The 111,919-nt window shown below is 64.1% G+C and carries 108 protein-coding genes, 8 tRNA genes and 1 pseudogene (2 of these 117 running past the window's edge); 71 read left to right on the forward strand and 46 right to left on the reverse strand.

Annotated elements, in window-relative coordinates:
- Positions 1-88 carry the start of a TrkH family potassium uptake protein gene (locus Q9316_RS07880; protein WP_306034639.1) on the reverse strand. It extends 1,367 nt beyond the left edge of the window, so 88 of the gene's 1,455 nt are visible here — the first part of the coding sequence; the start codon lies at positions 86-88; the stop codon falls past the left edge of the window.
- A 128-nt stretch (positions 89-216) separates the two neighbouring features.
- On the opposite strand from Q9316_RS07880, the gene ilvA reads away from it, so the two are divergent.
- The 5 genes from ilvA to Q9316_RS07905 all read left to right on the forward strand — a co-directional run bounded on the left by ilvA (position 217) and on the right by Q9316_RS07905 (position 5,566).
- On the forward strand, positions 217-1,464 hold the full coding sequence (ilvA, locus tag Q9316_RS07885) for a threonine ammonia-lyase (protein WP_306034640.1): 1,248 nt from the start codon (positions 217-219) through the stop codon (positions 1,462-1,464).
- A 164-nt stretch (positions 1,465-1,628) separates the two neighbouring features.
- Positions 1,629-1,943 (forward strand): HlyU family transcriptional regulator, encoded by a 315-nt coding sequence (locus Q9316_RS07890; RefSeq protein WP_306034641.1) that lies wholly within the window; start codon positions 1,629-1,631, stop codon positions 1,941-1,943.
- A gap of 154 nt (positions 1,944-2,097) precedes the next feature.
- Complete coding sequence (locus Q9316_RS07895; RefSeq protein ID WP_306034642.1) at positions 2,098-3,345, forward strand: GGDEF domain-containing protein; 1,248 nt, start codon at positions 2,098-2,100, stop codon at positions 3,343-3,345.
- 293 nt (positions 3,346-3,638) lie between these two features.
- Positions 3,639-4,547, forward strand: a complete 909-nt coding sequence (gene ppk2, locus Q9316_RS07900) for a polyphosphate kinase 2 (RefSeq protein WP_306034643.1) — start codon at positions 3,639-3,641, stop codon at positions 4,545-4,547.
- Between the two features lie 8 nt (positions 4,548-4,555).
- A complete protein-coding gene (locus Q9316_RS07905) occupies positions 4,556-5,566 on the forward strand; it encodes a CorA family divalent cation transporter (RefSeq protein WP_306034644.1) in 1,011 nt (336 codons plus the stop codon).
- Between the two features lie 27 nt (positions 5,567-5,593).
- On the opposite strand, the gene Q9316_RS07910 is transcribed toward Q9316_RS07905, so the two are convergent.
- Positions 5,594-6,055 (reverse strand): Lrp/AsnC family transcriptional regulator, encoded by a 462-nt coding sequence (locus Q9316_RS07910; RefSeq protein WP_306034645.1) that lies wholly within the window; start codon positions 6,053-6,055, stop codon positions 5,594-5,596.
- Positions 6,056-6,218: 163 nt separating this feature from the next.
- On the opposite strand from Q9316_RS07910, the gene ald reads away from it, so the two are divergent.
- On the forward strand, positions 6,219-7,337 hold the full coding sequence (gene ald, locus Q9316_RS07915; protein ID WP_306034646.1) for an alanine dehydrogenase: 1,119 nt from the start codon (positions 6,219-6,221) through the stop codon (positions 7,335-7,337).
- Positions 7,338-7,387: 50 nt separating this feature from the next.
- Here ald and Q9316_RS07920 read toward each other — a convergent pair whose 3' ends face one another.
- The 7 genes from Q9316_RS07920 to Q9316_RS07950 form a co-directional block, all read right to left on the reverse strand.
- Positions 7,388-7,855 (reverse strand): DUF1203 domain-containing protein, encoded by a 468-nt coding sequence (locus tag Q9316_RS07920; RefSeq protein WP_306034647.1) that lies wholly within the window; start codon positions 7,853-7,855, stop codon positions 7,388-7,390.
- A gap of 124 nt (positions 7,856-7,979) precedes the next feature.
- Complete coding sequence (locus Q9316_RS07925) at positions 7,980-8,540, reverse strand: OmpA family protein (RefSeq protein WP_306034648.1); 561 nt, start codon at positions 8,538-8,540, stop codon at positions 7,980-7,982.
- 114 nt (positions 8,541-8,654) lie between these two features.
- Entirely contained in the window at positions 8,655-9,245 is a 591-nt protein-coding gene (locus tag Q9316_RS07930; RefSeq protein WP_306034649.1) for a GNAT family N-acetyltransferase, read from the reverse strand.
- A 2-nt stretch (positions 9,246-9,247) separates the two neighbouring features.
- Positions 9,248-10,102 carry a 3-mercaptopyruvate sulfurtransferase gene (sseA, locus tag Q9316_RS07935; RefSeq protein WP_306034650.1) on the reverse strand — a complete coding sequence of 285 codons (855 nt, stop codon included), beginning with the start codon at positions 10,100-10,102 and terminating at the stop codon, positions 9,248-9,250.
- 12 nt (positions 10,103-10,114) lie between these two features.
- Positions 10,115-10,858: an alanyl-tRNA editing protein gene (locus tag Q9316_RS07940; RefSeq protein WP_306034651.1), complete on the reverse strand. Its 744-nt coding sequence runs from the start codon at positions 10,856-10,858 to the stop codon at positions 10,115-10,117.
- 5 nt (positions 10,859-10,863) lie between these two features.
- Positions 10,864-11,904 (reverse strand): cysteine synthase A, encoded by a 1,041-nt coding sequence (locus Q9316_RS07945; RefSeq protein WP_306034652.1) that lies wholly within the window; start codon positions 11,902-11,904, stop codon positions 10,864-10,866.
- 125 nt (positions 11,905-12,029) lie between these two features.
- The gene (locus Q9316_RS07950; protein ID WP_306034653.1) at positions 12,030-13,295 is read right to left on the reverse strand and encodes an SAM-dependent methyltransferase; all 1,266 of its coding nucleotides are present in this window, start codon (positions 13,293-13,295) and stop codon (positions 12,030-12,032) included.
- 226 nt (positions 13,296-13,521) lie between these two features.
- Here Q9316_RS07950 and Q9316_RS07955 point away from each other — a divergent pair, with 226 nt between their 5' ends.
- Both Q9316_RS07955 and Q9316_RS07960 read left to right on the forward strand, forming a co-directional pair.
- Complete coding sequence (locus tag Q9316_RS07955; RefSeq protein ID WP_306034654.1) at positions 13,522-13,728, forward strand: hypothetical protein; 207 nt, start codon at positions 13,522-13,524, stop codon at positions 13,726-13,728.
- Positions 13,729-13,797: 69 nt separating this feature from the next.
- Positions 13,798-13,989 (forward strand): hypothetical protein, encoded by a 192-nt coding sequence (locus Q9316_RS07960; RefSeq protein WP_306034655.1) that lies wholly within the window; start codon positions 13,798-13,800, stop codon positions 13,987-13,989.
- 104 nt (positions 13,990-14,093) lie between these two features.
- Here the strand turns inward: Q9316_RS07960 and Q9316_RS07965 are convergent.
- A tRNA-Asn gene (locus Q9316_RS07965) sits at positions 14,094-14,168 on the reverse strand.
- A 165-nt stretch (positions 14,169-14,333) separates the two neighbouring features.
- On the opposite strand from Q9316_RS07965, the gene Q9316_RS07970 reads away from it, so the two are divergent.
- Together Q9316_RS07970 and Q9316_RS07975 are read left to right on the forward strand one after the other, a co-directional pair.
- Complete coding sequence (locus Q9316_RS07970) at positions 14,334-14,618, forward strand: hypothetical protein (RefSeq protein WP_306034656.1); 285 nt, start codon at positions 14,334-14,336, stop codon at positions 14,616-14,618.
- 75 nt (positions 14,619-14,693) lie between these two features.
- A complete protein-coding gene (locus tag Q9316_RS07975) occupies positions 14,694-15,170 on the forward strand; it encodes a DUF2938 domain-containing protein (RefSeq protein WP_306034657.1) in 477 nt (158 codons plus the stop codon).
- Between the two features lie 52 nt (positions 15,171-15,222).
- Here Q9316_RS07975 and Q9316_RS07980 read toward each other — a convergent pair whose 3' ends face one another.
- Entirely contained in the window at positions 15,223-15,546 is a 324-nt protein-coding gene (locus Q9316_RS07980; RefSeq protein WP_306034658.1) for an RcnB family protein, read from the reverse strand.
- Between the two features lie 128 nt (positions 15,547-15,674).
- Positions 15,675-16,118 carry a PACE efflux transporter gene (locus Q9316_RS07985; protein WP_306034659.1) on the reverse strand — a complete coding sequence of 148 codons (444 nt, stop codon included), beginning with the start codon at positions 16,116-16,118 and terminating at the stop codon, positions 15,675-15,677.
- Positions 16,119-16,196: 78 nt separating this feature from the next.
- Here Q9316_RS07985 and Q9316_RS07990 point away from each other — a divergent pair, with 78 nt between their 5' ends.
- Positions 16,197-17,129, forward strand: coding sequence for a LysR family transcriptional regulator (locus Q9316_RS07990; protein WP_306034660.1), 933 nt, complete (start codon positions 16,197-16,199; stop codon positions 17,127-17,129).
- A 121-nt stretch (positions 17,130-17,250) separates the two neighbouring features.
- Here the strand turns inward: Q9316_RS07990 and Q9316_RS07995 are convergent.
- The 4 genes from Q9316_RS07995 to exbB all read right to left on the reverse strand — a co-directional run bounded on the left by Q9316_RS07995 (position 17,251) and on the right by exbB (position 21,202).
- Positions 17,251-17,324: transfer RNA gene (locus Q9316_RS07995), tRNA-Cys, on the reverse strand.
- Positions 17,325-17,469: 145 nt separating this feature from the next.
- Positions 17,470-19,521 (reverse strand): acyltransferase family protein, encoded by a 2,052-nt coding sequence (locus tag Q9316_RS08000; RefSeq protein ID WP_306034661.1) that lies wholly within the window; start codon positions 19,519-19,521, stop codon positions 17,470-17,472.
- A gap of 192 nt (positions 19,522-19,713) precedes the next feature.
- Complete coding sequence (gene exbD, locus Q9316_RS08005) at positions 19,714-20,142, reverse strand: TonB system transport protein ExbD (RefSeq protein WP_306034662.1); 429 nt, start codon at positions 20,140-20,142, stop codon at positions 19,714-19,716.
- Positions 20,143-20,146: 4 nt separating this feature from the next.
- Positions 20,147-21,202, reverse strand: a complete 1,056-nt coding sequence (exbB, locus tag Q9316_RS08010; RefSeq protein WP_306034663.1) for a tonB-system energizer ExbB — start codon at positions 21,200-21,202, stop codon at positions 20,147-20,149.
- A 327-nt stretch (positions 21,203-21,529) separates the two neighbouring features.
- Between exbB and Q9316_RS08015 the strand changes: the two genes are divergently transcribed.
- The 5 genes from Q9316_RS08015 to exoR all read left to right on the forward strand — a co-directional run bounded on the left by Q9316_RS08015 (position 21,530) and on the right by exoR (position 29,003).
- Positions 21,530-22,180 (forward strand): protein-L-isoaspartate O-methyltransferase family protein, encoded by a 651-nt coding sequence (locus Q9316_RS08015; protein WP_306035243.1) that lies wholly within the window; start codon positions 21,530-21,532, stop codon positions 22,178-22,180.
- Between the two features lie 245 nt (positions 22,181-22,425).
- On the forward strand, positions 22,426-23,154 hold the full coding sequence (locus Q9316_RS08020) for a PopZ family protein (RefSeq protein WP_306034664.1): 729 nt from the start codon (positions 22,426-22,428) through the stop codon (positions 23,152-23,154).
- Positions 23,155-23,293: 139 nt separating this feature from the next.
- Positions 23,294-26,221 (forward strand): valine--tRNA ligase, encoded by a 2,928-nt coding sequence (locus tag Q9316_RS08025; RefSeq protein ID WP_306034665.1) that lies wholly within the window; start codon positions 23,294-23,296, stop codon positions 26,219-26,221.
- A 359-nt stretch (positions 26,222-26,580) separates the two neighbouring features.
- The gene (locus tag Q9316_RS08030) at positions 26,581-27,834 is read left to right on the forward strand and encodes an OmpP1/FadL family transporter (RefSeq protein WP_306034666.1); all 1,254 of its coding nucleotides are present in this window, start codon (positions 26,581-26,583) and stop codon (positions 27,832-27,834) included.
- A 389-nt stretch (positions 27,835-28,223) separates the two neighbouring features.
- Positions 28,224-29,003, forward strand: a complete 780-nt coding sequence (gene exoR / locus Q9316_RS08035) for an exopolysaccharide production regulator ExoR (protein WP_371877971.1) — start codon at positions 28,224-28,226, stop codon at positions 29,001-29,003.
- Between the two features lie 54 nt (positions 29,004-29,057).
- Here exoR and xth read toward each other — a convergent pair whose 3' ends face one another.
- Positions 29,058-29,849: an exodeoxyribonuclease III gene (gene xth / locus Q9316_RS08040; RefSeq protein WP_306035245.1), complete on the reverse strand. Its 792-nt coding sequence runs from the start codon at positions 29,847-29,849 to the stop codon at positions 29,058-29,060.
- 35 nt (positions 29,850-29,884) lie between these two features.
- Positions 29,885-30,217 carry an iron-sulfur cluster insertion protein ErpA gene (gene erpA, locus Q9316_RS08045; RefSeq protein WP_306034667.1) on the reverse strand — a complete coding sequence of 111 codons (333 nt, stop codon included), beginning with the start codon at positions 30,215-30,217 and terminating at the stop codon, positions 29,885-29,887.
- Positions 30,218-30,436: 219 nt separating this feature from the next.
- Between erpA and Q9316_RS08050 the strand changes: the two genes are divergently transcribed.
- The 15 genes from Q9316_RS08050 to Q9316_RS08120 all read left to right on the forward strand — a co-directional run bounded on the left by Q9316_RS08050 (position 30,437) and on the right by Q9316_RS08120 (position 47,789).
- A complete protein-coding gene (locus Q9316_RS08050; protein ID WP_306034668.1) occupies positions 30,437-31,657 on the forward strand; it encodes a deoxyguanosinetriphosphate triphosphohydrolase in 1,221 nt (406 codons plus the stop codon).
- 67 nt (positions 31,658-31,724) lie between these two features.
- Complete coding sequence (gene argS / locus Q9316_RS08055; protein WP_306034669.1) at positions 31,725-33,485, forward strand: arginine--tRNA ligase; 1,761 nt, start codon at positions 31,725-31,727, stop codon at positions 33,483-33,485.
- 63 nt (positions 33,486-33,548) lie between these two features.
- A complete protein-coding gene (locus Q9316_RS08060; RefSeq protein WP_306034670.1) occupies positions 33,549-36,719 on the forward strand; it encodes an SPOR domain-containing protein in 3,171 nt (1,056 codons plus the stop codon).
- A gap of 106 nt (positions 36,720-36,825) precedes the next feature.
- Positions 36,826-37,845 (forward strand): beta-N-acetylhexosaminidase, encoded by a 1,020-nt coding sequence (nagZ, locus tag Q9316_RS08065; RefSeq protein ID WP_306034671.1) that lies wholly within the window; start codon positions 36,826-36,828, stop codon positions 37,843-37,845.
- Between the two features lie 127 nt (positions 37,846-37,972).
- Positions 37,973-38,788 carry a segregation and condensation protein A gene (locus tag Q9316_RS08070; RefSeq protein ID WP_306035246.1) on the forward strand — a complete coding sequence of 272 codons (816 nt, stop codon included), beginning with the start codon at positions 37,973-37,975 and terminating at the stop codon, positions 38,786-38,788.
- Entirely contained in the window at positions 38,784-39,491 is a 708-nt protein-coding gene (gene scpB / locus Q9316_RS08075) for an SMC-Scp complex subunit ScpB (protein ID WP_371877994.1), read from the forward strand. Before Q9316_RS08070 ends, scpB begins: the two co-directional genes overlap by 5 nt.
- 63 nt (positions 39,492-39,554) lie before the next feature.
- Positions 39,555-40,658 (forward strand): ABC transporter ATP-binding protein, encoded by a 1,104-nt coding sequence (locus Q9316_RS08080; protein WP_306034672.1) that lies wholly within the window; start codon positions 39,555-39,557, stop codon positions 40,656-40,658.
- A gap of 41 nt (positions 40,659-40,699) precedes the next feature.
- Positions 40,700-40,897 carry a twin-arginine translocase TatA/TatE family subunit gene (locus Q9316_RS08085; RefSeq protein WP_306034673.1) on the forward strand — a complete coding sequence of 66 codons (198 nt, stop codon included), beginning with the start codon at positions 40,700-40,702 and terminating at the stop codon, positions 40,895-40,897.
- Between the two features lie 50 nt (positions 40,898-40,947).
- Positions 40,948-41,568, forward strand: a complete 621-nt coding sequence (tatB, locus tag Q9316_RS08090; protein ID WP_306034674.1) for a Sec-independent protein translocase protein TatB — start codon at positions 40,948-40,950, stop codon at positions 41,566-41,568.
- Positions 41,565-42,395: a twin-arginine translocase subunit TatC gene (gene tatC, locus Q9316_RS08095; RefSeq protein ID WP_306034675.1), complete on the forward strand. Its 831-nt coding sequence runs from the start codon at positions 41,565-41,567 to the stop codon at positions 42,393-42,395. The genes tatB and tatC overlap by 4 nt, the downstream gene beginning before the upstream one ends.
- 77 nt (positions 42,396-42,472) lie before the next feature.
- Complete coding sequence (gene serS / locus Q9316_RS08100) at positions 42,473-43,756, forward strand: serine--tRNA ligase (protein ID WP_306034676.1); 1,284 nt, start codon at positions 42,473-42,475, stop codon at positions 43,754-43,756.
- 13 nt (positions 43,757-43,769) lie between these two features.
- A complete protein-coding gene (gene surE / locus Q9316_RS08105; protein ID WP_306034677.1) occupies positions 43,770-44,540 on the forward strand; it encodes a 5'/3'-nucleotidase SurE in 771 nt (256 codons plus the stop codon).
- A complete protein-coding gene (locus tag Q9316_RS08110; protein WP_306034678.1) occupies positions 44,537-45,193 on the forward strand; it encodes a protein-L-isoaspartate(D-aspartate) O-methyltransferase in 657 nt (218 codons plus the stop codon). Before surE ends, Q9316_RS08110 begins: the two co-directional genes overlap by 4 nt.
- A 246-nt stretch (positions 45,194-45,439) precedes the next feature.
- Complete coding sequence (locus tag Q9316_RS08115) at positions 45,440-46,066, forward strand: hypothetical protein (protein ID WP_306034679.1); 627 nt, start codon at positions 45,440-45,442, stop codon at positions 46,064-46,066.
- A gap of 151 nt (positions 46,067-46,217) precedes the next feature.
- Positions 46,218-47,789 (forward strand): peptidoglycan DD-metalloendopeptidase family protein, encoded by a 1,572-nt coding sequence (locus Q9316_RS08120; RefSeq protein ID WP_306034680.1) that lies wholly within the window; start codon positions 46,218-46,220, stop codon positions 47,787-47,789.
- Positions 47,790-47,840: 51 nt separating this feature from the next.
- Here Q9316_RS08120 and Q9316_RS08125 read toward each other — a convergent pair whose 3' ends face one another.
- Positions 47,841-48,725 (reverse strand): ATP-binding protein, encoded by an 885-nt coding sequence (locus Q9316_RS08125; protein ID WP_371877973.1) that lies wholly within the window; start codon positions 48,723-48,725, stop codon positions 47,841-47,843.
- A 167-nt stretch (positions 48,726-48,892) separates the two neighbouring features.
- Here Q9316_RS08125 and yajC point away from each other — a divergent pair, with 167 nt between their 5' ends.
- The 5 genes from yajC (at position 48,893) to Q9316_RS08150 (ending at position 53,671) form a co-directional block, all read left to right on the forward strand.
- A complete protein-coding gene (yajC, locus tag Q9316_RS08130; protein WP_306034682.1) occupies positions 48,893-49,228 on the forward strand; it encodes a preprotein translocase subunit YajC in 336 nt (111 codons plus the stop codon).
- 92 nt (positions 49,229-49,320) lie between these two features.
- Entirely contained in the window at positions 49,321-51,828 is a 2,508-nt protein-coding gene (gene secD / locus Q9316_RS08135) for a protein translocase subunit SecD (protein ID WP_306034683.1), read from the forward strand.
- Positions 51,821-52,207 carry an Mth938-like domain-containing protein gene (locus Q9316_RS08140; protein ID WP_306034684.1) on the forward strand — a complete coding sequence of 129 codons (387 nt, stop codon included), beginning with the start codon at positions 51,821-51,823 and terminating at the stop codon, positions 52,205-52,207. Before secD ends, Q9316_RS08140 begins: the two co-directional genes overlap by 8 nt.
- A 16-nt stretch (positions 52,208-52,223) precedes the next feature.
- Positions 52,224-53,078 (forward strand): phytoene/squalene synthase family protein, encoded by an 855-nt coding sequence (locus tag Q9316_RS08145; protein WP_306034685.1) that lies wholly within the window; start codon positions 52,224-52,226, stop codon positions 53,076-53,078.
- A 137-nt stretch (positions 53,079-53,215) separates the two neighbouring features.
- Positions 53,216-53,671, forward strand: a complete 456-nt coding sequence (locus Q9316_RS08150; RefSeq protein ID WP_306034686.1) for a hypothetical protein — start codon at positions 53,216-53,218, stop codon at positions 53,669-53,671.
- Positions 53,672-53,697: 26 nt separating this feature from the next.
- Here the strand turns inward: Q9316_RS08150 and trmFO are convergent, their stop codons facing one another.
- The 3 genes from trmFO to Q9316_RS08165 form a co-directional block, all read right to left on the reverse strand.
- Positions 53,698-55,107, reverse strand: coding sequence for a methylenetetrahydrofolate--tRNA-(uracil(54)-C(5))-methyltransferase (FADH(2)-oxidizing) TrmFO (gene trmFO, locus Q9316_RS08155; RefSeq protein WP_306034687.1), 1,410 nt, complete (start codon positions 55,105-55,107; stop codon positions 53,698-53,700).
- A 153-nt stretch (positions 55,108-55,260) separates the two neighbouring features.
- Positions 55,261-55,404, reverse strand: coding sequence for a DUF1127 domain-containing protein (locus Q9316_RS08160; RefSeq protein ID WP_119258352.1), 144 nt, complete (start codon positions 55,402-55,404; stop codon positions 55,261-55,263).
- Positions 55,405-55,728: 324 nt separating this feature from the next.
- Positions 55,729-55,872: a DUF1127 domain-containing protein gene (locus tag Q9316_RS08165; RefSeq protein ID WP_226919264.1), complete on the reverse strand. Its 144-nt coding sequence runs from the start codon at positions 55,870-55,872 to the stop codon at positions 55,729-55,731.
- A gap of 827 nt (positions 55,873-56,699) precedes the next feature.
- Between Q9316_RS08165 and Q9316_RS08170 the strand changes: the two genes are divergently transcribed.
- The 4 genes from Q9316_RS08170 to tig all read left to right on the forward strand — a co-directional run bounded on the left by Q9316_RS08170 (position 56,700) and on the right by tig (position 60,274).
- Positions 56,700-57,803: a DUF2157 domain-containing protein gene (locus tag Q9316_RS08170; protein WP_306034688.1), complete on the forward strand. Its 1,104-nt coding sequence runs from the start codon at positions 56,700-56,702 to the stop codon at positions 57,801-57,803.
- A 3-nt stretch (positions 57,804-57,806) separates the two neighbouring features.
- Positions 57,807-58,397, forward strand: coding sequence for a GDYXXLXY domain-containing protein (locus tag Q9316_RS08175; RefSeq protein WP_306034689.1), 591 nt, complete (start codon positions 57,807-57,809; stop codon positions 58,395-58,397).
- A gap of 137 nt (positions 58,398-58,534) precedes the next feature.
- Positions 58,535-58,619: transfer RNA gene (locus Q9316_RS08180), tRNA-Leu, on the forward strand.
- 179 nt (positions 58,620-58,798) lie between these two features.
- Positions 58,799-60,274 carry a trigger factor gene (gene tig / locus Q9316_RS08185; RefSeq protein ID WP_306034690.1) on the forward strand — a complete coding sequence of 492 codons (1,476 nt, stop codon included), beginning with the start codon at positions 58,799-58,801 and terminating at the stop codon, positions 60,272-60,274.
- Between the two features lie 88 nt (positions 60,275-60,362).
- Here the strand turns inward: tig and Q9316_RS08190 are convergent, their stop codons facing one another.
- From Q9316_RS08190 to Q9316_RS08215, 6 genes and pseudogenes are all read right to left on the reverse strand, one after another.
- Entirely contained in the window at positions 60,363-61,166 is an 804-nt protein-coding gene (locus Q9316_RS08190) for an endonuclease/exonuclease/phosphatase family protein (RefSeq protein WP_306034691.1), read from the reverse strand.
- A 21-nt stretch (positions 61,167-61,187) separates the two neighbouring features.
- Positions 61,188-62,594 carry a Si-specific NAD(P)(+) transhydrogenase gene (gene sthA / locus Q9316_RS08195; RefSeq protein WP_306034692.1) on the reverse strand — a complete coding sequence of 469 codons (1,407 nt, stop codon included), beginning with the start codon at positions 62,592-62,594 and terminating at the stop codon, positions 61,188-61,190.
- A gap of 138 nt (positions 62,595-62,732) precedes the next feature.
- Positions 62,733-63,491 (reverse strand): annotated as a pseudogene (gene radC / locus Q9316_RS08200) (RadC family protein); the annotation flags it as partial.
- A gap of 68 nt (positions 63,492-63,559) precedes the next feature.
- Positions 63,560-64,399 (reverse strand): type I methionyl aminopeptidase, encoded by an 840-nt coding sequence (gene map, locus Q9316_RS08205; RefSeq protein ID WP_306034694.1) that lies wholly within the window; start codon positions 64,397-64,399, stop codon positions 63,560-63,562.
- A gap of 30 nt (positions 64,400-64,429) precedes the next feature.
- Positions 64,430-65,149, reverse strand: a complete 720-nt coding sequence (gene sfsA / locus Q9316_RS08210; RefSeq protein ID WP_306034695.1) for a DNA/RNA nuclease SfsA — start codon at positions 65,147-65,149, stop codon at positions 64,430-64,432.
- Between the two features lie 6 nt (positions 65,150-65,155).
- Positions 65,156-67,012, reverse strand: a complete 1,857-nt coding sequence (locus Q9316_RS08215; RefSeq protein ID WP_306034696.1) for a PHA/PHB synthase family protein — start codon at positions 67,010-67,012, stop codon at positions 65,156-65,158.
- Between the two features lie 125 nt (positions 67,013-67,137).
- Between Q9316_RS08215 and Q9316_RS08220 the strand changes: the two genes are divergently transcribed.
- The 4 genes from Q9316_RS08220 (at position 67,138) to recJ (ending at position 72,163) form a co-directional block, all read left to right on the forward strand.
- Positions 67,138-67,485: an SHOCT domain-containing protein gene (locus tag Q9316_RS08220; RefSeq protein WP_306034697.1), complete on the forward strand. Its 348-nt coding sequence runs from the start codon at positions 67,138-67,140 to the stop codon at positions 67,483-67,485.
- 175 nt (positions 67,486-67,660) lie between these two features.
- Entirely contained in the window at positions 67,661-68,881 is a 1,221-nt protein-coding gene (locus Q9316_RS08225; RefSeq protein WP_306034698.1) for an LL-diaminopimelate aminotransferase, read from the forward strand.
- Positions 68,882-68,939: 58 nt separating this feature from the next.
- Positions 68,940-70,262, forward strand: coding sequence for a homoserine dehydrogenase (locus Q9316_RS08230; protein WP_306034699.1), 1,323 nt, complete (start codon positions 68,940-68,942; stop codon positions 70,260-70,262).
- A 98-nt stretch (positions 70,263-70,360) separates the two neighbouring features.
- Positions 70,361-72,163: a single-stranded-DNA-specific exonuclease RecJ gene (gene recJ, locus Q9316_RS08235; RefSeq protein ID WP_371877995.1), complete on the forward strand. Its 1,803-nt coding sequence runs from the start codon at positions 70,361-70,363 to the stop codon at positions 72,161-72,163.
- A gap of 36 nt (positions 72,164-72,199) precedes the next feature.
- Here recJ and Q9316_RS08240 read toward each other — a convergent pair.
- From Q9316_RS08240 to Q9316_RS08265, 6 genes are all read right to left on the reverse strand, one after another.
- A tRNA-Glu gene (locus tag Q9316_RS08240) sits at positions 72,200-72,274 on the reverse strand.
- Between the two features lie 138 nt (positions 72,275-72,412).
- A tRNA-Glu gene (locus tag Q9316_RS08245) sits at positions 72,413-72,487 on the reverse strand.
- Between the two features lie 123 nt (positions 72,488-72,610).
- On the reverse strand, positions 72,611-73,285 hold the full coding sequence (locus Q9316_RS08250) for a methyltransferase domain-containing protein (protein ID WP_306034701.1): 675 nt from the start codon (positions 73,283-73,285) through the stop codon (positions 72,611-72,613).
- A gap of 156 nt (positions 73,286-73,441) precedes the next feature.
- A tRNA-Glu gene (locus tag Q9316_RS08255) sits at positions 73,442-73,516 on the reverse strand.
- 139 nt (positions 73,517-73,655) lie between these two features.
- Positions 73,656-74,975 (reverse strand): YcbK family protein, encoded by a 1,320-nt coding sequence (locus Q9316_RS08260; protein ID WP_306034702.1) that lies wholly within the window; start codon positions 74,973-74,975, stop codon positions 73,656-73,658.
- Between the two features lie 332 nt (positions 74,976-75,307).
- Positions 75,308-75,748 carry a VOC family protein gene (locus Q9316_RS08265; RefSeq protein WP_306034703.1) on the reverse strand — a complete coding sequence of 147 codons (441 nt, stop codon included), beginning with the start codon at positions 75,746-75,748 and terminating at the stop codon, positions 75,308-75,310.
- Between the two features lie 193 nt (positions 75,749-75,941).
- Here Q9316_RS08265 and Q9316_RS08270 point away from each other — a divergent pair, with 193 nt between their 5' ends.
- Both Q9316_RS08270 and Q9316_RS08275 read left to right on the forward strand, forming a co-directional pair.
- Positions 75,942-76,520, forward strand: a complete 579-nt coding sequence (locus Q9316_RS08270) for a cold-shock protein (protein WP_306034704.1) — start codon at positions 75,942-75,944, stop codon at positions 76,518-76,520.
- A gap of 50 nt (positions 76,521-76,570) precedes the next feature.
- Positions 76,571-77,020: a DUF192 domain-containing protein gene (locus tag Q9316_RS08275; RefSeq protein WP_306034705.1), complete on the forward strand. Its 450-nt coding sequence runs from the start codon at positions 76,571-76,573 to the stop codon at positions 77,018-77,020.
- 61 nt (positions 77,021-77,081) lie between these two features.
- Here the strand turns inward: Q9316_RS08275 and Q9316_RS08280 are convergent.
- From Q9316_RS08280 to Q9316_RS08290, 3 genes are all read right to left on the reverse strand, one after another.
- Positions 77,082-77,158 (reverse strand) — tRNA-Arg (locus Q9316_RS08280).
- 9 nt (positions 77,159-77,167) lie between these two features.
- The gene (locus Q9316_RS08285) at positions 77,168-77,473 is read right to left on the reverse strand and encodes an ETC complex I subunit (protein WP_306034706.1); all 306 of its coding nucleotides are present in this window, start codon (positions 77,471-77,473) and stop codon (positions 77,168-77,170) included.
- Positions 77,474-77,602: 129 nt separating this feature from the next.
- Positions 77,603-77,679 (reverse strand) — tRNA-Pro (locus Q9316_RS08290).
- 147 nt (positions 77,680-77,826) lie between these two features.
- On the opposite strand from Q9316_RS08290, the gene Q9316_RS08295 reads away from it, so the two are divergent.
- Complete coding sequence (locus Q9316_RS08295; protein WP_306034707.1) at positions 77,827-78,369, forward strand: L,D-transpeptidase family protein; 543 nt, start codon at positions 77,827-77,829, stop codon at positions 78,367-78,369.
- Between the two features lie 13 nt (positions 78,370-78,382).
- Here the strand turns inward: Q9316_RS08295 and Q9316_RS08300 are convergent, their stop codons facing one another.
- The gene (locus tag Q9316_RS08300; RefSeq protein ID WP_306034708.1) at positions 78,383-79,534 is read right to left on the reverse strand and encodes a ceramide glucosyltransferase; all 1,152 of its coding nucleotides are present in this window, start codon (positions 79,532-79,534) and stop codon (positions 78,383-78,385) included.
- Between the two features lie 156 nt (positions 79,535-79,690).
- Positions 79,691-80,236 carry a cysteine hydrolase family protein gene (locus tag Q9316_RS08305; RefSeq protein ID WP_306034709.1) on the reverse strand — a complete coding sequence of 182 codons (546 nt, stop codon included), beginning with the start codon at positions 80,234-80,236 and terminating at the stop codon, positions 79,691-79,693.
- Positions 80,237-80,337: 101 nt separating this feature from the next.
- Here Q9316_RS08305 and Q9316_RS08310 point away from each other — a divergent pair, with 101 nt between their 5' ends.
- The gene (locus Q9316_RS08310) at positions 80,338-81,297 is read left to right on the forward strand and encodes a GlxA family transcriptional regulator (protein WP_306034710.1); all 960 of its coding nucleotides are present in this window, start codon (positions 80,338-80,340) and stop codon (positions 81,295-81,297) included.
- 1 nt (position 81,298) lies between these two features.
- Here Q9316_RS08310 and Q9316_RS08315 read toward each other — a convergent pair whose 3' ends face one another.
- The 3 genes from Q9316_RS08315 to Q9316_RS08325 form a co-directional block, all read right to left on the reverse strand.
- Positions 81,299-82,702 carry a bifunctional serine/threonine-protein kinase/universal stress protein gene (locus Q9316_RS08315; RefSeq protein ID WP_306034711.1) on the reverse strand — a complete coding sequence of 468 codons (1,404 nt, stop codon included), beginning with the start codon at positions 82,700-82,702 and terminating at the stop codon, positions 81,299-81,301.
- The gene (locus tag Q9316_RS08320; protein ID WP_306034712.1) at positions 82,703-83,443 is read right to left on the reverse strand and encodes a metallophosphoesterase family protein; all 741 of its coding nucleotides are present in this window, start codon (positions 83,441-83,443) and stop codon (positions 82,703-82,705) included. It lies immediately after the preceding gene.
- Positions 83,444-83,544: 101 nt separating this feature from the next.
- Positions 83,545-84,873 (reverse strand): NAD(P)/FAD-dependent oxidoreductase, encoded by a 1,329-nt coding sequence (locus Q9316_RS08325; protein WP_306034713.1) that lies wholly within the window; start codon positions 84,871-84,873, stop codon positions 83,545-83,547.
- Between the two features lie 56 nt (positions 84,874-84,929).
- Here Q9316_RS08325 and Q9316_RS08330 point away from each other — a divergent pair, with 56 nt between their 5' ends.
- The 13 genes from Q9316_RS08330 to Q9316_RS08390 all read left to right on the forward strand — a co-directional run bounded on the left by Q9316_RS08330 (position 84,930) and on the right by Q9316_RS08390 (position 97,434).
- Complete coding sequence (locus tag Q9316_RS08330) at positions 84,930-85,823, forward strand: VOC family protein (RefSeq protein ID WP_306034714.1); 894 nt, start codon at positions 84,930-84,932, stop codon at positions 85,821-85,823.
- Position 85,824: 1 nt separating this feature from the next.
- Positions 85,825-86,664, forward strand: coding sequence for a 3-deoxy-8-phosphooctulonate synthase (kdsA, locus tag Q9316_RS08335; protein WP_306034715.1), 840 nt, complete (start codon positions 85,825-85,827; stop codon positions 86,662-86,664).
- 129 nt (positions 86,665-86,793) lie between these two features.
- On the forward strand, positions 86,794-88,068 hold the full coding sequence (gene eno / locus Q9316_RS08340) for a phosphopyruvate hydratase (protein WP_306034716.1): 1,275 nt from the start codon (positions 86,794-86,796) through the stop codon (positions 88,066-88,068).
- A gap of 138 nt (positions 88,069-88,206) precedes the next feature.
- Positions 88,207-88,515 (forward strand): FtsB family cell division protein, encoded by a 309-nt coding sequence (locus tag Q9316_RS08345; protein WP_306034717.1) that lies wholly within the window; start codon positions 88,207-88,209, stop codon positions 88,513-88,515.
- Positions 88,516-88,663: 148 nt separating this feature from the next.
- Positions 88,664-89,710 carry a pyruvate dehydrogenase (acetyl-transferring) E1 component subunit alpha gene (gene pdhA / locus Q9316_RS08350; RefSeq protein WP_306034718.1) on the forward strand — a complete coding sequence of 349 codons (1,047 nt, stop codon included), beginning with the start codon at positions 88,664-88,666 and terminating at the stop codon, positions 89,708-89,710.
- 17 nt (positions 89,711-89,727) lie between these two features.
- Positions 89,728-91,110 carry a pyruvate dehydrogenase complex E1 component subunit beta gene (locus Q9316_RS08355; protein WP_306034719.1) on the forward strand — a complete coding sequence of 461 codons (1,383 nt, stop codon included), beginning with the start codon at positions 89,728-89,730 and terminating at the stop codon, positions 91,108-91,110.
- Positions 91,111-91,125: 15 nt separating this feature from the next.
- The gene (locus Q9316_RS08360) at positions 91,126-92,472 is read left to right on the forward strand and encodes a pyruvate dehydrogenase complex dihydrolipoamide acetyltransferase (RefSeq protein WP_306034720.1); all 1,347 of its coding nucleotides are present in this window, start codon (positions 91,126-91,128) and stop codon (positions 92,470-92,472) included.
- A gap of 15 nt (positions 92,473-92,487) precedes the next feature.
- Positions 92,488-93,129, forward strand: coding sequence for an SGNH/GDSL hydrolase family protein (locus Q9316_RS08365; protein ID WP_306034721.1), 642 nt, complete (start codon positions 92,488-92,490; stop codon positions 93,127-93,129).
- 106 nt (positions 93,130-93,235) lie between these two features.
- Positions 93,236-94,681 carry a dihydrolipoyl dehydrogenase gene (gene lpdA / locus Q9316_RS08370; RefSeq protein WP_306034722.1) on the forward strand — a complete coding sequence of 482 codons (1,446 nt, stop codon included), beginning with the start codon at positions 93,236-93,238 and terminating at the stop codon, positions 94,679-94,681.
- A gap of 88 nt (positions 94,682-94,769) precedes the next feature.
- Positions 94,770-95,747 carry a lipoyl synthase gene (gene lipA / locus Q9316_RS08375; RefSeq protein WP_306034723.1) on the forward strand — a complete coding sequence of 326 codons (978 nt, stop codon included), beginning with the start codon at positions 94,770-94,772 and terminating at the stop codon, positions 95,745-95,747.
- 71 nt (positions 95,748-95,818) lie between these two features.
- Positions 95,819-96,397, forward strand: a complete 579-nt coding sequence (locus tag Q9316_RS08380; RefSeq protein WP_306034724.1) for an AAA family ATPase — start codon at positions 95,819-95,821, stop codon at positions 96,395-96,397.
- Positions 96,394-96,960, forward strand: coding sequence for an AAA family ATPase (locus tag Q9316_RS08385; RefSeq protein ID WP_306034725.1), 567 nt, complete (start codon positions 96,394-96,396; stop codon positions 96,958-96,960). Before Q9316_RS08380 ends, Q9316_RS08385 begins: the two co-directional genes overlap by 4 nt.
- Positions 96,961-96,969: 9 nt before the next feature.
- Positions 96,970-97,434, forward strand: coding sequence for a type II toxin-antitoxin system RatA family toxin (locus Q9316_RS08390; protein ID WP_306034726.1), 465 nt, complete (start codon positions 96,970-96,972; stop codon positions 97,432-97,434).
- Here Q9316_RS08390 and Q9316_RS08395 read toward each other — a convergent pair.
- From Q9316_RS08395 to Q9316_RS08405, 3 genes are read right to left on the reverse strand one after another with little or no spacing between them, the layout of a single operon-like run.
- A complete protein-coding gene (locus Q9316_RS08395) occupies positions 97,423-97,917 on the reverse strand; it encodes a CinA family protein (RefSeq protein WP_306035248.1) in 495 nt (164 codons plus the stop codon). The two genes, Q9316_RS08390 and Q9316_RS08395, sit on opposite strands and share 12 nt — an antisense overlap.
- 2 nt (positions 97,918-97,919) lie before the next feature.
- Complete coding sequence (locus Q9316_RS08400) at positions 97,920-99,131, reverse strand: bifunctional 2-C-methyl-D-erythritol 4-phosphate cytidylyltransferase/2-C-methyl-D-erythritol 2,4-cyclodiphosphate synthase (protein ID WP_306034727.1); 1,212 nt, start codon at positions 99,129-99,131, stop codon at positions 97,920-97,922.
- Positions 99,132-99,171: 40 nt separating this feature from the next.
- Entirely contained in the window at positions 99,172-99,300 is a 129-nt protein-coding gene (locus Q9316_RS08405) for a hypothetical protein (protein WP_306035390.1), read from the reverse strand.
- Between Q9316_RS08405 and dusB the strand changes: the two genes are divergently transcribed.
- The 9 genes from dusB to hflX all read left to right on the forward strand — a co-directional run bounded on the left by dusB (position 99,277) and on the right by hflX (position 110,755).
- On the forward strand, positions 99,277-100,302 hold the full coding sequence (dusB, locus tag Q9316_RS08410) for a tRNA dihydrouridine synthase DusB (RefSeq protein ID WP_306034728.1): 1,026 nt from the start codon (positions 99,277-99,279) through the stop codon (positions 100,300-100,302). The two genes, Q9316_RS08405 and dusB, sit on opposite strands and share 24 nt — an antisense overlap.
- Entirely contained in the window at positions 100,299-101,447 is a 1,149-nt protein-coding gene (locus Q9316_RS08415) for a two-component system sensor histidine kinase NtrB (protein ID WP_306034729.1), read from the forward strand. Before dusB ends, Q9316_RS08415 begins: the two co-directional genes overlap by 4 nt.
- Positions 101,447-102,901: a nitrogen regulation protein NR(I) gene (gene ntrC, locus Q9316_RS08420; protein WP_306034730.1), complete on the forward strand. Its 1,455-nt coding sequence runs from the start codon at positions 101,447-101,449 to the stop codon at positions 102,899-102,901. The genes Q9316_RS08415 and ntrC overlap by 1 nt, the downstream gene beginning before the upstream one ends.
- 205 nt (positions 102,902-103,106) lie before the next feature.
- A complete protein-coding gene (locus Q9316_RS08425) occupies positions 103,107-105,377 on the forward strand; it encodes a sensor histidine kinase NtrY-like (RefSeq protein ID WP_306035249.1) in 2,271 nt (756 codons plus the stop codon).
- Positions 105,367-106,731, forward strand: coding sequence for a nitrogen assimilation response regulator NtrX (ntrX, locus tag Q9316_RS08430; protein WP_306034731.1), 1,365 nt, complete (start codon positions 105,367-105,369; stop codon positions 106,729-106,731). Before Q9316_RS08425 ends, ntrX begins: the two co-directional genes overlap by 11 nt.
- A 30-nt stretch (positions 106,732-106,761) precedes the next feature.
- Positions 106,762-108,138: a Trk system potassium transporter TrkA gene (gene trkA / locus Q9316_RS08435; protein WP_306034732.1), complete on the forward strand. Its 1,377-nt coding sequence runs from the start codon at positions 106,762-106,764 to the stop codon at positions 108,136-108,138.
- An 8-nt stretch (positions 108,139-108,146) separates the two neighbouring features.
- Positions 108,147-109,010: a D-amino-acid transaminase gene (locus tag Q9316_RS08440; protein ID WP_306034733.1), complete on the forward strand. Its 864-nt coding sequence runs from the start codon at positions 108,147-108,149 to the stop codon at positions 109,008-109,010.
- Positions 109,011-109,109: 99 nt separating this feature from the next.
- On the forward strand, positions 109,110-109,352 hold the full coding sequence (gene hfq / locus Q9316_RS08445; protein WP_023514954.1) for an RNA chaperone Hfq: 243 nt from the start codon (positions 109,110-109,112) through the stop codon (positions 109,350-109,352).
- A gap of 77 nt (positions 109,353-109,429) precedes the next feature.
- Complete coding sequence (gene hflX, locus Q9316_RS08450) at positions 109,430-110,755, forward strand: GTPase HflX (RefSeq protein WP_306034735.1); 1,326 nt, start codon at positions 109,430-109,432, stop codon at positions 110,753-110,755.
- A gap of 7 nt (positions 110,756-110,762) precedes the next feature.
- Here hflX and mazG read toward each other — a convergent pair whose 3' ends face one another.
- Entirely contained in the window at positions 110,763-111,614 is an 852-nt protein-coding gene (mazG, locus tag Q9316_RS08455) for a nucleoside triphosphate pyrophosphohydrolase (protein WP_306034737.1), read from the reverse strand.
- Positions 111,615-111,817: 203 nt separating this feature from the next.
- Here mazG and cysG point away from each other — a divergent pair, with 203 nt between their 5' ends.
- Positions 111,818-111,919, forward strand: partial view of a siroheme synthase CysG gene (gene cysG, locus Q9316_RS08460; RefSeq protein ID WP_306034739.1) — the beginning only. The gene runs 1,338 nt beyond the window's last position; 102 of the gene's 1,440 nt are visible here — the first part of the coding sequence; it begins with the start codon at positions 111,818-111,820; the stop codon falls past the right edge of the window.

Raw genomic sequence — 111,919 nt, forward strand, 5'->3', positions numbered from 1 at the left:
TGAAGGCCGGAACGAGCATCGCCACGGAAAGATAGATTCCGCTGATGGCGGCAATGTTGATGGCGGACCGGAAGATCGTGGCGTTCAAGGAAGGGGTCCTGCCGGCTGGCTCAAGTTCTCGTCGCTAAAGGCCGCGCGGCCGGGACGGGTGGTGTCCGTCGCCGCGATATGCAATAGCCTTTGCATTGTCCAAACTCAAGGATGGCATCGAGCGGCATGAAACCGGACGTCGACGCAGCCTGCGAAGCTTTGCGCGGGCTTTTTCCAGAAACACCCCTCCAACTCAACGAACATCTCTCCGCCCGCTACGGCGCGGAGATCTACCTGAAGCGCGAGGACCTTTCGCCGGTGCGCTCCTACAAGATCAGGGGTGCCTTCAACTTCTTCCGCAAGGTTCTGGCGAAGGCGGATGGCGCGCGCAGCTTCGTCTGCGCCTCGGCCGGCAATCATGCACAGGGCTTCGCTTTCGTCTGCCGCCATTTCGGCGTGCCGGGCGTGGTCTTCATGCCGGTGACGACGCCGCAGCAGAAGATCGACAAGACGCGCATATTCGGCGGCGAGTTCGTGACGATCAAGCTTGTCGGCGACTTCTTCGACCAGTGCTACAAGGCCGCCCGCGACCATGCGGAGGCGACCGGCGCGCTGATGGTGCCGCCCTTCGACCATGCCGATATCATCGAAGGGCAGGCGACGGTGGCGGCGGAGATCGTCGCACAGCTCGGTGAGGGCAAGCTGCCGGACCTGGTGGTCCTTCCGGTCGGCGGCGGCGGGCTTGCCTCGGGCGTGACCGGTTATCTCGAGGGGGACATGGGACCGTCGAGCTTCCTGTTTTGCGAGCCGGCCGGCGCACCGAGCCTCAAGCGGAGCCTCGAAAGCGGCGCCGTGGTGACGCTCGACCAGGTCGACAATTTTGTCGACGGTGCCGCGGTCGGGCAGATCGGCGCGCTCAACTTCGCAGCGCTCAGCCGGTTTTCGGCCGACCAGGTCATGCTGCTTTCGGAAAACGCCATCTGCGTGACGATGATCGACATGCTGAACGTGGAGGGCGTGGTGCTGGAGCCGGCCGGCGCACTATCGTTGACGGCGCTGGATGCGCTCGGCCGCGAGGCGCTGGAAGGCAAGACGGTGGTCGCCGTCGTCTCGGGCGGCAATTTCGATTTCGAGCGCCTGCCTGATGTCAAGGAACGCGCCATGCGTCATGCGGGACTGAAGAAATACTTCATCCTGCGCCTTGCCCAGCGCCCCGGCGCGCTGCGCGATTTCCTGAACATGCTCGGACCGGACGACGACATCGCCCGCTTCGAATACCTGAAGAAATCCGCCCGCAATTTCGGCTCGATCCTGATCGGCATCGAGACGAAGGCACCGGAGAATTTCGCAGCGCTCAAGAAGGCCTTCGACGCGGCCGGCATGCGCTATCAGGACATTACCGAAAACGAAATCCTCGCAAATCTTATCATCTAGGGGCATGGGTCCGGCGACGCTCTCCCCTTGGAGGGCGCTGCCGCCTGTGCTAGAGCATTTGCAGCAAAAGTGCGCAGCGGTTTTGCGTCCGCAATTGCGTGAAAACAAGGAGATAGGGAGTTTTCGCGATTCGAGGAAAAGCGGAAATGCTCTAGCAATCGGCCATGGCATCGTTCTTTTCAAAACTCTTCGGTCGCGGTGGCGACTCGGCAGCTCCCGCGAAGATCGCGGAGGAAACCGAGGCCTATAACGACCTGACCCTCGTGGCGGCTCCCATTCCCGAAGGCGGCCAGTACCGGCTTGCCGGACGCATCGAGAAGCGCGACGGCGAGCGGGTGCTCGTTCGCACCTTCATCCGCGCCGATCTCTTCTCCTCGCGGGACGATACGGTCGCTTCGACCTTCCGCAAGGCAAGGCAGATCGCCGACCAGCACGGCGCCTCGCTCTTCAGCGACGGCGCGGAGAGCCGGCAGGTCTGACCGCCAGGCGCGTTCGCCACCCGAAATAATCATATGAAAATGTGCGAAGGCGCTGGAGAACCGGTGCGTTTGCCTGTATCCGCAGGAAAACGACTTGTTGCGGACGTTCCGATTCAGCTGGCTGGCGGGACGTCGGGGAAACTGCGGACCGCCCATGGGTACTGAAAACCTGATCCTGCTTCTCATCGAGGCCGGTTTCTATTTCGTCTTCATGGTGGGCATCCTGCATCTGCGCCACCAGATCGGCATCGGCGTTTTCGTCGCCGCACTCGGCGTCATGCACTTCCTGGAGACCTATCTGGCGGCGGTCTTCTATATCGAGCTGCCGTTCGGCGTTATTTCACCGGGCTCCTCGGTGCTCTTTTCCGGCAAGCTGATGATGATCCTTCTTCTGTATGTGAAGGAGGACGCCGCCGTCGTTCGCGCGCCGATCTACGGCCTGCTCGCCGGCAATTTCCTGACGGTCGGCCTCAGCCTGTTCCTGCGCCACCACCAGACGATCGGCGCGGTGCCGGGCCGCATCGCCGATCTCGCCTTCATCGACGAGATGGGCTGGCTGATGCTGTGGGGCACGATGCTGCTCTATGTCGATTCGCTCGCCATCATCCTGCTTTACGAGCGCCTCGGTCGGGTCTTCAGGAAGAACACGGCCATGCGCTTCTTCGTCTCCGGGGTCGCGGTGCTGACCTTCGACCAGATCGGCTTCTATGCGGCGCTGCATTTCCTCAACGGCGCGCCGGTCGAAGTGTTCTGGGGCGGCTGGATCGCGAAGATGATGGCGGCCTGCGCCTATGCGGTGCTGATCACGGTGTATCTCTACTATTCCCGCATATCGGCGATGCCCGTCTCGCCGCGTCCCATCTCGGATATCTTCGCCGACCTCACCTTCCGCGAACGCTACGAGGACCTGCTCGACCGTTCGGGCCGCGATGCCCTGACCGGCGTCTATGACCGCAGCCGGCTGGAATTCGAGGCGCCGCGAATGCTCTCGGCGATGCTGGCGGCCGGCAAGCCGATGGCGCTGATGATCATCGACGCCGATCATTTCAAGGACGTCAACGACCGTTTCGGCCATCTCGCCGGCGACGGCGTGCTGCGCGACACCGCGGCCTGCCTGCAACGGGCGCTGCGCGGCGGCGACCGCATCTTCCGCTTCGGCGGCGAGGAATTCGTGGTGATCTGCGAAGATATCGAGCCGGAAGTCGGGGCAGAGCGGGCTGAAGAGTTGCGGCGCACCGTGGAGGCGGAGATCCGCAGGCCTGACGACGTGCCGGTGACGGTCAGCATCGGCATCGCCAACAGCTACAATGACGGCACGACGCTGAACGCGCTGCTGTCGGCCGCCGATGCCCGGCTCTACGCCGCCAAGAATGCCGGACGCAACCGCGTCATCTCGCACTAGATTTCCGGCTGTCGCGCCGGATTGCCGGAACATCGGCCTGTCACAAAAGTTTCATCTGTGCTTCCTATACGAGTGGATGGAAGCCCCGAAAACGCGGCGGCTAGTCAATGGGAGCGGTGCATGGCGGGAGCTGTCGGAAGCGATCCCATGCCAATCGACCGGCTTCAGGAACGGCCGTTCGTCCTTGCGCCGCGCGTGCCGTCGTCCTTCTCGTCCATTCCAGCGTTCCTTTCGCACGCTCCGAGGCCGAAACGCGTCCGGAGCGCAATTTCCACGATCCATGGATACCGGTCATGTTCGACGACAATCATCTGAACCGCATCAAGGCGGAAATTGCCGACAGCTTCGACGAGGAGCTGGAAATGCAGATCGAGGAGGAGCGGCTGGACGACCTCATCGCCGAGGGCATGTCCGAACCGCCGGCGCAGACGCTGGAGCGCCGGATCTATTTCCGCGAGCTGTTCCGCCTCCAGCATGAGCTGGTCAAGCTGCAGGACTGGGTGCAGCACAAGAAGCTGAAGGTCGTCGTTCTCTTCGAGGGGCGCGGTTCGGCCGGCAAAGGCGGCGCCATCAAGCGCGTGACCCAGCGCCTCAATCCGCGCATCTGCCGCGTCGTCGCCCTGCCGGCACCGACCGAGCGCGAGCGCAATCAATGGTACTTCCAGCGCTATGCGCCGCATCTGCCGAGCGCCGGCGAAATGGTGCTGTTCGACCGCTCCTGGTACAACCGCGCCGGCGTCGAGCGCGTCATGGGCTTCTGCACGCCGGACGAGCTGGAGGAATTCTTCCGCTCGGTACCGGAATTCGAGCGTATGCTGGTGCGCTCCGGCATCGTGCTGATCAAATACTGGTTCTCGATCACCGACGAGGAGCAGGAATTCCGGTTCCGCATGCGCATCCACGACCCCTTGAAGCAGTGGAAGCTCTCGCCGATGGACCTCGAAAGCCGCGTCCATTGGGAGAACTACACCAAGGCCAAGGAGGAGATGCTGGAGCGAACCCACATTCCCGAGGCGCCGTGGTGGATCGTCGAGGCCGTCGACAAGAAGAGGGCGCGGCTGAACTGTATCGCCCATCTGCTTGCTCAGATTCCCTATGAGGACGTGCCCAAGGCGCCCATCGATCTGCCCGAGCGTGTGCGGCATGACGATTATATCCGCCGCCCGCCGCCGGACGAGATGTACGTACCGGAAGTCTACTGAGCAGGCCCTTGAACCTGCTGGACCAGACGCAGAGGGGGCTGACGCCGGGGCTCGTCGGCGCCTACCGGGGATCGCCCGGCGGGCCGGTGGTGCCCGTCGCGCCGCAGGATATCGATGCGGCGCTCGCGTCCGCGGACGGCTGGGTCTGGCTGCATGTCGATCTGGTCGACCAGCGCATACAGGGCTGGCTGCCCGCGCGCTGCACCTTGCCGGCGGCGGCGCGCTCCATTCTGGAAGGGCATGACGAAAGCCTTGTTCTTGGCCACGAGGCAGGGACGACGCATGGCGTCATCGCCGATCTGCAGCAGCAGGAAACCGAACGCGCCTCCACCACCGTCGGCCGTCTGCATTTTGCCCTGACGGAGCGTCTGCTGGTCACGGGCCGGCGGCACCCGGTGGAAGCGGTGAACCGGGTGCGGCGCTCCTTTGCCGAGGGTTTCAGCCCCGCAACGGCCTACGAGCTTTTCGAGGCCATGGTCGCCGCCTTCTGCAAGAATACGGCGATCAAGCTCAAGGAGGCGGCGGGGCTGCTCGATGCTGTGGAGGACCGGCTGGTCACAGAACGGCTGAGCGACGAGCGGCGCAGCCTCAAGGAGGTGCGCCGCCTCGCTGTCTCCTTGCACCGCCCGGTCGCGGGCATGGTGGCGCTGTTCGAGGAGGAGGACCGGGAGGACTGGACCCTCTCCGAACACGCCCATGCCGTGCTGCGGCGCCTGTCGATGCGGCTGGAGCGGCTCGACCGCGAGATCGTCATGGTCAACGACCGCGCCCGCCTGCTGCAGGAGGAGATGGCGGCGGAATTGCAGGACGAATCGAACCGCAGCCTCAAGGCGATGGCGGTGATGAGCGCCCTGTTGCTGCCGGGAACGCTTGTCGTCGGCGTGTTCGGCATGAACACCGCGGGCCTGCCGTTCAGCCAGGGCGAAACGGGGTTCGGCTGGGCGATGATGCTGGGCATGGGCGCCACCGCGCTGTTCTACTGGCTGCTGCGCCGGGCCGGCATCAACCTGCGATTCTAGAAGCGCAAATCCGCTAGGGGTTGCTCCCTAGACCCCGACATTCGGCCGATCGATGATTTCGCGCAGCGCGAAGCTCGAATTGATCTTCACCACATGGGGCAGGGCGGAAAGCCAGTCGCGGTGGATGCGCTCGTAGTCTTCGAGGTCCTTGGCGGCGACGCGCAGGATATAGTCGTATTCGCCGGACATCAGGTAGCAGACCAGCACGTTGGGGCAGAGTTTTACCGCCGCCTCGAATTCCGCCAGCGTCTTGGCGAACTGGCCGGACAGCGAGATGTGCACGATGGCGATCATCTTGTAGTCGAGCGCCTTCGGCGAGACGCGGGCGTGATAGCCGTTGATGGTGCCGGATTTTTCGAGGATGTCGAGCCGGCGCGAGCAGGCCGACGGCGAGAGGCCGACGCGCTCGGCAAGCTCGGCATTGGAGATTCGGCCGTTCTGCTGGACGACCTTCAGGATCGCAGCATCGATTGCATCCAGACGCGACATTCGAATTTTCCCCGAAAATTCCGCTGATAACAGAAGAATATTCGACATTGGCCCGTTTCGCAAACCGGCTTTGCAAGGACATTGCACGCCGCCTCTGCTTCCATGGTGTACCCGCCGAAGAGCGGCACGAGAAAACGGGAACATCACTGGGAAAGGAACGCGCATGCGTGTCGGTTGTCCGAAGGAAATCAAGAATCATGAATACCGGGTCGGTCTGACGCCCGGTGCCGTGCGTGAATATGTGGCGCATGGCCACGAGGTGCTCGTCGAGACGAAGGCCGGCGCCGGCATCGGCGCTGACGATGATGCCTACCGCGCCGCCGGCGCGAGGATCGTGCCCACCGCCGCGGACATATTCCAGAAGTCCGACATGGTGGTGAAGGTCAAGGAACCGCAGCCCGCCGAATGGGCGCAGCTCCGCGACGGACAAATTCTCTACACCTACCTGCATCTCGCCCCCGATCCGGAACAGACCAAGGGTCTGCTCGCCTCCGGCGTCACCGCCATCGCCTACGAGACGGTAACGGACGAGCGCGGCGGCCTGCCGCTGCTGGCGCCGATGTCGGAAGTCGCCGGGCGCCTTTCCATCCAGGCCGGCGCGACGGCGTTGCAGAAGGCCAATGGCGGACGCGGCATCCTGCTCGGCGGCGTGCCGGGCGTGCTGCCGGCCAAGGTCGCCGTCATCGGCGGCGGCGTCGTCGGCCTGCATGCGGCGAGGATGGCCGCGGGCCTCGGCGCGGACGTGTCGATCCTCGACCGCTCGATCCCGCGCCTGCGCCAACTCGACGACCTCTTCGGCGGCCGCGTCCACACGCGCTATTCGACCATCGACGCGCTGGAAGAGGAGGTGTTCTCCGCCGATCTCGTCATCGGCGCCGTGCTGATCCCCGGTGCCGCCGCGCCCAAGCTCGTGACGCGCGAAATGCTTTCGGGCATGAAGAAGGGTGCGGTCATCGTCGATGTCGCCATCGACCAGGGCGGCTGCTTCGAGACTTCGCATGCGACGACCCATTCCGACCCGACCTACGAGGTCGACGGCGTGGTGCATTATTGCGTCGCCAACATGCCGGGCGCCGTGCCGGTCACGTCCGCCCATGCGCTCAACAACGCCACGCTGCACTACGGCTTGCAGCTTGCCGACAAGGGGCTGAAGGCGATCGCCGAGGATCGGCACCTGCGCGCCGGCCTTAACGTGCACAAGGGCCGCATCACGAACCAGCCGGTCGCCGATGCGCTCGGCTACGAGTCCTACGCGCCCGAAGCGGTGCTGAACGTCGCCTGATCCGTCAGGAACCAATTGAGAAAAGGGGCCTGGAGCGATTCGGGCCCTTTTCATGCGCGCTCGACACGGCACTGGTAGCAATTGTTGCGCGCCGAGCGGATGTGCAGATAGGCGACGTCCTCCCGCGCCAGGAGCGTTGCCGCATAGTCGGGAATGCCGGCGGTCGGGACCACGGCGCCGGTGCCGTAGAGAATGCGGTTTTCCGCCGAGTAGCCGCGGACGATATAGTCGCGGCTCGTCAGCATCGGCGGCATCTCTTGCGACGGCTCGTGAGCCTTGCAAGGCTCGGCGTGCAGGAAGATCGGCCCGGTTTCCGCATAGGGTTGCAGGGCTGGGAAGGGGCGGTGGGCGAGGATGAGATAGGGTTCGCCCGCACCGACCGGCCGCAGGCAATGCCGGCAGGGCACGCCGTCACCATCGGAAACCTGTCGTTCGGGCTTCATTCCATAGGCGTCAGCGCCACCTTTCCAGTAGGCGGTTGCGGTTTCGGTCGGCATGGGCAGGAAACGAATGGACATGGCAGGGGCTCCGGTTGGTGTGCCTGGAGATTCCACGCCTTCGCGCCGTCCCGACACCCGTTTCCTGCCGGCAAATCAAAACCGCCGGCACGAGTCCGGCGGCGAAGACGGATTTGCAGGGATATTACCGGACGAACTCGTCGATGCGGCGGAGCGTGACGCGGCGGTTGCGCCATTCCTCGTTCTGCGTCGGCACGAGCAGGTATTCCTCGCCGTAGCCCACGGTTTCCAGCGCCCGCGAGGGGATGCCGAATTCCTGCACGAGCACCCATTTCAGTGATGCGGCGCGGCGTTCGGACAGGACCTGGTTGGAGGAGGCCGAACCGACGGCATCCGTATGGCCCTCGATCAGGAAGACGGCGCGACGGCGGCGGCGCAGGATGCGCTCCATGGCGCGGGCGATCTGGCGCACCTTGCGATATTCCGAGCGCGGGATCTCGGCCGAGGCGAATTCGAAATTGATCGACTGGATATCGATGGAGGGCGCGGCGCGGCGAAGGTCCGCACGGCGCTTGAATTCACGGACCGTCACGCGTTCCTCGTCCCGCATGCGGCGGGCCGGGGCGGCGTCGAGGCGGCGCAGGATCATGTCCTCCGACGGTGTTTCCTGCGCGAAAGCGAGGCCGGAGAAGGCGGGGGCGGCGAGGGTGGCGGCGAACGCGGTCAGGAATGCGCGGCGTTGCATGGACGATGTCTCCTTGTCTTCGATCATCTGGATCTTCGGTCATCTGGTGGCCGGAAAGTGCCATGGACGATCTGAAGGAAAGATGAACCGGCCGTTGGGTGCCGTTCAGGGTGTTTAACGCCGTTCGGCCGGCATCAGACAGTCGCGCTTGGCGAGCGCCAGGAGCTCGGCGTCGGAGAGCGGAACGATCTCGGCATCCCGGGTTCCGACCGGCGAGAAGCCGAACATCTGGTAGAGCTGGAGCGCGCGCGGATGGTCGAGATTGTTGGTGGTGACGGTCACGCGTCGGGGCCCGAGCGCCCAGGCGGCATAGAGCGTCTGGAGCAAGAACCATTTGCCGATGCCAAGGCCCAGCGCCCGCTCGAAAAGGCCGAAATGCGAAAGCTCGATCGTCTCCTCGTCGACCTGCAGCAGCTCGAAGAAGCCGGCCGGCGCGCCGTTGACATAGAGCACCGTCACGCTGTTGCGCTTGTCGTTGAGGGTCGCGGCCAGCGTCTCGTCGTCCATGCGAAGCCGGTCGACCCAGTGCCAGCGGCTGCCGACCTGCCGGTAGAGGAAACGATAGAAGGCAACCGGGATCTCCGGCGCGCTGAGGATTGCGGTGTGCACGTTGACGGGCACCGGCAGGCTCTGCTTCGGCGGCGCCGTCATTTCGAGCGCGGTGATGTGCACCGCGATCGGCGCGCTCTGGACCTTCTTTGCCATGCTCAATCCTTCCCGGTGACGACGGGCGTGTCGTCACGGCTGCCCCATTCGGACCAGGAGCCATCATAGAGCGTATTGTTCTCGTGGCCGAGCGAATGAAGCGCCAGCGTGATGATGGCCGCCGTCACGCCCGAGCCGCAGCTGGTGACGACCGGCTTGGACAGGTCGATGCCGGAATCTTCGAAATGCTTGCGCAGGCTCGCAAGGTCCTTGAATTTGCCGCCATCGGAAAAGCTGCCCGACGGCATGCTCTTTGCGCCGGGCATATGGCCGGAACGCATGCCGGCGCGCGGCTCGGCTTCCGCGCCGGTAAAGCGGCCGGCGCCGCGGGCATCGGCTATCTGCTTCGACCCGGTCGACACGATGCCGCGCATCTCCTCGAAGGAGGTAACGGCATAGGGATTGAAATTGGTGTGGAAGACGGCCGGCGCCGGCTCGGGCAGGTCGGTCTGAAGCGGCTTTCCCTCCTGCTTCCAGCCGTCGATACCGCCATCCATGACGAAGACGTTCTTCGCGCCCATGATGCGAAACAGCCACCAGACACGCGGCGCGGTGAAGATGCCGGGGCCGTCATAGACGACGATCGTGTCCGTATCGGCAATGCCGAGCTTACCGACTTCGGCGGCGAAGAAATCCGGCGAGGGAACCGTGTGCGGCAGCTTGCTGGAATGATCGTTGATCACGTCCTGATCGAAGAAGACTGCGCCGGGAATGTGCCCGGCCGCATATTCGGCCGCGCCGTTGCGGTTTTGCGCCGGCAGATACCAGGAGGCATCGACGATGCGGAATTCCGGCGCGCCGAGTTGCTTTTCCACCCAATCCGCGGAGACGACGAACTTGCTCTTGTCGTTGGACATGGTCTTTTCCTTTCAGGCGTCGGAACCGGGCGCACCGAAGCGGATGCGGAACCGGCGGTTCTCCTTGCCCTTCTTTTCGATCTTGGCGATGTGGATGGCGCCCACTTCCTGCGTTTCGGAAACGTGCGTTCCCCCGCAAGGCTGGCTGTCGACGGAGGAATTCTCGCCGATGCAGACGAGGCTGACGCGGCCGAGGCCCATCGGCGGACGCACGTTCTTGGATTTCACGATGCCGGGATTTGCGGAAAGCTCCGCGTCGGTGATCCACTGGACGAAGACCGGATGGTTCTCCGCGACGAGCTTCATCAGCTTCGCCGTCACCTCGTCCTTGTCGATGGTGTCTGTCATGTCGAAATCGACCCGGCTGTCCTCCTCGCCGACGGCGGCGCCGGTGATCGGATAGGGGCAGACGACGGAGAGCAGGTGGCAGGCGGTGTGCATGCGCATCAGCTTGTAGCGGCGCGCCCAGTCGATATGGGCGACGACCGCCTCGCCGACGATCGGCAGCGCCTCGCCCTCCAGCGGGCGGTGGATCACGATGTCCTTGCTTGCGCCCGTCACCGCCGGGCCGAGCGCTATGCGGCTGCCGTCGGCGCGCTCCAGAAAGCCGCTGTCGCCCGGCTGGCCGCCGGATGTCGCGTAGAAACAGGTCTGGTCGAGCTCGATGCCGCCGTCCTCGTGCACCGCCGTCACCACCGCCTCGTTTGTCGAAAGATAGAAATCGTCACGAAAGAGGGCGGTGGTGGGAAGGGACATGAGACCTATTCGACCGGCTGGTAGGGGACCTTGATCGCCGATTTCGCCTTCAGCCATCCCGGAACGGGCAGGCCCTTCGAATCGAGGAAGTCCGCATTGAAGAGTTTCGACTGATAGCGGTTAGCATAGTCGCACAGGATCGTCACGATCGTGTGGCCGGGGCCGAGGTCCCTTGCCAGGCGGATGGCGCCGGCAATGTTGATGCCGGAGGAGCCGCCGACCGCGATGCCTTCCTTCTCGATCAGATCGAAGACCAGCGGAACAGCCTCGGAATCCGGGATGTTGTAGGAATAGTCGGGCGTGAAGCCCTCGAGATTCGCCGTGATGCGGCCCTGGCCGATGCCTTCGGTGATCGAGCTGCCGGCGGATTTCAGCTCGCCGTGCTCATAATAGTTGTAGAGCGCCGCGCCATCCGGATCGGCAAGGGCGATCTTGATGTTCGGGTTTTTGGCACGCAGGCCCGCCGCGACGCCGGCCAACGTGCCGCCGGAACCGACAGCCGAAACGAAGCCGTCGACCTTGCCGTCCGTGTCGCGCCAGATTTCCGGGGCGGTCGTCTCGATATGGGCGTCGCGGTTGGCGACATTGTCGAACTGGTTGGCCCAGATCGCGCCGTTCGGCTCGGTCCTGGCAAGCTGCTCGGCGAGGCGGCCGGAAAGCTTCACATAGTTGTTGGGGTTCTTGTAGGCGACGGCCGGGACCTCGACGAGCTCGGCGCCGAGCAGGCGCAGCGCGTCCTTCTTTTCCTGGCTCTGGGTCTCGGGGATGACGATCACGGTGCGATAGCCGAGCGCCTGCGCGACCAGCGCAAGCCCGATGCCGGTATTGCCGGCCGTGCCCTCGACGATGACGCCGCCGGGACGCAGCGCGCCGGAACGCTCCGCCGCACGGATGATGGAGAGCGCCGCGCGGTCCTTGACCGACTGGCCGGGGTTGAGGAATTCCGCCTTGCCGAGAATCTCGCATCCCGTCGCGTCCGAGGCGCCCTTGAGGCGGATCAGCGGCGTGTTGCCGATTGCATCGAGAACGGACGGAAGAATGGACATGGCAGACGAGCCTCGCGCGTTATGTACCTAGACTGAAAGCGTCTTTTCCGCCTGTGGAGGCCGCTTTGCAAGCAATGGCGTTCCTCGTGGAAGGGCTTCCAGAGGGATTTTTTCTACCGGAAGTATCAGGCGAGGGGCCGCGTATAGACCACCTGCCGTACATCGATGTTCTTGGCACGGAAACCCGCCTCGCAATAATAGAAATAGAACTCCCAGAGCTTGCGGAAGCGCTCGTCGAAGCCGAGCGGCACGATCCGCTCCCAGGCCGCCCAGAAGCGGTGCCGCCATTCGGCGAGCGTGCGGGCATAGTCGTGGCCGAAGCCGATATCGGAGGCGGTCGACAGCCCGAACTGGCGGCCGAGCGAGGAAAGATGCTCGCGGGTCGGCAGCATGCCGCCGGGAAAGACGTATTTCTGGATGAAATCTGGGTTCGCCTTGTACTCGGCATAGGCCTCCTGAAGGATGGTGATGATCTGCAGCCCGGCACGCCCGCCCGGCTTCAGGCATTCACTCAGCTTGGAGAAATAGTCCGGCCAGTATTTTTCGCCGACGGCCTCGAACATCTCGATCGAAACGATGCGGTCATAGGTGCCTTTCTCGTCGCGATAGTCCTGGAATTTCAGCTCCACCCGGTCGGCCAGGCCGGCCTTGGCCATGCGCTCGCGGGCAAAAGCGAGCTGTTCGCGGCTGATCGTCAGGCCGGTGACCTTGCAGCCGATCTCGCCTGCCGCGAATTCCGCAAAGCCGCCCCAGCCGCAGCCGATCTCCAGCACATGGTCGTCCGGCCCTATCCCGGTCGCTTCCGCAAGCGCGCGGTACTTCGCAAGCTGGGCGGAGGTGAGGTCGTTCGCGCCGCGCGAATAGAGCGCGGCGGAATAGGTCATCGTCGGATCGAGCCACTGCGAGTAGAACGCGTTGCCGAGATCGTAGTGCGCGGAAATATTGCGCTGCGAGCCGCGCCTTGTGTTGGCGTTCAGCCAATGGCGGAATTTCTCGACGAGGAGAAGGAGGCCGCGCGGGCCGTTGGTGTAGTTGCGCACGACATTGCCGTTGATGAGGATGAGCTCGAGGAAGGCGCCGGCATCCGGGCTCTCCCAGTCGCCATCCATGTAGCTTTCGGCAACGCCGATCGTGCCACCGCTGACGGCGCGGTGCACGAGGTTCCAGTTGTTGAGCTTCACGGCGGCGTCCGGGCCGGGCGCCTTTCCGCCGATCACGAAGGTTTGCCCGCCCGGTATCGTCATTTCGAGCGTGCCCGCTTCAAGGCCCATGAGGCCGCGCAGGACCATCTGGGCGCGGAACGGCAATCGCTTGGTGCGCTGTGCGAAATTCTCCGCCGTCAACCTGTCGCGGCTTGAAAATGCCTTTTCTGAAATCGTTTCATTCGCCATCGATTGCCCCTGTGCCAACCCGACGTAGGGGAAGGCTAGCCGCAATACGCCGAAAGGCCAAGTCGTGAATCGTGGCGGATTGCTTCATAAATATGCGAGCGGCCGGCGAGAAAAGGACCGGATTTTAACGAACTGTTAGCAAGCATGGTTAATTTTGCGTCTATCCGGTGCGCGGCGGGAACGGAAAACCCCTTCGCCCGTTTGGACGGAAACTGGAGATATAACGATGCTTTTCGGACTGTTTCAGGCAACTCCTACCGACGACGATGACATCGCCACCGGCACGTATGCGGATGGGGTGATCGGAACGCCGCTCAGCGAGCTTTCCATCCGCCCGCGCGAGCGCAGCCAGGCCTTCCGCCGCAGCGCCCATGAACGCGACTACGGCACCGCCCGCATCGCCGGCCAGACGGTCGCTGGAATGGTACCCTGAATTTTCTGCCGCCGGGAACAATGGAAGTCCCGGCGAATTTCTCTTCCGGCCGCATCGGAGGAGACCGCCATGACCCACCATATCGACAATCGCCAGTTCACCCCCCGGCAGACGCGTCATGTCCTCGATGTCATCGAGCATTGCCGCAAGAACGGGTTGGACAAGGCGCAGGAGCGCAAGCTCCTCCTTCTTTTCGGCCGCTTTGCCAGCCGCCACGAACTCCAGATGAACATCAAGCACCCGCCGACCAAACTTCGATAGCGGCAATCTCTCGCCGGACGCGCGGCCGCATTGTCAGATGCGGTTTTGCGGCATATGGCGAAAAGCAGAAGGGGCCGCGCTTTTCAGCGCAGCCCCTCGAAATCTGGCTCCCCGGGCCGGATTCGAACCGGCGACCTGTCGATTAACAGTCGAATGCTCTACCGCTGAGCTACCAGGGATCATCCGCTCGCTGCGGAGTGAGCGCGTAATACAAATGCTGGATCGATTTGCCAAGCGCTTTTTTGACAAAAAAATGCACCGGACTTGATTGATTGTGGAGAAGTCTCCAACTGGGAGAGGAACGAGCCTTGGAAAACCGGGCTTTGCAGCGAAACGGACACTGAATGACGGCGCAAAAAACAAATATGCATTTCGGCATCGATCCTCGCACGCACGAGATCGTCATCGGATCCTTCCGCATGAAACTGCCGGAATCGCGCTGGCTGCGCACCACGATCGGCGTGCTGCTCATCCTCGGAGGCATTCTCGGCTTCCTGCCGGTGCTTGGATTCTGGATGGTACCGCTCGGCCTGCTCGTGCTCTCGCACGATTCCCATTTCGTCCGCCGCCAGCGCCGCCGTCTCGCCGTATGGTGGGCCAGCCGCAAGGCACGCCGCAACACGCGCTGAGGCAAACGGCATTTCTTGCAGCCGGCCGCCGGACCTGCTCTAACCCCTTGCATCGACTTGAGGTGAGGGGTGGGCATGGACTTGCTGGTGAAGGGCGTCGTGATCGGGATCGGCGCGACGGTGCTGATGGATATCTGGGCGGTGCTGCTGTGGAAGGCGTTCGGCCAGGCGCGGCCGAACTGGGCGCCGGTGGGGCGCTGGTTCTGGCACCTGAAGAACGGCACCGTCTTCCACGACGATATCGGCAAGGCCGAGCCCTATGCCAACGAACTGGCGCTCGGCTGGATCGGTCACTACGCCGTCGGCATTCTCTATGGCGTCATCCTGGCATTGATCGTGGGGTCCGCCTGGTTCGCCGCGCCGACCTTCCTGCCTGCATGGATTCTCGGCATCGTGACCGTCGGGGCAGGCTGGTTCCTGTTGCAGCCGGGCCTCGGCATCGGCTTTGCCGCCTCGAAACTGCCGAACGCCAACACGGTGCGGGTCCTCAATCTCGTATCGCACACCGTCTTCGCCCTCGGCCTCTACGGAACGGCGCTTCTCATTCGCTGAATGGAACGAATGAAAACGCCACCGCGGCAAAAGCTGCGGTGGCGTATTTTTTTTAGCGGGAGGCGGCGACGCCGAGGATCAGGCCGGTGGCGACGCTCATCAGGAGATAAGAGTTGTCCACCTTCACCCACTGCTGCCCGCGGCCGGGCTTGCGCAGGCCGTAGCGGTGGTAGTCACGGACGGGCGGGCGGCGGTTCCAGTCGGAATAGCGCTCGCCCTTGCGCCAGTTGTGCCGCTTCTTGGCATTTTGCTTGTCCCAGGACGAAGAATAGCCGGGCTTGCGGTCGTGGCCGTAGTGCTGCTGGGCCTGCGCCATCGGTGCGGCGGCAAAGGAAAGGGCAACAGCGGCGAGAAGGGTGCGGGTCAGGAGTTTCATTGGGAGGTTCCTCGTTGTTGATGGGAGGAAACTAGAGCCCGGTCGATGAACGAAAACTGAATGAAACATTACAATGCTGTAATGAAAACAGTCACTTAACGCATGTGGCAATTTCGTGGCAGCCCACCTCACGCCGATGCATGAGGCAGGGGGGAGGCTTCGATCGGAAAGGCCCTGTCATAGACGATGTTGAAGACGAAGGCATAGACCAGGTAGAACGCAACGACCGCGATATCCAGGATCAGGGCTGCCAGCAGGCCGATGCCGAGATACCAGGCCATGAACGGGATGAGGATGACGATCAGCCCGGCCTCGAAGAGCGCCGTGTGCGCGACGCGAATCGGCATCGTCTTGGTCACGCTGCCGCGAATGCGCAGCATCGCCTTGTCGAAGCCCAGGTTGAAAACGAAATTCCACACCGTTGCCGCCGTTGCGGAGACGATGCCGATGACGCCCATATGCCCGATCGGCTGGTCGAACAGCAGGGCAGCGCCCGGCGTGAAGATTGCCAGGCCGATAAGTTCGAACATGACCGCATGCCGGACACGATCGCTGAAGGTACGCATTTTCATTTCCTCGTCTGTTGTCGGCTATATGACTATCTGATATTCATGGGAAGAAAAGTTAGATACTATCTGAAATGAAGATAGATGACCGTTTCCCTCGAACAGCTTGACGCCTTCGTCACCGCCGCCGAACACGGCTCGTTCTCGGCCGCCGCGCGGCATCTGAGAAAGGCCCAGTCGGCGGTGAGCCTGCTGGTTTCCTCCCTGGAGGACGATCTCGGGATCAAGCTGTTCAGCCGCGCCACGCGCAATCCGACGCTGACCGAGGCGGGCAGGCGGCTGCTGCCGGAAGCAAAGCTCATTCTCGACCGCCGCGAGCATCTGATCGGCGTCGCCCGGGATTTCGAGGAACATGTCGAGACCCGTCTCGCCGTCGCCATCGACGAGCTTTACCCGGAACCTGCCGTCGGCGCGCTGTTTGCCGCCTTTGCGGAGCAATTCCCCTATGTCGAACTCGAATTGCTGTTTCCGCCGACCAAGAATGTCGCTGGGCTCGTTCTGGAGGGAAAGGCCGATCTCGGCGTGATGTGGCGCCAGGAGGATCTGCCGCCGACGCTGGGTTTTCATACGATCGGCTGGATTCCGCTCATTCTCGTCTGCGGCCGCAACCACCCGCTGGCAGGGGCGCCCGTCACTTGGGAGGAACTCAAGCGGCACCGCCAGATCATGGTCACCAAGCGGAGCGACGGTATGGAAACGCACCGCCTGCGCGTCGCCGCCGAGGTCTGGTGGGTCGAGAGCCATTGGGTCATCCTGCAGATATTGCAGCGCGGCGTCGGCTGGGCGCTGATCCCGGCCCATATCCTAACCAATTCGCCGCTCGTGTCCGAGCTCGCGACGCCGTCGCTGCAATTCGACGAGGGCGCGCACCCCGTCGCGCTGGAACTCATCTGGAACAAGCAGCGCCCCGCTGGTCCCGCCACGCGATGGCTGCGGGAACAGTTCGCGGCGACCGGAATCAAGAGTGGCGTGGCAGAGGCGGCGCCTGATATCGCCGACCTTATCACCATTCCATGATCCCTATTCGGGAGCGTTTGGCACTCGACGATATCAGATAGGCGAATACCAAGACGGGTCGGACCATCCGGCGCCGGCCGCTGAGCGGCTTTCAATAAATCATTGATATCGAAGGATAAATTGGAGGCCTCGCCGAGAATCGAACTCGGGTGCAAGGATTTGCAGTCCTCTGCGTCACCACTCCGCCACGAGGCCGTCCGTTTGCTTTAAAAGCGAGTGGTGCCGGGCGTTTAGAACGAATTTAGAATAGGTGCAAGAGGCTTAGTTCTGAATGTCGTCCCTTTTTTCACCCGCGCGGTTCTTTCTGCGGAATTTGCAGCTTTGCAGGCCGGACCGGCAGTCAGAAATCGCGCAGGAACGGATGAAGGATGTCCGCGGCGATCAGCGAAGCACCATCGTTCGACAGGTGATCGTCGTCCGAATAGTAGCGTTTGCCGCCGAATTGCACCACGCAGCGGTCCTTGACGAAGGTGTCGCAAAGGGCGCGGTCGGGATGCACATGGGCGACGGCAGGGCCTGTTATCCCGTCGAGCACGGCACCGGAAAAGGCGTTGCGGCTACGGTATCGCTCGTAGGAGGTCGTCACCTCCTGGGGAAGACGGCCGTCTTCGAGATAGCGGAGGAAATTGTATCGCTTGATGTCGATGCCCGTTTCCGGGATCGGATGCACGATCGACAGGGGAAGACCCGTCGCTTCCAGCTTTTCGAACATGCGCTTCACCGCCCGTTCCTTCGCGGGCGCCAGAATGCTTGGTTCGCCGCTTTCGTCCCGTGCCTCGTAGATCCGTTCCTTGTCCAGCTCGACGCCGCCTTCGCCATTGTCGAAGGTCAGGCGGTCGATCTTACCCGGCACGGGATAGAGCCTGTAGTTCCAGCGGATGGCGACGATGATCCCGTCGGCTTCGCGCTTGAGGAAATCGAGGGTCTCGCCGAATGCCCGAAGGCAGGTCGCGAACCGGTCGTCGGGAAGACCCTCCACGGTGATGTAGGGAATGGGCTCGCATTGCGTGATGTTGACGCGCAGGCCGCGGATGTTGAGGCGCTTGAACTCCTGGTCCAGCGTGCCGCGCAGCGCATCGGCATGGGAATCGCCGTAGAGCGCGATCGTTTTCCGGCCCTCCGGATCGCCGAAGGCGCAGCCCGGCGGAACGCTCGATCCGTTGATGGTGAAATAGGTGCAGGCGGCACCGTCCTGCAGTTCGGGCGTATCGAGCAGCGCCACGACCTCGGCGGGAAACCGGCCGGGAAACCCGCCGGTCCTGACGGCGGCAAAGCCGAGCGCGGCAACGAGGATGAGCCTGGCGACCGCCAACGACAGGACACGCCCCGCATCCAGCCGGTGAAGGCGCTTGGCGGGTATCTCGATGAATTTCCAGGTGAGGACGCCGAGTGCGACCGATATGGCCGCCAGCCCCAGCTCGTCGGCAAGCGAAAGGGCATGGAGACTGCGCAACCGCGCAAAGGCGAGGACCGGCTGGTGCCACAGATAGATGCTGTAGCTGGCAAGGCCGATAAGTTGGAGCGGCCGGCAGGCGAGAAACCGGTAACCGAGGCTGCCGCGCCGCACGAAAAGGAGAACGAGAACGGTTCCCAGCACCGGCACGAGCGCGTTATAGCCGGGAAACCGGGTCGTGCTGGTGAACAGGAAGACGGAAACGGCGATGGCACCAAGCCCGACGGCGGACAGCAATTCGGCCACGCGGTTGCCGATCGCATCGAGGCGCGCGGATATGCCATGGCCCGGCAGTGCGGCGACAATCGAGCCGGCGAGGATTTCGAAGGCGCGCGAGGGAAGCAGGAAATAGGCCGCTTCCGGATAGTGGCGGACCATCTTGCCGGACAGGTAGAGCCCCGCAACCGCCATCACGATCAGGCAGGGCAGGACCAGCCGCGGGGCCAGCTTCCAGATCAGGCCCAGGATGATCGGGAAGAGGATGTAATACTGTTCCTCGACCGCGAGGCTCCAGGTGTGGAGGAGGGGTTTCAGTTCCGCCTGGACGTCGAAATAACCGCTTTCCTGCCAGAACAGGAAGTTGGAGGAGAAAGTCGCGACCGCGACGATGCTGTTTGCGAATTTCCGGAAATCCTGCGGCGGCATCCACAGCCACGCGGCGGCGAAACTGGCGATGGTGACGACGGTCAGCGCCGGCAGGATGCGCACGCAGCGCCGCCGGTAGAAGTCGACGATAGAATAGGTGCCGTGCTGGTGGGCGTCGAGCAGGATGCGCGTGATGAGATAGCCGCTGATGACGAAGAAGACGTCGACCCCGACATAGCCGCCGCTCACCCAGGGCACACCCGCATGGAAGAGGATCACCGGCACGACGGCGATGGCGCGCAGGCCATCGATTTCCGTGCGGTAAGCGGTCTTGGAAGAGGCGGCGTCTGACATGTCTATCCCGAAGCGGTTTTCTGGTATCTGCCGAAACCTGCTGCAAGGAAACGCGCCGGCCGGTCGGCAATCGCTGGGATTGCACGGGGATAGCCCGTACCATTGCCATCGCAATGTCGGCAAGATGCGCCGGCTCGCTGGGGAATTTGAGCTGGTGGGGGCGACGCGCCCGAAAGCGCGCCGCCGGTTGCTCTACTGCGCCGGGGCGCCTTCGAGGCCGACCAGGGCGATCTTGCCATAGCCGGCGCCGCGCAGGAGGTTCATGACGTCCATGACGTTGCCGTAGTCGACGGCCTTGTCGGCGCGCAACAGGATGCGCGCATCCTTGTTGCCCTCGGTCACGGCGTCGAGCTCGGGGCCGAAATTGTCGCGGGCGATCGTGCCGTTGCCGATCGAGACCGTGAGGTCCTTCTTCAACGTCATGAAGACCGGCTTGTCCTCGCGCGGCGTCGGCTGGGCGACGGAGGAGGGCAGGTCGACATTGATGTCGACGGTGGCGAGCGGCGCGGCCACCATGAAGATGATCAGCAGCACCAGCATGACGTCGATGAACGGCGTCACGTTGATTTCGCTGTTTTCCTCGAGGTCGTCGCCGCCGCCTTCCTTGATCTTGCTGGCCATCGGCTCACCCGATCTTCACGACGGCCGCGCGCTCGGCGCGCTGCGCGGGGTGGCGCTGGGCGCGGCGCACGTCGAGGTCGCGGCTGGCGAGCCGCTCGATGGCGGCCGAGGCATCGGCGAGGTTCTGGCGGTAGCCGGTGATGGCGCGGGCGAGGAAGTTGTAGATCACGACGGCGGGAATCGCGGCGACGAGGCCGATTGCCGTTGCAAGCAGCGCTTCCGCGATGCCGGGTGCGACAATGGCAAGGTTTGTGGTCTGTGCTTTCGAAATGCCGATGAACGAGTTCATGATGCCCCAGACGGTGCCGAACAGGCCGACGAAGGGCGCGGTGGAGCCGATCGTGGCAAGCAGACCCGTGCCCTTGGCGATGCGGCGGCCGGCGTGCACTTCCATGCGGGTGAGGCGGGAGGCGATGCGTTCCTTGACGCCGCCGTCGGATACATGGTCGAGCACCGCTTCGGAGGCATCCATTTCATCGCGCGCGGCGCTGATCATGCGGGCGACCACGCCGCGGTTGCGGCCGAGGGCCTCCTGGCCGTCCTCGAGGCCTCTAGCGGCGATGAGGCGGCGGACGGCCTGGCTTGCCGAGCGCTGGGCGCCGCCGAGTTCGGCGATCTTCACCAGGAGGACCGTCCAGGTGACGACGGAGGCGAAGGCAAGGCCGATCATCACGCCCTTGACGACGATGTCGGCCGCCATGAACATGCCCCAGGGCGAAAGGTCGTGCGGCAGGCCGGCCTGGCGTTCGTCCGCGGCAGCCGCGCCGTCGTCGAGCGCGTCGAGTTCGGTCGCCTCTTCGCCGTCAGGAGTGGCGCCGGCGTCCGTGCCGGTCACGGCGTTTGTCGAATTGTCGGTGGAGCCTTCGCTCGCCGTGGGGCGACCGGTCGTTTCCGTTGTGGTTGTGGTCGTCGTCGTGGCGGCGCCTGTGCTGGTGCCGGTCGACTGGCCGGCTTCCGGCTGGCTGTCCGTCTGGGTCGAAGGGGCCTGCGCCGAAACGGCGTGCGGGGCGGCGAGCGCCATCAGGATGATCGCGGATAGCAGTCGAAACCGTTTCAGCACGGCGTATTCCTCTTGCATGTCTCAGTTCAAGCGAAGCCCGTTTCATGGAAGCGGGCAGGGTGCGGACGCCGGGCGTCCCTAAAACCTGAGTGCTCAATACGACATTCTATATGGGGCAGGCAACAATATGTTGAGTAATTTATTCATGATAAGGGGCGGAATTTCCAGCAAGCATGACGGCCTGGCGACTAGGACGCGGTTTTTGCGCGCAACCGGCCGCCGCCTATGGACACCCGCCCCGAAAGCGCACTAAGAGAATTGCAACGCATCCGGCATGGCCGGGCCTTTGCGCCGGTCTTCGCCGTTTTATTCCAAGGGCTAGAGATGATTGACTACAAAGCAGCGCGCACGAAGATGGTGGACAACCAGATCCGTACGACGGATGTGACGTCGCACGAGGTGCTCGACGCCTTCCTGACTGTCCCGCGTGAAGAGTTCGTGCCCGCGGCGGTGAAGCCGCTCGCCTATATCGACGACGACAGCCAGGTCGCGCCCGGCCGCTACCTGATGGAGCCGTCCCCGCTCGCCAAGCTGGTCCAACTCGCCGAGATCGCCACGAGCGATGTTGTGCTGGAAGTCGGCTGTGCCACCGGTTACGCCTCCGCCGTTCTGTCCAGGCTCGGCAGCTCGGTCGTCGCGCTCGAAAGCGATGCCGATCTTTCCGCCGTCGCGACGGAAACGCTCGCCCGCCTCGGCTATGACAATGTCGCGGTCGTGACCGGTGATCTCGAAGCCGGCTACGCGCCGGAAGCGCCCTATGACGTGATCTTCGTGCACGGCGCCGTCGAATTCGTTCCGGAAGCGCTTTTCGCGCAACTTCGCGACGGCGGTCGTCTCGTTGTCGTCGAGGGCTACGGCAATGCCTCGCAGGCGCGCCTCTACATCAAGGAAAGCGGCCGCGTCGCCGAACGCAACGCCTTCAACACCGCCGTCAAGCCGCTGCCCGGCTTCCGCAAGGCGAAGGAATTCGTTTTCTGACAGCGCTTCTGGAGAATTGAGTGCTTCAAAGGCCCGTCGCATCACGCGGCGGGCCTTTTGCGTGGGGTGCCTGCGCGGCCCGTCTCCCCAGACCTCGCCGCTTGGCATGGCAAACAAATCTGTGCATCACTGGGAACACATGATTCGCGGCGATTTAGTTCGCTGCCGGACTCGCCTAGGGTTTTCCGGATGTCGGGCACGCCTCTTGCGGCAGGCTGCGGACGCCGCAGAGAACGGGGATAGAAATGGCTCAGCCAAATGTAGCGCGTGAACCGTCCATGGATGAAATCCTGGCGTCGATCCGCAAGATCATCGAAAACAACGAAGCCCAGCCGGACCTTGCGCCCGACGCCGGAGACGACGAGGGCTTCGACATAACCGCCGAGAGCCATTCGAGCCTGCTGGACCACCCTGCGGTGGTCGAGCAGTTCCATGCGGAAGAGCAGCGTTCCGTCATCCAGCCGCTTCCGCGCGTGGAGCCTGCACAGGGCGGTCAGCCGGCGATGTCGCTGGCCGATGTCGCCGCGCGTGTGCGCGCCGCTTCGGAGCGCCACGTCGCAGCCAACCGGGAAACCGTCGAGCGCGAGCCTGTCGCGGTCGAGCCGGTACAGGCCGTCGCGCGCGAAGAAAGCCCGCTTATGGCGGCGAATGCGGTCGCTGTAGAGCCGGTGGAAAAGGTCGAGGTTGTTGCCGAGAAGGAAGTCGCCGGGCGGGTTCAGGTCGCCGAGGTGCCGCCAGCCGCCAGCCGCGACATCGCCGCGCTCGTTTCGCCGGCGGTGAGCGAGCGCGTCGCGCAGTCCTTCGGCGCGCTGGCCGAGGCGATGGATGCCGGGCCGCGCCGCTCCTTCGACGAGATCGCCGAAGAGATGATGCGCCCGATGCTGCAGGAGTGGCTTGACGATAACCTGCCGACGCTTGTCGAGCGGCTGGTGCGCGAAGAGATCGAACGGGTGGCGCGCGGCCCGCGCCGCTGACCGACGCCGTCATTCTTTAACGAAAAGATGATTTGAGCCGCGCCGGACCCCCGGTGCGGCTTTTCTTCTGATATTGTTGACTCCATGCCGGCCATCCGGTTTACAAAACCCACCGATAAACAGCAGGCCACGCACGAAAATGCTTGAAAAAAACTATGATTCCGCAGCGGTCGAGCCGCGCATCGCCAAGACATGGGAAGATGCGGATGCATTCCGCGCAGGCGAGGGCGCAAAGCCCGGCGCCGGGACCTTCACCATCGTGATCCCGCCGCCGAACGTGACGGGCTCGCTGCATATGGGCCATGCGCTCAACAACACGCTGCAGGACATCATGGTCCGCTTCGAGCGCATGCGCGGCAAGGACGTGCTGTGGCAGCCGGGCATGGACCATGCCGGCATCGCGACCCAGATGGTCGTCGAGCGCAAGCTTGCGGCCGAGAAGCTCCCCGGACGGCGCGAGATGGGCCGCGACGCCTTCGTCGAGAAGGTCTGGGAGTGGAAGGCGGAATCCGGCGGCCTGATCTTCAACCAGCTGAAGCGCCTCGGCGCGTCCTGCGACTGGTCGCGCGAGCGCTTCACCATGGACGAGGGCCTGTCCGAGGCCGTGCTCGAAGTCTTCGTCTCGCTCTACAAGGAAGGTCTGATCTATCGCGGCAAGCGTCTCGTCAACTGGGATCCGAAGTTCGAGACGGCGATCTCCGATCTCGAAGTCGAGAACCGGGAAGCCGACGGCCATATGTGGCATTTCAAGTACCCGCTCGCCGACGGGGCGACCTACACCTACGTCGAGAAGGATGCCGACGGCAACGTCGTCTTCCAGGAAGAGCGCGACTACATTTCGATCGCCACCACGCGTCCCGAGACGATGCTCGGCGACGGTGCGGTCGCCGTTCATCCCACGGACGAGCGCTATGCGCCGATCGTCGGAAAGCTCTGCGAGATCCCGGTCGGCCCGAAAGAACATCGCCGCCTCATCCCGATCATTACCGACGAATACCCGGAGAAGGATTTCGGTTCCGGTGCGGTCAAGATCACCGGCGCGCATGACTTCAACGACTATCAGGTCGCCCGCCGTAACAATATCCCGCTCTACCGGCTGATGGACACGCGAGCCTCGATGCGCGCGGATGGCGAGCCCTATGCCGTCTACGCGGCGCAGGCGCTGGAGATCGCCAAGTCCGGCGATGTCCCCGGTGAGGCCGAGGTCGACGACATTAACCTCGTCCCCGACGAATATCGCGGCCTCGATCGCTACGAGGCCCGCAAGCGCATCGTCGAGGCTATCAACGCCGAGGGGCTGGCGGTCACCGTCAAGGATGCGGAAGGCAACGACATTCCCTATGTCGAGAACAAAAAGGTCATGCAGCCGTTCGGCGACCGCTCCGGCGTCGTCATCGAGCCGATGCTGACTGACCAGTGGTTCGCCGACGCCGCCACGCTGGCCAAGCCCGCGATTGCCTCCGTCCGCGAGGGCCGCACCAATTTCGTTCCGAAGAACTGGGAAAAGACCTACTTCGAATGGATGGAGAATATCGAGCCGTGGTGCATCTCGCGCCAGCTCTGGTGGGGTCACCAGATCCCGGCCTGGTACGGCCCGGACGGCCAGGTCTTCGTCGAGAAGACCGAGGAAGAGGCGCTGCACGCCGCCATTCAGCACTACATCGCCCATGAAGGTCCGTGGAAGGCCTGGGTCGAGGAGAAGCTGGAGAACTTCGCGCCGGGTGAAATCCTGACGCGCGACGAGGACGTGCTCGACACCTGGTTCTCCTCCGCGCTCTGGCCGTTCTCGACGCTCGGCTGGCCGGAGCAGACGCCGGAACTGGATAAGTACTACCAGACCGACGTTCTCGTCACCGGCTTCGACATCATCTTCTTCTGGGTCGCCCGCATGATGATGATGGGCCTGCACTTCATGAAGGACGAGGCCGGCAATCCGGTCGAGCCGTTCCACACCGTCTATGTCCATGCCCTGGTGCGCGACAAGAACGGGCAGAAGATGTCGAAGTCGAAGGGCAACGTCATCGACCCGCTCGAACTGATCGACGAATACGGCGCAGATGCGCTGCGCTTCACGCTGGCCATCATGGCCGCGCAGGGCCGTGATGTGAAGCTCGACCCGGCCCGCATCGCCGGCTACCGCAACTTCGGCACCAAGCTGTGGAACGCCACGCGCTTTGCCGAGATGAACGGCGTGAAGAGCGATCCGCATTTCGTGCCGGAAACGGCCTCGCTGACGATCAACCGCTGGATCCTGACAGAACTCGCCCGCACCGCCCGCGACGTCACCGAGGCGATCGAGACCTACCGCTTCAACGACGCTGCCGGCACGCTCTACCGGTTCGTCTGGAACCAGTTCTGTGACTGGTATCTGGAACTGCTGAAGCCGGTCTTCATTGGCGAAGACGAGGCCGCAAAGGCGGAATCGCAGGCCTGCGCGGCTTACGTTCTGGAGGAGATCTACAAGCTCCTGCATCCATTCATGCCCTTCATGACGGAAGAGCTGTGGGCGCACACGGCCGGCGAGGGCAAGTCGCGGGAAAGCCTCATCTGCCATGCCGAATGGCCGTCGCCGGCCTATGCGGACGATGCGGCCGCCGACGAGATCAACTGGCTGATCGATCTTGTCTCCGGCATCCGCTCGGTGCGCGCCGAAATGAACGTGCCGCCGAGCGCGACCGCCCCGCTCGTCATGGTCGGTGCCAATGCGCAGACCAAGGCGCGGCTTGCGGTGCACGACTCGGCGATCCGCCGTCTCGCCCGCGTCGAGATTATCCGTCTCGAGGATGCGGCTCCCAAGGGTGCGGCGCAGATCGTCATCGGGGAGGCGACCGCCTGCCTGCCGCTCGGCAACCTGATCGATCTTGCGGCCGAAAAGGCCCGCCTCGAAAAGGCGATCGACAAGGCGAAGGCCGAAGCCGCCCGCATCGAGAGCAAGCTTTCGAACGAGAAGTTCGTTGCCAATGCCAAGCCCGAGGTGGTCGAGGCCGAACGGGCGCGCATGGCCGAACTCGATCAGCAGCTTGCCAGCCTCTCGGTCGCGTTGACCCGCGTCAGCGAAGCCGGCTGATTCTCTCGATCGTCATTGCCGGGACCTGAAAACCGCGCCGGCAGCTCCGGCGCGGTTTTCTATTCGTCGGTCGGCCCGCAAAACTTCGGCTGTGTTCAAAATGTGACATAGTGGCAGGGTAACGAAAAATTTATCTCTTCAGGAGCACCATTCGCCCCATGCATGAGAATGCTGTTTCTCTCAGCTGCATTGCTGAGGGGCTTCAGAAAAATCTTACGTAATTTAATGACCGGCCACCGGAAATCATCGGCAAAAACTGGGGTTTGCCAAGCCGGCACTAGTCTTCGATAGTCATTCTTGGAGAAGCGCGGGACGGAGGCAGCTGTCGGCCGCGCGACATGCTCGCAGGGGAGGATTGAATGCGTAAGAAGAATTTCAGCGTCGGGGCGGTTGCGGCGGTCACGCTTTTGACGGCCACGGCAGCTCATGCGGGCGGTCTGGAACGTGCCGGCTACAATATCGATCTGCTGTTCGAACCGTCGGGCTACGCCATCGAGACGGGCGTGACCTACGTCAACCCGCAGCGCAAGCTGAACAATGTTCGCGATACAAATCCGGCCGATGGCACCAATGCCGGTCGTCCGAGCAACGCCATCGATGCGACGGAAGGCTACTGGGTTCCGCGCATTGGTTTCAAGGCCGGTCTCGGCGATGCAGTCGACTGCATGTTCGATTATTCGCAGCCGTGGGGCGCGCACCTTAATCAGGGCAGAAACTGGGTCGGCGCGAACGAAAATATCGAAACCAAGATCAAGAGCGACAACTACGCGGCAACCTGCTCGTATTCCTTTGATGCCGGCCCGGGCCAGTTGCGTATTATTGGTGGCGGCTTCTATCAGGAGCTTTCAGGGTTTCAGGAGCGCCTGGCGGCAGAATTGCCGGCCTTTCTGGGGACGGGCATAGGCCGTCTGGATTTGAAGGGTGATGGCTGGGGCTGGCGCGCCGGCGTGGCTTACGAAATCGAAGAATATGCCCTGCGTACGAGCCTCGTTTACAACAGCGCCGTCGATCTCGACAATATTACAGGTACCCTGAATCTGACTGGCGTTCCCTCCATCGTGAACCCTCTCAACCCGCTACTTGGCCGTACAACACCCGTGTTCGGCGCAGCTACCATGCCTGACTCGCTTGAGTTCAAGTTTCAGACCGGCGTTGCTCCGGGCTGGTTGGTCTTCGGCGGCGTGAAGTGGACCGACTGGAGCCAGTTGCAGAGCCTCCCGTTCTGCCCGGAATCGACGAGGGCTGTGGCTTGCCGCACGCGCGGCGCAACGGAAGCGACATCGCTCGACCTCTTCTATCGCGACGGTTGGACGATTTCCGGTGGTGTCGGCCACAAGTTCAATGAACAGTGGAGCGGTGCCCTTAGCCTGACTTGGGACCGCGGCGTCTCTACGGGTCTTGGAACCCATTCTGATACCTGGACACTTGGCGCTGGCGTTTCATATGCGCCGACCGAAAACGTTGAGTTTCGTGTCGCTGGCGCCCTCGGCGTGCTGACGAGTGGCTCGTCGGGCCCTGTCGTACGCGATGGCCAGACCTTCGGTCGCGCGAGCTACGATTTCGACAACGACCTCGTTTCCGCAATCTCGACCTCCCTCAAGGTTAAGTTCTGATCGGCGGACCTTAAAAACGATCAGAATCGGGCCCGGCGTCATCGCCGGGCCCTTTTTCTTGGTTAACGTTTCCTTGCCTTCGATAGCGCTTGATGGGGAAATCACAGCAACGCCTGAAAATATGTGACGGAATCGCAACACATTATTTTCCAGAGTTTGCTACACCCATAGGCAAGCGACGAAATGTCCATTTCCCGCCACAAACGGGGCGCAGCGATAGGGGCATCAAGACGCGTGGAACCGCGCCAAAGGAAACGATGAGCCAGCCGATGTCATTGTCGCCGGACCTGCCGGAAGCCCGCACGAGACCCGTGCGTTTCCGGCTCGGCACAGCAAGGAAGGCCAGGCGCGGAATTGTTGAAGTGATGCCCAAGTCCGAGTTGATGCCGATGAAAGTACTGGTAATGGGCCTTTGCCTGTCGCTGTCCTCCTGGATGGCACCCCAGGCCCTCGCATTCGATCCGCAGTCCGGCGTCAGCAAGGAGAGCGGTCCCTTCGCCCTCTTCAAATTCGGTTTCTTCTCCTACAAGGAGGGGCGCAAGAGCGATGCCGTCGAGGCCTATCGCTACGCGGCGGAAAAGGGCCATACCGGCTCGCGCTGGGCGCTCGCCAATATGTATGCCGACGGCGACGGCGTGCCGGAGAACGATCTCGAAGCCTTCAAGATCTACAGCGAAATCGCGCAGGCCGGCGTCGAGCCGGACTCCGAGGATACGGGCTATTTCGCCAACGCCCTCATCGCGCTCGCCAGCTACTACCGCCGCGGCATTCCCGACAGCCCCGTCAAGATCGACCTTACCCAGGCGCGCCAGCTCTACTTCCAGGCGGCCTCCGCCTTCGGCATTCCGGAAGCGCAATTCCAGCTCGGCCGGATGATGCTGACGGGCGAGGGCGGCAGCGTCAGCGTGCACCAGGCTAAGAAATGGCTGAACCGCGCGCGCAACAACGGCCATGCGGGCGCCATGGGCCTGTTCGGCAACATCCTCTTCCAGGAAGGCGACTCGGCCCGCGGCCTTGCCTTCATGACTGCCGCGCTCGACCATTGCCCGCCGAAGGACTGTGCCTGGCTTCAGGCCAATCAGGAAGAAGCCTTCTCCGTCGCCACGGAGGAGGACCGCCGCAAGGGCGTCGCGCTGGCGCAGAACATCCGGTTCAATCCCAACGAATAGAAAAGCCCGGCAAAGGCGCGCTGCGCATGGCAGCCCGCGCCTGAAACAGGTGTTTCAGGCTGCGAAATCCAGCACCGCCACCACCGGCACATGGTCCGACGGCTTTTCCCAGTTGCGAACATGTTTTTCGACGCCCGTCGAGACGAGCCGGTCCGAGGCTTCGGCCGACAGCATCAGATGGTCGATACGGATGCCGAAATTCTTCGGCCAGCATCCCGCCTGATAATCCCAGAACGTATAGAGCGGCACCGCATCGTTAGATGCGCGCACGGCATCGGTCAGGCCGAGATTCTCGAGGCGGCGGAAGGTCTGGCGGGTCGCTGGCAGGTAGAGCGCATCCCTTTCCCAGACTTTCACGTCCCAGCAATCGTGCGGTTCGGGAATGACATTGTAGTCGCCGGCAAGGATCAGGGGCTCTTCGAGCGCCAGCCGGTCCTCGGCAAACGCGATGAGCCGTTCCATCCAGGAGAGCTTGTAGGGATACTTGACCGGATCGTCCGCCGGGTTACCGTTCGGCAGGTAGAGCGAGCAGAAACGGAGCACGCCACCCTCGACGGAGAACACGCCCTCGATGAAGCGCGCCTGTTCGTCGCCATCGCCGCCGGGCAGGCCGCGGTTGACTTCGTCGGGCCGGATCTTGGAGAGGAGGGCGACGCCGTTGAAACCTTTCTGGCCGTGCGTCTCGATATGGTATCCTAGCGCCTCGATCTCGCTGCGCGGAAAACCCTCATCGACGGTCTTGATCTCCTGCAGCCCGACGATGTCGGGGTTCGATTCCTTGAGCCAGGCGACGAGATTGTCGATGCGCGCCCGCACGCCGTTGATGTTCCAGGTGGCAATCTTGATCGGCATGCGGGTTTCCGTTTTGTTTGGGTAGAAAATCAGATCGAGAAGCTGGTGCCGCAGCCGCAACTGGCGACGGCGTTCGGGTTCTTGATCTGGAAGGACTGGCCGAGCAGGTTGTCGATGAAGTCGATCTCCGACCCATCCATGTAGACGAGGGAGAGCTGGTCGATCAGTACCCTGGCGTCGTCCTTCTCGAGCACCAGATCGTCGTCCTGCTGGTCCTCGACGAGATCGAATTTATAGGAGAAACCGGAACAGCCGCCGCCTTCCACGGAAACGCGCAGGGCCTGCTTTTCCGGCGAGGAGCCGAGGATAGAGGCGATGCGCCGCGCGGCAGCGTCGGATATGGTTACGGACTTGTCGGTCATGTCTGCCTCCTGCCGGGGTCAAGATCCGGAGAGAATCGCTTTTCCACGTACGGCCGGCGATTGTGCCGTCAAAGATCCGACCCGCTGGGTGCCGCGAAAGCAAGATATTGGAAATACTTGTCTTTCAGGCGCCGCTTGCGGTCGGACTTGCCGCTATGCACACTATAGGTATGAAGGCATTGAGGCCGCGTCAATGGGCGGCGTGAATGCAGGTGACGAATGACACTGGACAGACATGCGCTGGGTTTCGGCGCGGGACAACGCGCCATCTATGCTTGCGACCCCTGGGCAACGCGCGGGCGGCTCTTTCCGGAGCCGGAAAGCCCGACACGCTCGGATTTCCAGCGCGACCGCGACCGCATCGTGCACACCACCGCCTTTCGTCGCCTGAAGCACAAGACGCAGGTCTTCATCGCCGCCGACGGCGACCACTACCGCACGCGCCTGACGCATACGATCGAGGTGGCGCAGATCGCCCGTGCGCTCGCCCGCGCCCTGAAGCTTGACGAGGACCTTGCCGAGGGCGTCGCGCTGGTGCACGATTTCGGCCATACGCCCTTCGGCCATACGGGCGAGGATGCGCTGCACGCGGTCCTGGAGCCCTTTGGCGGCTTCGACCACAATGCCCAGTCGCTGCGCATCGTCACCAAGCTGGAACGGCGCTATGCCGAATTCGACGGGCTGAACCTCACCTGGGAAAGCCTGGAAGGCCTCGTCAAGCACAACGGCCCCCTGATCGCCCCGACCGGCGAGTGCACGCATGGGGACGATGTCCCTCGGCCGATCCTCGAATATTGCGCGATGCACGATCTGGAACTCGGCAGTTTCGCGAGCCTCGAGGCGCAGGTGGCGGCGATCGCCGACGACATTGCCTACAACACCCATGACATCGACGATGGCTTGCGCTCCGGCTACCTCACCTTCGAGATGCTGGAGGAGGTGCCGTTCCTCGCCAAGCTGATGCGCGACGTGCATGAGCGCTACCCGGGCCTGGAGGCGTCGCGCTTCACCCATGAGATCATGCGCCGTCAGATCACCGCGATGGTGGAGGACGTGATCGGCTACGCCCAGCGGGCGATCGCCGAGGAACGCCCGGAAAGCGCCGACGACGTGCGCAAGGCGCACCGGTGCCTTGCGACCTTCTCCGAGGAGATGGCCGTCACGGACAAACAGATCAAGAAGCTGCTGTTCTCGCGCATCTACCGGCATCCGGAGGTGATGCGGGTCAGGGCCAATGCCGCCTCGATCCTGACGGACCTTTACCACGCCTATATGGACGACCCGCAGCTCATGCAGGGGCACTACTGGGTGGACCGCATCGCGACCATGCCGGAAACGGCGCGTGCCCGCCATGTCGGCGACTATCTGGCGGGAATGACCGACAACTACGCGATCAGCACGCATCGCCGGCTGTTTGACCATACCCCGGAATTGCGATAGTCAGCCGCCCACCTGAACTTCTTCGCAGAAATGGCCCGGATCGGGCCGCTGCGCGCGGATGGATGAGATGAACCTTTTTACAGACTTCGACAACAGAATCAAAAACGTACTCGAAGGACTTGAGATCGTCCGTGAAAAGCGCGCCGAACTCGATTTCGGCCGCATCAGCGTCGAGCCGCCGCGCGATGCGAGCCATGGCGACGTCGCGACCAATGCGGCGATGGTTCTCGCCAAGCCTCTCGGCCTCAATCCGCGGGCGCTGGCCGACCTCATCGTGGCCGAACTGAAGAACGACGCGGAAGTCGCCGACGTCAGCGTCGCCGGCCCCGGCTTCATCAATGTGCGCCTTTCCGTCGCCTATTGGCAGAAGCTGCTTGCCGCCGTCGTTTCGGCCGGCACGGACTATGGCCGCGGTTCGCTCGGCGCCGGCCGCAAGGTCAATGTGGAATATGTCTCGGCCAACCCGACGGGGCCGATGCATGTCGGCCATTGCCGCGGCGCGGTGGTCGGCGATGCGCTCGCCAACCTGCTCGCCTTTGCCGGCTATGCCGTCACGAAGGAATATTACATCAACGATGCCGGCTCGCAGATCGACGTGCTCGCCCGGTCCGCCTTCCTGCGCTACCGCGAGGCGCTGGGCGAGACGATCGGCGAGATCCCGTCGGGCCTCTATCCGGGCGACTATCTGGTCCCCGTCGGCGAGGCGCTGGCCGCCGAACACGGTACGACGCTGCGCGCCATGCCCGAGCACCAGTGGATGCCGATCGTCAAGGAAACGACGATCGCCGCGATGATGGCGATGATCCGCGAGGACCTTGCCGCGCTGAACGTCAAGCACGACGTCTTCTTCTCAGAGCGCTCGCTGCATGCCGGCAACGGCGCGCCGATCCGCACCGCGATCAACGACCTCACCTTCAAGGGCCACGTTTACAAGGGCGTGCTGCCGCCGCCGAAGGGCCAGCTTCCGGAAGACTGGGAAGACCGCGAGCAGACGCTCTTCCGCTCGACGGAGGTCGGCGACGACATCGACCGCCCGCTGATCAAGTCGGACGGCTCCTATACCTACTTCGCGGCCGACGTCGCCTACTTCAAGGACAAATTCGACCGCGGCTTCGACGAGATGATTTACGTGCTCGGCGCTGACCATGGCGGTTACGTCAAGCGCCTGGAGGCCGTCGCGCGCGCCGTCTCAGAGGGTAAGGCGAAGCTGACCGTGCTGCTCTGCCAGCTCGTCAAGCTCTACCGCAACGGCGAGCCGGTGAAGATGTCGAAGCGCTCCGGCGATTTCGTCACGCTGCGTGATGTCGTCGACGAGGTCGGGCGCGATCCGGTGCGCTTCATGATGCTTTACCGCAAGAACAGCGAACCGCTCGACTTCGATTTCGCCAAGGTGACGGAGCAATCCAAGGACAACCCGGTCTTCTACGTGCAGTATGCCCATGCACGCTGCATGTCGGTGTTCCGCCAGGCGGCCGAGGCGTTCCCGGGCCTCGACATCGGCTCGCTCGACCTTGCCGGCGCGATTGCCGGCAATATCGAGGATCCCAGCGAGTTGCAGCTCCTTGCGAAGCTTGCGGAATATCCCCGCGTCATCGAAGCTGCGGCACTTGCGCAGGAGCCGCATCGCATCGCGTTTTACCTCTATGATCTTGCCAGCGCATTCCACGCGCACTGGAATAAAGGTAAAGAGCAGCCGGAATTACGGTTTGTTAACGATAAAAATAGAGAATTGACCATCGCCAGACTTGGGCTGGTGCACGCGGTCGCCTCTGTTCTTAAGTCGGGCCTGTCCATTACAGGCACGGCTGCACCGGACGAGATGCGGTAACGTCACCATTTGCCCACAATAAGCTGGCAAATGCGTCTTTGTAGCTTGTGAGTGGGAAGCAGTATGGCAGACAAGAACTTCGCGCGAAGCGGAACCGGTGATACGGGCCTCTTGGCGGATGATGATCCGTTGAGCGAGCTTGCCCGTCTCGTCAACTTCGAGCCTCGCCCCGTCCAGGACGTGAACAAGTCCTTTTCCGAGACGGCTCAGGCTGCGCCTCGGCATGAGAATCCCGTTTTCGCTCTCGAAGACGAGCTCATGCGCGCGTTCGAGCAGTACGACGCGCCGAGCCGCGTCGTTGCCGAGCCGGCTGTCGCCGAGGCGACGCCCCGCCATGTCGAGCCCGTTTTCGAGGAGCCGACGCCGGTCGCGGAAGACCGCGCAGCGTTCATCGATGAAGTGCCGACTCGCGAGGCAGTCGCCAGCGAAGCGCGCCATCACCGCGAACCACAGTTCGCGCAAGAGGTGTTTGCCGACCCGGAGCCTGCCGTCGAAGTCGAGCCGGAACCGGTCGCTGATCCGGCGCTGCTTCTCGCCGACGAGCTTGAGGCTGCCGTCCATGACGTGCCCACGGTCGATGCCGAGCCGACTGTCCATGCGGGCCGCCAGTTCGCCGATCGGTTCGAGCCGCGCTTCGAGGAGCCGGTGCGCCATGAACCTGTCGTCGAATCCCGGCCGGTCGAATCCTCTCAGCTGGACGATCGCCAGCCCGCCTTCCTCGGCCTCCAGCCGCTTGCCGCGGATGAGGGCCTGGCCGACGACGTCGGTCTCGATCTGGAACGCGAGCTGGAGCTTTCGATCGGCGACAATTTTGCCGATGATCTCGTGGCGGTCGACCGCCCGGAAGAGCGCGTTGCCGAGGCCGTTTTCGCAGAGCCGCAGCCGGTCGCCGTCGAGACGGTGGAAACCAATGTTGAGCCGAGCTTCGATGGCCTGATGCCCGTCGATGCCGACATCGCGCAGGCCGAGCCCTTCAAGGCCGAAACGGCCTATGCCGGGGAAGAGCCGCAATTCGTAGCGGAAATGCAGTTCGAGACGCGCGAAGAGCGCGCCCGCGCCACGGCTGAGGCCGAATTGCAGTGGCAGGCCGGGGCCGCCGAGCCTGTGTTCGAAGCGGATCCGGGTTATCAGGTCGCCTCCGTCGAGAAGGGCCGCGATTACGACAGCGATGAGCTGCTCGCCGAGATCGAGCGCTTTCCTGTGCCGGAAAGCCGCTCTCCGTTGTCTGCCGAGACGGTCGCCGCCGCTGCCGTGGTCGCGCGCAGCAACACGCCGGCCAATATTTCCTCGATCTTCGGCCGCGCGACGCCCACCGTTCATCGCGAGCCTGTTGTCGCGCGGACCGTGACGCCCGTCGTCGAGCCTGTGAAGGAGCCGGCGAAGGCCGTTGAGGTTCCGGTCGAAACGCGCCGCGAACCGGTCGTTGTGCCGACGCCGGCTGCCGCCGAGCCCGAGCTCGATTTCGAGAACATGGAATTCGACCTGTCGGACATCGACCTCGACCTGTCCGATTTTTCGCTGGACGAGCAGCCGGCAAAGCAGGAGGTCAAGCCTGTCGAAGTGAAGGCGGAGGTCGCAAGGCCCGTCGAAGTGGCAAAGCCGGTCGTGGTGGAAACGCCCGTTCGGCGCGAGCCGGCGGTTGCCGTTCCGGTATCCACCTATACGAAACCGCAGACCGTTCCCGTCGAGACGAACGACGGAGCGCTTCCCTTTGACCCGACGATGATCGCCGAGACCGACGTCGGCGTGTCCCCGGTCACCGAACTCGACGTGCCGCAATTGCCCGCCATCGAGAAGGAAAAGCCGCCGGCCTACCAGCCCGACTACGATTTCGACATCGATGCGGAAATGGCGCAGCTCTTCACCGAGCCGGCCGCAAAGCCGCGCACCGAGGACCTGCAGGCAGGCGTTGCCGCCAGTGCCGTCGCTGCCGCCCAGCCGGTAACCCAGATCAACGATGTCGACGATTTCGAGCGCGCGCTGGAAGAGGACTTCCGCCGCTCGCTGAAGCAACCGGAGCGCATGGCGATCCCCGTCGATCCCGGCCAGGCGAACACGCTCTATGCCGGTGACGGCTACGACGACGAAACGGTGCGTCCGCGCCGCGGCATGCTGATTGCCGCCTCGCTCGCCGGTCTCCTGCTCATCGGCGGCGGCGGCGTCTATGCGTGGTCCACCTTTACCGGCGGTGCGGGCACTTCCGGTGAGCCGCGCGTCATTCTCGCCGACAAGGAGCCGGTCAAGATCGTGCCCGAGGAAAAGGGCGGCAAGACCGTGCCGAACCAGGACAAGGCTGTCTATGACCGCGTGGCGGGCGATACCGCCAGCACGCCGCAGCAGGAACAGCTCGTCACCTCGACGGAAGAGCCGGTCGATGTCGTGCAGCGCACGCTGACGCCGGAAACCTTGCCGTTCGACGGCTCGGAAGACGGCACCGATACGGCAAGCACGGCCGATGACGAAAACCGTCTGCTGCCGGGCGTCGATGACGCGGAAACCGCAGCGGCCGACGCCAACAAGGCGCTCGTCTCGCCGCGCAAGGTCAAGACCATGATCGTCAAGCCCGATGGCACGCTGGTCGCCCGCGAGGAGACCGTCAGCGAACCGGCGGCGGAAACCGTCGGGCTCGACGCCAAGGCGACCGCGACGACGGGCCGCGCGTCCGGCGAGGCATCTGCCACGGCGAACGCCACGATCGACGCCGACGCCTCGCTGCGCGCCGAACAGCTTGCGACCGAAGGCCAGCCGCGCTCGGCGCTTGCCGAAGCGGCCGATGCCGAGGTTGACGACACCGCGCCGGTGCGCACCGTCAAGACGACGACGATCGGCGCGGCGGAAACCGCGACTGCCACCGCAACCGCAACCGACGACAAGACGCCGCTTCCGGGCACGCGTCCGGTCAACGTCGTCGGCACCGTTACCGAGAACGGCAATCTCGCCGGCACGGAAACCGCCTCGGCGACCCAGACCCAGCAGACGCAGGTCGCACCGGGCAGCTACGTGATCCAGATCGCCTCGCTGCCGTCGGAAGCGGAAGCGCAGAAAAGCTACAATTCGCTGTCCTCGAAGTTCTCGAGCGTCATCGGTGGCCGCGGCGTGGATATCAAGAAGGCGGAAATCCCGAACAAGGGCACCTACTTCCGCGTCCGCATCCCGGCCGGCTCGCGCGAAGAAGCCAATTCGCTCTGCAGCCGCTACAAAAGCGCCGGCGGTAGCTGCCTCGTCACCCGCTGAGGCTGGCGATGATTTCTGAGGACGCGCGGACCCGTTCCGCGCCTCTTCGATTCCGACGTAGACCTCACCCTTCGTCTTTCCCCAACGAACCTCTAAGATTGCCGACATGAGCGAATCGAAATCCTTCATTTCGGGCTGCAAGGGCCTGAGCCTCACCGCCGACGAGAAAGCCTTCTTCCGCGACGAGCGACCCTGGGGCTTCATCCTCTTCGGCCGCAATATCGGCGAACCGGCGCAGGTCGCGGACCTGACGGCCGAGATGCGCGACTGCATCGGCGGCGGTGCGGACATTGCCGTGCTGATCGACCAGGAAGGCGGCCGCGTCCAGCGCATCAAGCCGCCGCATGCCCAGCAATATCCGAATGCCGCCGCGCTCGGCGCCATCTACCGCGCGGACGCCGAAAAGGGGCTGCGCGCCGCATGGCTGATGTCGCGGCTGCATGCCTTCGATCTCCTGCGCCTCGGCATCAACGTGGATTGCCTGCCGGTGCTCGACGTCGCCGTGCCCGGCGTGCATGACGTCATCGGCAACCGCGCCTACGGGCAGGAGCCGGAAATCGTCTCGGTCATGGGCAAGGCGGCGGCCGAAGGCCTCAAGGCCGGCGGCCTGCTGCCGATCATGAAGCACATTCCGGGCCACGGCCGCACCATGGTCGATTCCCATCACGACCTGCCGGTCGTGCATGCAGGCCGGGAGGAACTGGAGGCCTGCGACTACGTGCCGTTCCGGCGCATGAAGGACGAGTTGATGGCGATGTCCGCCCATATCGTCTTCACCGCCATCGACGGCGACAATCCGGCGACCACGTCGGCGCGGGTGGTCGAGGAGATCATTCGCGGCCATATCGGCTTCGATGGCCTGCTGATGTCCGATGACGTCTCCATGAACGCGCTCGCCGGCGATATCGCGACAAGAAGCCGGGGAATCATCGCCGCCGGCCTCGACATGGTGTTGCATTGCCATGGCATCATGGATGAAATGATTGCCGTGACCGAAAACACGCCCGCGCTGGCCGGCGACAGCTTGCGGCGGGCAAATGCGGTGCGCGCGGGCTTTCCGACGCCTGATGGGGCGGACGAACAGGCTTTACGCGAGGAGTTCAATGCCATGATCGCGGTAGCCTGACGGCTGCCGCCGGAGCGTTCCGGCAATGGCCACGGCGGCTTTGCCGGGATTGCGGCGTAGAAAGAGGGGCGACGTGCAGGCAACGGGGTCGAAGCCGCCGAAGAAGGGGCGCGGCGCGGATGCGCCGATGGAGGACCTGTGGCAGGAAGGCGCCGAGGGGCGGGGCCTTTCCGAGGAAAGCCTCGTCGTGGACCTTGCCGGCTTCGAAGGCCCGCTCGACCTCCTGCTGCACCTTGCCCGCACGCAGAAAGTCGATCTCACCCGTATTTCCGTACTGGCGCTTGCCGAGCAGTATCTCGCCTTCATCGACAAGGTGAGGAAGATCCGCATCGAGCTTGCCGCCGACTATCTCGTCATGGCGGCTTGGCTCGCCTATCTCAAGTCCCGCTTGCTGATTCCCAAGCAGGCGAAGGACGATGGTCCCTCGGGCGAGGAAATGGCGGCGAGCCTTGCCTTCCGCCTCAAGCGGCTGGAGGCGATGCGCGATGCCGCCACGCGGCTCGTCAACCGCAATCGCCTTGGCCGCGACGTCTTCGCCCGCGGCATGCCGGAGCACATCCCGACCGAGCGTCGCTCGACCTTCGAAGCCTCGCTCTACGACCTGCTGAGCGCCTATTCCTCATTGCGCCAGCGCCACGCGATCACGCAGGTCACCATCGAGAAGCGGACCGTCTGGTCGCTGTCCGATGCACGCGAGATCCTGCAACTGCTCGTCGGCGATTTCGACGACGACTGGACGGTGCTCGACCATTTCATGCTGCGCTATCTCAGCGATCCGGCCGAGCGCACGACGGCGATCGCCAGCGCGTTCGCGGCGACGCTGGAACTGGTCCGCGAGGGGCGGCTGGAGCTTCGCCAGGACGGCGTCTTCCAGCCGATCTACCTGCGCCGCGGCCCGAAGGCCGGCGAGACCGGCGAGGACGGGAGCGCCGGGGGTGATTGAGAACGATGACGCATCGCCCGAGGCGGATGGCGGCACGATCGTCGATCCGCGCCGGCTGCACGAGGCGGCGCGCGTTGCCGAGGCGCTGGTCTTCGCCTCCTCCGGTCCGGTCTCCGGGGCCTATATCGCCGAGCGGCTGCCGCGCGGCGTCGATATGCTGCATGTGATGCGCGAATTGAAGGGGCTCTATGCGGGGCGCGGCGTCAACCTTGTGCAGGTGGGCGATGCCTGGGCCTTCCGCACCGCGCCGGACTTGTCCTTCGTCATCCGCACCGACGAGACGGAGGTGCGCAAATTGTCGCGCGCCGCGCTCGAAGTGCTGTCGATCATCGCCTATCATCAGCCTGTGACGCGCGCCGAGATCGAGGATATCCGCGGCGTGCAGACATCCAAGGGCACGCTCGACGTGCTGATGGAGGCGAGCTGGGTGCGTTTTCGCGGCCGCCGGCGCTCGCCGGGCCGCCCGGTGACCTTCGGCACCACGCGGGATTTCCTCGACCATTTCGGCCTGGAGGAATTGCGCGACCTGCCGGGCCTCGACGAGCTGAAGGGCGCCGGCCTGCTTTCCGGCCGCATTCCCTCCAATTTCCAGGTGCCGCTCCCGCTCGGCGAGGATGAACTGGCGGAGGACGAGGACCCGATCACCCAGCTCGACCTCGAAGAGCTCGGACTCTTGACACCGGGCGGAAAAGAAGACGAATAGACGAAGCTTATGACAGGCTGTACCGTCGGCGCCCCGCGCCAGCGGCAGGGAAAGACTTCGCAAATGGCTTCGGACCCGTCAGGTTCCAACGGCATCGAGACGAGACGGGCATCGGCGGTGACCTTCGCGGCGCGCCTGTCGTTCGAGGATATCCACCACAGCTACCACAACAAGGAAACGGTCCGCGGCATTTCGCTGACGACGGAGCCGGGCGAAGTGCTGTGTCTGCTTGGTCCGTCCGGTTCAGGCAAGACGACGCTCCTGCGCATCGCCGCCGGCATCGAGGCGCAGACCGCCGGCCGCGTGCTGCTCAACGACCGCGAGATCGCCGGCCCAAACGTCTTCCTGCCGCCCGAGCGGCGTGGCGTCGGTCTGATGTTCCAGGATTTCGCGCTCTTTCCGCATATGTCGGTGCTCGACAATGTGCGGTTCGGACTGACGGCGCTGCCGCGCGCGGAGGCCGAGGCGGAAGCGCAGGCGGCGCTCGAACGGGTCGGCCTGTCGCATTATGCCCAAAAGTTTCCGCACATGCTGTCGGGCGGCGAGCAGCAGCGCGTGGCGCTTGCCCGCGCCCTCGCGCCGCGCCCCTCGGTCCTTCTGATGGACGAGCCGTTCTCCGGCCTCGATTCGCGCCTCAAGGATTCGATCCGCGCCGACACGCTGGCGATCCTGCGCCATTCGCGCGCCAGCGCCATGGTCGTCACCCATGACGCGGAGGAGGCGATGCGCATGGGCGACCGGATCGCGCTCTTGAAGGACGGCCGGCTCGTGCAGGTCGGCACGGCGGAAGACCTCTACCTCAATCCGCGCAGCATCTTCGCCGCGGCCTTCTTTTCCGAGATCAACGAATTTTCCGGCCATGTGCGCGGCGGCGTTGTGGAAACGCCGCTCGGCAACGTCGATGGCCGGCGTTTTTCCGACGGGCAGACGGTGCGCGTCGCCGTGCGCCTGTCGGGCCTCAGCGTACGCGAAGAAGGCGGCGAGACGCCCGCGCGCATATTGTCGCGGCGCTTTCTCGGCGTGGTCGAACTGCTGGAACTGGCGGTTCCCGGCGCGGACCGGCCGGTCCGGGCGCGCGTTCGCGCGGACCAATTGGCTGCCGGATTGCGCGACGTCACGCTTTCGGCTAACCACCGCGACATACTGGTATTTGAAAAAGACGTCTGAACGTCTTAAATCGGGTTCAGATTTCAACGGGAGTTACGGGAATGGGTTCTTTCAGCATCTGGCATTGGCTGATCGTTCTGGTGGTTGTGCTGCTGCTGTTCGGCCGCGGCAAGATTCCGGAACTGATGGGCGATGTCGCCAAGGGCATCAAGAGCTTCAAGAAGGGCATGTCCGACGAGGACGCCGCTTCGACCGACAAGGCGAAGACCGTCGATCACAAGGCCGACGAGGTCAAGTGACCGGCATCCGGCCGCGAACGGTGGTTCGCGGCCCATGAGGACAATACCCTATGCTTGACGTCGGCTGGACCGAAATACTCGTCATCGCCATCGTTCTGATCATCGTGGTGGGTCCCAAGGACCTGCCGCAGATGCTGCGCACGTTCGGGCGCATGGTCTCCAAGATGCGCGGCATGGCGAGCGATTTCCGCCAGCAGTTCGACGAGGCGTTGCGCGAAGCCGATCTGGAAGACGTCAAGAAGACGATCGGCGAAGCGCAGAAGCTCAATCCGCTCAACACGATCCGCGAGGCGGTTAATCCGCTTCGCCAGATGGGCGAGGAGATCAAGGCCGATCTCCAGAAGTCGACCAGCAGCGTTTCGACGCCAGTGACAGCCGCCAATCCGGCCGACAGTGTCGCCGCCGCGCCGGTCGCCGTGCCGTCGGAAGCGCAGAAGCCGGCCTCCGCCGAGCCTGTCGCCGCCACTCCACTGAAGACGGGCGCGACAAGGAAGACGGCGGCGAAGAAGGCCGCCGAGGGCGCCGAAACAACGGCAAAGCCGCGCAAGGCGGCAGCAAAGGGTGAGGCCGAGACGAAGGCAGCCGCCAGGCCGGCCGCGAAGGCAGCCGCCGGCAAGACGGCCGCTTCCGCCAAGTCCAAGACTGCGAAGACCAGGAAGGACAAGGCATGAGCGGCGATATCGAAGACAAGCCCCAGCCGCTCATCGAGCATCTGATCGAGCTTCGCCAGCGCCTGCTCTGGGCGGTCGGCGCGTTTTTCGTCGCCTTTCTCGTCTGCTTCTACTTCGCCAAGCAGCTCTTCAACCTGCTCGTCCTGCCCTTCAAATGGGCGGTGGAGTGGGCGGGGCTTTCCCATCGCAATGTCGAGCTGATCTATACGGCGCCACAGGAATTCTTCTTCACGCAGATCAAGGTCGCCATGTTTGGCGCGCTGGTCATCGCCTTTCCGGTCATCGCCCAGCAGGTCTACAAGTTCGTGGCGCCCGGCCTCTACAAGAACGAGCGCGCCGCCTTCCTGCCGTTCCTGATCGCATCGCCCATCCTTTTCCTGATCGGCGCGGCGCTCGTTTACTTCTTCTTCACGCCCATGGTCATGTGGTTCTTCCTGGCGATGGAGCAGGGCGGCGGCGAAGGGCAGGTCTCGATCCAGCTTCTTCCGAAGGTTTCCGAATATCTCAGCCTGATCATGTCGCTGATCTTCGCCTTCGGTCTGGTCTTCCAGCTTCCGGTCATCTCATCGCTTTTGGTTCGCACCGGCTTCATCGATGCAAAGGCGCTCGCCGACAAGCGCAAATACGCGATCGTCATCGCCTTCGTCGTGGCCGCCGTGCTGACGCCGCCCGATCCGGTTTCCCAGATCGGCCTTGCACTGCCGGCCATCCTTCTCTACGAGATTTCCATCTACACGGCCCGACTCATCGAACGGCAGCGGGCGAGCGCCTCGAACGCGAAGGATGCGGAAAACGAGGTCGTTGCAACACCGGGTGAGGCCGACTGAGGCCTCGCCGGCGGCGTTGCCGCAGGTCGCTGCCGGGCGTAAGTGGGTCTCAATCCACGGAAACGCCTGGAACGACAATGCTTGATATCAAATGGATCCGCGACAATGCCGATGCTCTCGACGCCGCTCTGGCAAAGCGCGGCGCGAGCCCCCTTGCAGCGACGCTGATCGACCTCGACGAGAAGCGCCGCAGCGTCATCCAGAAGGCGCAGGACATGCAGTCGCGCCGCAACGCGGCCTCCAAGGAGATCGGCGCGGCCATGGCGAGCAAGAACGGCGAGCTTGCCGACAAGCTGAAGGCCGAAGTCTCCGCCATCAAGGAACAGCTTCCGGCCGCCGAGGAGGAAGAGCGTCAGGTCACGGCCGAGCTCAACGACGCTCTCTCGCGCATCCCGAACATTCCGCTCGATGACGTGCCGGTCGGCTCGGACGAGGCGGGCAATGTGGAAAAGGGAAAGTGGGGCCAGAAGCCCGGCTGGAACCACAAGCCGCTGGAACACTACGAAATCGGCGAAGCGCTCGGCTGGATGGATTTCGAAGCCGCCGCGAAGATCGCCGGTTCGCGCTTCACCGTACTGAAGGGCCAGCTTGCGCGTCTTGAACGCGCGCTCGGCCAGTTCATGATCGACGTGCACACGCAGGAACATGGCTATACGGAAGTCCATGCGCCGCTGCTCGTGCGCGACGATGCCATGTACGGTACCGGCCAGCTGCCGAAATTCTCCGAGGACCTGTTTCGCACGACGGACGGCCGCTGGCTGATCCCGACGGCGGAAGTTTCGCTCACCAATCTCGTGCGCGAGGACATCCTCGATCAGGAGAAGCTTCCGCTGCGCTTTACCGCGCTGACGCCGTGCTTCCGTTCGGAGGCGGGCTCGGCCGGCCGCGACACGCGCGGCATGCTGCGCCAGCATCAGTTCATGAAGTGCGAACTCGTCTCGATCACCGATGCGGAAAGCTCGATCGAGGAGCACGAGCGCATGACGGCCTGCGCGGAAGAGATTTTGCGACGCCTCGACCTGCATTACCGCATCCTGACGCTCTGCACGGGCGACATGGGCTTCGGCGCCCGCAAGACCTACGACCTCGAAGTCTGGCTCCCCGGCCAGGACACCTACCGCGAAATCTCGTCCTGCTCGGTCTGCGGCGATTTCCAGGCGCGCCGCATGAATGCGCGCTATCGCGGCAAGGACGACAAGGCGACGAAGTTCGTGCACACGCTGAACGGTTCGGGCACGGCTGTCGGCCGCGCGCTGATCGCCGTCATGGAAAACTACCTCAACGCCGACGGCTCGATCACCGTGCCCGAGGCCCTGCTGCCCTATATGGGCGGCCTGAAGAAGATCGAGAAGGCCGCCTGAGGCGGAAGACGAGATGCGCATCCTTCTGACCAATGACGACGGTATCCACGCCGAGGGCCTCGCGGCCCTCGAGCGTATAGCCCGCGAACTGACGGACGACGTCTGGATCGTCGCGCCCGAGACGGACCAGAGCGGCCTTGCGCACTCCCTGACGCTGTCGGAGCCGCTTCGTCTCCGGAAGATCGACGACAAGCGTTTCGCGCTGCGCGGCACGCCGACAGACTGCGTCATCATGGGCGTGCGCGAAGTGCTCGACGAGAAACCCGACCTCGTCCTCTCCGGCGTCAATGTCGGCGCCAACATGGCCGATGACGTCACCTATTCCGGCACGATCGCCGGCGCCATCGAGGGCACGCTGCAGGGCATCAAGTCCATGGCGCTGAGCCAGGCCTACAACCACGCCGGCGGCCGCGTCGTGCCGTGGGAAGTGGCCGAGACCTTCGCGCCGAAACTCATCCGGCAGTTGATGGACGTCGAGCTTCCGGACTGGACCTTCTTCAACCTGAACTTCCCCAACTGCGCGCCGAAGGACCTTCAGGGTGTCGAGGTGACGGCTCAGGGCAAGCTCGATTTCGGCCTGACGATCGACGAGCGTGCCGACGGCCGCGGCCTGCCGTATTACTGGCTGCGCTTCGGCGAGCGGAAGGGCGACTTCCGCGCCGGCACGGACATCCACGCGGTCAAGAACCACAAGATTTCAGTGACGCCGCTGAAGCTCGACCTCACGGATTACACCGTGCTCGACCGCGTTCAGCGCGCGCTCATCGGCGAGGATGCGGATTGAACACGGGCCGGGTGATCGAGAAGGAGGGGTTTGCCGCGCTGGCGCTGCGCCTGCGTGGCCAGGGCATCAACAATCTCGACCTGCTGACGGCCGTGGAGCAGACGCCGCGCACGCTCTTCGTGCCGCCGCAATTTGCCGGCGAGGCCTATTCGCGCCGTGTCCTGCCGCTCGACTGCGGTTCCTTCATGGAGGGCATCGATCTTGCGGTGCGCCTTCTGCACCTCCTGAACCTGAAGACCGGGCAACGCATCCTTGAAGTCGGCACGGGCAGCGGCTTCACCGCCGCCGTCATGGGGCGCCTGACGGAACGCGTGCTGACGATCGACCGCTACCGCACGCTTGTGACCAGCGCGCAGCAATCCATCGAGAAAGCCGGTATTCGCAACGTCATCGTGCGCCAGGCAGACGGCAGCAACGGCATGCCGGGCGAGGGGACCTTCGATCGCATCCTCGTCACTGCCGCCTTCCCGGCCTTGCCGCGCTTTTTCGCCGAACAGCTCGTTTCCGGCGGCATGCTGATCGCACCGGTCATCGTCAGCGAAACCGAGTGCCGCATGCTGAAGCTGGTGAAGACCGGCAGCCGCTTCGACCGCGAAGACCTCTTCTCGGTGCCCTACCTGCCGATCGTCCCCCAGATGGCGCAGGCCCTCTAGCCAATCCATTCCGTTTTCCCGGCTCGGCAGGCGCGCGCCCGCTGAGTCTCGTGTCGTTTTGCCCGGATTCCCTCCGGCCTATTGCCGTGCGTTGCACGAATTTCGCATGAAAATACAGCGCGTTAACCTTTTGTTAATTGGCGCAAGCTTCGCGCAAGCTTCGAGGCGTAGGCCGGAGACGAAGCAGAAGGTTCCACGCAGAACGCCGGTTTTCCAGAGGGTTCGGCCGTTCCGATGGAGAGGGAAATGTACGTCTCGAACAGGATCGCCAGCGGCTCGACCAATGACAGCCTCGCCTATCTCGCGACGAAGGCTGCCGGCAAGGCCGTCGAGGAGAATGCCGAAGCCGGCTCGACCGCGCATCTTGCAGGCGGCAGCTCCGATCCGTCGGCCCATGTCGGCCTTTCCGTCGATGCGCTTCTGGTACTGAGCGTTGCCAGGGAAGAGACGGCTTACAGTCAGCCGGCGCTTACCGAGGCCGAACGCAACAATCTCGACACCGCGGCGCTCGAAAAGCGCGAGCACGACGCCTACGGCCACTTCCTCGATGCCGGCGACCGAAAGGGCTACTACCGCGCCTATATCGAATATTTCGACAGCATGCCGCCGCAGGATCAGCGCAGCGCGCGGTATGCCGGTACGCGCGAGCCCGCCATCGCCGCCTTGCGCGCCATTGCCTATAACGAAAGCGCGCTTGACATGTCGGCGCCCGATGCCGCGCTTGAAAACGCCACCGAGGCCGGCGAACGCACGGCCCGGCGCGCAACGCCCATTTCGGCGATCTTGCAGCCGAGCCTCGGCGACCTGGAGAATGTCGCCCGCGTCAACGGCCGCATCTCGCGCGCCGACAGCATGTACGCGACGGGTTTTTAAGCGGTTTCGACACTCGCCTTGCCGTGCTTCGGCAGGGCCATGGTTATCAATTCATCAAAAAACCATAGTGACTGTGCCGGCTTTAACCAGCCAGTAACTCTAACGCGCTTTAATCGGCCTACATCAAGTAGCGTACCGATTGGGTTGTTTCATGCGTAAGAGTGTATCGCCGAGTTTTGCTAGGACTGCGACCCGCCTCATGGTGGCCGCTCTGCTGGCCAGCGCCGCGACCGGGTGCAGCTCAGACGTTTCCCGTTTTGGCGGCCTCTTCTCCGGTTCCGGTCAGGACAATATCACCACCAGTTCGGTTCCGCGCCGCACGCTCTTCGGCGGCGGCGATACCAATCCGGTACCGCGCGGCGATATCGGCAATGGTGGCCAGCAATACGCTTCCGGCGGCCAGATGGGCACGCGGAACGAGGCGCTGAACCAGCCGTTCCCGGATCAAGGTACGGTTTCCTATGATCCGATCAACACCTCGACCACCAACGGTTCCGGCACGCGGTTCGCCACGACGCCGATGACCGTCCAGCGCGGCGAACTTGCCAATCCGACGGCGGGCGTCAGCCGGTCGACCGAGCGCCAGGCGTCGCTTGGCGAGCGCAAGGCGAAGGCCATCGTCGAGGATGCCGACAACCTCACGACTGCGACGGTCAAGAGCAAGGCGGGCTGGTCGACGAACAATGCGCCGGTCGTCATGCTGCGCCAGGGCGAGAGCGTGAAGACGCTCGCCAACCGCTACGGTGTGCCGGAAAAGGAAATCCTCGCCGCCAACGGCCTGAAGCGCGCCTCGGACGCCGAGCCGGGCCAGCGCATCGTCATCCCCACCTTCAGCACCACGTCGAGCGCCGCGAAGGCTTCGACGGACCACACGCTGAAGGTCGACAACAAGCTGCCGACGCCGGAGCGCAAGGGCGAGCAGAACGTCGCCATCCTGCCGGGCACGTCCACGCGGGACAAGGTGAAGTCGGAAAGCGGCCAGACGAATTCCAACGTTGCGGACGCCGGCGAAGGCAAGGGCAAGGGCGGTTACGAAGTGAAGCCGGGCGATTCGCTCGCCAAGATCGCGCGCAGCAACGGCGTTTCCGTCGATGCGCTGAAGAAGGCGAACGGCCTTGAGACCGCTTCGATCCGCATCGGTCAGAAACTGGTCATCCCGGCCGGCGGTGCTGCCGCTGAAACGACGACCGACAAGACGGTGACCGCCTCCGTTCCGGTCAACAAGGAAAAGAAGGTCGAGACGAGCGAGAAGAAGCCGGAGAGCTACAAGGCGCCGGTGAAGACGGTCTCGGTTTCGGAAGCTACCGAAAAGTCCGACGTGACCGACGAAGCGCCCGAATCGACCGGCATCGGCAAATATCGCTGGCCGGTGCGCGGCGCGGTCATCGCCGGCTACGGTGCGAATGTCGAAGGTAACCGCAACGACGGCATCGACATCTCCGTACCGGAGGGCACGCCCATCAAGGCTGCCGAGAACGGCGTGGTCATCTATTCCGGCAGCAGCCTGAAGGAACTCGGCAACGCGGTTCTGGTGCGCCACGACGACGGTACCGTGACGGTCTACGGCCATGCGGGCGAACTGAACGTCCAGCGCGGCCAGAAGATCCAGCGCGGCCAGACGGTCGCCACCTCCGGCATGAGCGGCAACGCCACCCGCCCGAAGGTCCACTTCGAGGTGCGCAAGAACGCCACGCCGGTCAACCCGATGACCTTCTTGGAATAGGGTTGCCCCGACAGATTGCGATAAGAAAGGCCCGGCTCGTCCGGGCCTTCTTCATTTGGCGAGCGACTTTCCGAGGCGGCCGGCGAGGTCCTGCACATATTGCCAGGCGACGCGGCCCGAACGCGAGCCGCGGGTCGTCGCCCATTCGAGGGCTTCGGCGTGCAACTGCTCCTGCGGCAGGTCGAGGTCGAAATGGCCGGCATAGCCGTCGATCATTTCGAGATATTCGGCCTGGCTGCACTTGTAGAACCCGAGCCAGAGGCCGAATCGGTCGGAAAGCGAGACTTTTTCCTCCACGGCTTCGGACGGGTTGATGGCCGTCGATTGCTCGTTCTCGATCATGTTGCGCGGCAGGAGATGCCGGCGGTTGGACGTCGCATAGAGCAGCACATTGTCCGGCCGGCCCTCGACGCCGCCGTCGAGCGCGGCTTTCAGCGACTTGTAGGACGTGTCGTCATGGTCGAAGGAGAGGTCGTCGCAGAAGAGGATGACCGGGAAGGGCGCCTCCTTCAGGACGTCCAGAAGCGTTGGCAGCGTCGCGATATCCTCGCGGTGCACCTCGATGAGCTTCAGCCCGCCGCCGGTTTCCCGCGCGGCGAGCGCATGCACGGATTTCACCAGCGACGACTTGCCCATGCCGCGTGCGCCCCACAGCAGCACGTTGTTGGCGGGTAGGCCGCGGGCGAAGCGCACCGTGTTGTCGACGAGGATGTCGCGCACATGATCGACGCCGCGGATAAGGTCTATGTCGATGCGGTTGGGGCGCTTGACCGGCTGCACATGCAGGCGGGCCGGCGCCCAGACGAAGACGTCGGCGGCGTTCCAGTCGTTGACGGCGGGAGCGGGGCCGGCGAGGCGTTCCAGCGCGGCGTTGATGCGGCCGATTTCGGCCAGCAGAAGCTTGACGTGATCTTCCTGCAATGTCTCTCTCCTCATGCTTCCTGCCGGGTAGCATGCGGCGGCGGGTTGCGAAAAGGGGGAAAGCGCTTGAAAAACGAGCGCTTCTCGGTCTCGTGTGTTGCATTCAATGCCTGCTTGCCTATATTCCGGCAACCGAAATGGCCCTTCAGGCCGCGCAAATCCAAGATTTCAAGGAGTAGTTGATGTTCATTACCGAGGCCTTCGCCCAGACGGCGGCACCCGGCGGAGCAGGCGGCGCAGACATCCTCATGTCGATCCTGCCGTTCCTGCTCATCTTCGTGGTGATGTATTTCCTCATCATCCGTCCGCAGCGGGCTGCCATGAAGCGTCGCGAAGAGCTTCTGAAGAACATCCGCCGCGGCGACCAGGTCGTCACGGGCGGCGGCATCGTCGGCAAGGTCACCAAGGTCGTCGACGACAGCGAGCTTGAGGTCGAAATCGCCGAGGGCGTGAAGGTCCGCGTCGCACGCAGCGGCATCAGCGAAGTCCGCGTCAAGGGCGAACCCGTCAAGGAATAAGCTTGGCCTGCCGCTCGGCCGGGGATACTCTCGGCCTTGCGGCCCGACTGGTTTTCAGCCGGCGCCGTCGCCGCACCTAAGTCGAGACCGCGATGCAGCAATCCGCCCGCTGGAAGACCTTGTCCCTCTGGCTTGTCCTCGTGGCGAGCCTCCTTGTCATCCTGCCGAGCCTTCTGCCGGCGCGTGCGGCCGCCAGCCTTCCCGGCTGGCTCGCCGCCCACCGCCTCGTGCCCGGTCTCGACCTGACAGGCGGCTCCCGCCTCGTCCTCGACGTCTCCCGCGCGGACATCACTGCCGAACGGCTTCGCGCCGGAGTGGAGACGATCGGCAACGCGCTGCGCGCGGCCCGCATTCCCTACAGCGATCTCAACGGTGCGGACGATACGATCGACGTGGCCGTGACGGCGGCCGATCGCGTCGATGCGGCGCGCCAGACCTTGACCGGCCTCGGTCTCGGCTCGCTCAGCGAGCCGGAAAGCGGACGCTTCCGCATCGTGTTGCCGGCCGCGGCCATCGATGAGGCGGTCAGCGCGGCATCGCTCGGCGCCGTCGATGCGGTGCGCCGCCGTGTCGAGAGCCTCGGCATTCCCTCTCTCCTCGTGGTGCGCGGCGAGCGCGATCGCATCGTCGTTTCCATGCCCGGCCTCACCGATCCCCAGCGCGTGAAGGATATGCTGGCGCAGGTCGGCCGGCTGTCCGCCCGGCTTGTTGATGACAGCATGCCGGTCGACACGGCGATCGAGGAGGGTGCCCCGGCGGGATCGGAAGTGCTTTATTCCACCGGCGAGCCGCCTGTCGGCTACCTGGTGAAACAGGAAGACCTGTTCACCGCCGTGGATGTCGCCTCCGCGCAGCCGGCGGCCAATGACGAGCCCTTCGTCGAATTCGTGCTGAAGGGGGAGGCGGCCGACCGGCTGTCCGCCTTCACGCAACAGAACGGTGGCCGGACCATCGCCATCCTGCTCGACGGCCAGGTCATCTCGACGTCGCAGATCCAGGGCGCCATCAGAGATGGCGTCGGCCGCCTCTCGGGCGATTTCGATGCGGAAGGCGCGGCCAACATCGCGCGCATCGTCGCCAGCGGACCGCTGCCGGCCCCGCTCACCACGCTCGAGGAGCGCTCGATCGAGCCGGCGCTCGGCACGACCTCGGTCGATACTATAGTGCTGGCGCTCGCGGTCGCCGTTGCGGCCGTCGTCGCCTTCATGACGTTCTTCTACGGCGTTCTCGGCGTCATCGCCTCCGTAGCGCTGTTCTTCAACATGCTTTTGACTTTCGCGGTGCTCGCACTCATCGGCGCGCCGATCTCGCTGTCCATGATCGCGGGCGTGGTGCTCACCGTCGGCCTTGCGGTCGATGCCAGCGTGCTGATCTTCGAGCGCATCCGCGAGGAAACCAAGAACGGCCGCTCGCTGCGCGACGCCATCGATATCGGCTTCGGCCGCGCCCGCGTGACGGTGCTCGATGCGTCCGCGACGATGCTGATCGCCGTCGCCGTGCTCCTGCTGCTCTCCGCCGCCCCCGTGCGCGCCTTCGCACTCGCCGTCGGCATCGGGCTTCTCGCCACGCTCTTCACCACCTTCACGCTGACGCAGCGCCTCGTGCGAGCCTGGCTCGGCCGCAGCCACGCCACGCACCTGCCGAAGGGCGTGCGCACTGGTCTTTTCGACCGGCTGAACCTGCGCTTCATGGCCGTGCGCAACGTGGTCTTCCTGGCGACGGCGGCGCTCTCGCTCGTCATCGCCGGTCTTCTCGTGGTCGGCGAACTCAGGCTCGGCATCGATTTCACCGGCGGCGCGGCGGTGGAGATCCAGGCCAAATCCGGCAATGCCGATCTCTTCGACGTTTCCGCACGCCTTACCGACGCCGGGATCGACATCCTCAGCATCGACACCCATGGCGACGCCCGCCGGGCCCTCGTGCGGCTGAGCGCACAGGGCGAGGGGGAGAATGCCGAGCAGACATCGGTGCTCGTCGCCCGCGGCGAGCTGGAGGATGCCTATAATTTCCGCCGCGTCGAGGTGGTCGGCCCGTCCATTTCCGGCGAGCTGATCGATACGGCGACGCTCGGCTTCGTCGCCGGCCTCCTGGCGCTCGTTGCCTATATCTGGATCCGTTTCGAATGGCATTTCGCCATCGGCGCCGTGATCGCGCTCGCCCATGACGTCTTCTTCACGCTTGGCTTCCTGGCGATCGCCGATATCGAGTTCAACGTCAGCGCCGTCGCGGCGCTGCTGACCGTCGCCGGCTATTCGCTGAACGACACGATGGTCGTCTATGATCGCATCCGCGAGAACCTCAGGCATTTCAAGCGTATGCCGCTGCCGATCCTGATCGACGACGCGATCAACCGCACGCTGTCGCGCACCGTGCTGACATCGGCGACGACGCTGATCGCGCTTGCCGCGCTCGCGCTTTTCGGCGGCGAGGCGATCCGCACCTTCGCGCTGACGCTGCTCTTCGGGGTGGCCATCGGCACGATTTCCTCTATCTACATTGCCGGACCGATTCTCATCCTGTTCCGCCTCAGGCCGGAACGCTACCGCCCAGGCAAGGGCGGCAAGGAGACGGTCACGGAGGCGACGGGAGCCAATGGCTAAAGGCATCGAAATCCGGGAGGCGCATTTCCCCGGGCGTGCGCCGATCGACGCATATGGCAATGGCGGCTTCCGCTTTGCCGACATGTCGCATCGCGGCTCCATTCTCTGCCTGCCCTCCGGCATCTACGGCTGGGACAAGACGGAAGGCACGCTGCTGACCGTCGCCGACCTGCAGCGCGTGCTGGAAGAGGCGGGCGAGATCGAGGTGCTGCTTGTCGGCACCGGCAAGGAAATCCGCCCGCTGCCGCCGGAAATCAAGGCGGCGCTGAAGGAGCGCGGGATCAGCTCCGATCCGATGAGCACCGGCGCTGCCGTGCGCACGTTCAACGTCATGCTTGCCGAGAGCCGGGCGGTCGCCGTCGCGCTCATCGCGGTTTGAAAGCGGTTTTCTGGACGTGAGCGACAAGACACAAGACAATTATGCGCACTGTTTGACGGTGCTGCGCGACACCGATCGCGACCGCTACCTCGCCTGCCTGCTGGCCCCGGCGGAAAAGCGGGGTGCGCTTGCCGCGCTCTACGCCTTTAACGCCGAGATCGCGCGGGTGCGCGATGCCGTGCGCGAGGCGCTTCCCGGCGAAATCCGCCTGCAATGGTGGCGCGACCTGCTGGAGGGCGAGGCCGACGGGGACGCCATGGCCAACCCGCTTGCCGCCGCGCTGATGGCCTGCGTCAAGGAGCACCGCCTGCCGGTCGCCGTACTCACCGACATGATCGAGGCGCGGATTTTCGATCTCTACAACGACCCGATGGAAAGCCGTGCGGCACTGGAAGGCTATGCGGGCGAAACGGCGTCCGCGCTGGTCCAGCTTGCCAGCCTCATTCTCGACCCGCAGGGCGCGCCGAACTCGGCGGAGGCTGCCGGCCATGCCGGCGTCGCGCAGACGGTCGCCGGCGCTCTGCTCATGCTGCCGATCCACCGCCGCCGCGGGCAGGTCTACCTGCCGGCCGATCTCCTCGCCGCGACGGGCCTCACGCCGGAAGCGCTGCTCGACGGCAGCGACAAGGCCGCGGCCGCGCGTGCGGTGGAGGCCTTCGTCGGCCTCGGCCGCGAGCATTTCGCCAAGGCGCGTGCTGCGGGCGGCGTCTCGCCGGCCAATCGCCCGGCCTTTCTGCCTGTCGCGCTGGTCCCGCCTATCCTGAATGCGGCCGCGAAAGCGGGAGCCGGCGTCCTGGACCGCTCCCTCCAGCCTGCCCAATGGCGCCGGCAATGGTGGATGTGGCGGGCGCTGCGCCGCGGTCCGTTCTGAGGAGACCCGTTTCCTGGGGATTTCTGGCCGGTCAGCAACCATTATGCACGTTTGGCCGCTTTGCTTGACGGGACGCAAAACTGGCGCAAGCCTTGTCCGCTACAGCGACGGGATGTTTTTCGCGGAGGAGTGGAGAGATGCTCTGGACCATCACCATCGCCTGCCTGTTGCTGGCCGGCCTGATCTTCCGTCAGAGCTTCCGCAACCGGAACGAGGCGGCCGAAATGGCGGGCGAGGATGCGGGCCTTGCGATCGTGGAATTCGGCCGTGCTTTCCCGGAGGAGGCGATCCGTGCCATGATCAGCACGGCGAACGGCCGCACGGTCTTCCTGCGGCTGCATGACGGCAAGGCGGGCGTCATGCACGCCCACGGCCATCACTATACCTGCCACCTGATCGAGCCCGGCGCCGTACGCGTCGCCGGCGCCGGCCCGAAGCGGCTTTCCGTGCAGTTCTCCAATGCCTCCTTCGAAGGCGGCACATTCGAGTTCCGCGACGAGAAACAGGCGGCCGAGGTCTCCCTCTGGCTGCTTGGCAGTTTCATGCCGGGCATGGCAGGCCCACGCCCGCAGATCGTCGGCCAGCCGAACTGATATAATTCAGCGGAGTACTGTACGAGTCAGCGCCCGAGCCAGCGGGCGCAGTCTTCCAGCGCACGGGCGGCGGTCGCCTGCTTCTTGGCGAGCGCCTTGTCCTTGCCGCGGAACCGCTTCATGCCCTCCGGCTTCGTCACCGCGCCGGGATCCAGCGGTGGGAACAGGCCGAAATTGACGTTCATCGGCTGGAAGGAGCGTTTTCCCGGCTCGTCGTCGGAAACGATATGGCCACCGGTGATATGGTTCAGCAGCGCACCGAAGGCCGTGGTTTCAGGCGGCAACACCGGCGTCTCGCCGCGGCGCTCGGCCGCCGCGAAGCGACCGGCCAGCAGGCCGATGCTGGCGCTTTCCACATAGCCCTCGCAGCCGGTGATCTGGCCGGCAAAGCGCAGGCCCGGCCGACCCTTCAGCGTCAGCGAGCGGTCGAGCAATGTCGGCGAATTGATGTAGGTGTTGCGGTGCAGGCCGCCGAGGCGGGCGAATTCCGCATTCTCCAGGCCCGGAATGAGGCGGAAGATTTCGGCCTGCGCACCGTATTTCAGCTTCGTCTGGAAGCCCACCATGTTGTAGAGCGTGCCGAGCGCGTTGTCCTGCCTGAGCTGTACGACGGCATAGGCCTTCACCGTCGGGTTATGCGCATTGGTCAGGCCCATCGGCTTCATCGGGCCGTGGCGCAGCGTCTCGCGGCCGCGCTCCGCCATCACCTCGATCGGCAGGCAGCCGTCGAAATAGGGCGTGCCTTCCCATTCCTTGAAGCCTGTCGTGTCGCCGGCGATCAGCGCGTCGATGAAGGCGTTGTACTGCGCCTCGTCCATCGGACAGTTGATATAATCCTTGCCCGTGCCGCCGGGGCCGACCTTGTCGTAGCGCGATTGGAACCAGCAGATATCCATGTCGATGCTCGCCGTATGCACGATCGGCGCGATGGCGTCGAAGAAGGCGAGCGAATCGGCGCCGGTGCGCGCCTGGATCGCGGCGGCGAGCGAGGGGGCCGTCAGCGGTCCGGTGGCGATGATCGCCTGGTCCCAGTCCTCCGGCGGCAAGCCCGTCACTTCCTCGCGCGTAATGGTGATCAGCGGGTGGCTTTCGAGCGCCGCGGTGACGGCTGCGGAAAAGCCGTCGCGGTCCACGGCAAGCGCGCCGCCGGCCGGCACCTGGTTTGCGTCTGCCGAGCGCATGATCAGCGAGCCGGCGAGCCGCATCTCGGCGTGCAGCACGCCCACCGCGTTGCTGGTCGCGTCGTCGGAGCGGAAGGAGTTGGAGCAGACGAGCTCGGCAAGACCGTCCGTCTTGTGGGCATCCGTGCCGCGTACGCCGCGCATTTCATGCAGGATGACGGGCACGCCGTTCTCGGCGATCTGCCAGGCGGCTTCGGAGCCGGCGAGGCCGCCGCCGATGACGTGGATGGGGACTGGGGAGGTGATCTTTGTCATGGGCGGTTCGTTACCATGGCGGCCGGCGCATTCCAAGGAAAAGCGCGGCTTTGCTGCATGGCCCCGGAATCAAAAACGGCACCGTATGGTGCCGTTTGAAGCGTTCCTCGCGCGTCGCCGTTTCCGGCCGCAGCGTCGGAAACCGGCAATGTCTTAGCGGAAGGACCGCGAAGCGATGTCACGGATGTCGTAACGGGTCAGGCCGATGTCCGAGAGCGTGTGGTTCGACAGGTTGCCGAGTTCGTTCAGGGTGCGGCGGTAGGAAATCCAGTTCTTTGCAATGCGGATCGGGTTCATGGTCTTGTCCTCGAAGTGTTTGGCCGGGAGGTCCGTCTCACCGGCTCGTGACGCCTATATACGCGACACTTATGCTAGTGTGCAGTGCAAAGAAGATGCAGCTGCTATGCATTTGTGCAATAAGGTGGCCATAATTACGCCAAAAGGGTAAAAGCGCCTTTGTTTCAGTCGGATAGGGGCCGTGGCAGCCACTGGCCGAAACGGTCTGTTTGTCGCACTTGGAAAATTGCGACATTGTGCGCCGCAAAATGGCGCGCGGAAAACGAAAACGCCCTCCGGCGGAACCGAAGGGCGTTCGAAAAAGATCCGAAAGGATCGTCAGGCTTACTTGGCAGCCTTGCGAGCGATGTACGGGATATCGCTGCGGCCGATGCCGAGGTCGCGAAGTTCACGGTCGGTCATGCGGCCGAGTTCGCTGACGGTCTGACGGTACTTGCGCCAGTTGTTGAAAGAGCGTGCCAGGTTCATGTCTTTACCCCTTTCTTGGGCTTCCTACTGGGCGGCCGCTCGTCCTTGGCGCCGCCCTGATCTGATGGAATGGAATATACGCTGCGCCGCCGAAAAGAACAGCGCTGGAATAGCACGGCACCTATGCGATTGGTGCATGTCAAGCAGAAATTTAGGCGGGATTCTGGCGAAAATCCGGGCTTTTTGACACAATGGTAAAGGTTGCCATGCATTCACGTTCGAATGCGGTGCGAAATCAGCTGGCGGCGTGCGGGGGGATTTGGGAGGCAGGCCCATGCCCCGCGCAAAAAATAACGCCCGCTGGGGGAGGAGATCCAGCGGGCGTCATATTGATGATTGGCAACTGGGAGGAGGAGTGTTGCCAATCGTATCGGAGGGACGCTGGGAGGAGGAGTGCGTCGCTCCGAATTCCTGTTCGATCCCCGTTGCCGGAGTGTCGGGTCTTTCGGCTTCACGCCGGGCGTTCGACCAATCCGCCCTCCCGTCTTCTGTCGCCTGTAAGGCGCCTGATTTCGGGCTGGATCATCTCTGATCCGATGACTTCACTATAGTCGGGCCTTTCGATTTTGTGCAGTGCAATATGGGAATGGATGATATGCGCCCGCTGCATGCCCCAAATCGGGAAGCCAATCGGCTTCCTGTTACTAGATTTGCCATGGATTTCTTTATTTCTCGTTAATCTTGGTGGGCGCAGGCGCCGTTCCAAGAGCGATTTAGCGATGATTTGCCCGATTTGCGGATTTCTGCTTCGATTGCGAATTTTTCGCAGCCCTATATCGTCCGGTTGACAAGGCCGGAATCGGCCGGATCGAACGGAGCGGAAATAGATGTACAGGGGCAGGCTGGAACGCGATCTCAAATTATGGGCGACGCAGGGCCTGATCGACGCACAGACCGCCGGGCGCCTGCTCAAGGAATATGATTCCCGCGAAAGCTCCTTCAGTCTCGGCCGCGTGCTGATGATCATCGCAGCGCTGCTTGTCTCCGCCGCCCTTCTGCTGCTGATCGCCGCCAACTGGGATGTCATTCCGCGTCTTGTCCGGCTCGTCGGCATCGTGGCGATCATCTGGGGTGCCTATCTTGCGGGCGGCGTGCTCATCCTGCGCGGGGCGGAGCGGCTTGCCGCCGCTTTCCTGGTGCTCGGCACGCTCGCCTTTGGTGGCGCGATCGCGCTGGTCGGGCAGATGTACCATCTTTCCGGCGATACGTTCCAGGCGATGCTCGTCTGGTTTGCCGGCGCGGTGGTCGCGGCGGCGCTCTTCCGCTCCGGTGCGGTCACGGCGATTGCCGGGTTCCTCGCCTTCGTCGTGGCAGGAGCAGACTGGACGCAGTCCTACAATGCCGACGAAACGGTGCTGCTATGGCTGATCCCGCTGATGGCCGTGATCATCATCCTGCTTGTGCGCTATACGGGCGCCGATCGGGTCCGCCATCTTGCCTATCTGCTGCTCGTGGCCTGGCTTGGCTATATATATGGCGAGAACGAGTCGCCGGTGACCGCCATCGCCATCGCCGGTCTCGGCGCCGTTGCCTATCTCGCTGCCGCCGTACCGCAATCGCCGCTTCATCGCATTGCCCGCAGCGCCGGCGCCGCGCCGGCCTTCTATTCCTATCTTGTGCTGCTGCTCGGCCTCCTCGTGCTTCATGCGGAATTCGACGGCGTCGCGTACCGGCTGTTCCTCGGCATCATCACGCTCGTCGCGGCCATCGCCGGCATTGCGCTGTCCGGCAAGGAGAACGGCGCGGTACGCTATCTCGGTTATGCCGCCTTCGCGGCCGAGACGCTTTACCTTGCCTCCGAAACGATCGGCTCGATCATCGGCACCTCCGGCTTCTTCCTCGTCTCCGGCGTGGTGGTGGCACTGATCGCCTGGGCGGTGATCGCGCTGGAGCGGCGCTTTACCGCCGCGCAGACGAAAGTGGAGGCCTGAACCATGACCGGAACCCGGTTCTTCCGTCTTTCGCCACTCGTCGCCGCCATTGTCGCCGCTGCGCTCCAGACCGCCGTCATCGGCTACATGGTCGAGAGCCGCGCCTCCATCCTGCGCAGCGGCGCGGATATCAAGCTGAAGACGCTGCCCGTCGATCCGCGCGATCTCCTGCGCGGCGACTATGTGATCCTGTCCTATCCGATCTCGACCATCCCGAAGTCGATCGTCACCGGCGAGGTGCCGCAAGGCGGCACGCGCGGCCGCCTTGCCGTTCGCCTGCAGCCGGGCGCCGATGGCCTGTGGACCGCCACGGAGGCGAGTTTCGGCACCCTCGCGCCGCAGGAGGGCAGCGTCGTGCTGCGCACGCTGCCGCTCGATTTCTACACGTCCGTCGCGGGCGGCATTCCCGATACGCTCTTCGTCCAATACGGAATCGAGCGCTATTATGTGCCGGAAGGCGAGGGCAGGGTGCTGGAGGATGCCCGCAACCAGGAAGAGCTGGAGGTGGAGGTGCGCGTCGGAACGGACGGCACGCCGCAGATCGCCCGGCTGATCCTGAAAGGCGAGCCCATCTACGACGAACCGCTATATTGACCGCAAGCGGCCGGGAGAACGGACGTTCGGCCGCATTTTTCCTTTGATCCGCCGGAAACGGGTGATATAGAGACGCCGCGCTCGGAAGGCGCCATGGGAGCGACTTCGAGCCGCCCTTGGCAAGCGGTTTCTGAGACGCGGGTATGGTGAAATTGGTAGACACGCCAGATTTAGGTTCTGGTGCCGCAAGGCGTGGGAGTTCAAGTCTCTCTACCCGCACCAGAGCCACCAAACGTGGAAACGAGAGGTTTCCGCGTGCAGTGGGCATTGTAGAGCGCCATTTTGCTTGCCAAAAGGCCACCGAATTCAGTAAAGCCACTGCCGGCAAATGGACCGGCGGGGTGCTCGCCATAACCGGCAGGCCGGTTTGAGCACCGCCAACTCGAAATGAAGGTTTGAACATGCAGGTTATCGAAACGCTCGCTGAAGGGCTGAAGCGCGAAATCAAGGTCGTCATCCCGGCCAAGGACATGGAAGCTCAGATGAACGAGCGTCTTGAGGATGTGAAGGGCCGTGTCCGCATCAACGGCTTCCGTCCGGGCAAGGTGCCGTTCGCACATCTCAAGAAGATGTACGGCAAGTCCGTCATGGCCGAACTCGTCAACGAGATCGTCCGCGACCGTCCGTCTTCGATTCTCTCCGAGCGTGGCGAAAAGTCCGCGACGCAGCCGGAAGTCGCGATGACCGAAGATCAGGCCGAAGCCGAGAAAATCCTCGCCGGCGAAGCCGATTTCGAATTCACCCTGTCCTACGAAGTCATTCCGGCCATCGACCTGAAGGACAATTCCGGCATCGCCGTTACTCGCGAAGTCGTTGACATCGACGGCGCGGAAGTTGACGAGCAGATCCTCAAGATCGCCGAAAGCGCCCGTTCCTACGAGACGAAGAAGGGCAAGGCCGCTGACGGCGACCGCGTCACCATCGACTATCTCGGCAAGGTCGACGGCGTCGCCTTCGACGGTGGCAAGGACGAGGACGCAGAACTCGTTCTCGGCTCCAACCGCTTCATTCCGGGCTTCGAAGAGCAGCTCGTCGGCCTCAAGGCTGGCGACGAGAAGGTCATCACCGTGAACTTCCCGTCCGACTACCCGGCCGCCAACCTCGCCGGCAAGGAAGCTACCTTCGACATCAACGTCAAGGAAGTTGCCGCTCCCGTCGACGTCGAGATCAACGACGAGCTCGCCAAGAAGCTCGGCCTCGAATCGGCCGACAAGCTGCGCGAAATCGTCCGCGGCCAGATCGAAAGCCAGTACGGCTCGGTCACCCGCCAGAAGGTCAAGCGTCAGATCCTCGACCAGCTCGACGAGATGTACAAGTTCGACACGCCGGAGCGCCTAGTCGACGCCGAGTTCGAGAACATCTGGCGCCAGATCAACACGGACCTCCAGCAGTCCGGCAAGACCTTCGCCGACGAGGACACGACGGAAGAGGCCGCGCGCGAGGAATATCGCAAGCTCGCCGAACGCCGCGTCCGCCTCGGCCTCGTTCTCTCGGAAATCGGCGAAAAGGCCGGCGTCCAGGTAACGGACGAAGAGATGCAGCAGTCGCTCTACCAGCAGCTCCGCCAGTTCCCGGGCCAGGAAAAGCAGATCCTCGAATACTTCCAGAAGACCCCGGGTGCCGCCGCATCGCTGCGCGCGCCGATCTTCGAAGAGAAGGTCGTCGATCACCTGCTCGGCGAGATCAAGGTAACGGACAAGACCGTTTCCAAGGACGAGCTGATGGCTGACGACGAAGAGGGTTCCGAAAAGGAAGCCAAGAAGGCGCCCGCCAAGAAGAAGGCTGCCGCCAAGGCCGAAGCTGCGGAAGGCGAAGAAGCCGCTCCGAAGAAGAAGGCCCCGGCCAAGAAGAAGGCCGCTGAAGGCGACGCCGAGTAATCGGTTCGACAACCGCGTATCGAAAGGCCGCCTCCGGGCGGCCTTTTTGTTGGCAGCTAGGAAAAGGCGCCACGTGTCCTGACGGATTTCACCCGAGGGTCAGCAACAGCGCCCGGTGATCCGAAACCTCCGGCGACTCGACCACCGTAAACGCGGCAACCCGCACCTGTTGGTTCACCAGCATGTAATCGGCATAACGTCCCGGCTTTGTATAGAGCGACGTGCGCGTGTCGGTGAAGCCGTTGCCGGTGACGAGGTCGGCAAGACCGAGGCGGGCGAGGGTCTTGAAGGTGTTGCTCTCGGGCAGGATATTCAGGTCGCCGCAGAAGACGAGCGCTTCGTCGCTGCTGTGCAGGCGCTCGATCAGGGCGACGAGCGCTTCCGCCTGCGCCTCCCGGCAAGGCGTGTCGCCTTTGCCGTTCTCGGTTCGCAGGCCATGGCACTGCACGATGCAAATCGGCCGGTCCGCCTCGTAGTCGTACAGGCGGAAGGCATGCGCATTGCGTGAGCGCGGATGGGAGCCGAAGCCATGCGGCGAGAATGTCTGGTGCACGAAGTCGAGCGCCTGGCCGATGACGGGGAAGTCCTGCCGGATGAAGGTGGCGAGCCCGAATTCCTGCCAGCAGGCCTCATCGCCATCCATCAGTTCGCCGCGCATGGAGGGCGCGAAGAAGCCGTCATGCGCGGGCAGGGCGGCGGCGATGTCCTGGTAGAGATTGGCGCGCTGCTGCAGTTCGACCGCGCCGTCGCGATAGGTCAGCCAATCGGACCGTGCGCCGATGGCGCGCGGCACTTCCTGCAGGCAATAGACATCGGCGTCGACCTTAATGAGGTAATCGATGAGCGGGGCGTGCAGCATGCCGCCCCAGACGTTCAGCGACAGGATTTTCATGTGCCGCTCCCTTGGGCGGGGTCAACCCGTCTGCGACAGGTCGCCCATGCGGTTCCAGGCGTCGAGGCCGGCGATCTTGTAGGCTTCGGCGAGTGTCGGGTAGTTGAAGGTGTTCTCGACGAAATATTCGACGGTCCCCTTCAGGTTCAGCACGGCCTGGCCGATATGCACGAGCTCGGTCGCGCCTTCGCCGACGATGTGCACGCCGAGCAGGCGACGTGTCTTCAGCGAGAAGATCATCTTCAGGAGCCCGGAATTAAGGCCCATGATGTGGCCGCGGGAGGTCTCGCGGAAGCGCGCCATGCCGCATTCATAGGGAATGCCGCGCTCCTTCACCTCTTCCTCGGTGAGGCCGCAGGTGGAGATTTCCGGCACGGCATAGATGCCGTAGGGGAAATACTTCGGCGGCTCCTTGGCGATGGCGCCGACCGCGACGCGGGCGGCGATGCGCCCCTGCTCCATCGACGTGGACGCAAGGCTCGGGAAGCCGACGACGTCGCCGGCGGCGTAGATATGCGGCACTTCCGTCTGGAAGGTCTCGGGGTTCACGCTGAGGCGGCCGCGCGAATCGGCCGTCAGGCCCGCGGCGGCAAGGTTCAGGCTGTCCGTCGCCCCAACGCGGCCGGCGGCATAGAGCACCATGTCGCAGGTGACGTGGCGGCCGTTGTCCATCGTGATCTCACACTTGCCGTTGGCAAGTTTCTCGACCTTGTCCGCCTTCTGGCCGAGGATCAGCTTCATGTTGCGGTCGCGCAGGTCGTGGATGAACTCCTCGACGATCTCGCGGTCGATGAAGTCGAGGATGGTCGATTTCGGATCGATGACCGTGACCTGCGTGTCGAGCGCCGAGAAGATCGTGGCATATTCGATGCCGATGACGCCCGCGCCGATGACCGCCATGGAGCGCGGCAGTTCCTTGATGTCGAGCAGTTCGTCGCTGTCGAGCACGCTGACGCCGTCGAAAGGGATGCTTTCCGGGCGATAGGGTTTCGTGCCGACGGCCAGCATGATGCTCTTGCCGTTGACATGGATGGTCTCGCCGTCGTCCTTGACGATTTCCATGGTCTCCGGCGTGAGGAATTTCGCCTTGCCGCGGATATGCTGCACGCGGTTGCGGGCAAATTGGTGTTCCAGCACCTCGACCTCGTGGTCGAGCGTGATGAGCAGGCGACGGCGCAGGTCGTCGGCGCTGATCTCCTGCTTCACGCGGTAGGCGCGGCCGTAGAAGCCGCGCTCGCGCCAGCCGGAAAGGTTGAGCGCGGTCTCGCGCAGGGTCTTGGAGGGAATGGTGCCGGTATGCACCGAAACGCCGCCGACGCGCTTGCCCTGTTCCACGACGAGAACCTTGCGCCCGAGCTTGGCCGCCTGAATGGCGCCGCGCCGGCCTGCGGGGCCGCTGCCCACGACAACGAGATCGTATTCCTGCATGTGAGATTGCCTCAGTCTTCAGCGGGAAGAATCGCATTGCATTGCAGCAATTGTCTTTACCGCGCAAATTTCGTCAACCGAATGTGGCAGGGAACCGTTTCAATCGGATGAAGGTCCGCTCATCCGATTCCGGGAATCCTACATAAGTCTCAGTCCTTTGAGACTGGCATGCCCGTCCTTGCCGATGATGATGTGGTCATGCACCGTAATACCAAGCGGACGGGCGGTTTCCACGATCGTCTTCGTCATATCGATGTCCGCGCGCGACGGCGTCGGATCACCGGAGGGATGGTTATGCACCAGGATGATGGCGGTCGAGGATAGTTCCAGCGCACGGCGCACCACTTCGCGCGGATAGACGGGCGTGTGATCGACCGTGCCGCGACCCTGCACTTCGTCGGCAATCAGCGCGTTGCGCTTGTCGAGGAAGAGGATGCGGAACTGCTCGCGCGGCTCATGCGCCATGGCGGCGTGGCAATACTGGATGACCGAGGACCAGGAGGCGAGCACGGTCTTGTTGCGGATCTCGCTTTTCAGCGTGCGCTGGGCGACGGCGGAGACGAGCTTCAGGTCGAGCGCCACCGCCTCGCCGATGCCCTTGACCTCCTGCAGCAGCGCCGGCGTCGCGCCGAAGACGCCGGACAGCGTGCCGAAGCGGTCGAGCAGCGCCTTGGCCACCGGCTTGGTGTCGCGGCGCGGGATCAGGCGGAAAAGCAGCAGTTCGAGGATTTCGTAATCGGCAAGCGCCGTGTCGCCATGGTCACGGAAGCGGGTGCGCAGGCGCTCGCGATGGCCGTGATAATGCTTGTCGTCCGCCTCGGGGATGGCCTTTGCAGGTGTCGTGCGGGCCGGGCGCTCGAAGAAATGGCCGCGCTCGTCGACAGGGTCGAAAAGATCGTCGGCGATCGCCGGGTCGTCCACCGGGCCGGCGGCGGGTGTCGTGTCCGGGCGTCCGCGCGATCCTGTCATGAGCGGCCTTGCGCGGGAAGGCCGGGGCGATCGAGGCCGCCGGGCGAAAGCGTGAAGATTTCGCAGCCGTCCGCCGTCACGCCGACGGTGTGCTCGTACTGGGCCGAAAGCGAGCGGTCGCGCGTCACCGCGGTCCAGCCGTCGGACAGCACCTTCACATGCGGGCGGCCGAGATTGATCATCGGCTCGATGGTGAAGATCATGCCTTCCTTCATCTCCGGGCCCTCGTTGGAACGCCCGTAATGCAGGATGTTGGGCGCATCGTGGAACAGCCGGCCGACGCCATGGCCGCAGAAATCCCGCACGACCGAGCAGCGCTCGGCTTCCGCATAGACCTGGATCGCCTCGCCGATCGCGCCCGTGCGTGCGCCGGGCCTTACCGCCGCGATGCCGCGCATCAGGCATTCGTGGGTGACTTCAAGAAGGCGCTCGGCGGCGCGCTTGATCTCGCCGACGGGGTACATGCGGCTCGAATCGCCGTGCCAGCCATCAAGGATATAGGTGACGTCGATATTGACGACATCGCCCTCGCGCAGCGGCTTGTCGTTGGGGATGCCGTGGCAGACGACGTGGTTGATCGAGGTGCAGCTCGACTTGGTGTAGCCGCGATAGTTCAGCGTTGCGGGCAGGGCGCCGTGGTCTATGCCGAACTCGAAGACGAAGCGGTCGATGACGTCGGTGGCGACGCCCGGCTTAACCAGCGGATAGAGTTCGTCGAGGCAGCGGGCCGTGAGCTGGCAGGCCTTGCGCATGCCGGCAAAGGCATCGGCGTCGTAAAGGCGGATCACGCCCGTGTTCTTCGGCGGCGCGGCGGTCGCGTCGATATAGGTCACCATGGTCGAACTTTCGCTAGTCTTTCCGAACGTTCATAAAGCAGGCAAACCGGGTTCGTCCATGGCGATCGATGCCACAGGCTGGATTTGCTGGGATGTAACCGCGCATTTCACCGCATAGGCCTCCACGCCGCGCGACAGCGCCCGCCGAAAGCCGCTGGCATAGGCCGGGTCGAGGTCCGCGCAGATGCGGAAGCGCTCGCAGTCCTCGCGCTGGACGAGATAGAGCATGACGGCGCGAAAGCCGGCCTCGGCCATGGCGCCGAGTTCTTCCAGGTGCTTTGCGCCGCGCGCCGTCACCGTGTCGGGAAATTCGGCAAGGCCGGCCGCGCGGCGGAAATGCACGTTCTTCACCTCGACATAGGCCGGCGGCCGGCCGTCGCCGGACAGAAGGATGTCGATGCGCGAATTGCGCCCGTACTTGCGTTCGCGCTCCACCACCGGATAGCGGCCGAGATCGGCGACGAGGCCGGCAAGGATCGCTTCTTCGGCGAGACGGTTCGGCAGGCCGGTATTGATGCCGACGACGGTGTCGTCCGCTTCCACCAGTTCGAGGCGATGGCGGTGCTTGCGGGTCGGGCTGTCGCTCGTCGACATCCAGATGCGCGAGCCCGGTGCGGTGAGCCCGCGCATCGAGCCGGTATTGGGGCAGGAGCCGGTGATCGCCGATCCGTCGTCGAGGACGGCGTCGAACAGGAAGCGCTTGTAGCGCTGAACGAGGGTGCCGGAAACGAGCGGCGGATCGAATATCATGCGGCGTCAGGCACGCACACGCACATAGGAGCCGGGCGCTTCCTCGATGGAGTTCATCGTGCCGCCGGTCTTGCGGGCCGGCACCATGCGGTCGTCCTCGGCCTTGATCCATTCATGCCAGTGCGGCCACCAGGAGCCGGGCGTTTCCGTCGTCTTCTTCACCCAGTCCTCGAATTCGCCCTTCACCGGGCCGCCCGTCCAGAACTGGTACTTCATCTTGTCCGGCGGGTTGACGACACCGGCGATATGGCCGGACCCTGCCATCACGTAGGTCACCTTGCCGCCGAAGAACTTGCTTCCGACGAAGACCGATTTGGCCGGCGCGATATGATCTTCCTTGGTGGCGAGATTGTAGATCGGAATCTTGACGTCCTTCAGCGAAATCTTCTTGCCGGCCAGCACCATCTCGCCCTTGGTGAGAGTGTTGTTCAAGTAACAATTCCTGAGATAAAACGAGTGGTTGGATGCTGGCATTCGTGTGGAATCTGAATTCCAATACAAAAGGTCGAAGGGCATTGGATCCTGGCCCTTCAGGTAGTTGTTGACGAAGTAGGGCCAGATCAGCTCGGAGGCGCGCAGCATGTTGAAGGCGGTCGCCATCTTGGAGCCGTCGAGATAGCCTGTCGCCTTCATGCCGCGTTCGATGAGGTCGATCTGCTCTTCGTCGGCGAAGACCTTGAGATCGCCCGCATGGGTGAAATCGACCTGCGTGGTGAAGAACGTCGCGGAGCGGATGCGCTTGTCGCCTTCCTGGCCGTGCAGCGCGAGCGTCGCGGCCAGCAGCGTGCCGCCGACGCAATAGCCGATGGCGTTGACCTCTTCCTCGCCGGTCGCCTGGCTGATCGTATCGAGCGCAAAGCCGATGCCCTCGCGCGCATAGGATTCCCAATCCTTGGCGGCGTGGCGCTCGTCCGGGTTGACCCACGAGATCACGAAGACGGTGTGGCCCTGGTCGACAGCCCATTTGATGAAGGACTTCGCGGGGTTGAGATCGAGGATATAGAACTTGTTGATCCATGGCGGGCAGATGAGGAGAGGGCGCTTCAGCACCTTTTCCGTCGTCGCATCGTACTGGATGACCTGGCAGACGTCGCTCTGCGCCAGCACCTTGCCCGGCGTCAGCGCCATGTTCTCGCCGATGGCGAACTTGCTGGTGTCGGTCTGGCGCATCTTCAGGTCGCCCTTGCCGGCGGCGATGTCCTCGGCGAGCATCTTCATGCCGCGCACGAGATTCGCGCCGTTGGAGGCGACCGTCTCGCGATAGAGCTGCGGGTTGGTGGTGATGAAGTTGGTCGGCGAAATGGCGCTGGCGATCTGCTTCACGTAGAAGCCGGCCTTGTGGCGCGTGTGCTCGTCGAGCCCTTCGGCGTCCGCCACCAGCTTTTCCGCCCAGTCGGAGGTCACGAAATAGGCCTGCCGCAGGAAATCGAAGAAGGGGTTGTTGACCCAGTCCTCGTCGGCAAAGCGCTTGTCCCTGGCGTGCGGGTCGGGCGCCGCCTCGACCTCCTGGCCGCCGAGGCGGTTCAGCGTGCGCGACCAGATATTGAAGTAGCTGCCGAGCAGCATGGTCTGCGCCTCGAGCGTCCGGCGCGGGTCGGTCAGCCAGTATTCGGAAACCTTGGAGAGCGTCTTGACCATGTCGACCATCGGTTCGGACACGGTATCGACCTTTTCGCCGCTCTCGCGGGGGGCGAGCCAGGCGGAGGCCGCCTTGCCGAGCTGCTCGACGGTGCGGGCGAAATTGACCGTCAGGGCCTCGGGATCCTTGACGATATAGGGCTCGACGGCGGCAGGATCGAAGGGCTGAAAACCGGGCTTGTTTCCGGCCGCATCGCGTTCTCTCGCTTTGCTGTCCTCGGCCATCGCTCCCTCCCGATTTTATTGTCGCTTTTGTATTTTTACATTCGGTCCGAAACAGATTACAAGGGCCCCGAAGCCTTTCGCCGCACGATCCGGACAAGATCGTTTCGTCAGGAGCATACAGCCACATGGCGTTCGAATTCAGGCGCATCAGCGCCGCCCTTCTCATGGCCGCCATGCCGGTGGTTCTCGCCTCCTGCGCGTCGTCCGCTTCTTCAGGGGCGCCTGCGACAGTCAATGCCGGTGCCAACCGGTCGGGAATCTATCCAGACATCACCGCGATCGTCAGCGCCGAGACGCAGCAGATGAGCGATCAGGAAGCGGCCGATACCGCCGCGCGCCTGTCGGCGCTGTCGCATCGCCGCAGTTCCGGCGCGATTTCCGAAGCGGAATACCGCCGCCAGCTCGCCGAATTGCAGGCCTTGCGCGACAGCCACGGCAAGACGACGCTTTCTGAAATCGAAGGCGCGAAATAGCGCTTGCCTTTCTTGCCGTTTGGCAGCAAAGCGGAGGACGGTCATTTGGCCGCCGGTGCGGGCGGAGCGCCTTCATTTTGAACGCTTTCGCCCTTACCCAGTTACTTGAATCGCGCGGAGTTTTGCGTCGTCCGGCAGGGCCGCCGGAGGGGCTTCGCGCCCAACGGGGTTGAAGATGGAAGAGTTTCACAAGGTCCGGCGTTTGCCGCCGTATGTTTTCGAACAGGTCAACCGTTTGAAAGCAAGCGCGCGAGCGGGCGGCGCCGACATCATCGACCTTGGCATGGGCAACCCCGACCTGCCGACCCCCAAGGCGATCGTCGACAAGCTCTGCGAGGTCGTTCAGGACCCGCGCACGCACCGCTATTCCTCCTCGAAGGGCATTCCGGGCCTGCGCCGCGCCCAGGCCGCCTATTACGCCCGCCGCTTCGGCGTGAAGCTGAACCCGGAGACGCAGGTCGTTGCGACCCTCGGCTCCAAGGAAGGCTTCGCCAACATGGCGCAGGCGATCACCGCGCCCGGCGACGTCATCCTCTGCCCGAACCCGACCTATCCGATCCATGCCTTCGGCTTTCTGATGGCCGGCGGCGTGATCCGGTCCCTGTCGGTCGAGCCGGACGAGAGCTTCTTCCCGCCGCTCGAGCGCGCCGTGCGCCACTCGATCCCCAAGCCGCTGGCGCTGATCATCAATTATCCGTCGAACCCGACGGCACATGTCGCGAAGCTTGATTTCTACAAGGACGTCATCGCCTTCGCGAAGAAGCACGACATCATCGTGCTGTCCGACCTTGCCTATTCGGAAATCTATTTCGACGACAACGCGCCGCCGCCGTCCGTGCTGGAAGTGCCCGGGGCCATCGACATCACCGTCGAATTCACCTCCATGTCGAAGACCTTCTCCATGCCAGGCTGGCGCATGGGCTTCGCCGTCGGCAACGAGCGCCTGATCGCGGCGCTGACGCGCGTCAAATCCTACCTCGATTACGGCGCCTTCACGCCGATCCAGGTGGCCGCGACGCACGCGCTCAACGGCGACGGCTCTGATATTGCCGAAGTGCGCAACGTCTACAAGCGCCGCCGCGACGTGATGGTCGATACGTTCGGCAAGGCGGGCTTCGAAGTGCCGCCGCCGGCCGCCACCATGTTCGCCTGGGCGAAGATTCCGGAAAAGTTCCGCCACCTCGGCTCGCTGGAATTCTCCAAGCTTCTCGTCGAGAAGGCCGATGTGGCCGTCGCGCCCGGCATCGGCTTCGGCGAGATGGGCGACGACTATGTGCGCCTCGCACTGGTCGAGAACGAGCACCGCATCCGCCAGGCGGCGCGCAACATCAAGAAGTTCCTTTCCACGGCGGACGAGACGATGCACAACGTCATCTCGCTAAACGCCCATCGCTGAAAATCCGCCCTCCGCGCTTCAAGCGGAGGGCCTTCTTCCAAACGTATAGGACATGACCATGGCTGATGCCCTGAAGATCGGCATTGCGGGCTTGGGTACCGTTGGTGCCGCGCTCGCGAAGATTCTCGTCGAACGCAGGGACATGCTCACGACAACCTGCGGCCGGCCGATCGAGATCGCCGCCGTCACGGCGCGCAGCAAGGGCCGCGACCGCGGCGTGGACCTTTCTTCCGTAGAATGGTTCGACGATCCGGTCGCGCTCGCCCGCGACGCCGATATCGATGTCTTCGTGGAACTGATGGGCGGGGCGGGCGATCCTGCTTATGCAGCCGTCAAGGCGGCGCTCGGGCGCGGCGTCCATGTCGTCACCGCCAACAAAGCGCTGCTTGCCGCCCACGGCGTCGAGCTTGCCGGCATTGCGGAAAAGCACGGCTCGCTGCTCAACTACGAGGCGGCGGTCGCCGGCGGTATCCCGGTCATCAAGGCGCTGCGCGAGTCGCTGACGGGCAACACGATTTCCCGCGTCTACGGCATCATGAACGGCACCTGCAACTACATCCTGACCAAGATGGAGAAGGAAGGCCTCAGCTTCGAAGCCTGCCTGAAGGAAGCCCAGCGCCTCGGCTATGCCGAAGCCGACCCGGCCTTCGACATCGAGGGCAACGACACGGCGCACAAGCTGTCGATCCTGACGACGCTCGCCTTCGGCACGAAGATCGCGGCCGACGACATCTATCTCGAAGGCATCACCAACATCTCCATCGACGATATCCGCGCCGCCGCCGATCTCGGCTACCGCATCAAGCTGCTCGGCGTGGCGCAGAAGACCGATACCGGCGTCGAACAGCGCGTGCATCCGACCATGGTGCCGCTCGACAGCGTCATCGCGCAGGTCGATGGCGTGACGAATGCGGTCGCCATCGAATCCGACATTCTCGGCGAACTCCTGATGGTCGGCCCCGGCGCCGGCGGCAACGCCACGGCCTCGGCCGTGCTCGGCGATATCGCCGACATCGCCAAGAGCCGCCCCGGCGCGCAGACCGTTCCGGCCCTCGGCCGTCCAGCCGCGGCACTCGCGCCTTACAAGCGCGCGCAGATCCGCAAGCATCACGGCGGCTACTTCATCCGCCTGTCGGTCGAGGATCGCACGGGCGTCTTCGCCAGCATTGCCAAGCACATGGCGGAAAACGGCATTTCGCTCGAATCGATCGTGCAGCGCGCGCAGTCGACGACCGAATCGACCGATCCGAAGACGATCATCCTCGTCACCCATGCGACGATGGAGGATTCCGTCCGCAAGGCGGTCGCCTCCATCAAGGGCGAGGGCTATCTCGTCGGCGAGCCGCAGGTGATCCGCATCGAACGGCCGAAGACGGCTTGATCGCTGCCTCCCATCGCGAACAGCGCCGTGCCCGCCTCCGCCCTTGCGCCGGAGCGCGGGCACTGGTCTTTTAGGGCCCAGCAGGAGCGGCCATGAGCATGTTGGAAAATGCAGATCCCGTCAGCCGGGCTTTTCTCGGCGTCGAGCGCTCGGCGACGGGCCAGCGCTGGATGGCGCGCCTCGACCAGGCGGGGGAGAACCGTGCGCTGGCGATGAGCCAGACCCACGGCCTGCCGGACCTGATTTCCCGCGTGCTGGCGGGGCGGGGCGTGCCCTTCGAGACGGCGCCGGAATTCCTCGATCCAACGCTGCGCCGCCTCATGCCGGAACCCTTCAGCCTGATGGACTGCGAGGCCGCGACGGAGCGGCTGGCCCGCGCCATCGAGCGGCGCGAGCGCGTCGCGATCTTCGGCGACTACGACGTGGACGGCGCGTCGTCCTCGGCACTGCTCTATCGCTTCCTTGCGCATTTCGGCGTAGAGGCGGAAATCTACATTCCCGACCGCATCTTCGAGGGCTACGGGCCGAATCCCAATGCCATCGGTCAGCTCATCGAGCGCGGCGCGCAGCTCATCGTCACCGTCGATTGCGGCTCGACGAGCCATGAATCGCTCGCCGTGGCCCGCGAACGCGGCATCGACGTCGTCGTCATCGACCATCATCAGGTCGGCGAGGACCTGCCGCCGGCTCTGGCGCTCGTCAATCCGAACCGTGAGGACGATCTTTCGGGGCAGGGACACCTTTCCGCCGCCGGCGTCGTCTTCCTCGTTCTGGTGGCCCTGCAAAGGCTGCTGCGCCAGCGCGGGGATGCCCGCGCCGCGAGCTTCGATCTCCTCTCGATGCTCGACCTCGTGGCGCTCTCGACGGTCTGCGACGTCGTTCCGCTGAAGGGGCTCAACCGCGCCTATGTGGTGAAGGGCCTCGTTGCCGCGCGCCATCTCGGCAATGCCGGCTTGACGGCGCTGCTGAAGCAGGCGGGCATCGGCGGACCGGTAACGCCCTACCATCTCGGCTTCCTCGTCGGCCCGCGCATCAATGCGGGCGGGCGCATCGGCGATGCGGCGCTCGGCAGCCGGCTCCTCACGCTGGACGAGCCGGGCGAGGCCGAACGTATCGCCAAGCAGCTTGACGAGCTCAACCGCGAGCGTCAGGCCATGGAGGTGGCGATGCTCGCCGAGGCGGAGGCCGAAGCGCAGGCGGAATACGGCACGGGCGAGAATGCCGCGGTGATTCTGACGGCCCGCGAGGGCTGGCATCCCGGCGTCGTTGGCCTTCTCGCCTCGCGCCTGAAGGACCGTTTCCGCCGCCCCGCCTTCGCCATCGCCTTTGATCCCTCGGGCAAGGGCACGGGATCGGGACGTTCGATCAGCGGCTTCGATCTCGGCCGCATGGTGCGCGCCGCCGTGGAGGAGGGCATCCTCGTCAAAGGCGGCGGCCATGCCATGGCGGCGGGCCTGACGGTGGAGCGCGGCAATCTCGGCCGCCTGCGCAGCTTCTTTGAGGAGCGCGCGGAGCGCACCGTGCGCGATCTGGTGGCCGTCGAGACCCTGAAGATCGACGGCGCCCTCAGCGCGAGCGGCGCGACACTGGCGCTTGCCGACCAGCTCGAACAGGCCGGCCCCTACGGTTCCGGCCATCCGCAGCCGATCTTCGCGCTGCCGGCGCACCGCATCCGCGACGTGCGCCCCGTTGGCGTCAATCACCTGCGTATCGGCCTTGAAGGCCCCGACGGCGGCCGGCTCGACGCGATGGCCTTCCGCGCGGCGGAAGCCGATCTCGGGCTTTTCCTGATGAAGGAGCGCGGGAAAGCGGTGCATTTCGCCGGCACGCTTTCGGCCGATAGCTGGCAGGGAAGCCGGCGCATGCAGTTCCGCATCCTGGACGCCGCGAAGGCGTTCTGACGGATAAGATTTCGATGATGATGCGAGGGAAGACCGTGGCACGCCCTAGGGGAGTCGAACCCCTCTTTTCAGAATGAAAATCTGACGTCCTAACCGATAGACGAAGGGCGCGTGCGGTGGGCGTTTTCTAGTCGGCCCCGCCGATTTGCGCAAGCCTTAAATGCAGGAATTTTCAGTTTTTTCCCGCTTGCACAACCACGCGATTCCACTCTCCGAGCGAGATGAAGCGATCTGGACTGCGAGGGAAAGTGGCACGCCCTAGGGGAGTCGAACCCCTCTTTTCAGAATGAAAATCTGACGTCCTAACCGATAGACGAAGGGCGCGTGCGGTGGGCGTCTTCTAATCAGGCCCGGGCGGATTCGCAAGACGAAAAATGGCGTTCGGCGGAACTTTTTCAATAACCTGAACAGGTCATGTCAGATCAGCGGAATTTCGCGCGCAAACGGTCAGGGCTTCCGCCCCGTCACCCTCACCATGACATAGGATGGGTAGGTGCGGTTCCACTCCTCGAGCATATCGTAGGGCACGATATGCTCCGGCGGGACGATCATGCACTGCTCGCCATATTCGGCTGCATCCACCACCAGGCCGGCATCCTCGAAAATAAGCCGCAGGGCTTCCTTGCTGAATCGGAAGAAATCGTTGGGATGGCCGTGGATGGGAAAGCACTGGTGCGTCACGACGAGAAAGGCCCCACCGGGTTTCAAGACGCGTGCCACTTCCTTAGCCGCGATCCAGGGTCTTTCCAGATGCTCGAAAACCGCATCGGCGATAAAGCAGCCGAAACGGTCACTCCATTCAGGCGGCAGGGCATGGAGGTCGCCCAACATATCGACATCCAGGCCATCGCGAATGTCGAGCCTGATATAGTCCTCATGCGGAACCCAGGGGAAGGCGCCGCGGCTGTGTGTGCTGCGCGTCGGATCGGATCTGCGTGTGCCGACCTCCAGAACGCTCATGGGTTTGTTGGCGCGGATATTCTGGTTGAAGATGCCGTATGGGTCGACCTGTGGCGTATGAACCTGCGGCGACAGCATCGGTTTTGGTTGCGGCGCAGCAGCCTGTCGCCTGGAGAAAATCCTCAAGATGCCCCTCGCAATGTTCGGGTTGTGGAACCACACGTTGAATCTCTCTAACAGAAACCCGTCGGCGTCTCTATCGCATCCAGCATGTCGCTGTTGGCGATCCCATGGTTTTCGTTGGGCTGGAGCAGATTCCAGGCGAAAAACGATATCGTTCGCCGAAATGCAGCAGGATCATATTTCTGGAGAGGACCGTGGCACGCCCTAGGGGAGTCGAACCCCTCTTTTCAGAATGAAAATCTGACGTCCTAACCGATAGACGAAGGGCGCATGCGGTGGGCGTCTTATAGAAGGGCCTTTTGCCTTCCGCAAGCGGGAAAAAGCCGTTGCGACAAAAAAATGAAAAGCCGCCCGGAGGCGGCCTTTGATGCGGGAAATGGCATCCATCCCAGTGGTTTAGCGGTATCCGTCACTTGCGCCGACGGCAGCGCCAGTTCCAGTCACGCTCCGGCCCGATGTCGATATGCACGGATTCGGTATGGCAATAGGTGCCGACGCCGCCGCGGCCCGGCATGCTGCGCAGGTAGTCCGCAAGCTCCCATTTGGTCACGCCGGAGATCTGGATGTCCGCTGCCTCGCAGCGCGTGTGCAAAGACTGTTTCGCACGGTTGACCTTGATGCCGCGCAGGCCGGAGGTGACGATGATCGGCTTGTCATAGTGCTTCTCGATCGTCTTCAGCACCTGCAGCAGCTCCGGCTTGAAACAGCCGGTCTTCACCTTCTCGGTCTGCAGCCAGAGGCCGTTCGGCGCAAGGCGCGCAAGGCCGGCAAGCGAGGCGACTTCCTTGAACTGCGGCGCATCGTCCTCGACCTCCTCGGCCTCGGAATGATCCGTCGAATCGGTCGCCATAAGCGCATTGCCGGTCTTCACGCCGGGCAGGGTGCCGAGCGAGGCCATCTGCGTGGTGTTGGCGGTGTCGCGGTTCAGCACGCGGCGCGGCTTTTGCGCGAAGCGGTCGCCGTCGAATTCGCCCTTGGCCTCGCGCTTGCTGGCGAAGAGCGAGGCGAGCGTGAGCGTCTTGCGATTTTGGTCTTTCGTCTGCGTCGCCGTTTCCGGCAGGGCAACGGCGGCGCCGTCCTCCGCCGGCGCGGCGAGCGCCATGTCCGCCGCGTTGCCGTTCGCCGTTTCCGCGACGAGCGCCGTGCGCGCCGTCTTCGGGATCGGGACGTTCTCCGGCAGGATGACGGCTTGTTCACCGCCCGGCGTCACGAGCGGCTGCTGCGCGGACGAATCGACCCGCGGCATGTCCTCGACGGGCAGGCGACCGCTCTGGTCGCCGCCCTGCGCCGCGCCGGAACTGGCATAGAGACTGTTGACGGCTGCGTTCGTGCCTCCGGTCTGCGCGCTATAGGCCGTGCCGGTCGGCGTGACCTGGCCGCCGTTGGAATAGATGCTCGCCTTGCCGGCATTGAGCGTGGTCGGCTGCATGACGAGGCCGGCCACATCGTTGCCCGCTTCGCCGGCTGCCTGCTGGTCGGTCGCGCCTGCCGCATCGGCCGTGGCATGTGCACCCTGAGCCGATCCATCGGCAGCCACCACCGGCGTAGTGGTTTCGTCGCTGCTGCCTTCGGCGACGGTCTCGTCGCTTTCCTGCGCGGCCTTCATGTCCGCGCGCATATCCGTGGAGACTGCGGAAACGCAGCCCGAGAGCGTGGCAACCGAGACGGCCAGCAGCAATCCATACCGCAGCGTCTTGAGGCGCGGCCACTTTCCCTGCGTGTCCTGCAAAGGCTTTCCCCCGCTTTCGACGTTCGGGCCCCCGGTCTTGCCGCCGGTCGGGCCATTTCTTCAAACAGTCGCAACCGCAATTGAGAAAAGCCGAAAAGGGCCAAGTTGCGGTTGCTGCGATGTTACCGTTTCGGCCGATCCTGTAAAGGCCGAAGCGTGTGAAGCCGTGGAACGCGGAACGGAAGCATCCGGCTCGGGAATCGGCCGGAAACGCCCCCTCACGCTGGCGATCGACCGGAACGGCAAGAATCTTCCGGTCAAATAAGGCGAAACGATGGTTTCTTACCGTCGATATAGGGCGCCAGCTTTGCCCGGAGCTTGCGTCAGATGGCTTACCAGGCGCCGGTATTGCCCATCGAGGCCCAGGGCTCGGCCGGTGCGAGGCTTTCGCCCTTCTGGAGGATTTCGATGGAGATGCCGTCGGGCGAGCGCACGAACGCCATGTGGCCGTCGCGCGGCGGGCGATTGATGGTGACGCCGTTGTCCATCAGCTTCCGGCAGATCGCGTAGATATCATCGACCTCGTAGGCGAGGTGGCCGAAATTCCGGCCGCCGGCATAGTCCTCGCTGTCCCAATTGTAGGTGAGTTCCAGGCAGGGCGCCGCGTTTTCGCGCGCCGCCGCGACATCCTCCGGCGCTGCCAGGAAGATCAGCGTGAAGCGGCCCTTTTCGTTCTCGTAGCGGCGAACCTCTTCAAGACCGAAAAGCGTGCAGTAGAAATGGAGGGACTGGTCGACGTCTTTGACGCGGACCATCGTGTGAAGATAACGCATGGAAAAATCCTCTAAAAGGGAATCGCCTGAAGATTAGGTTTTTGTCAGCCTCAGGCAAGCCTTGCGGCCTACCAATGGTGACAGCAAAACTTTCAAGGGGGCTTGCGCACTCGCATCGGGACAATGTTATTCTGGTTATCAAGAATCAGTTAACCGTAACTCATGTGACGCGTAAACGAGGGGCTGGCAGGTCATGGTGGACAGGGTGTCTTCAAAGGAAATCACAGCGCGTGATGACCAGAGCAATGACGCTGTCGATCTGATCGAGATCACCGGCGTCATCAAGTGGTTCGACGTCGCCAAGGGCTTCGGCTTCATCGTGCCCGACAACGGCATGCAGGACGTGTTGCTGCACGTCACCTGCCTGCGCCGGGACGGCTATCAGACGGTGCTGGAAGGCACGCGCGTCGTCGCGCTGATCCAGAAGCGCGACCGCGGCTACCAGACCTTCCGCATTCTTTCCATGGACCAGTCGACGGCCGTGCATCCCTCGCAGATGCCGCCGGTCAAGACCCATGTGCAGGTCACGCCCTCGAGCGGGCTGGAGCGTGTGCTGGTGAAATGGTTCAACCGTACCAAGGGCTTCGGCTTCCTGACGCGCGGCGAAGGCACGGAAGACATCTTCATCCATATGGAGACGCTGCGCCGCTTCGGCCTGACCGAACTGCGCCCCGGCCAGGTCGTCCTGGTACGCTTCGGTGATGGCGACAAGGGGCTGATGGCTGCGGAAATCCACCCCGACATGCCGGCTCCGGGCGGCAGGGCGCATTGATGATGCGCTTGGCGCGGGGCCTTGGTGCGGCACGTCTGGCAAGCGCCGTCATGGCGCTTTTTCTTTGCGTTTCCGTCACCGCCGCGCGCGCGGAAGAAAAATTCGACACGCAGCCGCTGACGATCGTCACGAGAGACGGCAAGAGCCATGCCTTCACGGTGGAGCTTGCCGTGACGCCGCGCCAGCGCGAGCAGGGGCTGATGAATCGCAGGGAGATGGCCGAGGACCGCGGCATGCTCTTCGCCTTCGGCGAGACGCGGCAGGTCTTCATGTGGATGAAGAACACCTATCTGCCGCTCGACATGCTGTTCCTCGGCAAGGACGGCAAGATCCGCACGATCAAGGAAAACGCCGAGCCGCTTTCCGAAGCGATCATCGATTCGAAAGGGCCGATCGACTACGTGCTGGAACTGAACGGCGGCACCGTGAAACGCCTCGGCATCCGCACCGGCAACCGCGTCGAGAACGAGCTGATTCAGTCCCTGCGCAAGGCGCAGTAGAAGGCCGGCGGCCAGTTTCTGTCAGCAATCAAAGAGAATGCGGACGATCTGCGGGCGAATATGGCGACCCCTGCAGGGCTCGAACCTGCGACATTCTGCTTAGAAGGCAGATGCTCTATCCAGCTGAGCTAAGGGGCCGATGGGACCTCAGTGGGTCCAGGGCTGCATGCGGTTGAAGCGGAAGTTGTCCGGATAGGCGACGCGCTTGCGGGTCGCTTCCTTCGGCTCGATCAGGCGGTATTCGATGCCCTTGCGCTCGGCATAGGCAATCGCCTCCTCGCTGGTCTCGAAGGTCAGCTTCACCTGCTGGAACATGTCGCCGGAGCTCGTATAGCCCATGATCGGGTCGATCGTCCGCGGTTTTTCGGCATCGAACTCCAGAACCCATAGATGAGTCTTGGCCTTGCCGGACTGCATGGCTGTCTTGGCGGGACGATAGATCTTCGCGGTCATCGAAGCGGCTCCAGAATTCTCGCATAAAGGCGCACCGTTCCGCCGGCGCGCGTTCGAGAATGCATAACCCGAATTCCGTAAAGGGGAAATGACCGGAAGAGCATTTGGCATCGAAACGCCCGCCGGACGTGGTCGGAGTGGAGAGATTCGAACTCCCGACCCTCTGGTCCCAAACCAGATGCGCTACCAGACTGCGCTACACTCCGTCCGTCCCGGCGATGGGGAGATACACGCATCCGCTTGACGTCGCAACAGCAAATGGCCTCTTTCTGGATGTTGTTACAGGGAAACTGTCTTTCCGGGCGATGGCGATTCGGCCCGATCGTCGCAGATAAAGAATGCCGCGAGAATATATGCTCAAGAAGATCCTGTTCATCACCCTCCTGCTGGTCGCCGCCCTGTTTGCCTACACCAAGGTCATGGCCCGCATCGGCTCGGGCGAGCCGCCGCAGATGCGTGCCGCTGACCAGCGGGCGGATCGGATCACGGTTGAAAAAGCGAAGCGGCAAATGACCCTTCTGCGGGACGGTAAGGTCCTGAACACGTATCGCATCTCGCTGGGGCGCGATGGCGACGGCGGGCACAAGCGGCGGGAAGGCGACCAGAGGACGCCGGAAGGAACGTATGTCATCGACTGGCGCAATCCGCGATCGTTGGCGCATCTGAGCCTGCATATTTCCTACCCGGATGCGAAGGACAAGCAGGCCGCGGATGCCGCCGGCTACGCTCCCGGCGGCAATATCATGATCCACGGCCTTGCCAATGGCTGGGGCTGGCTCGCGCCGGTGCATCATCTCTGGGACTGGACCGACGGATGCATCGCCGTCACCGATGCGCAGATGCGCGAGATATGGGCGACGGTGCCCGACGGTACGCCGATCACCATTCGCCCGTAATCGCTGGCTCGGCTCAAGGGCCGGCCGGCGCTTCCTTCAGTTCGCAGGCCGTGGTGCCGATTGTCATCGTGTTGCCGCGCCAGTCGATCGTGCCGCCGAGCCAGGCGCGCAGCCAAATGGCGGGCATCATGATGTCGCGGACGAGCATCGCCGGAACAGAAAAGAGGGAGAGGCGCCAGCCCTTGGCGAAGGCGAGGCCGATTTCCGGCAGGTAGACGGCGGCAAGAACCAGCAGGATGACGGGGGCGAGCGCCGTGTCGCCGAGGAGGGCCGCAGTGACGGCCAAAAGCAGCGGCGGCAGGATGCCGAGCAGGATTTCAGGCGCGAAGAAGCAGGGGAAGGTGACGCGGCGCAGGCGCGACCAGCGGCACTGGCGCGACCAGATCTCCTGTCCGGTGCGGCGACCGAGCGGCTGCTCGAAGGGCGAGGAGACGAGATGGACCTGAAGGCCGAGCCGGTTGACGAGCTTTGTCGAGGCCGCATCCTCGGCGATTTCCGCGTTCAGCGCCTGGATGCCGCCGTTCGCGTCCAGCATGGGCTTGTACCAGAGCATGCTCTTGCCTTGCGCGAAACCGAGGCCGAGCGCCTCGCCGGCATATTGCCAGCGCGCCTGCTGGGTGTTGAGGAACATGCATTCCACCTCGGCCCAGAAGCCATCCGGCCGGGAGCCGAGCGGCGTCGAGCAGACGACGCCGGAATTGTCCCGCCAGCCGGCCATCAGGTGCTGGATGTAATCAGGCGGCATCAGCACGTTGGAATCGGCAAGGATCACCCAGTCGTGCCGGGCGGCCTGCCAGCCCTTGACGCAGTTGTTGAGTTTGGGATTGGCGCTGATGCGGTCGTCGCCGACAAGGATGCGCGATGCGACATGCGGATGGGCGGCCGCCGTCTTCTCTATTTCCGGAATGATCGGATCGCTGCCGTGGGCGACGCAGAAGAGCAGTTCGTAGCTCGGCCAGGTGAGGCGGAAGGCGCGATCCAGCGTCTCAGCGGAAAAGTTTTCGATGCCGCGAACGGGGACGACGATAGAGACGGGCGGCTTCTTGCGGATGTCTCGCGGCGGCGCATCGGTCGCTTTCAGCCGCCTGCCGGCGATGAGGATGCTGGCGAGGTTGGTCGCGACAAGAGCGCCCGAGGCAAGGGCGAGGGCCTGAGCCATGTCCATTCACGCGTACTCCGATGGGCGCCGGCCATGCGGGGCGGCTGCCGGGTGCATTCACGCGGGAAGAGACATCATCGTCACATGACAGGGGAATGACGCGACATTCGCAAGGGGCCGATCGTCTCCGCCATGGGGCGGAGACGAGGTGTTTTGCGCGAATTACGACAGGAATTCCGCAGTCGTCGTGACCTTGCCGTAGCCGAATTCGAGCGCCGACATGATCGTGGCGTGGACCTGCGCGGCCGGCACGACCGAATCACCGAAGGCCTTGTCGCGCGTCGCGCAGGCGTCGTGCACTACGGTGAGGTTGTAGCCGAGATCGGCGGCGGCGCGGGCCGTCGCATCGATGCAGACGTCGCTCATAGCGCCGACGACGACCACGTCCTCGATACCGCCTGCCTTGAGGGTCTCTTGCAGCACCGTGTCGCGGAAGGAATTGGGGTAATTCTTGACGACGACCGCATCGCCCGCCTGCGGCGCGATGGCGGGAATGGGCTCGATGCCATCCGTATTGGGCGCGAAGAGCGGCGAATCGGCCTCCTTCGCGATGTGATGGACATGCACGATCCGGTCGCCTTTGCCGCGTGCGGCTTCCACGACCCGCGCCGCATTGGCGGTGGCGGCGTCGATGCCGGTCAGCGCGAAGCTGCCGGTGGCGAGATAGTCCTTCTGCAGGTCGACGATGATGATGGCGCGTTTGCTCATGAGGGTTCCTTCCGCTTCACGATTGATGATGTGGACATAGTGCCCTCCGCCTGCCATGTCTGGCCATTGGCGATACCGACATAATCAAGGGTGAAAGTGACATGGCCCGCGCTGCCGAAATCGGACTGGTGCTCTATCCCGGTGTCCAGATGGCCGCCGTTCTCGGCATGACTGACCTGTTCAATGCGGCGACAGAGCTGGCCGGCCGGAAGGGGCGGACGGGGTCGACATTGCTTGTCAGCCACTGGCGGCTTGAAGACGGTAAGCCGGTGCGCACCGACGCGAGCAATGCGCCAGGCGAAGCGCCGCGGCCCTGCGTGCTCGTGCTGCCGCCGGCGCTCGGCGATCCGATCGCGCGGGCGGACGCGGCGCCCTTTGCCGCGTGGCTGCGGCAGTGCCATGCCGGCGGCATCCAGCTCGCCTCGATCTGCGCCGGCGCCTTCCTGCTCGGCGAGACGGGGCTGCTGACGGGGCGCACCATCACCACCAACTGGGTGATCGCCGAGACCTTCGAGGTGCGCTTTCCCGATGTGCGGGTCGATACGGACCGGCTGCTCAGCGATGACGGCGATATCGTCACGGCCGGCGGCGTGATGGCCTGGGTGGATCTCGGGCTCAAACTGATCGACCGCTTCCTCGGCCCGACGATCATGCTGGAGATCGCCCGGCAGTTCGTCATCGATCCGCCAGGGCGAGAACAGCGCTACTACAGCACCTTTTCGCCGCGCCTGCTGCATGGCGATGCCGCCATCCTGAAGGTGCAGCATTTCCTGCAGGCGAGCGAGGCGAAGGAGATCGGCCTCGATGTCCTCGCCGCGCAGGCGGGGCTGGAGGAGCGCACGTTCCTGCGGCGGTTCCGCAAGGCAACGGGGCTGACGACGACGGATTACTGCCAGCGGCTGCGGGTGGCCAAGGCGCAGGAGCTGTTGCAGTTCACCACGCGCTCGGTCAATCTGGTGGCGGTGGATGTCGGCTATAACGACCCCGGCGCCTTCCGGAAGGTTTTCGCCCGCATCGTCGGCCTGACGCCGGGTGAGTATCGCAAGCGCTTTCGCTCGTAAGCTATTGCGGGCGCTGGCGATTGCGCACGACGGTGACGGTGCAGGGCGCGTGCGCGGCCACCTCGCCGGAGACGCTGCCGAGCATGGAGCGCATGGCCGATTCGGCGCGGGCGCCCATCACGATATGGTCGACATGATTCTCGCGTGCATAGTCGAGGATGGCGTCGGCGGGCGAGACGGCCTCCAGCACATGGAAGGTGATGCCGCCGCCGGGCGCCGGCAGGCCCGTCGACCAGTTGCGCAGCTCCACGAGCCGCATCACATGCTTGTTGCGGCCTTCCTCGTCCAGCGATGTGTCGATGGCGATGCGGTTGATCTTCAGGACGTTGATGCAGGCGATGCGGGCCTGCGGCGTGTTCTCGATGATGCGGATAACCGTCCTGTGGATCGCCGCGGCGCGTTCCGGTGTGTTGGCGGCAAGATCGATCGCGACGGCGACGATCGGCGCATCGGCAAGCTGGGCCTCCGCCGTCTGCGGCTTGACGGTCTCGATCGGCACCGGATTGAAGCGGCGGCGCAGCACCATGCCGAACGGATCGCGCTTCATCTTCTCCGCCCGGGCCGTCAGCTTGACGGCGGGAAGGTCCTGCAGGTCGAGGGCGAGCTGGGCCGCGCTCGGATAGCGCCAGGCGGGGTTCACTTCCAGGCAGCGCAGGATGACTTCCTGCAAGGCCGGCGGAATGGCGCCGTTGCGGGCGCGCGGCGGCAGCGGATCGCGCCAGAGCCGGCGTTTCAGGCCCTTCAGCCGCTGGGGATCGCCGAAGGGCCGTTCGCCGGTCGCGAAGAAATACAGCATCACGCCGAGCGCGAAGAGATCGCTGCGGAAATCGCTGCGCGTGCCCAGCACCTGTTCGGGCGCCATGTAGGGCGCGGTGCCGTAGGGCAGGCGGAACTGCTCGTCCATCAGGTCCGGCAGGTGGACGTGGCGGGCAAGGCCGTAGTCGATCAGCACAGCCTCGCCGCTCTCGCGGAACATCACGTTGGAGGGTTTCAGGTCGAGATGCACGACATGCTGGCGGTGCAGCGAATCGAGCGCGACGGCGACCTTCGCGCCGATGGCGACGACCTCCTCCGGCGGCAGCGGCAGGCGCTCGAGCAGCGGATAGAGCGAGGTGCCGGGTAGGCGCTCCATGACGATATAGGGGAGCGTGGCGAAATCGCCGTTGGCGACGAAGCGCGGCACATGCGGGCCGGAAAGCCGCGGCAGGATCATCTGCTCCATCTCGAAGCCTACGATGGCCGCGGGGTCGTCGCCTTCGCCGATGACCGGCACCTTCATGAGGATCGGGAAATCGATATCCGGCCGGCTGACCTGCCAGATGCGCGCCATGCCGCCATTGTGGGCGATATCCTCGATTGTAAAGCCGTCGATCACGTCGCCGGGTTTCAGCCGCGCCTTCATCATCTAGCGTCCCCGCAGCAGGCGGTCGGCGAGGGAGGAGGGCAGGCCGGCGGCGCGGATCTTGTCTGCGGCCTTCTCCATGTCATAGGCGGCGCGCTGGAAGCGCAGTTCCGCCTTTTCCGTGTCGTAGAGCGCGAAGGCGGCGGCGGGATTGCCGTCGCGCGGCTGGCCGACGGAGCCCATGACGGCAAGCCAGCGGCGCTGCGGCAGCAGCGGCACCGGCGTGGCGGCGACGGGACAGAAATGCGTGACCCTGCCGCCCGGCGCGGTGCAGTATAGCGCGGGCTTGTGCACATGGCCGCAAAAGCTGACGCGCGCCTCGCAGGCGGCAAGGTGCTGGCCGGCGTCGCTGGCATCGAGCACATAGTTCCAGTCCGACGGCGCGCTGGCATCGGCATGGACGAAGAGGCAATCGCCCTCTCGCGCCTTGAAAGGCAGGGCGGCGAGGAAGGCGCGGGTTTCGCCGCCGAGTTGCCGGCGCGTCCATTCGAGCGCGAGCGTCGCCGCCGCGTTCATCGAGAAGGAAGGGTTTCCAACCGCATCGTCATGGTTGCCGCGCAGCACGATGGCGCCATCGGCGGCGAGCTGCATCGTCCGCTCGGCGCACCATTCCGGATCCGCGCCGTAACCGACGATATCGCCGAGCAGCACGAACCGTTCCGCACCCACCGCCCCGGCCGCGGCGAGCACCGCCTCGAACGCCTCGCGGTTGGCATGGATATCGGAGAGAATGGCAAGCAGCATGACAGTCCGGCCTTCGCAGATAGCCGCAGGACCATAGCGCGCCTTGCAAGCCTCATCCATTCAACGGAAGGGGAATAACGCGCTGCCGGATTGGCGTTTCGTCAGGAACCCGGGCCCTTGAAGGCGAAAAGATCGGCATCCGCATCGCCATGGCCGGCGATGTCAGCCGAGACGATCTCGGCGGCGATCTGGCTGAAGGTGATGCCGTTGCCGCCGAAGCCCATGACGGCGAACGTGTTGGCAAGGCCGGGAACGCGGCCGATCAGCGGCAGGCCGGTGCGCGTCGTGCCGAAGGGAGCGGCCCATCTATATTCCGGCTCCGGCAGGGAAAGGCCGAGCAGGGCTTCGACCTTGCGGTGGATGGTCTTCGTCTTGTTCCTGAGCTTTTGCGGCGAGGCGTAGGCATCCTCGCTCTCCTCGTCCTCGCCGCCGGCGATCAGCCGTCCGTCGCGCGAACGACGGAGATAGAGATAGGGATCGGCGCCTTCCCAGACGATGCAGTCCTTCAACCAGTCCGGCAGGTTCGTGCCCGGCGGCGTGGCGAGCGCCCAGGTGGAGATGATGGCGTGATCCTTGTTCGCGACGGACTCGAGGAATTCATAACCGGAGCAGAAGACGGCATGGCGGGCTGAGAGGATCTTGCCGTCAGCCGTCGCAAGGAAGACGCCTTGCGCCGTCGAGCGCAGGTCGGTGATTTCGAGCGGGCTCACGAGCTCGACGCTCCGTGCCATCGCTGCCCGCAAAATGCCGGCGGCCATCTGGGCCGGGTTCGCCGAGGCGGAGATGTCGCTGAGGATCGCGCCGGTGCGGTCGAGGTGGAAATGCTCGGCAAGTTCGGCGGCATCGAGGAAATCCGCCTCGATACCGGTCGCGTGACGGGCCTCGACCTCGGTGCGCAAGGCCCGGCTGCCATATTCGGTGCCGGCAAGGAACAGCGTCTTCTTGCGCTCGAAGCCGCAGGACAGGCCGAGATCGGCGACGATGCGCGTGAGCTGTTCGACGGCGCGGGCGGAGCGTTGCCAGGCGCGCCGCGCCTCTTGCTCGCCGATCATGCCGGAAAGCCTGGAGAGGGGAATGTCGATCTCGTGCTGGATCATCGCGGTGCTCGCGAGCGTGCTGCCGTGGACGGGCTGGCGTCGGTCGACGACGAGCACGCTGCGTTTTCCGTCGGCCAGCGCATGCGCCATGAGCGCGCCGGAAATGCCGGCGCCAACGATGACGACGTCGTAGTCGCTGCGAGACGGCGTTTTGCGTGTCTTGAGGGAAATGCGCGGCGAGTCGGCCCAGACGGGACGGGATTCGTGCAGATCGCGCTTGCGGGTGATGTCGGGGGATTGGGAAATGGCACTGCTCCGGTCAGAAGTCCTTTGGAATGGCTGGGGAACGGAAAAGTTCCGGTGGCCCTTCACGCGCGGTGCTGGTGCTTGCATTGCGCGCCGAAAGCATGCAAAGCACGAGGCGCCTGAAACACGACCGGATTTTGCCCATGACCGTGAGTTCGAGAACGCCCCGCCCGATTGACCATCTGGTGCTGCCGGTGTCCGACCTCGCAATCGCGCGCGACCGCCTGAGCGCGCTGGGTTTCACCGTCGCCAGGGACGCGCGCCATCCGTTCGGCACGGAAAACTGTTGCGTCTTCCTCTCCGACGGCAGCTATCTGGAACCGCTTGGCATCGCCAATCGGGAGGAATGCGAGGATGCCGCGCGCAAGGGCAATGTCTTCGTCGCGCGCGACCAGGCTTTCCGCTTTCGCCGTGGCCTTGAAGGTTTTTCCGGCATCGCCATGGCGACGGGCGATGCCTGGGAGGACGACCAGCGCTATGCGGCGGCCGGCCTTTCCGGCGGTGAGGTGCTGGAATTTTCCCGCGACATGCTGTTGCCGGACGGCACGAGCGCGACCGGCAGTTTCCGCCTCGCCTTTGCCGCCGACCTGCGCAGCCCCGATTTCTTCTTCTTCGCCTCGCAGCGCATCCTGCCGCTGCCCTCCGATCGCAAGTCGCTGGAGGCGCACGAGAACGGCGTTGTCGCGCTTGCGGAGGTCGTGCTGTCGGAGCAGAATCCGACCGACTTCCAGTATCTGGTGCAGGAGGCGACCGACGAGCGCGAGGTCGAGGCCTTGTCTTTCGGCATGTCGGTGGATACGCCGCGCGGCCGCATCACGGTGCTGAACGATGCCGGTCTCGAAGGTTTCTACGGAATATCGCCGGTCGCCGGCACGGATCGGGGCCTGAAGGGGCAGGCGCTCGTCTTCAAGGTTACCAGCCTTGCCGATTGTCGCCGCTTGCTTGAGCAGCGCGGCGTCGCCTTCCGCGAACGGGACGACCGTCTGCTCGTGCCGCCGGCGCCGGGGCAGGGCGTCCTCTTCGTCTTTGGAGAATGACATGAAAACCAATTCCACCGTCATCGTCGGCGAAGGCGTCAAGAAGGTCACCTTCGCGCAGGACAAGCGCTTCTCGCTGATCGCCGGCCCCTGCCAGATGGAAAGCCGCGACCACGCCTACATGATCGCCGGCACCCTCGCTGAACTCTGCGGCAAGCTCGGCCTCGGCCTCGTCTACAAATCGTCCTTCGACAAGGCCAACCGGACGTCGATCGCCGGCAAGCGCGGCATCGGCCTTGAGAAGGCGATGGAAATCTTCGCCGATCTCAAGAAGGATTTCGGCTTTCCGGTGCTGACCGATGTTCACACCGAGGAACAGTGCGGCCTCGTGGCCGGCACGGTCGATATCCTCCAGATCCCGGCCTTCCTGTCGCGCCAGACCGATCTTCTGGTCGCTGCCGCCAAGACCGGCCGTGCGATCAACGTCAAGAAGGGCCAGTTCCTCGCGCCCTGGGACATGAAGAACGTGCTCGCCAAATTCACCGAGAGCGGCAATCCGAACGTGCTCCTGTGCGAGCGCGGCGCCTCCTTCGGCTACAACACGCTCGTCTCCGACATGCGCTCTCTGCCGATCATGGCCTCGCTCGGCGCGCCTGTCGTGTTCGATGCGACCCATTCCGTGCAGCAGCCGGGCGGGCAGGGTGGCTCGACCGGCGGCCAGCGCGAATTCGTGGAGACGCTCGCGCGGGCGGCGGTGGCTGTCGGCATCGCCGGCCTTTTCGTCGAGACGCATGAGGATCCGGACAATGCGCCCTCCGACGGCCCCAACATGGTGCACCTGAAGGACATGCCGCGGCTTCTCGAAAAACTGCTGGCCTTCGACGCGATCGCCAAGGGTTGAGACTTCAAACGGATGACACGGAGACGTGCCATTCGTTTTTTCTGGCGCCATCACGCCATTGTAATTTCCACATGGTCGATTAGAAGTGGATTTTAATCGATTAATAAACCCCGAACCAGGACGATATCCATGACTGCTATCATCGACATCATCGGCCGCGAGATTCTCGACAGCCGCGGCAACCCCACCGTCGAAGTGGACGTGCACCTCGAGGATGGCAGCTTCGGCCGCGCGGCCGTTCCGTCGGGCGCCTCGACCGGCGCGCATGAAGCCGTCGAACTGCGCGACGGTGGCAAGCGCTACCTCGGCAAGGGTGTCGAGAATGCCGTTGCCGCCGTCAACGGCGAGATCTTCGAGGCGATCGGCGGGCTCGACGCGGAAGACCAGATCCAGATCGACCAGACCATGATCGAACTCGACGGCACGCCGAACAAGGCGCGCCTCGGCGCCAACGCCATTCTCGGTGTGTCGCTCGCTGTCGCCAAGGCTGCCGCGGAAGCGGCCAACCTGCCGCTCTACCGCTATGTCGGCGGTCCGAACGCCCGCATCCTGCCGGTGCCGATGATGAACATCATCAATGGCGGCGCGCATGCCGATAACCCGATCGACTTCCAGGAATTCATGATCGTGCCAGTTGGCGCCGACAATGTACGCGATGCCGTGCGCATGGGCTCTGAAGTCTTCCACACGCTGAAGAAGCAGCTCGCCGCCGACGGCCACAACACCAATGTCGGCGACGAAGGCGGCTTCGCGCCGGGTCTCGCCTCCGCCCCGGCCGCCCTCGACTTCATCATGAAGTCGATCGAGAAGGCCGGCTACCGTCCGGGCGAGGACATGTTCATCGCGCTCGACTGCGCCTCGACCGAATTCTTCAAGGACGGCAAGTATGTGCTGGAAGGCGAAGGCCGCACGCTGGAGCCGGGCGCCATGGCCGATTACCTTGCCGAACTCTCGGCAAAGTACCCGATCTTCTCGATCGAGGACGGCATGGCCGAGGACGACTGGGACGGCTGGAAGGCGCTGACCGACAAGATCGGCAAGAAAGTGCAGCTCGTCGGCGACGACCTCTTCGTGACGAACTCGGCGCGCCTGCGCGACGGCATCAAGATGGGTGTTGCCAACTCGATCCTCGTCAAGGTCAACCAGATCGGCTCGCTCTCCGAAACGCTCGACGCCGTCGAGACCGCGCACAAGGCGAGCTATTCGGCCGTCATGTCGCACCGCTCGGGCGAGACGGAAGATTCCACGATCGCAGATCTGGCGGTCGCCACGAACTGCGGCCAGATCAAGACCGGCTCGCTCGCCCGTTCGGATCGTACCGCCAAGTACAACCAGCTCATCCGCATCGAGGAGCAGCTTGGCGCCCAGGCGAAGTATGCCGGCCGCGGCATCCTGCGCGGCTGATCGCAAAACAGTTTTTCCGCAATGGCGAAACCCGCATCTCCGGATGCGGGTTTTTTCTTTGACCGGTCCATCATGGTCAATGGTCGGTTAACCGCTTGCCGCTAGTGTCGATCCCGTATTGCGTATCGGGGCACGGACATGTGGACCAAACATCATAAAAAGCGGAAATTCGGCCGGCTGGCACTGCCGGTTATTACGGTCGCATTCCTTTCCTACTTCGGCTATCATTCCGTCCATGGTGACTTCGGTCTGCGCGGAATGGAGGATTTCGAGCGACAGAGAGTAGAGCGACAGGCGCGTCTGGACGTGCTCGTGCGGCAGCGCCAGATCCTGGAAAAAGAGGTCGCCCTGATGAGTGACGGCTCGCTTGAACGCGATATGCTGGACGAGAAGGCGCGCTCGTATCTCAACATGTCGCGGAACGACGAAATCGTCATTTTCCACTGAAAAACTCGATTAACCGAAATCTTGTTAATCGTAAATCTGCCTTACTAATCAGCGGCTTACAAAGAATATAAGCCATGCATTTATGGCATTGCTGAGGTGGAATTTCTCCCCTATGGTTTCCTCAAAGGGCAAACATAGGGAGGAACGAATGGCTCCGCGTAAAACCGCGTCCACGTCCAGCCGCAAGACTGCGGCAAAGCCTGCGAAGAAAGACTTCACTGGCGGCACCATCGCCGAATTCTCCAAGGAAGACGATCTCAAAGCCTATCGCGAGATGCTGCTGATCCGGCGTTTCGAGGAAAAGGCCGGCCAGCTCTACGGCATGGGCTTCATCGGCGGCTTCTGTCACCTTTACATCGGCCAGGAAGCTGTCGTCGTCGGCATGCAGCTGGCACTGAAGGAAGGTGATCAGGTCATCACCGGCTATCGCGACCACGGCCACATGCTCGCTTGCGGCATGAGCGCGCGCGGCGTGATGGCGGAGCTGACCGGACGCCGCGGCGGCCTTTCCAAGGGCAAGGGCGGCTCCATGCACATGTTCTCCAAGGAAAAGCACTTCTACGGCGGCCATGGCATCGTCGGCGCGCAGGTCTCGCTCGGCACTGGCCTCGCCTTCGCCAACCGCTACCGCGGCAACGACAACGTCTCGCTCGCCTATTTCGGTGACGGCGCCGCCAACCAGGGCCAAGTCTACGAGAGCTTCAACATGGCGGCGCTCTGGAAGCTGCCGGTGATCTACGTGATCGAGAACAACCGCTACGCCATGGGCACGGCCGTCTCGCGCGCCTCCGCCCAGACCGACTTCTCGCAGCGCGGCGCTTCCTTCAACATCCCCGGCTTCCAGGTGGATGGCATGGACGTGCGCGCGGTCAAGGCCGCCGCCGACGAGGCCGTCGAACATTGCCGCTCCGGCAAGGGTCCGGTCATCCTCGAAATGCAGACCTACCGCTATCGCGGCCACTCCATGTCCGACCCGGCGAAGTACCGCTCGAAGGACGAGGTGCAGAAGATGCGCTCCGAGCACGACCCGATCGAGCAGGTGCGTGCCCGTCTTCTGGAAAACAACTGGGCAAGCGAAGACGATCTCAAGCAGATCGACAAGGACGTCCGTGACATCGTCGCCGACAGCGCCGATTTCGCGCAGTCCGATCCGGAGCCGGATGTATCCGAACTCTACACCGACATCCTGCTGTAATCCGGGGAGGGACACCAATGCCAATCGAAATTCTCATGCCCGCCCTGTCTCCGACCATGGAGGAGGGCACGCTCTCCAAGTGGGTCAAGAACGAGGGTGACACCGTCAAGTCCGGCGACGTCATCGCCGAGATCGAAACCGACAAGGCGACGATGGAAGTCGAAGCCGTCGATGAAGGCGTGATCGGCAAGATCCTGATCGCCGCCGGCACCGAAGGCGTCAAGGTCAACACGGCGATCGCCGTGCTGCTGCAGGATGGCGAAAGCGCCGATTCGGTCGCGGCCCCCAAGGCCGCCGCCGCCGAAAAGCCTGCGGAAGCCGCCGCGCCTGCTGCTCCGGCTCCGGCCGCCGCAGCGCCGGTTCCGGCCGCGCCGAAGGGCGAGACCGCCGCCGATCCGGATATTCCGGCCGGCACCGAAATGGTGATGACGACAGTGCGCGAAGCGCTGCGCGACGCTATGGCGGAAGAAATGCGCCGCGACGATAACGTCTTCGTCATGGGCGAGGAAGTCGCCGAATACCAGGGCGCCTACAAGATCACGCAGGGCCTGCTGCAGGAATTCGGCGCCCGCCGCGTCATCGATACGCCGATCACCGAGCACGGCTTTGCCGGCGTCGGCGTCGGCGCGGCCATGACCGGCCTGAAGCCGATCGTCGAGTTCATGACCTTCAACTTCGCCATGCAGGCGATCGACCAGATCATCAACTCGGCCGCCAAGACGCTTTACATGTCGGGCGGCCAGATGGGCGCGCCGATGGTCTTCCGCGGCCCGAACGGCGCGGCGGCCCGCGTGGCGGCCCAGCATTCGCAGTGCTATGCCGCCTGGTACAGCCAGATCCCCGGCCTCAAGGTCGTCATGCCCTATACGGCTGCCGACGCGAAGGGTCTCCTGAAGGCGGCCATCCGCGATCCGAACCCGGTCATCTTCCTCGAAAACGAAATCCTCTACGGCCAGAGCTTCGAAGTGCCGAAGATGGACGATTTCGTGCTGCCGATCGGCAAGGCGCGCATCCACAAGAAGGGTAACGACGTTACCGTCGTCTCCTTCGGCATCGGCATGACCTATGCCATCAAGGCGATCGCCGAACTCGAGAAGGAAGGCATCGACGTCGAGCTGATCGACCTGCGCACCATCCGCCCGATGGACCTGCCGACGGTCATCGAATCGGTCAAGAAGACCGGCCGTCTCGTCACCGTCGAGGAAGGCTATCCGCAGTCCTCCGTCGGCACCGAGATCGCAACCCGCGTCATGCAGCAGGCCTTCGACTATCTCGATGCGCCGATCCTGACGATCGCCGGCAAGGACGTCCCGATGCCCTACGCCGCGAACCTCGAAAAGCTGGCCTTGCCGAATGTCGGCGAAGTCGTCCAGGCGGTCAAAACCGTCTGCTACAAGTAAGGGGAGGGCTGAGGTATGCCGATCAACATCACGATGCCGGCGCTCTCGCCCACCATGGAAGAGGGCAATCTGGCCAAGTGGCTCGTCAAGGAAGGCGACACCGTGAAATCCGGTGACGTCATCGCCGAGATCGAGACCGACAAGGCAACGATGGAAGTCGAAGCCGTCGACGAAGGCACGGTCGCCAAGATCGTCGTGCCGGCCGGTACGGAAGGCGTGAAGGTCAACACCCTCATCGCCATCCTCGCCGCTGAGGGCGAGGACGTCTCGGCCGCTGCTGCCGGCGGCGGTTCCGCGCCGAAGGCGGAAGCCAAGGCGCCCGAAGCCAAGGCGGAAGCGCCGAAGGAAGCCGAAAAGCCGGCGGCTGCCGCCGCTCCGGCCGCGGCCGCCTCGGCAGGACCGGCCCCGGCCAGGGACGGCAACCGCGTCTTCTCCTCGCCGCTCGCCCGCCGTATCGCCAAGGAAGCCGGGATCGACATTTCCGCGGTTTCCGGCTCCGGTCCGCATGGCCGCGTGGTCAAGAGCGACGTCGAGAAGGCCGCGGCCTCCGGCGGTGCCAAGCCCGCCGCTGCAGCAGCGCCGGCCGCTGCCGCGTCCGCAGCCCCTGCCGCCGCGCCGAAGGGCATGTCGGAAGAGGCGGTGCTCAAGCTGTTCGAGCAGGGCTCCTACGAGCTCGTGCCGCATGACGGCATGCGCAAGACCATCGCCAAGCGCCTGCAGGAATCCAAGCAGACGATCCCGCACTTCTACGTCTCGGTCGACGTGGAGCTCGACGCGCTGCTGGCGCTGCGCGCCCAGCTCAACGATTCGGCGCCGCGCAAGGAAGACAAGCCGGCCTACAAGCTCTCGGTCAACGACATGGTGATCAAGGCCATGGCGCTCGCGCTGCGCGACGTGCCGGATGCCAACGTCTCCTGGACCGACAGCAACATGGTCAAGCACAAGCACGCGGATGTCGGCGTCGCCGTCTCCATCCCGGGTGGCCTGATCACGCCGATCATCCGCAAGGCGGAAACGAAGACGCTCTCCACCATCTCCAATGAGATGAAGGACCTCGGCAAGCGCGCCAAGGAACGCAAGCTGAAGCCGGAAGAGTACCAGGGCGGCACGACCGCGGTGTCCAACATGGGCATGATGGGCGTCTCGAACTTCGCCGCCGTCGTCAACCCGCCGCATGCGACGATCCTCGCAGTTGGTGCGGGGACGGAGCGGGTCGTGGTCAAGAAGGGCGAGATGGTCATTGTCAACGCGATGACGGTCACGCTCTCCACCGACCACCGCTGCGTCGATGGTGCGCTCGGCGCCGAGCTTCTCGGAGCCTTCAAGCGTTACATCGAGAACCCGATGGGGATGCTCGTCTGATAGCGGGGTGCGGCCATGAAGACGGTTCTCTGCTACGGCGACAGCCTGACCTGGGGCTACAACGCGGAAACGCTCGACCGGCACGCCTTCGAGGATCGCTGGCCGAGCGTGCTCGCCAAGGCCCTGGGGCCCGGCGTCACCGTGATCGCGGAGGGCCTCAACGGCCGCACCACCGCCTATGACGACCACCTGGCGGATTGCGACCGCAACGGCGCGCGCATTCTGCCGACCATCCTGCACAGCCACGATCCGATCGACCTCGTCATTCTCCTGCTAGGTGCCAACGACATGAAGCCGGCCATCTGCGGCACGGCCTTCGGCGCTGTGCAGGGCATGGAGCGGCTGGCGGAGCTGGTGCGCCACCACGCCTGGTCGTTCGGCGCGCAGGAGGGGCCGGAGATACTGATGGTCTCGCCGCCACCGCTCAGCGAGACCGCCAACACCGCCTTCGCGGCGATGTTCGCCGGCGGCGTGGAGCAGTCGGCCATGCTGGCGACGCTCTATGCGGACCTAGCGGACGAGATCGGCTGCGGCTTCTTCGATGCGGGCTCGGTGGCGCAAACGACACCGCTCGACGGCGTGCATCTCGATGCGGCGAACACGCGGGCGATCGGCAAGGGTATCGAGCCGGTCGTGCGCATGATGCTCGGACTTTAAGGCATTTCCGGCAGAAGCGGTTTGCGACCGCAATTGCATTGGAATGAACTGATGAGAACAAGACGCGGCGCTTCGTTCCCGCGCAACAAGTGAGGCAGGAAACGACATGGCTCAATCCTACGACGTCATCGTAATCGGTTCGGGGCCGGGCGGCTACATCGCAGCGATCCGCGCGGCGCAGCTTGGCCTGAAGACGGCCATCGTGGAGCGCGAGCATCTCGCCGGCATCTGCTCCAACTGGGGCTGCATCCCGACCAAGGCGCTGCTGCGCTCGGCCGAGATCTTCCATTACGCCCAGCATCCGGGCGATTACGGCGTGAAGATCGAGGGTTCGGTGACGCCGGACCTGAAGGCCATCGTCGCCCGCTCGCGCGGCATCGCCCAGCGCATGAACGGCGGCGTCGGCTTCCTGATGAAGAAGAACAAGGTCGACGTCATCTGGGGCGAGGCAAAGCTCACCAAGCCGGGCGAGATCGTCGTGTCCAAGACGACGAAGGCGATCCAGCAGCCGCAGGCGCCGTTGCCGAAGAACGTCCTGCCCGAAGGCACCTATACCGCCAAGCACATCGTCATCGCCACCGGCGCCCGCCCGCGCGCGCTTCCGGGCATCGAGCCTGATGGTAAGCTGATCTGGACCTATTTCGAGGCGATGAAGCCGGAGGAAATGCCGAAGTCGCTGCTCGTCATGGGCTCGGGCGCCATCGGCATCGAGTTCGCCTCCTTCTACCGCACGCTCGGCGTCGACGTCACCGTCGTCGAAGTGATGAAGACGGTCATGCCGGTCGAGGATGTCGAAATCTCGGCGCTCGCCAAGAAGCAATTCGAAAAGCAGGGCATGAAGATTCATCTGGAGGCCAAGGTCGCCAAGGTCGAGAAGGGCGCCAACTCCATCACCGCCCATGTCGAGATGAAGGACGGCAAGGTCGAGAAGATCACCGCCGATCGCATGATCTCCGCCGTCGGCGTGCAGGCGAACATCGAGAATATCGGCCTCGAGGCGCTGGGCGTGAAGACCGACCGCGGCTTCATCGCCATCGACGGCTACGGCAAGACGAACGTGCCGGGCATCTACGCCATCGGCGACGTCGCCGGCCCGCCGATGCTGGCCCACAAGGCCGAGCACGAGGCCGTCATCTGCATCGAGAAGATCGCCGGCCTGCCGAACGTCCATCCGATGGACAAGTCCAAGATCCCGGGCTGCACCTACTGCCACCCGCAGGTCGCCTCGGTCGGCCTCACCGAAGCCAAGGCCAAGGAGCAGGGCCGCGATGTCCGCGTCGGCCGCTTCACCTTCGCGGGCAACGGCAAGGCCGTGGCACTCGGCGAGGACCAGGGCATGGTCAAGACGATCTTCGACAAGAAGACCGGCGAACTTCTCGGCGCGCATATGGTGGGCGCGGAAGTGACCGAGATGATCCAGGGCTTCGTCGTCGCCATGAACCTGGAGACGACCGAGGAAGAACTGATGCACACGATCTTCCCGCATCCGACGATTTCGGAAACGATGAAGGAAAGTGTGCTCGATGCCTATGGGCGTGCACTCAACGCTTGAACGTGCTAAAGCCCGCCTCCACATGAGGCGGGCTTCTCGAATTTTGGTCCGCAAGACAGGCGTAGAAGCCTGCTAGGAAGTGGATAACATGGTCACCATTCTCGACCGCACCAACCTGACGCCGGACGCCAAGCGCGTGCGCCACCCGGAAAAGGCCAATCGGCCAGATACCGAGGTGCTGCGCAAGCCGGAATGGATCCGCGTCAAGGCGCCGGTTTCCAAGGGCTATCAGGAAACGCGCGATCTCGTGCGCTCCCACAAGCTCGTGACGGTCTGCGAGGAGGCGGGCTGCCCGAATATCGGCGAGTGCTGGGACAAGAAGCACGCGACCTTCATGATCATGGGCGAGATCTGTACCCGCGCCTGCGCCTTCTGCAACGTGGCGACGGGCAAGCCGAATGCACTCGACATGGAGGAGCCGGAAAACGTCGCCAAGGCCGTCAAGCAGATGGGCCTTTCCCATGTCGTCATCACCTCCGTCGACCGCGACGACCTGGAAGACGGTGGCGCGGAGCATTTCGAGAAGGTGATCTGGGCGATCCGTGCGGCATCGCCGCTGACGACCATCGAGATCCTGACGCCCGACTTCCTCAAGAAGCCCGGTGCGCTGGAGCGCGTCGTCGCCGCCAAGCCAGACGTCTTCAACCACAATATGGAAACCGTGCCGGGCAACTACCTCACGGTTCGTCCGGGCGCGCGCTACTTCCACTCCGTCCGCCTGTTGCAGCGCGTGAAAGAACTGGACCCGACGATGTTCACCAAGTCGGGCATCATGGTGGGCCTCGGCGAGGAGCGCAACGAAGTGCTCCAGCTCATGGACGACCTGCGCACTGCCGACGTCGACTTCCTGACCATCGGCCAGTATCTCCAGCCGACCCGCAAGCACCACAAGGTGGATCGCTTCGTGACGCCGGACGAGTTCAAGTCCTACGAGACGGTCGCCTACACCAAGGGCTTCCTGATGGTTTCGTCGAGCCCGCTGACGCGCTCCTCGCACCACGCCGGCGACGACTTCGCCCGCCTCAGGGCCGCCCGCGAGCGCAAGCTTCTCGCCGCTGCGGAATAGACATTCCCGCCATCATCCTTTAAGCCCCGCCGTCCTGCCCGACGGCGGGGTTTTTCGTTTCGGGGATGGCGATGACGGTTTCGATGACGATCGAGGAGGCCGCGAGGCGGCTGAAGACGGCGGAGCGCGTGCTGGTGATCGGCTGCTCGGGCGGTGGAAAATCGACGCTGTCGCGGGCGCTCGCCGCGCATTTCGGGCTCGAATACCAATCGATCGATCGCGACGTGCGCTGGCTGCCGGGCTGGTGCGAGCGTGATCCGGCGGAACGCCGGCAGATTCTTGAGGCGCTTGTCGCGCGTGAACGCTGGGTGATGGACGGCAGCAATCCATCCACATTCGATCTGCGCGTGCCCCGTGCGCATCTCGTGGTCTGGGTGCGCCTGCCGCGCCTTGCGTGCCTTGCCGGCGTGGCGCGCCGCGTCTGGCGCTACCACGGCACGGTGCGCCCCGAAATGGCGCCGGGCTGCCCGGAGCCGCTGCCGGACCGTACGTTTCTCGATTACATCTGGAATTTTGAGAGGAAATCCGCGCCGGGCTTCATCCGCAAGCTGGAGCAGCACGGCGCCGGCATTCCGCTCGTCACGCTAGAATCGCGCACGGATACGCGGCGCTTCCTGCGGTGCGCGGGCGTCGAAGGAGGGCGGGGATGATGGAACGGATCGCGCCGGAAGAGGCGGCCGAAAGGCTGAAGACGGCGGAGCGTGTGCTGGTGATCGGCTGCTCGGGCAGCGGCAAGAGCACGCTGGCGCAGAAGCTCGTCGCGCATCTGGGCCTGCCCTACGTTTCGATGGACCGGGAGATATTCTGGCTGCCCGGCTGGCAGATGCGGCCGCGGGCCGAGGCGCTGGCACGCCTGCAGGACATCGTCGCGCGGGAGCGCTGGATCCTGGACGGGACCAGCCCCGGCACCTTGCCGCTACGCCTGCCGCGCACCGATCTCGTCTTATGGCTGCGCCCGCCGCGCGCGATGTCGCTCTACGGGGTGATTTCGCGCTGGCTGAAGTTGCGTGGCCGCTCGCGGCCGGAAATGGCGGACGGCTGCCCCGAGAAGATCGACCTGAAGTTCCTCACCTATGTCTGGAACTTTGAGAAGACCGAAAGCCCGGAGATTGCGGAAAATCTTGCGGCATATGGACCCGGCGTGCCGGTTTGCGTGTTGAAATCGCGCGCCGAGAACGACCTGCTACTTGCAAGAGTTGCCGCGGTTTATTAGCTCTCGGCCATGCCCCAGTTCGAAACCCGCAGGCCCGTTCCCCATACGCCCGACCAGATGTTCGACCTCGTCGCCGATGTCGAGCGCTATCCGCAGTTCCTGCCGCTCTGCGAGGGGCTGACCGTGCGCTCGCGCAAGGAGCGCGACGGCAAGGAACTGCTGATCGCCGACATGACGGTCGGCTACAAGGCGATCCGCGAGACGTTCACGACGCAGGTGCTGCTGAACCGCGCGGAACGGGCGATCGACGTCAAGTATATCGACGGGCCGTTCCGCTACCTCGACAACCGCTGGCGCTTCGAGGCGCTGCCGCAAGGCGGCTCGACGGTGCATTTCTTCATCGACTACGAGTTCAAGAGCCGCATCCTCGGCGCGCTGATGGGCTCGATGTTCGACCGGGCCTTCCGCATGTTCACCGATGCCTTCGAAAAGCGCGCTGACGCGATCTATGGCGGCAAGGCGTCAGTCGGCTGAGATTTCCATGAGCATTTCCAGGGCGGTGCGGACCGTGGCGAGCCGCACGGCGCTGCGGCCTATGTCGCCGTAGCGCATTTCCCGGTGCAAGGTCGCATGGCCCGTGCGGGCGGCGGCCAGATGCACGAGGCCGACGGGTTTTTCGTCTGAGCCGCCGCCGGGGCCGGCAATGCCCGTCACCGCGACGGAGATATTGGCGCCGGAGTTCCCGATTGCGCCCTCGGCCATTTCGATGGCAGTCGGGCGGGATACGGCGCCGTGGGCCTTCAGCGTCGCATTGGCAACGCCGATCATCTCCCGCTTCGCCTCGTTGGAATAGGTGACGAAGCCCCGATCGAACATCGCGGAGGAACCGGCGATCTCGGTGATGGCACTGGCGATGAGGCCCGCCGTGCAGGATTCGGCGGTGGCGACCAGCAGCTTGCGCTCGGTGAAATCAGTGACGATGCGCCGGGCGGCGTCCTCGATATCCTTCGGCCAGATGCTCATGCGTCGGTTCCCTTGTAGACGACGGTCGCGGTGGCGATCGCGGCAATGCCCTCGCGCCGGCCGATGAAGCCGATCTTCTCGTTGGTCGTCGCCTTGACCGAGCAGCGGTCGATGGAAATGCCGAGGAATTCTGCAAGGTTGCGGCGCATTTCCTCCCGGTGCGGGCCGACCTTCGGCGCCTCGGCGATCAGCGAGACATCGGCATTCATGATCGTGCCGCCCTTCGCGCGCACGATGCCGGCGGCATGCTCTAGGAAGATGCGCGAGGCCGCGCCCTTCCATTGCGGGTCGGACGGCGGGAAATGATCGCCGATATCGCCCGCGCCGCAGGTAGCGAGCAGGGCGTCGGTCAGGGCATGCAGCGCCACGTCGGCATCCGAGTGGCCGGAAAGTTTCTGGTCGTGCGGGATGAACAGGCCGCAGAGCGTGACGCCGTCGCCCTCGACGAGCTGGTGCACGTCGTAGCCGTTGCCGGTGCGCACATCGGGAAGGCCGTTTGAAAGGCGCTGGTCGGCCATGGTGATGTCCTTTTGTAAGGTGAGCTTGACGTTCCCGGCGCTGCCTTCGACGAGATGCACGCGAACGCCCGCCCATTCGGCAATCGAGGCGTCGTCGGTGAAATCACTGCGGCCGGTGGCGCTGGCGCGGCGGTGCGCCTCCAGAATGGTGGCGAAGTGGAAGGATTGCGGCGTCTGGGCGGCAAAGAGGCCGGAGCGCGAGACCGTTTCGGCGACATTGCCGTTGGCGTCCGCCCGTTTCAGCGTGTCGGCGACGGCGACGGCCGGAAGAACGGCGCGGGCGCCATGGTGGAAGGCGGCAAGCGTGCGCTCCAGGATGGCGGGCTCGACGAAGGGGCGCACGGCATCCTGGATGAGCACGTGGCTGATCTCCTCGCCCGCAAGCACTTCGAGGCCGGCGAGCACGGATTGCTGGCGGGTCGCGCCGCCATGCACCACGGTCAGGCGATCGCCAGCGGGCAGGGATGCGGCGCGGGCGGTCTCGAACAGCGCCGCGTCATCGGGATGTATCACGACCACGATATGCCGGGAATGCGGCCAATTGACAAAGAGATCGAGCGTATGGGAGATGACCGGCCTTCCGCCGATGCGGCGGTATTGCTTGGGGCCTTCGGCATGGCTGCCGGCCCGTTCGCCCCGCCCGGCAGCAACGATCACCACACCGCAGGATAGCGCATTTTCCGCCTGCATCTCGGTCCCGGACCTCCGTTTCAAAGCGTTTTGAGGTGGTTTAGCCGGAAGGATGGCGCAATTCCAGCGCTGAACGGAAAATTGCGGGTCCGTGTGATTGCGGCTTGGCAAGAACGACAACAATGGCTAAAAATAGTGCAAAGAAATGACCTGCTTGAAAGATAAGCATTTGGCGACCTCCACCCTGTCAGCGCCGCTCGCGATCGGCAGCCAGACCCTGCGGAACCGGATCGTCCTGGCGCCGATGTCCGGCGTCACGGACCTGCCGTTTCGCGATCTCGCCTGGCGTTTTGGCGCGGGGCTGGTCGTGACGGAAATGGTGGCGAGCCGGGAGCTGGCGCTCAATGCACGCGAAAGCTGGTCGCGCATCCGCAATTGCGGCATCCGTCCGCACATGGTGCAGCTTGCCGGGCGCGAAGCGCACTGGATGGCGGAGGCCGCGCGCATCGCCGAGGGCGAGGGCGCCGACATCATCGACATCAATATGGGCTGCCCCGCCAAGAAGGTGATCGGCGGCTATTCCGGCTCCGCGCTGATGCGCGATCCGGACCACGCGCTCGGGCTCATCGAGGCGACGGTCAGTGCCGTGAAGGTGCCGGTGACCGTCAAGATGCGGCTGGGCTGGGATCACGATTCGCTCAACGCACCGCATATCGCATCCCGCGCCGAGGCGGCGGGCGCGGCGATGATCACCGTGCACGGGCGCACGCGCATGCAGTTCTACGAGGGCAGAGCCGATTGGGACGCGATCCGCGCGGTGCGCGACGTGCTGTCCATTCCGCTCGTCGCCAATGGCGATGTCGATACCGCCGAGGACGCGCAGGAGATACTGCGCCGCTCGGGCGCCGATGCCGTGATGGTGGGCCGCGGCGCGCAGGGCCGGCCTTGGCATCCGGCGGTGCTGGCCGGCGCGTGCGCGCCTCCTTCGACAGAAGAGGTCGCGAAGGTCGCGGTGGAGCACTATCGCATGATGCTCGATTTCTACGGCGCCGAGGCAGGATTGCGCCACGCGCGAAAACATGTCGGCTGGTATCTGGAGCGCTTTGCGCCCGGCCTTGCGGGCGCCGCGAAGGCCGAGATCATGACGGCGCGCGACAGTGATTTTGTTGCCGATCGGCTGGCCGCGGCGCTGCTGGGCGATGCGGCATCGACGCTCGGAGAGGCCGCATGACCGGCAAGGGCGACGACCAGACTGCCGCGAAGGCGCCGGACCTGGCGCTTGCAGTTCTCAACGCCATCCAGAACCCGGTGATCCTCGTTGATGCGCAGGGGCTTATGGCATTTGCCAACTGGGAGGCCGAATCCTTCTTCGGCGCGAGTGCGAACCATCTCTCCCGCCACACTGTCTCGAGCCTCATTCCCTTCGGTAGCCCGCTGCTGACCTTGATCGACCAGGTACGCGAGCGCCGGGCGCCGGTCAGCGAGTACCGCGTCGATCTCAGCTCGCCGCGGCTCGGCGCGGACAAGCTCGTCGATATCTACGTGGCGCCGGTGACGACGGAGCCGGGCTCCGTGGTGGTCGTCATCCAGGAACGCTCCATGGCGGACAAGATCGACCGCCAGCTCACCCACCGCACCGCCGCCCGCTCGGTGACCGGCCTCGCCTCCATGCTGGCGCATGAGATCAAGAACCCGCTATCGGGTATCCGCGGGGCCGCCCAGCTTCTGGAGACCTCGGTGCTGGACGAGGACCGCGCGCTGACGCGGCTGATCTGCGACGAGACGGATCGCATCGTCTCGCTGGTCGACCGCATGGAGGTGTTTTCCGACGAGCGTCCGGTGGACCGCGTGCCCATCAACATCCATTCCGTGCTCGATCATGTGAAGGCGGTGGCCAGGGCAGGCTTTGCCCGCAATATCAGGATCACGGAACTCTACGATCCGTCGCTGCCGCCGGTCTACGCCAATCGCGACCAGCTCGTGCAGGTCTTCCTGAACCTCATCAAGAACGCCTCGGAAGCGATCGGCGACCGGCCGGACGGCGAGATCCAACTCACCACGGCCTACCGGCCGGGCATCCGGCTCTCGGTCGCCGGCACGCGCGAGAAGATTTCGCTGCCGCTCGAATTCTGCGTGCACGACAACGGCACCGGCGTTCCGGCGGATCTGGTTCCGCATCTCTTCGATCCCTTCATCACGACGAAGACCAACGGCTCCGGCCTTGGCCTTGCGCTGGTCGCCAAGATCATCGGCGGCCATGGCGGCATCGTCGAATGCGACAGCCAGGGCAACCGCACCACCTTTCGCGTGCTGATGCCCGCTTCGCGCGGCGTCAGCGAAGACGACGACTTTCCCAAGACCAAAGGACATGATTGATGACAGGCGCCACAGTCCTCGTTGCCGATGACGATGCCGCGATCCGCACGGTTCTCAACCAGGCTCTCAGCCGCGCGGGATATGACGTGCGCATCACCTCCAACGCGGCCACCCTGTGGCGCTGGATTTCCGCCGGCGAGGGCGACATCGTCGTGACCGACGTCGTCATGCCCGACGAGAACGCCTTCGATCTCCTGCCGCGCATCAAGAAGGCGAGGCCCGACCTGCCGGTTCTCGTCATGAGCGCGCAGAACACCTTCATGACAGCGATCAAGGCCTCTGAAAAGGGCGCCTACGACTACCTGCCGAAACCCTTCGACCTCACCGAGCTGATCGCGATCATCGGCCGGGCGCTGGCCGAGCCGAAGCGCAAGCCGGTGCGCCTCGAAGACGACACGCAGGACGGCATGCCGCTCGTCGGCCGCTCGGCGGCGATGCAGGAAATCTACCGCGTGCTCGCCCGCCTGATGCAGACGGACCTGACGCTGATGATCACCGGCGAATCGGGCACCGGCAAGGAGCTCGTCGCCCGCGCGCTGCACGACTACGGCAAGCGCCGCAACGGCCCGTTCGTCGCCATCAACATGGCGGCCATCCCGCGCGACCTCATCGAATCGGAACTTTTCGGCCACGAGAAGGGCGCCTTCACCGGCGCGCAGAACCGCTCGACCGGCCGTTTCGAGCAGGCCGAGGGCGGCACGCTCTTCCTCGACGAGATCGGCGACATGCCGATGGACGCGCAGACCCGGCTTCTGCGCGTGCTCCAACAGGGCGAATATACCACTGTCGGCGGTCGCACGCCGATCCGCACGGATGTGCGCATCGTGGCGGCGACCAACAAGGACCTGAAGCAGTCGATCAACCAGGGCCTCTTCCGCGAAGACCTTTACTATCGCCTCAACGTCGTGCCGTTGCGCCTGCCGCCACTGCGCGACCGGGCGGAGGATATACCCGATCTCGTGCGCCACTTCGTGCAGCAGGCGGAGAAGGAGGGGCTGGATGTCAAACGCTTCGACCACGAGGCGCTGGAACTGATGAAGGCGCATGCCTGGCCGGGAAACGTACGCGAGCTGGAGAACGTCGTGCGCCGGCTGACCGCGCTCTACCCGCAGGACGTCATCACCCGCGAGATCATCGAGACGGAACTGCGCGCCGACATTCCGGACAGCCCGATCGAAAAAACCGTGACGCGCACCGGCACGCTGTCGATCACCCAGGCCGTCGAAGAAAACATGCGGCAATATTTCGCCAGCTTCGGCGATGCCCTGCCGCCATCCGGGCTCTACGACCGCGTTCTGGCCGAGGTAGAGTATCCGCTGATTCTCGCCGCGCTCACCGCCACACGCGGCAACCAGATCAAGGCGGCCGACCTGCTTGGCCTCAACCGCAACACGCTGCGCAAGAAAATTCGCGAACTGGGTGTGTCTGTGTACAGAAGTTCCCGCACTGCTTGACTTTACGGCAGAGAGCGTTGCATTTTGGCCACAATCTGTTGCTTGAGGGTAACAGAGGGGTTGGTGGTCGAATAGGTCCACGCGCCTGGCCGTCGGGAATGCGGGTGCGAATGCGGCCGGTCCCTCACACGGCCGGCGCCATCCCGGAAAACTCGACAGAACGCCGATGCCCGCCGGGCGAGCGGCCGGGGAAGCGATGCGGCAGATGACGGAAGGCGTGAGCCTGCTTTCGGAGGGACAGGATGGCGGGGCGGTTGCCGATCGGCGCGCTTCCTTTGCCTTGCCGGGTCTTTTGCTGGCCGGCGGCGCGCTCGCCGCGGCTACCGTATCGCTTTTCATCCTGCTCGGCCTGACGCCGATCAAGCCCGAGGCCAATGTCGTCATTGCCTCGGCGGCGATCAACGCGATCTTCATCGTCGGCCTGATGTTCCTGATCGGCCGGGAGATTACCCGGCTGTTGCGGGCTCGTAGTCGCGGCCGCGCGGCGGCGCGGCTTCATGTGCGCATCGTCGCGCTGTTCTCCATCGTCGCGATCACGCCGGCCGTGCTCGTCGCCATCTTCGCCTCCATCACGCTCGATGTCGGCCTCGACCGCTGGTTCTCGATCCGCACCCAGTCGATCGTCAGCTCCTCGCTGAACGTGGCGCAGGCCTATGTGCTGGAGAATGCGAGCTATCTCCAGGGGCAGACGGCGTCGATGGCGAACGACCTCGATCGCAACCGCCAGCTCTACAGCCTCGACCGCACCGGCTTCATCGACCTGATGACGCGCCAGGCGCGCGGGCGCGGCATGCTCGGCGCCTTCCTGCTGCGTGCCGACGGATCGACGATTCTCCAGGCCAACATCCCGATCGAGAACCCGCTGCCGCCGGTTCCGGAGGAAGCGCTCAAGGCATCGGCCGCTGGCCAGCCGACGCTGATCCCGCCGGGCACGACCAATCTCGTCGGCGCGATCATCAAGCTCGAGAACCTGTCCGACGCGTTTCTCTACACGATCCGCACAGTCGATCCCGAAGTCATGCGCTCCATGCGCCTGATGGAGGAGAACACCGCCGAATACCGCGCGCTGGAAGCGGGACGCACCACGCTGCAGATCGCCTTCGGCGTACTCTATCTCGGCTTCGCGCTGATCGTGCTGCTCGCCGCGATCTGGACCGCCATCGCGGTGGCGGACCGCATCGTCCGGCCGATCCGCCAACTCATCGGCGCCGCCGACAGCGTGGCATCGGGCAATCTCGACGTCAGCGTGCCCGTCCGCGTGGCCGATGGCGACGTCGGTAACCTGTCGCGCACCTTCAACAAGATGATCGCCGAAATCCGCGCGCAGCAGGACCAGATCCTCGATGCGAAGGACGAGGTGGACCACCGCCGCCGCTTCATTGAGGCGGTGCTGTCTGGCGTGACGGCCGCCGTCATCGGCGTAGAGAGTGACGGCCGCGTGACCATCGCCAATCTTTCGGCGGAAATCCTGCTTGGCCGGGAAGTGAGCGATCTCATCGGGCGCCCGCTGGCCGAGGTCGCGCCGGAAATCGCCGCCGTGCTGGCGGAGGGCTCCACCCGGCACCGCCACGACTACCGCAAGCAGATCAACATCATGCATGGCGGCAAGGAGCGGACGCTGAACGTGCAGGTAACGCGTGAGGAGGCGAAGGATGCGCAGGAATCCTACGTCGTCACCATCGACGATATCACCGACCTCGTCATCGCGCAGCGCTCGACCGCCTGGGCGGACGTGGCGCGCCGCATCGCCCACGAGATCAAGAACCCGCTGACACCCATCCAGCTTTCCGCCGAGCGCATCCGCCGCCGCTACGGCAAGCAGATCGACCAGGAGGACCGCGCGGTCTTCGACCAGTGTACGGATACGATCGTGCGCCAGGTCGAGGATATCGGCCGCATGGTAGACGAGTTCTCCGCCTTCGCGCGCATGCCGAAGCCGACGAAAGAACGCTCGGACCTGCGCGGCATCCTGAAAGATGCCGTCTTCCTGCGCGAAATGGGCAATAACCATGTCGCCTTCCAGAAGGATCTCGGCGAGGTGGCGCTGACGGGCCTGTTCGACGCGCGCATGCTCGGCCAGGCCTTCGGCAATCTTATCAAGAATGCGGTCGAGGCGATCGAGGCGCTGCCGCCGGACGTTTCGCGCGAGGAACGCAAGATCCTCGTCCGGGCAAAGGCGGAAGATGCCGGCCGGCGTTTCGTCGTCGATGTCATCGACAACGGCAAGGGCCTGCCGACGGAAAACCGGCATCGCATTCTCGAACCCTATATGACGATGCGCGAGAAGGGCACAGGCCTCGGCCTCGCCATCGTGAAGAAGATCATCGAAGACCATGGCGGGCAGCTCGAACTGCACGATGCCCCCGCGGATTTCGACAACGGCCACGGGGCAATGATCCGCGTGATCCTGCCTTATGAGGAAATTGCGGCCGTCGATGCGGACAATAAGAACAAGGAAGTGAGCCATGGCGTCTGATATTCTCGTAGTGGACGACGAAGAGGACATCCGCGAGATCGTCTCCGGCATCCTTTCTGACGAAGGGCACGAGACGCGCACCGCCTATGACAGCGACAGCGCGCTCGCCGCCATAAGCGACCGCGTGCCGCGCCTCGTCTTCCTCGACATCTGGATGCAGGGCAGCAAGCTCGACGGGCTGGCGCTGCTCGACGAAATCAAGAGCCGCCATCCGGACCTGCCCGTCGTGATGATTTCCGGCCACGGCAATATCGAGACCGCCGTCTCGGCGATCCGCCGCGGCGCCTACGACTTCATCGAGAAGCCTTTCAAGGCCGACCGGCTGATCCTGATTGCCGAGCGGGCGCTGGAAAATTCGAAGCTGCGCCGCGAGGTGACGGAACTCAAGAAGCGTTCGGGCGACCCTGCCGAACTGATCGGCACCTCCGTCGCCGTTTCGCAGCTTCGCCAGAACATCGAGAAGGTGTCCCCGACCAACAGCCGCATCATGATCCTCGGCCCTTCCGGTTCCGGCAAGGAGCTGGTGGCGCGCATGATCCACCGCAAGTCCAGCCGCGCCGGCGGTCCGTTCGTCGTGCTGAACGCGGCGGCGATCACGCCGGAGCGTATGGAGATCGCGCTCTTCGGCACGGAGGGCACGCCCGGCCAGCCGCGCAGGACCGGCGCGCTGGAGGAGGCGCATGGCGGCATCCTCTATCTCGACGAGATCGGCGAGATGCCGCGCGAGACGCAGAACAAGATCCTGCGCGTGCTCGTCGACCAGCAGTTCGAACGCGTCGGCGGCTCCAAGCGCGTGAAGGTGGACGTGCGCATCATCTCGTCCACCGCCTACAACCTCGAAAGCCTGATTGCCGAGGGCGGTTTTCGCGAGGACCTCTACCACCGCCTCGCCGTCGTGCCGGTGCGGGTGCCGCCGCTTGCCGAGCGGCGCGAGGATATCCCGTTCCTCGTCGACATGTTCATGCGGCAGGTCAGCGAGCAGGCGGGCATCCGCTCGCGCAAGATCGGCGACGACGCGCTCGCCGTGCTCCAGGCGCACGACTGGCCGGGCAACATCCGTCAGCTGCGCAACAATATCGAGCGCCTGATGATCCTCGCCCGCAGCGACGGCCCGGATACGCCGATCACCGCCGACATGTTGCCGACGGAAGTGGGCGACATGCTGCCGAAGATCTCCACGCAGGGCGACCAGCACATCATGACGCTGCCGCTTCGCGAGGCGCGCGAGATGTTCGAGCGCGACTATCTCATCGCGCAGATCAACCGTTTCGGCGGCAACATTTCCCGCACCGCCGAATTCGTCGGCATGGAGCGCTCCGCGCTCCATCGCAAACTGAAATCGCTTGGCGTATAAGGCCCTCAGGGATTTGAGGGATTCGACGTCATGAAAGTCATCATCTGCGGCGCCGGACGCGTCGGTTACGGTATCGCAGAACGGCTCTCGGAAGAGGGCAACGACGTTTCGGTCATCGACAACCAGCCTTCGCTGATTGCCGCCATCACCGAGACGCTCGACGTCAGCGGCGTCGTCGGCCATGGCGCGCACCCCGAAGTGCTGGCGAAGGCCGGCGCCGACCAGGCGGACATGCTCATCGCCGTGACGCTGTTCGACGAGATCAACATGGTCGCCTGCCAGGTCGCCCATTCGCTGTTCAACGTGCCGACCAAGATCGCCCGCATCCGCTCGCAGAACTATCTGGCGCCGGAATATTCCGACCTGTTCTCCCGCGAGAACCTGCCGATCGACGTCACCATTTCGCCTGAGGTGGAGGTGGGCAAGATGGTGCTCAGGCGCATCTCCTTTCCCGGCGCGACCGACGTCGTGCGCTTTGCCGACGACCGCATCGTCATGGTCGCCATCGAATGCATGGAGGATTGCCCGGTCGTAGAGACGCCGCTGAAGCAGTTAAGCGAGCTTTTCCCCGATCTCAGCGCCACCGTCACGGGCATCTTCTCCAACGGCAAGCTCTTCGTGCCGAACTCCTCGGACCAGCTTCACTCCGGCGATCTCGCCTATGTGGTCTGCGACAAGGGGCATGTGCGACGCACGCTGGCATTGTTCGGCCACGAGGAGCAGGAGGCGGCGCGCATCGTCATCGCCGGCGGCGGCAATATCGGGTATTTCGTCGCCAAGGCCATCGAGGACTACCAGCCCAAGACCCGGCTGAAGATCATCGAGAGCGACCGCGAACGGGCCGTGGCGGTCGCCGACAAGCTGCGCAACGCCGTCGTCCTGCATGGCTCCGCGCTGGACCAGAAGATGCTCTTGCAGGCCGATATCCAGGACGCGGACCTCATCGTCGCGCTCACCAACAACGACCAGATCAACATTCTCGGCAGCGTGATGGCCAAGCGCCTCGGCTGCAAGCAGAACCTCGTCCTGATCAACGATCCGGCCTACGAGGATTTCACCAAGTCGCTCGGCATCGATGCGCATATCAACCCGCGCGCCGTCACGATCTCCGGCATCCTGCAACATGTGCGCAAGGGGCGCATCCGCTCGGTCTATGCGGTGCAGAAGGGCTCGGCCGAAGTGATCGAGGCCGAGGCGCTGGAAACCTCTCCGCTCGTCGGCAAGCCGCTGCGCGAGATCGAGCTGCCGCCCGGCATCCGCATCGGCGCGATCTATCGCGACAAGGCGGTGATCCGGCCGGACGGCAACACGAAGATCAAGGCGAAGGACCGGGTCGTGCTCTTTGCCGCCGCGGCCGCCGTGCGCCATGTCGAACAGCTCTTCCGCGTCAGCATCCAGTACTTCTAGGGTCTTCCATGCCTCGCTTCGCCTATGTCAACGGTCGCTATGTCCGCCATGCCGAGGCTGCGGTCTCCATCGAGGACCGCGGTTTCGTCTTCGCGGACGCGGTCTACGAGGTCTGCCAGATCCAGCAGGGCCTGATCGTCGATCTGACACGCCATCTCGACCGCCTAGACCGCTCGCTCGGCGAAATCCGCATCCGCCCGCCGATGCCGCGCGCGGCGCTTGTGGGCATCATGCGCGAGGTGCTGCGCCGCAACCGCGTCGTCGATGGCATGGTCTATCTCCAGGTGACGCGGGGCAGGGCGAAGCGCGACCATGTGTTCCCGTCGCCGGAGGTAAGGGCATCCTTCGTCGTGACGGCGAAATCGATGAACCCTGCCGTGAACGCGGCGAAATATGCGGCGGGAATCAAGGCGATCACGGTCGCCGAGAACCGCTGGGGCCGGGTCGATATCAAGACCGTCGGCCTCCTGCCGAACGTGCTGGCCCGCCAGCAGGCGAAGGAGGCGGGCGCGCAGGAAGCGATCTTCGTCGACGCCGACGGCAACGTGACCGAGGGCGGCGCGACGAACCTGTGGATCGTCGACAAAGTGGGAACGCTTGTCACGCGCCCCGCCGACCACGGCATCCTCAAGGGCATCACCCGCACCACGCTGATGGATGTGGCGGAAAAACTGGGTATCGCGGTCGAGGAGCGGCGGTTCTCCGTGGCGGAGATGCTGGAAGCGCGGGAAGTTTTCGTCACCGGGGCGACGACGATCTGCCTGCCGGTGGTTTCCATCGACGGACACACGATCGCAAACGGCCATCCCGGCATGACCGCGCAGAAAATCCGGGAGGCCTTTTTCGCCGTTGCGGAGAAGACCGCGATTTGATACCAAAATCGACGGTCCCGGAATTTCTTGCCGGGCACGGGGACATTTTATTATCAGTCAACCGGTCTCAAGGGCCGGCAATCAGAAAGAAGCGGCGCCATGGCGGAACGTTCTCAGAACCTGCAGGATCTTTTCCTTAATACCGTTCGCAAGCAAAAGATTTCCCTGACGATCTTTCTCATCAACGGGGTCAAGCTGACCGGGGTTGTCACCTCCTTCGACAATTTCTGTGTGCTGCTCCGTCGCGACGGTCACTCGCAGCTCGTGTACAAGCACGCGATCTCGACCATCATGCCGGGCCAGCCGCTGCAGATGTTCGAGACCGAGGAAAGCGGCTCCTGACAGGACCCAAGACCATTAAAAAATCCGATACAAGCAAGGATTCCATCGTTCCGGAGGCTGAGAAGCACCGGGACGACATGCGCGCCGTCGTCATCGTTCCGGTGTTGAAGGTGTCACGCGCGAAATCCGATTCGACGGCGGCGAGCGTCCGCTCGGACGAGGCGCGCCTGGAAGAGGCCGTCGGTCTCGCGCGCGCCATCGATCTCACCATCGTCCATTCGGCCATCGTGCCCGTCAGCCAGCCTAAGCCCGGTACGCTGCTCGGCACCGGCAAGATCGAGGAGATCAAGGCGGCGCTCGACGAGAACGATGCCGGCCTCGTCATCGTCGATCATCCGCTGACGCCGGTGCAGCAGCGCAACCTCGAGAAGGAGTGGGCCGCCAAGGTCATCGACCGGACGGGCCTCATTCTCGAAATCTTCGGCCGGCGCGCCTCCACCAAGGAAGGCACGCTGCAGGTCGAGCTTGCCCATCTCAACTACCAGCGCGGCCGCCTCGTCAGAAGCTGGACCCACCTTGAGCGTCAGCGCGGCGGTGCAGGCTTCATGGGTGGCCCCGGCGAAACGCAGATCGAAGCCGACCGCCGGCTGCTGCAGGACAAGATCGTCAAGCTGGAACGCGAGCTGGAGCAGGTGCGCCGCACGCGCCAGCTTCACCGTTCCAAGCGCAAGAAGGTGCCGCATCCGATCGTGGCGCTGGTCGGCTACACTAATGCCGGCAAGTCCACATTGTTCAACCGCATAACCGGGGCAGGGGTGCTGGCCGAGGACATGCTCTTCGCCACGCTCGATCCGACGCTGCGCCGCATGAAGCTGCCGCAGGGCCGCACCGTCATCCTCTCTGATACGGTGGGTTTCATCTCCAACCTGCCAACCCACCTCGTCGCCGCCTTCCGCGCGACGCTGGAAGAGGTGCTGGAAGCTGATCTCATCCTCCATGTGCGCGACATGTCCGACCCGGACAACGGTGCGCAATCTACGGACGTGCTGCGCATCCTCGCCGATCTCGGCATTGACGAGAAGGACGGTGCGGAACGCATCCTCGAAGTCTGGAACAAGATCGACCGGCTGGAGCCCGAGGCGCGCGACGCGCTGGTGCAGAAGGCGCAGACCCAGCCGAACGTCATCGCCGTTTCCGCGATTTCGGGCGAGGGCATCGATCGTCTGCTCGGCGAGATCAACCAGCGGCTTTCCGGCGTGCTGGTCGACCGCGACGTCGTCGTGCCGGTCATGCAGTTGCAGCTTCTGCCGTGGATCTACGACCACTCGATCATCGATTCCCGCGAAGACCTCGAAGACGGCAATGTGCGGCTGGAACTGCGGCTGACGGAAACCGAAGCCACCGAACTCGACCGCCGGCTTGGCAACGGGGCGAAGCGGGTCGTCGAGGATTGGGAGCGCTGACGTGGCGTTACGTATTTGACGTAACGTTACCCAAGCTGCGCTCGATCCTCTTGGCCGCCTGCCAAAGCTCTTCCATGCGCTCCAGCGTCGCCCCTTCGAGGCTTTCGCCATTGGCCGAAAGGCTGTCCTCTATGTGGGAAAAGCGGCTGCGGAACTTGGTGTTCGTGCCGCGCAACGCCATTTCCGGATCGGCACCGACATGGCGGCCGATATTGACCAGCGCAAAGATCAGGTCACCAAGTTCGTCGGCAACGGCGCGTTTGTCGTCGTTGCGCAGCGCCTCGCGCAATTCGCCGATCTCCTCCTCGATCTTGTCGAGGATCGGCGCGGGCTCGGACCAGTCGAAGCCGACCTTGGCCGCGCGTTCCTGAAGCTTCAGCGCTTCGACGAGCGCCGGGAAGGAGCGCTGCACGGAGCCGAGATAGCCGGTGAGCGGATCCTCCGGCAGGCCGCGTCTGGCCCGGCGCTCCTTGCGCTCGCGCTTTTCCGCCTGCTTGATCTCGTCCCATTGCAGCTTCACCGCTGCGGGCGTGTCCACGTCCGAACGGGCGAAGACATGCGGATGGCGGCGGATCATCTTTCGCGTGACGGCCTCTACGACGCTGCCGAAATCGAATTCGCCTTGCTCCTCCGCCATGCGGGCATGGAACACGACCTGGAGCAGGAGATCGCCCAGTTCCTCGCAGAGGTCGTCCATGTCGTTCCGCTCGATCGCGTCGGCGACCTCGTAGGCCTCCTCGATCGTGTAGGGCTTGATCGTCTCGAAGGTCTGGACCACGTCCCAGGGGCAGCCGGTCTGCGGCTGGCGCAGGGCCGCCATGATTTCGATGAGGCGTTCGATGTCGCGGCTCGGCTGCATGGCGTTCTCGGTTCCGCTTTCGGAGTGTATGCGGCATCCTTAGCGGTCGCCGGCGCGGCGAGGCAAGGGCGGCCGGTGACTTATGCTCAAAATGCGGGGCGCCAGAGCAAAACAATACCGCCCTCCCTAGGCATTGGAATTTCTGTTTCTTTTGTTCCTGGCCGATTTTCGCGATAGTGCGCACACTTCAACCGGACCGAGCCATGACCGAAGCACAGCAAAAGCTTTCGACATTCCCGGCGTTCTTTCGCACCAGCGGCAGGACGGTCGTTGTCGTGGGCGAGGGCGACGAGGCCTTTGCCAAG

It is taken from the genome of Shinella zoogloeoides, from assembly GCF_030733845.1.
GTDB lineage: Bacteria > Pseudomonadota > Alphaproteobacteria > Rhizobiales > Rhizobiaceae > Shinella > Shinella zoogloeoides_C.

Bases quoted from the DNA above. Each gene is read 5' to 3' on its own strand.
- ilvA (WP_306034640.1), top strand. From the start codon at position 217: ATGAAACCGGACGTCGACGCAGCCTGCGAAGCTTTGCGCGGGCTTTTT.
- Q9316_RS07890 (WP_306034641.1), top strand. From the start codon at position 1,629: ATGGCATCGTTCTTTTCAAAACTCTTCGGTCGCGGTGGCGACTCGGCA.
- Q9316_RS07895 (WP_306034642.1), top strand. From the start codon at position 2,098: ATGGGTACTGAAAACCTGATCCTGCTTCTCATCGAGGCCGGTTTCTAT.
- ppk2 (WP_306034643.1), top strand. From the start codon at position 3,639: ATGTTCGACGACAATCATCTGAACCGCATCAAGGCGGAAATTGCCGAC.
- Q9316_RS07910 (WP_306034645.1), bottom strand. From the start codon at position 6,055: ATGTCGCGTCTGGATGCAATCGATGCTGCGATCCTGAAGGTCGTCCAG.
- ald (WP_306034646.1), top strand. From the start codon at position 6,219: ATGCGTGTCGGTTGTCCGAAGGAAATCAAGAATCATGAATACCGGGTC.
- Q9316_RS07920 (WP_306034647.1), bottom strand. From the start codon at position 7,855: ATGTCCATTCGTTTCCTGCCCATGCCGACCGAAACCGCAACCGCCTAC.
- Q9316_RS07925 (WP_306034648.1), bottom strand. From the start codon at position 8,540: ATGCAACGCCGCGCATTCCTGACCGCGTTCGCCGCCACCCTCGCCGCC.
- Q9316_RS07930 (WP_306034649.1), bottom strand. From the start codon at position 9,245: ATGGCAAAGAAGGTCCAGAGCGCGCCGATCGCGGTGCACATCACCGCG.
- sseA (WP_306034650.1), bottom strand. From the start codon at position 10,102: ATGTCCAACGACAAGAGCAAGTTCGTCGTCTCCGCGGATTGGGTGGAA.
- Q9316_RS07940 (WP_306034651.1), bottom strand. From the start codon at position 10,858: ATGTCCCTTCCCACCACCGCCCTCTTTCGTGACGATTTCTATCTTTCG.
- Q9316_RS07945 (WP_306034652.1), bottom strand. From the start codon at position 11,904: ATGTCCATTCTTCCGTCCGTTCTCGATGCAATCGGCAACACGCCGCTG.
- Q9316_RS07950 (WP_306034653.1), bottom strand. From the start codon at position 13,295: ATGGCGAATGAAACGATTTCAGAAAAGGCATTTTCAAGCCGCGACAGG.
- Q9316_RS07955 (WP_306034654.1), top strand. From the start codon at position 13,522: ATGCTTTTCGGACTGTTTCAGGCAACTCCTACCGACGACGATGACATC.
- Q9316_RS07960 (WP_306034655.1), top strand. From the start codon at position 13,798: ATGACCCACCATATCGACAATCGCCAGTTCACCCCCCGGCAGACGCGT.
- Q9316_RS07970 (WP_306034656.1), top strand. From the start codon at position 14,334: ATGACGGCGCAAAAAACAAATATGCATTTCGGCATCGATCCTCGCACG.
- Q9316_RS07975 (WP_306034657.1), top strand. From the start codon at position 14,694: ATGGACTTGCTGGTGAAGGGCGTCGTGATCGGGATCGGCGCGACGGTG.
- Q9316_RS07980 (WP_306034658.1), bottom strand. From the start codon at position 15,546: ATGAAACTCCTGACCCGCACCCTTCTCGCCGCTGTTGCCCTTTCCTTT.
- Q9316_RS07985 (WP_306034659.1), bottom strand. From the start codon at position 16,118: ATGAAAATGCGTACCTTCAGCGATCGTGTCCGGCATGCGGTCATGTTC.
- Q9316_RS07990 (WP_306034660.1), top strand. From the start codon at position 16,197: ATGACCGTTTCCCTCGAACAGCTTGACGCCTTCGTCACCGCCGCCGAA.
- Q9316_RS08000 (WP_306034661.1), bottom strand. From the start codon at position 19,521: ATGTCAGACGCCGCCTCTTCCAAGACCGCTTACCGCACGGAAATCGAT.
- exbD (WP_306034662.1), bottom strand. From the start codon at position 20,142: ATGGCCAGCAAGATCAAGGAAGGCGGCGGCGACGACCTCGAGGAAAAC.
- Q9316_RS08020 (WP_306034664.1), top strand. From the start codon at position 22,426: ATGGCTCAGCCAAATGTAGCGCGTGAACCGTCCATGGATGAAATCCTG.
- Q9316_RS08025 (WP_306034665.1), top strand. From the start codon at position 23,294: ATGCTTGAAAAAAACTATGATTCCGCAGCGGTCGAGCCGCGCATCGCC.
- Q9316_RS08030 (WP_306034666.1), top strand. From the start codon at position 26,581: ATGCGTAAGAAGAATTTCAGCGTCGGGGCGGTTGCGGCGGTCACGCTT.
- exoR (WP_371877971.1), top strand. From the start codon at position 28,224: ATGAAAGTACTGGTAATGGGCCTTTGCCTGTCGCTGTCCTCCTGGATG.
- erpA (WP_306034667.1), bottom strand. From the start codon at position 30,217: ATGACCGACAAGTCCGTAACCATATCCGACGCTGCCGCGCGGCGCATC.
- Q9316_RS08050 (WP_306034668.1), top strand. From the start codon at position 30,437: ATGACACTGGACAGACATGCGCTGGGTTTCGGCGCGGGACAACGCGCC.
- argS (WP_306034669.1), top strand. From the start codon at position 31,725: ATGAACCTTTTTACAGACTTCGACAACAGAATCAAAAACGTACTCGAA.
- Q9316_RS08060 (WP_306034670.1), top strand. From the start codon at position 33,549: ATGGCAGACAAGAACTTCGCGCGAAGCGGAACCGGTGATACGGGCCTC.
- nagZ (WP_306034671.1), top strand. From the start codon at position 36,826: ATGAGCGAATCGAAATCCTTCATTTCGGGCTGCAAGGGCCTGAGCCTC.
- Q9316_RS08070 (WP_306035246.1), top strand. From the start codon at position 37,973: ATGGAGGACCTGTGGCAGGAAGGCGCCGAGGGGCGGGGCCTTTCCGAG.
- Q9316_RS08080 (WP_306034672.1), top strand. From the start codon at position 39,555: ATGGCTTCGGACCCGTCAGGTTCCAACGGCATCGAGACGAGACGGGCA.
- Q9316_RS08085 (WP_306034673.1), top strand. From the start codon at position 40,700: ATGGGTTCTTTCAGCATCTGGCATTGGCTGATCGTTCTGGTGGTTGTG.
- tatB (WP_306034674.1), top strand. From the start codon at position 40,948: ATGCTTGACGTCGGCTGGACCGAAATACTCGTCATCGCCATCGTTCTG.
- tatC (WP_306034675.1), top strand. From the start codon at position 41,565: ATGAGCGGCGATATCGAAGACAAGCCCCAGCCGCTCATCGAGCATCTG.
- serS (WP_306034676.1), top strand. From the start codon at position 42,473: ATGCTTGATATCAAATGGATCCGCGACAATGCCGATGCTCTCGACGCC.
- surE (WP_306034677.1), top strand. From the start codon at position 43,770: ATGCGCATCCTTCTGACCAATGACGACGGTATCCACGCCGAGGGCCTC.
- Q9316_RS08115 (WP_306034679.1), top strand. From the start codon at position 45,440: ATGTACGTCTCGAACAGGATCGCCAGCGGCTCGACCAATGACAGCCTC.
- Q9316_RS08120 (WP_306034680.1), top strand. From the start codon at position 46,218: ATGCGTAAGAGTGTATCGCCGAGTTTTGCTAGGACTGCGACCCGCCTC.
- Q9316_RS08125 (WP_371877973.1), bottom strand. From the start codon at position 48,725: ATGAGGAGAGAGACATTGCAGGAAGATCACGTCAAGCTTCTGCTGGCC.
- yajC (WP_306034682.1), top strand. From the start codon at position 48,893: ATGTTCATTACCGAGGCCTTCGCCCAGACGGCGGCACCCGGCGGAGCA.
- secD (WP_306034683.1), top strand. From the start codon at position 49,321: ATGCAGCAATCCGCCCGCTGGAAGACCTTGTCCCTCTGGCTTGTCCTC.
- Q9316_RS08140 (WP_306034684.1), top strand. From the start codon at position 51,821: ATGGCTAAAGGCATCGAAATCCGGGAGGCGCATTTCCCCGGGCGTGCG.
- Q9316_RS08150 (WP_306034686.1), top strand. From the start codon at position 53,216: ATGCTCTGGACCATCACCATCGCCTGCCTGTTGCTGGCCGGCCTGATC.
- trmFO (WP_306034687.1), bottom strand. From the start codon at position 55,107: ATGACAAAGATCACCTCCCCAGTCCCCATCCACGTCATCGGCGGCGGC.
- Q9316_RS08160 (WP_119258352.1), bottom strand. From the start codon at position 55,404: ATGAACCCGATCCGCATTGCAAAGAACTGGATTTCCTACCGCCGCACC.
- Q9316_RS08165 (WP_226919264.1), bottom strand. From the start codon at position 55,872: ATGAACCTGGCACGCTCTTTCAACAACTGGCGCAAGTACCGTCAGACC.
- Q9316_RS08170 (WP_306034688.1), top strand. From the start codon at position 56,700: ATGTACAGGGGCAGGCTGGAACGCGATCTCAAATTATGGGCGACGCAG.
- Q9316_RS08175 (WP_306034689.1), top strand. From the start codon at position 57,807: ATGACCGGAACCCGGTTCTTCCGTCTTTCGCCACTCGTCGCCGCCATT.
- tig (WP_306034690.1), top strand. From the start codon at position 58,799: ATGCAGGTTATCGAAACGCTCGCTGAAGGGCTGAAGCGCGAAATCAAG.
- Q9316_RS08190 (WP_306034691.1), bottom strand. From the start codon at position 61,166: ATGAAAATCCTGTCGCTGAACGTCTGGGGCGGCATGCTGCACGCCCCG.
- sthA (WP_306034692.1), bottom strand. From the start codon at position 62,594: ATGCAGGAATACGATCTCGTTGTCGTGGGCAGCGGCCCCGCAGGCCGG.
- map (WP_306034694.1), bottom strand. From the start codon at position 64,399: ATGGTGACCTATATCGACGCGACCGCCGCGCCGCCGAAGAACACGGGC.
- sfsA (WP_306034695.1), bottom strand. From the start codon at position 65,149: ATGATATTCGATCCGCCGCTCGTTTCCGGCACCCTCGTTCAGCGCTAC.
- Q9316_RS08215 (WP_306034696.1), bottom strand. From the start codon at position 67,012: ATGGCCGAGGACAGCAAAGCGAGAGAACGCGATGCGGCCGGAAACAAG.
- Q9316_RS08220 (WP_306034697.1), top strand. From the start codon at position 67,138: ATGGCGTTCGAATTCAGGCGCATCAGCGCCGCCCTTCTCATGGCCGCC.
- Q9316_RS08225 (WP_306034698.1), top strand. From the start codon at position 67,661: ATGGAAGAGTTTCACAAGGTCCGGCGTTTGCCGCCGTATGTTTTCGAA.
- Q9316_RS08230 (WP_306034699.1), top strand. From the start codon at position 68,940: ATGGCTGATGCCCTGAAGATCGGCATTGCGGGCTTGGGTACCGTTGGT.
- recJ (WP_371877995.1), top strand. From the start codon at position 70,361: ATGTTGGAAAATGCAGATCCCGTCAGCCGGGCTTTTCTCGGCGTCGAG.
- Q9316_RS08265 (WP_306034703.1), bottom strand. From the start codon at position 75,748: ATGCGTTATCTTCACACGATGGTCCGCGTCAAAGACGTCGACCAGTCC.
- Q9316_RS08270 (WP_306034704.1), top strand. From the start codon at position 75,942: ATGGTGGACAGGGTGTCTTCAAAGGAAATCACAGCGCGTGATGACCAG.
- Q9316_RS08275 (WP_306034705.1), top strand. From the start codon at position 76,571: ATGGCGCTTTTTCTTTGCGTTTCCGTCACCGCCGCGCGCGCGGAAGAA.
- Q9316_RS08285 (WP_306034706.1), bottom strand. From the start codon at position 77,473: ATGACCGCGAAGATCTATCGTCCCGCCAAGACAGCCATGCAGTCCGGC.
- Q9316_RS08295 (WP_306034707.1), top strand. From the start codon at position 77,827: ATGCTCAAGAAGATCCTGTTCATCACCCTCCTGCTGGTCGCCGCCCTG.
- Q9316_RS08300 (WP_306034708.1), bottom strand. From the start codon at position 79,534: ATGGACATGGCTCAGGCCCTCGCCCTTGCCTCGGGCGCTCTTGTCGCG.
- Q9316_RS08305 (WP_306034709.1), bottom strand. From the start codon at position 80,236: ATGAGCAAACGCGCCATCATCATCGTCGACCTGCAGAAGGACTATCTC.
- Q9316_RS08310 (WP_306034710.1), top strand. From the start codon at position 80,338: ATGGCCCGCGCTGCCGAAATCGGACTGGTGCTCTATCCCGGTGTCCAG.
- Q9316_RS08315 (WP_306034711.1), bottom strand. From the start codon at position 82,702: ATGATGAAGGCGCGGCTGAAACCCGGCGACGTGATCGACGGCTTTACA.
- Q9316_RS08320 (WP_306034712.1), bottom strand. From the start codon at position 83,443: ATGCTGCTTGCCATTCTCTCCGATATCCATGCCAACCGCGAGGCGTTC.
- Q9316_RS08325 (WP_306034713.1), bottom strand. From the start codon at position 84,873: ATGCAAGCACCAGCACCGCGCGTGAAGGGCCACCGGAACTTTTCCGTT.
- Q9316_RS08330 (WP_306034714.1), top strand. From the start codon at position 84,930: ATGACCGTGAGTTCGAGAACGCCCCGCCCGATTGACCATCTGGTGCTG.
- kdsA (WP_306034715.1), top strand. From the start codon at position 85,825: ATGAAAACCAATTCCACCGTCATCGTCGGCGAAGGCGTCAAGAAGGTC.
- eno (WP_306034716.1), top strand. From the start codon at position 86,794: ATGACTGCTATCATCGACATCATCGGCCGCGAGATTCTCGACAGCCGC.
- Q9316_RS08345 (WP_306034717.1), top strand. From the start codon at position 88,207: ATGTGGACCAAACATCATAAAAAGCGGAAATTCGGCCGGCTGGCACTG.
- pdhA (WP_306034718.1), top strand. From the start codon at position 88,664: ATGGCTCCGCGTAAAACCGCGTCCACGTCCAGCCGCAAGACTGCGGCA.
- Q9316_RS08355 (WP_306034719.1), top strand. From the start codon at position 89,728: ATGCCAATCGAAATTCTCATGCCCGCCCTGTCTCCGACCATGGAGGAG.
- Q9316_RS08360 (WP_306034720.1), top strand. From the start codon at position 91,126: ATGCCGATCAACATCACGATGCCGGCGCTCTCGCCCACCATGGAAGAG.
- Q9316_RS08365 (WP_306034721.1), top strand. From the start codon at position 92,488: ATGAAGACGGTTCTCTGCTACGGCGACAGCCTGACCTGGGGCTACAAC.
- lpdA (WP_306034722.1), top strand. From the start codon at position 93,236: ATGGCTCAATCCTACGACGTCATCGTAATCGGTTCGGGGCCGGGCGGC.
- lipA (WP_306034723.1), top strand. From the start codon at position 94,770: ATGGTCACCATTCTCGACCGCACCAACCTGACGCCGGACGCCAAGCGC.
- Q9316_RS08380 (WP_306034724.1), top strand. From the start codon at position 95,819: ATGACGGTTTCGATGACGATCGAGGAGGCCGCGAGGCGGCTGAAGACG.
- Q9316_RS08385 (WP_306034725.1), top strand. From the start codon at position 96,394: ATGATGGAACGGATCGCGCCGGAAGAGGCGGCCGAAAGGCTGAAGACG.
- Q9316_RS08390 (WP_306034726.1), top strand. From the start codon at position 96,970: ATGCCCCAGTTCGAAACCCGCAGGCCCGTTCCCCATACGCCCGACCAG.
- Q9316_RS08400 (WP_306034727.1), bottom strand. From the start codon at position 99,131: ATGCAGGCGGAAAATGCGCTATCCTGCGGTGTGGTGATCGTTGCTGCC.
- dusB (WP_306034728.1), top strand. From the start codon at position 99,277: ATGACCTGCTTGAAAGATAAGCATTTGGCGACCTCCACCCTGTCAGCG.
- Q9316_RS08405 (WP_306035390.1), bottom strand. From the start codon at position 99,300: ATGCTTATCTTTCAAGCAGGTCATTTCTTTGCACTATTTTTAGCCATT.
- Q9316_RS08415 (WP_306034729.1), top strand. From the start codon at position 100,299: ATGACCGGCAAGGGCGACGACCAGACTGCCGCGAAGGCGCCGGACCTG.
- ntrC (WP_306034730.1), top strand. From the start codon at position 101,447: ATGACAGGCGCCACAGTCCTCGTTGCCGATGACGATGCCGCGATCCGC.
- Q9316_RS08425 (WP_306035249.1), top strand. From the start codon at position 103,107: ATGACGGAAGGCGTGAGCCTGCTTTCGGAGGGACAGGATGGCGGGGCG.
- ntrX (WP_306034731.1), top strand. From the start codon at position 105,367: ATGGCGTCTGATATTCTCGTAGTGGACGACGAAGAGGACATCCGCGAG.
- trkA (WP_306034732.1), top strand. From the start codon at position 106,762: ATGAAAGTCATCATCTGCGGCGCCGGACGCGTCGGTTACGGTATCGCA.
- Q9316_RS08440 (WP_306034733.1), top strand. From the start codon at position 108,147: ATGCCTCGCTTCGCCTATGTCAACGGTCGCTATGTCCGCCATGCCGAG.
- hfq (WP_023514954.1), top strand. From the start codon at position 109,110: ATGGCGGAACGTTCTCAGAACCTGCAGGATCTTTTCCTTAATACCGTT.
- hflX (WP_306034735.1), top strand. From the start codon at position 109,430: ATGCGCGCCGTCGTCATCGTTCCGGTGTTGAAGGTGTCACGCGCGAAA.
- mazG (WP_306034737.1), bottom strand. From the start codon at position 111,614: ATGCAGCCGAGCCGCGACATCGAACGCCTCATCGAAATCATGGCGGCC.